This is a genomic window from Curtobacterium sp. SORGH_AS_0776, assembly GCF_031453355.1.
Classification (GTDB): domain Bacteria; phylum Actinomycetota; class Actinomycetes; order Actinomycetales; family Microbacteriaceae; genus Curtobacterium.
The window spans coordinates 2,719,272-2,834,614 of sequence record NZ_JAVIYU010000001.1 but is presented as its reverse complement, the minus strand read 5'-3'; the positions used below and the strand labels follow the sequence as shown (position 1 = coordinate 2,834,614).

At 71.6% G+C, this 115,343-nt stretch carries 105 protein-coding genes, 1 tRNA gene and 3 pseudogenes (2 of these 109 cut by a window edge); 65 read left to right on the top strand and 44 right to left on the bottom strand.

Annotated elements, in window-relative coordinates:
• The 8 genes from uvrC to QE359_RS13925 all read left to right on the top strand — a co-directional run.
• A protein-coding gene (gene uvrC / locus QE359_RS13960; RefSeq protein ID WP_396127741.1) for an excinuclease ABC subunit UvrC crosses the window boundary here: on the top strand, positions 1-1,729 show its 3' portion. Its footprint begins 470 nt before the window's first position; the window shows 1,729 of its 2,199 coding nt (coding positions 471-2,199); its start codon lies off the left edge, out of view; the stop codon is at positions 1,727-1,729.
• Positions 1,730-1,951: 222 nt separating this feature from the next.
• Complete coding sequence (gene rapZ, locus QE359_RS13955; protein WP_070416211.1) at positions 1,952-2,854, top strand: RNase adapter RapZ; 903 nt, start codon at positions 1,952-1,954, stop codon at positions 2,852-2,854.
• Between the two features lie 75 nt (positions 2,855-2,929).
• Positions 2,930-3,910 carry a DNA-binding protein WhiA gene (gene whiA / locus QE359_RS13950; protein ID WP_070416210.1) on the top strand — a complete coding sequence of 327 codons (981 nt, stop codon included), beginning with the start codon at positions 2,930-2,932 and terminating at the stop codon, positions 3,908-3,910.
• 258 nt (positions 3,911-4,168) lie between these two features.
• Positions 4,169-5,173, top strand: coding sequence for a type I glyceraldehyde-3-phosphate dehydrogenase (gene gap, locus QE359_RS13945; RefSeq protein WP_070416209.1), 1,005 nt, complete (start codon positions 4,169-4,171; stop codon positions 5,171-5,173).
• 3 nt (positions 5,174-5,176) lie between these two features.
• Positions 5,177-6,394 carry a phosphoglycerate kinase gene (locus tag QE359_RS13940; RefSeq protein ID WP_309779633.1) on the top strand — a complete coding sequence of 406 codons (1,218 nt, stop codon included), beginning with the start codon at positions 5,177-5,179 and terminating at the stop codon, positions 6,392-6,394.
• A complete protein-coding gene (tpiA, locus tag QE359_RS13935) occupies positions 6,391-7,170 on the top strand; it encodes a triose-phosphate isomerase (RefSeq protein WP_071296368.1) in 780 nt (259 codons plus the stop codon). The genes QE359_RS13940 and tpiA overlap by 4 nt, the downstream gene beginning before the upstream one ends.
• A 119-nt stretch (positions 7,171-7,289) precedes the next feature.
• Positions 7,290-7,541 carry a preprotein translocase subunit SecG gene (gene secG / locus QE359_RS13930; RefSeq protein WP_056124375.1) on the top strand — a complete coding sequence of 84 codons (252 nt, stop codon included), beginning with the start codon at positions 7,290-7,292 and terminating at the stop codon, positions 7,539-7,541.
• Between the two features lie 3 nt (positions 7,542-7,544).
• Entirely contained in the window at positions 7,545-7,904 is a 360-nt protein-coding gene (locus QE359_RS13925) for an RNA polymerase-binding protein RbpA (protein ID WP_309779632.1), read from the top strand.
• A 279-nt stretch (positions 7,905-8,183) separates the two neighbouring features.
• Here the strand turns inward: QE359_RS13925 and pgl are convergent, their stop codons facing one another.
• The 6 genes from pgl to tkt all read right to left on the bottom strand — a co-directional run bounded on the left by pgl (position 8,184) and on the right by tkt (position 16,512).
• Positions 8,184-8,954 carry a 6-phosphogluconolactonase gene (gene pgl, locus QE359_RS13920; protein WP_071296304.1) on the bottom strand — a complete coding sequence of 257 codons (771 nt, stop codon included), beginning with the start codon at positions 8,952-8,954 and terminating at the stop codon, positions 8,184-8,186.
• A gap of 121 nt (positions 8,955-9,075) precedes the next feature.
• Positions 9,076-10,020, bottom strand: a complete 945-nt coding sequence (locus QE359_RS13915) for a glucose-6-phosphate dehydrogenase assembly protein OpcA (RefSeq protein ID WP_070416205.1) — start codon at positions 10,018-10,020, stop codon at positions 9,076-9,078.
• Complete coding sequence (gene zwf, locus QE359_RS13910) at positions 10,017-11,555, bottom strand: glucose-6-phosphate dehydrogenase (protein WP_071296305.1); 1,539 nt, start codon at positions 11,553-11,555, stop codon at positions 10,017-10,019. The genes QE359_RS13915 and zwf overlap by 4 nt, the downstream gene beginning before the upstream one ends.
• 23 nt (positions 11,556-11,578) lie before the next feature.
• Positions 11,579-13,177 carry a glucose-6-phosphate isomerase gene (locus tag QE359_RS13905; RefSeq protein WP_309779631.1) on the bottom strand — a complete coding sequence of 533 codons (1,599 nt, stop codon included), beginning with the start codon at positions 13,175-13,177 and terminating at the stop codon, positions 11,579-11,581.
• Positions 13,177-14,289 (bottom strand): transaldolase, encoded by a 1,113-nt coding sequence (tal, locus tag QE359_RS13900; protein WP_070416202.1) that lies wholly within the window; start codon positions 14,287-14,289, stop codon positions 13,177-13,179. The genes QE359_RS13905 and tal overlap by 1 nt, the downstream gene beginning before the upstream one ends.
• 129 nt (positions 14,290-14,418) lie before the next feature.
• On the bottom strand, positions 14,419-16,512 hold the full coding sequence (gene tkt / locus QE359_RS13895) for a transketolase (protein WP_309779630.1): 2,094 nt from the start codon (positions 16,510-16,512) through the stop codon (positions 14,419-14,421).
• A 424-nt stretch (positions 16,513-16,936) separates the two neighbouring features.
• On the opposite strand from tkt, the gene QE359_RS13890 reads away from it, so the two are divergent.
• Positions 16,937-17,863: a heme o synthase gene (locus QE359_RS13890; RefSeq protein WP_070416200.1), complete on the top strand. Its 927-nt coding sequence runs from the start codon at positions 16,937-16,939 to the stop codon at positions 17,861-17,863.
• 324 nt (positions 17,864-18,187) lie between these two features.
• Here the strand turns inward: QE359_RS13890 and QE359_RS13885 are convergent, their stop codons facing one another.
• Positions 18,188-19,162 carry a COX15/CtaA family protein gene (locus QE359_RS13885; protein ID WP_309779629.1) on the bottom strand — a complete coding sequence of 325 codons (975 nt, stop codon included), beginning with the start codon at positions 19,160-19,162 and terminating at the stop codon, positions 18,188-18,190.
• Positions 19,163-19,443: 281 nt separating this feature from the next.
• Between QE359_RS13885 and sufB the strand changes: the two genes are divergently transcribed.
• The 5 genes from sufB (at position 19,444) to QE359_RS13860 (ending at position 23,630) form a co-directional block, all read left to right on the top strand.
• A complete protein-coding gene (gene sufB, locus QE359_RS13880; protein WP_070419047.1) occupies positions 19,444-20,862 on the top strand; it encodes a Fe-S cluster assembly protein SufB in 1,419 nt (472 codons plus the stop codon).
• On the top strand, positions 20,863-22,119 hold the full coding sequence (sufD, locus tag QE359_RS13875) for a Fe-S cluster assembly protein SufD (protein WP_309779628.1): 1,257 nt from the start codon (positions 20,863-20,865) through the stop codon (positions 22,117-22,119). It abuts the gene before it with no gap.
• On the top strand, positions 22,116-22,445 hold the full coding sequence (locus QE359_RS13870) for a non-heme iron oxygenase ferredoxin subunit (protein WP_070419609.1): 330 nt from the start codon (positions 22,116-22,118) through the stop codon (positions 22,443-22,445). Before sufD ends, QE359_RS13870 begins: the two co-directional genes overlap by 4 nt.
• Before the next feature lie 82 nt (positions 22,446-22,527).
• The gene (sufC, locus tag QE359_RS13865; RefSeq protein WP_070419045.1) at positions 22,528-23,301 is read left to right on the top strand and encodes a Fe-S cluster assembly ATPase SufC; all 774 of its coding nucleotides are present in this window, start codon (positions 22,528-22,530) and stop codon (positions 23,299-23,301) included.
• The gene (locus tag QE359_RS13860) at positions 23,301-23,630 is read left to right on the top strand and encodes a metal-sulfur cluster assembly factor (protein WP_022906025.1); all 330 of its coding nucleotides are present in this window, start codon (positions 23,301-23,303) and stop codon (positions 23,628-23,630) included. Before sufC ends, QE359_RS13860 begins: the two co-directional genes overlap by 1 nt.
• Positions 23,631-23,883: 253 nt before the next feature.
• Here QE359_RS13860 and QE359_RS13855 read toward each other — a convergent pair whose 3' ends face one another.
• A complete protein-coding gene (locus QE359_RS13855) occupies positions 23,884-24,483 on the bottom strand; it encodes a biotin transporter BioY (RefSeq protein ID WP_070419044.1) in 600 nt (199 codons plus the stop codon).
• A gap of 115 nt (positions 24,484-24,598) precedes the next feature.
• On the opposite strand from QE359_RS13855, the gene QE359_RS13850 reads away from it, so the two are divergent.
• Positions 24,599-26,197 carry an ABC-F family ATP-binding cassette domain-containing protein gene (locus QE359_RS13850; protein ID WP_031261586.1) on the top strand — a complete coding sequence of 533 codons (1,599 nt, stop codon included), beginning with the start codon at positions 24,599-24,601 and terminating at the stop codon, positions 26,195-26,197.
• A 103-nt stretch (positions 26,198-26,300) separates the two neighbouring features.
• Here the strand turns inward: QE359_RS13850 and QE359_RS13845 are convergent, their stop codons facing one another.
• Genes QE359_RS13845 through QE359_RS13835 form a run of 3 tightly spaced genes read right to left on the bottom strand, consistent with a single transcriptional unit; the run spans position 26,301 to position 28,002 of the window.
• A complete protein-coding gene (locus QE359_RS13845; protein WP_309779627.1) occupies positions 26,301-27,278 on the bottom strand; it encodes an SURF1 family protein in 978 nt (325 codons plus the stop codon).
• Complete coding sequence (locus QE359_RS13840) at positions 27,275-27,583, bottom strand: hypothetical protein (protein WP_070419043.1); 309 nt, start codon at positions 27,581-27,583, stop codon at positions 27,275-27,277. The genes QE359_RS13845 and QE359_RS13840 overlap by 4 nt, the downstream gene beginning before the upstream one ends.
• Positions 27,583-28,002 carry a DUF3099 domain-containing protein gene (locus QE359_RS13835; RefSeq protein ID WP_070419042.1) on the bottom strand — a complete coding sequence of 140 codons (420 nt, stop codon included), beginning with the start codon at positions 28,000-28,002 and terminating at the stop codon, positions 27,583-27,585. Before QE359_RS13835 ends, QE359_RS13840 begins: the two co-directional genes overlap by 1 nt.
• Positions 28,003-28,168: 166 nt before the next feature.
• Here QE359_RS13835 and fabG point away from each other — a divergent pair, with 166 nt between their 5' ends.
• Positions 28,169-28,882 (top strand): 3-oxoacyl-ACP reductase FabG, encoded by a 714-nt coding sequence (gene fabG / locus QE359_RS13830; RefSeq protein ID WP_070419041.1) that lies wholly within the window; start codon positions 28,169-28,171, stop codon positions 28,880-28,882.
• A 114-nt stretch (positions 28,883-28,996) separates the two neighbouring features.
• On the opposite strand, the gene serB is transcribed toward fabG, so the two are convergent.
• Together serB and QE359_RS13820 are read right to left on the bottom strand one after the other, a co-directional pair.
• Complete coding sequence (gene serB / locus QE359_RS13825; protein WP_309779626.1) at positions 28,997-29,635, bottom strand: phosphoserine phosphatase SerB; 639 nt, start codon at positions 29,633-29,635, stop codon at positions 28,997-28,999.
• A gap of 87 nt (positions 29,636-29,722) precedes the next feature.
• Positions 29,723-30,964: a glucose-1-phosphate adenylyltransferase gene (locus QE359_RS13820; RefSeq protein WP_070419039.1), complete on the bottom strand. Its 1,242-nt coding sequence runs from the start codon at positions 30,962-30,964 to the stop codon at positions 29,723-29,725.
• Between the two features lie 47 nt (positions 30,965-31,011).
• Between QE359_RS13820 and glgA the strand changes: the two are divergent.
• The 3 genes and pseudogenes from glgA to QE359_RS13805 all read left to right on the top strand — a co-directional run.
• Positions 31,012-32,172, top strand: a pseudogene (glgA, locus tag QE359_RS13815) (glycogen synthase); the annotation flags it as partial.
• Positions 32,173-32,221: 49 nt separating this feature from the next.
• Positions 32,222-33,004, top strand: coding sequence for an ABC transporter ATP-binding protein (locus QE359_RS13810; protein ID WP_070419037.1), 783 nt, complete (start codon positions 32,222-32,224; stop codon positions 33,002-33,004).
• A gap of 121 nt (positions 33,005-33,125) precedes the next feature.
• A complete protein-coding gene (locus QE359_RS13805; RefSeq protein ID WP_070419036.1) occupies positions 33,126-33,374 on the top strand; it encodes a type B 50S ribosomal protein L31 in 249 nt (82 codons plus the stop codon).
• 629 nt (positions 33,375-34,003) lie between these two features.
• Here the strand turns inward: QE359_RS13805 and QE359_RS13800 are convergent.
• Positions 34,004-34,750, bottom strand: coding sequence for a 3'-5' exonuclease (locus QE359_RS13800; protein WP_175473596.1), 747 nt, complete (start codon positions 34,748-34,750; stop codon positions 34,004-34,006).
• A gap of 159 nt (positions 34,751-34,909) precedes the next feature.
• Entirely contained in the window at positions 34,910-36,625 is a 1,716-nt protein-coding gene (gene treS, locus QE359_RS13795) for a maltose alpha-D-glucosyltransferase (RefSeq protein WP_070419606.1), read from the bottom strand.
• 155 nt (positions 36,626-36,780) lie between these two features.
• Between treS and QE359_RS13790 the strand changes: the two genes are divergently transcribed.
• The gene (locus QE359_RS13790) at positions 36,781-37,812 is read left to right on the top strand and encodes an alpha/beta hydrolase (RefSeq protein WP_309779625.1); all 1,032 of its coding nucleotides are present in this window, start codon (positions 36,781-36,783) and stop codon (positions 37,810-37,812) included.
• 5 nt (positions 37,813-37,817) lie between these two features.
• Positions 37,818-38,900: a glycosyltransferase family 1 protein gene (locus QE359_RS13785; protein WP_309780435.1), complete on the top strand. Its 1,083-nt coding sequence runs from the start codon at positions 37,818-37,820 to the stop codon at positions 38,898-38,900.
• A 51-nt stretch (positions 38,901-38,951) separates the two neighbouring features.
• Here QE359_RS13785 and QE359_RS13780 read toward each other — a convergent pair whose 3' ends face one another.
• From QE359_RS13780 to QE359_RS13770, 3 genes are all read right to left on the bottom strand, one after another.
• Positions 38,952-39,701 carry a hypothetical protein gene (locus QE359_RS13780; protein ID WP_309779624.1) on the bottom strand — a complete coding sequence of 250 codons (750 nt, stop codon included), beginning with the start codon at positions 39,699-39,701 and terminating at the stop codon, positions 38,952-38,954.
• 99 nt (positions 39,702-39,800) lie between these two features.
• Positions 39,801-40,439 (bottom strand): histidine phosphatase family protein, encoded by a 639-nt coding sequence (locus tag QE359_RS13775; RefSeq protein ID WP_309779623.1) that lies wholly within the window; start codon positions 40,437-40,439, stop codon positions 39,801-39,803.
• A 55-nt stretch (positions 40,440-40,494) separates the two neighbouring features.
• Positions 40,495-41,349 carry an NAD-dependent protein deacetylase gene (locus tag QE359_RS13770; RefSeq protein ID WP_071296376.1) on the bottom strand — a complete coding sequence of 285 codons (855 nt, stop codon included), beginning with the start codon at positions 41,347-41,349 and terminating at the stop codon, positions 40,495-40,497.
• Positions 41,350-41,457: 108 nt separating this feature from the next.
• On the opposite strand from QE359_RS13770, the pseudogene QE359_RS13765 reads away from it, so the two are divergent.
• Positions 41,458-42,286: pseudogene (locus QE359_RS13765) on the top strand (TrmH family RNA methyltransferase).
• Positions 42,287-42,327: 41 nt separating this feature from the next.
• Here QE359_RS13765 and QE359_RS13760 read toward each other — a convergent pair.
• From QE359_RS13760 to QE359_RS13750, 3 genes are read right to left on the bottom strand one after another with little or no spacing between them, the layout of a single operon-like run.
• Entirely contained in the window at positions 42,328-43,884 is a 1,557-nt protein-coding gene (locus QE359_RS13760) for an AtzH-like domain-containing protein (RefSeq protein ID WP_309779622.1), read from the bottom strand.
• Complete coding sequence (locus QE359_RS13755; protein WP_309779621.1) at positions 43,881-44,975, bottom strand: acetamidase/formamidase family protein; 1,095 nt, start codon at positions 44,973-44,975, stop codon at positions 43,881-43,883. Before QE359_RS13755 ends, QE359_RS13760 begins: the two co-directional genes overlap by 4 nt.
• Positions 44,972-45,664, bottom strand: coding sequence for a FadR/GntR family transcriptional regulator (locus QE359_RS13750; protein WP_071301543.1), 693 nt, complete (start codon positions 45,662-45,664; stop codon positions 44,972-44,974). The genes QE359_RS13755 and QE359_RS13750 overlap by 4 nt, the downstream gene beginning before the upstream one ends.
• A 148-nt stretch (positions 45,665-45,812) precedes the next feature.
• Here QE359_RS13750 and QE359_RS13745 point away from each other — a divergent pair, with 148 nt between their 5' ends.
• Genes QE359_RS13745 through QE359_RS13730 form a run of 4 tightly spaced genes read left to right on the top strand, consistent with a single transcriptional unit; the run spans position 45,813 to position 49,652 of the window.
• A complete protein-coding gene (locus QE359_RS13745) occupies positions 45,813-47,102 on the top strand; it encodes an amidohydrolase family protein (RefSeq protein WP_309779620.1) in 1,290 nt (429 codons plus the stop codon).
• Positions 47,095-47,700 carry a DUF1097 domain-containing protein gene (locus tag QE359_RS13740; protein ID WP_071301545.1) on the top strand — a complete coding sequence of 202 codons (606 nt, stop codon included), beginning with the start codon at positions 47,095-47,097 and terminating at the stop codon, positions 47,698-47,700. The genes QE359_RS13745 and QE359_RS13740 overlap by 8 nt, the downstream gene beginning before the upstream one ends.
• 48 nt (positions 47,701-47,748) lie before the next feature.
• Positions 47,749-48,981 carry a D-alanyl-D-alanine carboxypeptidase gene (locus QE359_RS13735; RefSeq protein WP_309779619.1) on the top strand — a complete coding sequence of 411 codons (1,233 nt, stop codon included), beginning with the start codon at positions 47,749-47,751 and terminating at the stop codon, positions 48,979-48,981.
• 2 nt (positions 48,982-48,983) lie between these two features.
• Entirely contained in the window at positions 48,984-49,652 is a 669-nt protein-coding gene (locus QE359_RS13730; RefSeq protein ID WP_309779618.1) for a GNAT family protein, read from the top strand.
• A 4-nt stretch (positions 49,653-49,656) separates the two neighbouring features.
• Here the strand turns inward: QE359_RS13730 and QE359_RS13725 are convergent, their stop codons facing one another.
• Positions 49,657-50,979: a hypothetical protein gene (locus QE359_RS13725; protein WP_309779617.1), complete on the bottom strand. Its 1,323-nt coding sequence runs from the start codon at positions 50,977-50,979 to the stop codon at positions 49,657-49,659.
• Between the two features lie 167 nt (positions 50,980-51,146).
• Between QE359_RS13725 and QE359_RS13720 the strand changes: the two genes are divergently transcribed.
• On the top strand, positions 51,147-52,514 hold the full coding sequence (locus QE359_RS13720) for a serine hydrolase (protein ID WP_309779616.1): 1,368 nt from the start codon (positions 51,147-51,149) through the stop codon (positions 52,512-52,514).
• Between the two features lie 7 nt (positions 52,515-52,521).
• Here QE359_RS13720 and QE359_RS13715 read toward each other — a convergent pair whose 3' ends face one another.
• Complete coding sequence (locus tag QE359_RS13715) at positions 52,522-53,316, bottom strand: SGNH/GDSL hydrolase family protein (RefSeq protein WP_261647319.1); 795 nt, start codon at positions 53,314-53,316, stop codon at positions 52,522-52,524.
• Positions 53,317-53,339: 23 nt separating this feature from the next.
• On the opposite strand from QE359_RS13715, the gene QE359_RS13710 reads away from it, so the two are divergent.
• From QE359_RS13710 to QE359_RS13685, 6 genes are all read left to right on the top strand, one after another.
• Positions 53,340-54,494, top strand: coding sequence for an acyl-CoA dehydrogenase family protein (locus tag QE359_RS13710; RefSeq protein WP_309779615.1), 1,155 nt, complete (start codon positions 53,340-53,342; stop codon positions 54,492-54,494).
• 52 nt (positions 54,495-54,546) lie between these two features.
• A complete protein-coding gene (gene dinB, locus QE359_RS13705; protein WP_309779614.1) occupies positions 54,547-55,797 on the top strand; it encodes a DNA polymerase IV in 1,251 nt (416 codons plus the stop codon).
• A 17-nt stretch (positions 55,798-55,814) separates the two neighbouring features.
• Positions 55,815-57,731 (top strand): DEAD/DEAH box helicase, encoded by a 1,917-nt coding sequence (locus QE359_RS13700; protein ID WP_396127740.1) that lies wholly within the window; start codon positions 55,815-55,817, stop codon positions 57,729-57,731.
• A gap of 7 nt (positions 57,732-57,738) precedes the next feature.
• Positions 57,739-57,948 carry a hypothetical protein gene (locus tag QE359_RS13695; protein WP_070419019.1) on the top strand — a complete coding sequence of 70 codons (210 nt, stop codon included), beginning with the start codon at positions 57,739-57,741 and terminating at the stop codon, positions 57,946-57,948.
• Positions 57,949-57,980: 32 nt separating this feature from the next.
• Complete coding sequence (locus QE359_RS13690; RefSeq protein ID WP_309779613.1) at positions 57,981-59,309, top strand: FAD-dependent oxidoreductase; 1,329 nt, start codon at positions 57,981-57,983, stop codon at positions 59,307-59,309.
• 140 nt (positions 59,310-59,449) lie between these two features.
• Positions 59,450-60,919, top strand: a complete 1,470-nt coding sequence (locus QE359_RS13685) for an HD domain-containing protein (protein WP_309779612.1) — start codon at positions 59,450-59,452, stop codon at positions 60,917-60,919.
• Here the strand turns inward: QE359_RS13685 and QE359_RS13680 are convergent.
• The 4 genes from QE359_RS13680 to QE359_RS13665 form a co-directional block, all read right to left on the bottom strand.
• Positions 60,903-62,960, bottom strand: coding sequence for a sigma-70 family RNA polymerase sigma factor (locus QE359_RS13680; RefSeq protein WP_309779611.1), 2,058 nt, complete (start codon positions 62,958-62,960; stop codon positions 60,903-60,905). The genes QE359_RS13685 and QE359_RS13680 overlap by 17 nt on opposite strands.
• Positions 62,961-63,166: 206 nt before the next feature.
• A complete protein-coding gene (locus tag QE359_RS13675) occupies positions 63,167-63,811 on the bottom strand; it encodes a class F sortase (protein WP_309779610.1) in 645 nt (214 codons plus the stop codon).
• A gap of 196 nt (positions 63,812-64,007) precedes the next feature.
• Entirely contained in the window at positions 64,008-65,288 is a 1,281-nt protein-coding gene (locus tag QE359_RS13670; RefSeq protein WP_309779609.1) for a collagen binding domain-containing protein, read from the bottom strand.
• 435 nt (positions 65,289-65,723) lie between these two features.
• Positions 65,724-65,809, bottom strand: a tRNA-Leu gene (locus QE359_RS13665).
• Between the two features lie 172 nt (positions 65,810-65,981).
• On the opposite strand from QE359_RS13665, the gene QE359_RS13660 reads away from it, so the two are divergent.
• The 3 genes from QE359_RS13660 to mshC all read left to right on the top strand — a co-directional run bounded on the left by QE359_RS13660 (position 65,982) and on the right by mshC (position 69,432).
• Positions 65,982-67,298 carry a M20/M25/M40 family metallo-hydrolase gene (locus tag QE359_RS13660; RefSeq protein WP_309779608.1) on the top strand — a complete coding sequence of 439 codons (1,317 nt, stop codon included), beginning with the start codon at positions 65,982-65,984 and terminating at the stop codon, positions 67,296-67,298.
• 62 nt (positions 67,299-67,360) lie between these two features.
• Entirely contained in the window at positions 67,361-68,191 is an 831-nt protein-coding gene (locus tag QE359_RS13655; RefSeq protein ID WP_070419014.1) for an undecaprenyl-diphosphate phosphatase, read from the top strand.
• Positions 68,188-69,432 carry a cysteine--1-D-myo-inosityl 2-amino-2-deoxy-alpha-D-glucopyranoside ligase gene (gene mshC, locus QE359_RS13650; protein WP_309779607.1) on the top strand — a complete coding sequence of 415 codons (1,245 nt, stop codon included), beginning with the start codon at positions 68,188-68,190 and terminating at the stop codon, positions 69,430-69,432. Before QE359_RS13655 ends, mshC begins: the two co-directional genes overlap by 4 nt.
• Positions 69,433-69,627: 195 nt before the next feature.
• Here mshC and QE359_RS13645 read toward each other — a convergent pair whose 3' ends face one another.
• The gene (locus QE359_RS13645) at positions 69,628-70,557 is read right to left on the bottom strand and encodes a proteasome assembly chaperone family protein (protein ID WP_070419012.1); all 930 of its coding nucleotides are present in this window, start codon (positions 70,555-70,557) and stop codon (positions 69,628-69,630) included.
• A gap of 158 nt (positions 70,558-70,715) precedes the next feature.
• On the opposite strand from QE359_RS13645, the gene QE359_RS13640 reads away from it, so the two are divergent.
• From QE359_RS13640 to QE359_RS13600, 9 genes and pseudogenes are all read left to right on the top strand, one after another.
• On the top strand, positions 70,716-71,426 hold the full coding sequence (locus QE359_RS13640) for an HAD family phosphatase (protein WP_229085973.1): 711 nt from the start codon (positions 70,716-70,718) through the stop codon (positions 71,424-71,426).
• Positions 71,423-72,507 (top strand): annotated as a pseudogene (locus tag QE359_RS13635) (tRNA (adenine-N1)-methyltransferase). The gene QE359_RS13640 and the pseudogene QE359_RS13635 overlap by 4 nt, the downstream one beginning before the upstream one ends.
• 43 nt (positions 72,508-72,550) lie before the next feature.
• Complete coding sequence (locus tag QE359_RS13630) at positions 72,551-73,480, top strand: hypothetical protein (protein ID WP_070419011.1); 930 nt, start codon at positions 72,551-72,553, stop codon at positions 73,478-73,480.
• Positions 73,481-73,551: 71 nt separating this feature from the next.
• Positions 73,552-74,583 carry a WYL domain-containing protein gene (locus QE359_RS13625; RefSeq protein WP_309779605.1) on the top strand — a complete coding sequence of 344 codons (1,032 nt, stop codon included), beginning with the start codon at positions 73,552-73,554 and terminating at the stop codon, positions 74,581-74,583.
• On the top strand, positions 74,576-75,547 hold the full coding sequence (locus tag QE359_RS13620; RefSeq protein ID WP_309779604.1) for a WYL domain-containing protein: 972 nt from the start codon (positions 74,576-74,578) through the stop codon (positions 75,545-75,547). Before QE359_RS13625 ends, QE359_RS13620 begins: the two co-directional genes overlap by 8 nt.
• Positions 75,548-75,779: 232 nt before the next feature.
• On the top strand, positions 75,780-76,532 hold the full coding sequence (gene tatC, locus QE359_RS13615; RefSeq protein ID WP_070419009.1) for a twin-arginine translocase subunit TatC: 753 nt from the start codon (positions 75,780-75,782) through the stop codon (positions 76,530-76,532).
• A complete protein-coding gene (locus tag QE359_RS13610; RefSeq protein WP_309779603.1) occupies positions 76,529-78,973 on the top strand; it encodes a DEAD/DEAH box helicase in 2,445 nt (814 codons plus the stop codon). Before tatC ends, QE359_RS13610 begins: the two co-directional genes overlap by 4 nt.
• A 149-nt stretch (positions 78,974-79,122) precedes the next feature.
• Complete coding sequence (lnt, locus tag QE359_RS13605; protein WP_309779602.1) at positions 79,123-80,682, top strand: apolipoprotein N-acyltransferase; 1,560 nt, start codon at positions 79,123-79,125, stop codon at positions 80,680-80,682.
• 110 nt (positions 80,683-80,792) lie between these two features.
• Positions 80,793-81,143: an RNA polymerase-binding protein RbpA gene (locus QE359_RS13600; RefSeq protein WP_070419007.1), complete on the top strand. Its 351-nt coding sequence runs from the start codon at positions 80,793-80,795 to the stop codon at positions 81,141-81,143.
• A 63-nt stretch (positions 81,144-81,206) separates the two neighbouring features.
• Here the strand turns inward: QE359_RS13600 and QE359_RS13595 are convergent, their stop codons facing one another.
• Positions 81,207-82,436 (bottom strand): SPFH domain-containing protein, encoded by a 1,230-nt coding sequence (locus tag QE359_RS13595; RefSeq protein WP_070419006.1) that lies wholly within the window; start codon positions 82,434-82,436, stop codon positions 81,207-81,209.
• Complete coding sequence (locus QE359_RS13590; RefSeq protein ID WP_254789583.1) at positions 82,433-82,906, bottom strand: NfeD family protein; 474 nt, start codon at positions 82,904-82,906, stop codon at positions 82,433-82,435. The genes QE359_RS13595 and QE359_RS13590 overlap by 4 nt, the downstream gene beginning before the upstream one ends.
• Positions 82,907-83,059: 153 nt before the next feature.
• On the opposite strand from QE359_RS13590, the gene QE359_RS13585 reads away from it, so the two are divergent.
• From QE359_RS13585 to QE359_RS13565, 5 genes are all read left to right on the top strand, one after another.
• A complete protein-coding gene (locus QE359_RS13585; RefSeq protein WP_071294704.1) occupies positions 83,060-83,821 on the top strand; it encodes an SDR family oxidoreductase in 762 nt (253 codons plus the stop codon).
• Between the two features lie 10 nt (positions 83,822-83,831).
• A complete protein-coding gene (locus QE359_RS13580; RefSeq protein ID WP_309779599.1) occupies positions 83,832-84,287 on the top strand; it encodes an NUDIX domain-containing protein in 456 nt (151 codons plus the stop codon).
• A 66-nt stretch (positions 84,288-84,353) separates the two neighbouring features.
• Positions 84,354-86,720, top strand: a complete 2,367-nt coding sequence (locus QE359_RS13575; protein WP_309779598.1) for an excinuclease ABC subunit UvrA — start codon at positions 84,354-84,356, stop codon at positions 86,718-86,720.
• 138 nt (positions 86,721-86,858) lie between these two features.
• Positions 86,859-87,164, top strand: coding sequence for a hypothetical protein (locus QE359_RS13570; RefSeq protein ID WP_070419002.1), 306 nt, complete (start codon positions 86,859-86,861; stop codon positions 87,162-87,164).
• A gap of 261 nt (positions 87,165-87,425) precedes the next feature.
• Complete coding sequence (locus tag QE359_RS13565; protein ID WP_309779597.1) at positions 87,426-87,587, top strand: hypothetical protein; 162 nt, start codon at positions 87,426-87,428, stop codon at positions 87,585-87,587.
• Positions 87,588-87,611: 24 nt separating this feature from the next.
• Here the strand turns inward: QE359_RS13565 and QE359_RS13560 are convergent, their stop codons facing one another.
• Entirely contained in the window at positions 87,612-88,598 is a 987-nt protein-coding gene (locus QE359_RS13560) for an ATP-grasp domain-containing protein (RefSeq protein WP_309779596.1), read from the bottom strand.
• Positions 88,591-89,721: an alanine racemase gene (gene alr, locus QE359_RS13555; RefSeq protein WP_309779595.1), complete on the bottom strand. Its 1,131-nt coding sequence runs from the start codon at positions 89,719-89,721 to the stop codon at positions 88,591-88,593. Before alr ends, QE359_RS13560 begins: the two co-directional genes overlap by 8 nt.
• A gap of 355 nt (positions 89,722-90,076) precedes the next feature.
• Here alr and QE359_RS13550 point away from each other — a divergent pair, with 355 nt between their 5' ends.
• A complete protein-coding gene (locus tag QE359_RS13550; protein WP_309779594.1) occupies positions 90,077-90,670 on the top strand; it encodes a dihydrofolate reductase family protein in 594 nt (197 codons plus the stop codon).
• A gap of 16 nt (positions 90,671-90,686) precedes the next feature.
• Here the strand turns inward: QE359_RS13550 and QE359_RS13545 are convergent, their stop codons facing one another.
• Positions 90,687-91,718, bottom strand: a complete 1,032-nt coding sequence (locus QE359_RS13545; RefSeq protein ID WP_309779593.1) for an alcohol dehydrogenase catalytic domain-containing protein — start codon at positions 91,716-91,718, stop codon at positions 90,687-90,689.
• Between the two features lie 96 nt (positions 91,719-91,814).
• Between QE359_RS13545 and QE359_RS13540 the strand changes: the two genes are divergently transcribed.
• Positions 91,815-92,255 (top strand): GNAT family N-acetyltransferase, encoded by a 441-nt coding sequence (locus tag QE359_RS13540; RefSeq protein WP_309779592.1) that lies wholly within the window; start codon positions 91,815-91,817, stop codon positions 92,253-92,255.
• Between the two features lie 211 nt (positions 92,256-92,466).
• Here QE359_RS13540 and QE359_RS13535 read toward each other — a convergent pair whose 3' ends face one another.
• The gene (locus QE359_RS13535) at positions 92,467-93,147 is read right to left on the bottom strand and encodes an SDR family NAD(P)-dependent oxidoreductase (protein WP_309779591.1); all 681 of its coding nucleotides are present in this window, start codon (positions 93,145-93,147) and stop codon (positions 92,467-92,469) included.
• A gap of 102 nt (positions 93,148-93,249) precedes the next feature.
• On the opposite strand from QE359_RS13535, the gene QE359_RS13530 reads away from it, so the two are divergent.
• Complete coding sequence (locus QE359_RS13530) at positions 93,250-94,083, top strand: helix-turn-helix transcriptional regulator (RefSeq protein ID WP_309779589.1); 834 nt, start codon at positions 93,250-93,252, stop codon at positions 94,081-94,083.
• Here QE359_RS13530 and QE359_RS13525 read toward each other — a convergent pair whose 3' ends face one another.
• The gene (locus QE359_RS13525; protein WP_309779588.1) at positions 94,084-94,602 is read right to left on the bottom strand and encodes a hypothetical protein; all 519 of its coding nucleotides are present in this window, start codon (positions 94,600-94,602) and stop codon (positions 94,084-94,086) included.
• Between the two features lie 194 nt (positions 94,603-94,796).
• On the opposite strand from QE359_RS13525, the gene QE359_RS13520 reads away from it, so the two are divergent.
• Positions 94,797-95,300: a GNAT family N-acetyltransferase gene (locus tag QE359_RS13520; protein ID WP_309779586.1), complete on the top strand. Its 504-nt coding sequence runs from the start codon at positions 94,797-94,799 to the stop codon at positions 95,298-95,300.
• Here the strand turns inward: QE359_RS13520 and QE359_RS13515 are convergent.
• A complete protein-coding gene (locus tag QE359_RS13515) occupies positions 95,287-96,507 on the bottom strand; it encodes a beta-ketoacyl-[acyl-carrier-protein] synthase family protein (RefSeq protein WP_309779585.1) in 1,221 nt (406 codons plus the stop codon). The two genes, QE359_RS13520 and QE359_RS13515, sit on opposite strands and share 14 nt — an antisense overlap.
• Positions 96,508-96,563: 56 nt before the next feature.
• On the opposite strand from QE359_RS13515, the gene QE359_RS13510 reads away from it, so the two are divergent.
• Entirely contained in the window at positions 96,564-97,157 is a 594-nt protein-coding gene (locus QE359_RS13510; RefSeq protein WP_309779583.1) for a TetR/AcrR family transcriptional regulator C-terminal domain-containing protein, read from the top strand.
• Positions 97,158-97,177: 20 nt separating this feature from the next.
• On the opposite strand, the gene dhaM is transcribed toward QE359_RS13510, so the two are convergent.
• From dhaM to dhaK, 3 genes are read right to left on the bottom strand one after another with little or no spacing between them, the layout of a single operon-like run.
• On the bottom strand, positions 97,178-97,900 hold the full coding sequence (dhaM, locus tag QE359_RS13505) for a dihydroxyacetone kinase phosphoryl donor subunit DhaM (protein WP_309779582.1): 723 nt from the start codon (positions 97,898-97,900) through the stop codon (positions 97,178-97,180).
• Complete coding sequence (dhaL, locus tag QE359_RS13500) at positions 97,897-98,523, bottom strand: dihydroxyacetone kinase subunit DhaL (RefSeq protein WP_309779580.1); 627 nt, start codon at positions 98,521-98,523, stop codon at positions 97,897-97,899. The genes dhaM and dhaL overlap by 4 nt, the downstream gene beginning before the upstream one ends.
• A 57-nt stretch (positions 98,524-98,580) precedes the next feature.
• Complete coding sequence (dhaK, locus tag QE359_RS13495) at positions 98,581-99,582, bottom strand: dihydroxyacetone kinase subunit DhaK (RefSeq protein ID WP_309779579.1); 1,002 nt, start codon at positions 99,580-99,582, stop codon at positions 98,581-98,583.
• 312 nt (positions 99,583-99,894) lie between these two features.
• Between dhaK and QE359_RS13490 the strand changes: the two genes are divergently transcribed.
• Both QE359_RS13490 and glpK read left to right on the top strand, forming a co-directional pair.
• On the top strand, positions 99,895-100,620 hold the full coding sequence (locus tag QE359_RS13490) for an MIP/aquaporin family protein (protein ID WP_309779578.1): 726 nt from the start codon (positions 99,895-99,897) through the stop codon (positions 100,618-100,620).
• A gap of 44 nt (positions 100,621-100,664) precedes the next feature.
• Positions 100,665-102,176, top strand: coding sequence for a glycerol kinase GlpK (gene glpK / locus QE359_RS13485; RefSeq protein ID WP_070418990.1), 1,512 nt, complete (start codon positions 100,665-100,667; stop codon positions 102,174-102,176).
• Positions 102,177-102,257: 81 nt separating this feature from the next.
• Here glpK and trpD read toward each other — a convergent pair whose 3' ends face one another.
• Entirely contained in the window at positions 102,258-103,313 is a 1,056-nt protein-coding gene (gene trpD / locus QE359_RS13480) for an anthranilate phosphoribosyltransferase (RefSeq protein ID WP_070418989.1), read from the bottom strand.
• A 70-nt stretch (positions 103,314-103,383) separates the two neighbouring features.
• On the opposite strand from trpD, the gene QE359_RS13475 reads away from it, so the two are divergent.
• From QE359_RS13475 to QE359_RS13455, 5 genes are all read left to right on the top strand, one after another.
• Entirely contained in the window at positions 103,384-104,022 is a 639-nt protein-coding gene (locus QE359_RS13475) for a heme-copper oxidase subunit III (protein WP_031260857.1), read from the top strand.
• Between the two features lie 21 nt (positions 104,023-104,043).
• On the top strand, positions 104,044-104,853 hold the full coding sequence (locus QE359_RS13470; protein ID WP_071294687.1) for a cytochrome c: 810 nt from the start codon (positions 104,044-104,046) through the stop codon (positions 104,851-104,853).
• Between the two features lie 33 nt (positions 104,854-104,886).
• On the top strand, positions 104,887-105,954 hold the full coding sequence (locus QE359_RS13465) for a ubiquinol-cytochrome c reductase iron-sulfur subunit (RefSeq protein ID WP_070418987.1): 1,068 nt from the start codon (positions 104,887-104,889) through the stop codon (positions 105,952-105,954).
• Positions 105,954-107,639: a cytochrome bc complex cytochrome b subunit gene (locus QE359_RS13460; RefSeq protein ID WP_070418986.1), complete on the top strand. Its 1,686-nt coding sequence runs from the start codon at positions 105,954-105,956 to the stop codon at positions 107,637-107,639. Before QE359_RS13465 ends, QE359_RS13460 begins: the two co-directional genes overlap by 1 nt.
• Before the next feature lie 168 nt (positions 107,640-107,807).
• Complete coding sequence (locus QE359_RS13455) at positions 107,808-108,767, top strand: phosphodiesterase (protein WP_071294686.1); 960 nt, start codon at positions 107,808-107,810, stop codon at positions 108,765-108,767.
• 329 nt (positions 108,768-109,096) lie between these two features.
• On the opposite strand, the gene QE359_RS13450 is transcribed toward QE359_RS13455, so the two are convergent.
• From QE359_RS13450 to QE359_RS13435, 4 genes are all read right to left on the bottom strand, one after another.
• Entirely contained in the window at positions 109,097-110,650 is a 1,554-nt protein-coding gene (locus tag QE359_RS13450) for a stealth conserved region 3 domain-containing protein (protein ID WP_071294685.1), read from the bottom strand.
• Between the two features lie 93 nt (positions 110,651-110,743).
• Positions 110,744-111,199 carry a DUF6804 family protein gene (locus QE359_RS13445; RefSeq protein ID WP_309779576.1) on the bottom strand — a complete coding sequence of 152 codons (456 nt, stop codon included), beginning with the start codon at positions 111,197-111,199 and terminating at the stop codon, positions 110,744-110,746.
• Positions 111,199-111,783, bottom strand: coding sequence for a GDSL-type esterase/lipase family protein (locus QE359_RS13440; protein WP_071294684.1), 585 nt, complete (start codon positions 111,781-111,783; stop codon positions 111,199-111,201). Before QE359_RS13440 ends, QE359_RS13445 begins: the two co-directional genes overlap by 1 nt.
• Positions 111,780-113,312: an SDR family oxidoreductase gene (locus tag QE359_RS13435; RefSeq protein ID WP_309779575.1), complete on the bottom strand. Its 1,533-nt coding sequence runs from the start codon at positions 113,310-113,312 to the stop codon at positions 111,780-111,782. The genes QE359_RS13440 and QE359_RS13435 overlap by 4 nt, the downstream gene beginning before the upstream one ends.
• A gap of 42 nt (positions 113,313-113,354) precedes the next feature.
• On the opposite strand from QE359_RS13435, the gene deoC reads away from it, so the two are divergent.
• From deoC to QE359_RS13420, 3 genes are all read left to right on the top strand, one after another.
• The gene (gene deoC / locus QE359_RS13430) at positions 113,355-114,086 is read left to right on the top strand and encodes a deoxyribose-phosphate aldolase (RefSeq protein WP_309779574.1); all 732 of its coding nucleotides are present in this window, start codon (positions 113,355-113,357) and stop codon (positions 114,084-114,086) included.
• Positions 114,087-114,214: 128 nt separating this feature from the next.
• The gene (locus QE359_RS13425) at positions 114,215-115,162 is read left to right on the top strand and encodes an ROK family protein (RefSeq protein WP_070419594.1); all 948 of its coding nucleotides are present in this window, start codon (positions 114,215-114,217) and stop codon (positions 115,160-115,162) included.
• Between the two features lie 156 nt (positions 115,163-115,318).
• Positions 115,319-115,343: the beginning of a type IV toxin-antitoxin system AbiEi family antitoxin gene (locus QE359_RS13420; protein ID WP_309779572.1), read on the top strand. It continues 554 nt past the right edge of the window; only the first 25 of its 579 coding nucleotides appear in the window; it begins with the start codon at positions 115,319-115,321; its stop codon lies beyond the right edge, outside the window.

The following is a 115,343-nucleotide window of genomic DNA, read 5'->3' as shown; positions in this document are numbered from 1 at the left end:
GGACTCGTCGTACAAGAAGGCGATGCAGACCGGCAAGCCGTGCTTCCCGGGGCAGATCGGCAAGTGCGGCGGTCCGTGCTCCCAGAAGGTCACGATCGCCGAGCACCGCGCGCTGGTCGAGGAGTTCGTGCGCTTCATGGCGAGCTACGACCGCCGGGTGATCACGCAGCTGCGGCAGCGCATGGCCGCTTCGGCCGACGCGATGCAGTACGAGCAGGCCGCGAAGTTCCGCGACCAGGTCGGCGCGCTCGAGGCCGTGCTCGAGAAGTCCGCGGTCGTGCTCCGCGACTCGGTCGACCTCGACCTGTTCGGCATCTCCGAGGACGAACTCGCCGCGGCCGTGCAGCTGTTCTCGGTGCGCGGCGGGCGCATCCGCGGTGTGCGCGGGTGGGTCGTCGACAAGGAACTCGACATCTCTACGGGCGACCTCATCGAGCAGATCGTGCAGGGACAGTACGCGACGGGCGAGGAGCCCCCGCGCGAGGTCGTCGTGCCGGAACTGCCGGAGGACGCCGAGGCGCTGCAGCAGTGGCTCAGCGAACGCCGTGGCGGTCGGGGCACCAAGCTCAGCACCGCGCAGCGGGGTGACCGGGCGGGGCTCGCCCGGACCGCGGCGCAGAACGCTGCCCAGGCGCTCATGCTCTACAAGACGAAGCGCTCGGCCGACTACACGACGCGGTCCGCGGCGTTGGCGGACATCCAGGACGCCCTCGGCATGACCGAGGCACCGCTCCGCATGGAGTGCTACGACATCTCCCACCTGCAGGGGACGAACGTCGTCGCGTCGATGGTCGTGTTCGAGGACGGGCTGCCCCGCAAGGACCAGTACCGGCGGTACTCGATCGCCGAGACCACCGACGACACCGACAGCATGTACCAGGTGTTGTCCCGCCGGCTCGCGCGCCTCGACGAGGACGCCGAGCTGCCGGACGTCCCCGACGTCACCAGCGACGAGGTCGTCGAGGGCTCGAAGCCGACCAAGCGGTTCGCCTACCGGCCGCAACTGCTCATCGTCGACGGCGGGCAGCCGCAGGTGCAGGCGGCGAAGCGCGCGATGGACGAGGCCGGGGTGCACGACATCGCGCTCGTGGGCATCGCGAAGCGGCTCGAGGAACTCTGGTTGCCGGACGACGACTTCCCGGTGATCCTGCCGCGCAACTCCGAGGCACTGTTCCTCATCCAGCGCATCCGTGACGAGGCGCACCGGTTCGCGATCACGCACCAGCGGACCCGGCGCAAGCGGGACGTCCGGTCGCGGCTGTCCGAGATCCCGGGTCTCGGGCCCACCCGGGTGAACGCGCTGCTGAAGCACTTCGGGTCGGTGGCGCGGCTGCGCGAGGCGACGGCGGAGGAGATCGCCGAGGTGAACGGTGTCGGACCGGCGACGGCGGCGGCCGTGGTCACGAAGCTCGCGCAGACGCCGACGAGCGCGCCGGAGGCCGCGGGTGCCCCGACGCCGACGAGCGCGCCGGAGGCCGCGGGTGCCCCGACGCCGACGAGCGCGCCGGAGGCCGCGGGCGCCCCGACGCCGACGAGCGCTCCCGACGGGGCCGGTGCGCCGGACACGGCGATCGAACCCGGCACCGCCAGCGCGGCCGACGCAGCCAGCGAACCGGGCAGCGCCAGCGCGCCCGACCTGGCAGCCGCCACGCAGTCGGCCGCCACCCGCTCCGGAGGACCGGCCCGGCTCCCCGAGGTGACCGACGACGGCCCGCACCTGCCCGCATGACGCACACCGCGCCTCCCGTGCGGCCGACCGACGGACCGCACCCGACCGGCGGACGGCACCCGACCGGCGGACGGCACCAGACCGACGGGCCACGGCCGACGGACGGACCGCACCCGACCGGATGACGCACCCCGAGCCCGGCGTCCGGGCGATACCCTTGTCCCGCAGCCGAGACCTCCCCGGGCGACGCGCCCGGGCCGCCACGACGGAGCCCACTCCCAGATGACCGACAGCGTCCCAGCGCCGACACGATCGCCGCAGCAGCACGACATCCTCATCGTCACCGGCATGTCCGGGGCGGGCCGTTCGACGGTGGGGAAGGCGCTCGAGGATCTCGGCTGGTACGTCGTCGACAACCTCCCGACGCAGATGCTCGCGCCGCTCACCGAGCTCGCGGACCGCGCCGGTGAGAAGATCCCCAAGATCGCCACGGTGGTCGACGTCCGCGGCGGCCGGTTCTTCACCGATCCCGAGCAGGCGGTCGAGCAGGTGCGCAAGAGCGCCTCGGCCCGGGTCCGGGTGCTGTTCCTCGAGGCGACGGACGCGGTCCTCGTGCGGCGCTTCGAGCAGGTGCGGCGACCGCACCCGCTCCAGGGCGAGGACACGCTGCTCGACGGCATCGGCCGCGAACGCAGTCGGCTCGCGGCCCTGCGCGAGGCGTCGGACCTCGTCATCGACACCTCCGACCTGAACATCCACCAACTCGCGAACGCCGTGACCGAGCAGTTCGCCGACGACCACTTCACGGGTGTCCAGGTGACCCTGATGAGCTTCGGGTTCAAGTACGGACTGCCCGCCGACGCCGACATGGTGGCCGATGTCCGGTTCCTGCCGAACCCCTACTGGGTCCCGGAACTCCGCCCGCACACGGGCCTCGACCGACCCGTCTCGGACTACGTCCTGGCCCAGCCCGGAGCCCGCACGTTCGTCGAGCGCTACGCCGACGTCCTCGAGCCGGTGTTCGAGGGGTACCAGCGCGAGAACAAAAGACACGCTACGATCGCCATCGGCTGTACCGGCGGCAAGCACCGTTCGGTCGCCATCGTCGCCGAGCTGGCGAACCTCCTCCGCGGGATGCCCGACGTCGCCGTGCGTGTGAAGAACCGAGACCTCGGCCGAGAGTGACCGTCCCTCCGGCCGCTCCACACGACGTGCGCCGGGCACGCGGACCCCACCAGAAGAAACGTTAGGAATGATGCTGTGCCGTTGACTGCCGAGGTCAAGGACGAACTGGCCCGGGTCGTCGTGAACCGCAACACGGTCCGCGCTGCCGAGCTCGCGACCATCCTGCGGTTCGCGGGTGGCCTGCACGTCATCTCGGGCCGGATCGCCGTCGAGGTCGAACTCGACACCCGGATCATCGTGCACCGTGTGCGCAAGGACCTCGCCGAGCTGTACGGCGTGCGGAGCGAGGCGTCGGTGGGGTCGTCCGCGTCCGCCCGTCGTGGCACCCGGTACCTCGTGCGCGTGCTCGAGGCGGGGGAGACCCTCGCCCGGCAGACGGGCCTCATGGACGCCCGCCGCCGCCCGGTGCGCGGTCTGCCGAACCGGCTCACCACCGGCAACCGCGAGGACCTCGCCGCGATCTGGCGTGGTGCGTTCCTCGCCGCCGGCACCCTGACCGACCCCGGCCGTGCCGCCGCACTCGAGGTCACCTGCCCCGGCAACGAGGCCGCGATGGCCCTGGTCGGCGCCGCCTCGCGGCTCGGCATCGCGGCGAAGGGCCGTGAGGTCCGTGGCGTGCACCGCGTGGTCATCCGCGACGGCGAGGCCATCGGCCAGATGCTGACTGTGATGGGCGCCGCCCGCACCACCGCCGACTGGGAGGAGATGCGCCAGCGCCGCGAGGTCCGTGCCACCGCCAACCGTCTCGTCAACTTCGACGACGCGAACCTCCGTCGCTCCGCGCAGGCCGCCGTCGCCGCGTGCGCGCGGGTCGAGCGTGCGCTCGAGATCCTCGGCGACGAGGTCCCCGACCACCTCCAGTACGCCGGCTCGCTGCGGCTGCAGCACCGCGACGCGTCGCTCGACGAGCTCGGCCAGCACGCGGACCCGCCGATGACGAAGGACGCCATCGCCGGGCGCATCCGCCGCCTCCTCGCGATGGCCGACAAGCGCGCGTCCGACCTCGGGATCCCGGGGACCGAGGCGAGCGTTCCCGAGGAGCTCGAAGGGGCCTGATCGACGGGCGTGACGACGTTCCGGACGGGAGGCGCGGTGCCAGCTGGCACCGCGCCTCCCGTCCGTCGTCGGGGTGGTCCAGGGCGGCGCTCGCGACCGTCCGGACGGACCGTCATCCCGCGCGGTCTGGCAGTGTCCGACTGCTAGGGTCGTTACGGCGACGTTACGGGGCGTATCGTCCACCACACGTGGGCCCGAAGGGCCACACGACTCCGAAAGCAGCGCCCCCTGGGCGCTCCACACCCACCAGGAGATCCATTGACCGTCAAGATCGGTATCAACGGCTTCGGCCGCATCGGCCGGAACTTCTTCCGGGCCGCACTGGCCAAGGGCAGCGACCTCGAGATCGTGGCGGTGAACGACCTCACCGACAACGCGTCCCTCGCGAACCTGCTGAAGTTCGACTCCATCACCGGCAAGCTCCCGGCGACGGTCGAGCTCGACGGCGACAACATCGTGGTCGACGGCAAGGCGATCAAGGTCCTCGCGGAGCGCGACCCCGCCAACCTGCCCTGGGGCGAGCTGGGTGTCGACATCGTCATCGAGTCGACCGGTTTCTTCACCAAGGCCGCCGATGCGCAGAAGCACATCGACGCCGGTGCCAAGAAGGTCATCATCTCCGCCCCGGCCACGGGTGACGACGTCACCATCGTGCTCGGCGTGAACGAGGACCAGTACGACCCCGCGAACCACAACATCATCTCGAACGCGTCCTGCACCACGAACAGCCTCGCGCCGCTCGCCAAGGTGTTCCACGACAAGTTCGGCATCGAGCGCGGTCTCATGACCACGGTCCACGCCTACACCGCCGACCAGAACCTCCAGGACGGCCCGCACAAGGACCCGCGTCGTGCGCGTGCTGCAGCGCTGAACATCGTCCCGACCTCCACGGGTGCGGCGAAGGCCATCGGCCTCGTCCTGCCGGAGCTCGCCGGCAAGCTCGACGGCTTCGCGCTCCGCGTCCCGGTGCCCACCGGCTCGATCACGGACCTCACCCTCGAGACCAAGTCCGAGGTCACCGTCGACGAGATCAACGCCGCCTACAAGGAGGCGGCCGAGGGCCCGCTCAAGGGCATCCTGCTCTACAGCGAGGACCCGCTGGTGTCGACCGACATCACCACGGACCCGCACTCCTCGATCTACGACTCCGGCCTGACCAAGGTCATCGGCGGCCTCGTGAAGATCACCTCGTGGTACGACAACGAGTGGGGCTACTCGAACCGTCTGGTCGACCTCACCGAGTACGTGGGCGAGCGCCTCTAACCCATGGCACTCCGCACCCTCGAGGACCTCGGCGACCTCGCCGGCAAGCGTGTCGTCGTCCGTTGTGACCTCAACGTCCCGCTCAAGGACGGCGTGATCACGGACGACGGCCGCGTGCGCGCGTCGCTGACCACCCTGAACACCCTCATCAACGCCGGCGCGCGCGTCATCGTGATCTCCCACCTGGGCCGCCCCGACGGCGAGCCCAAGCCGGAGTTCTCGCTCGCGCCGGTGGCCCAGCGGCTCTCCGAGCTGCTCGGCAAAGAGGTCACGTTCGTCGGCGAGACCGTCGGCGACGAAGCGACCGCGGCCGCCGGGGAACTCGGGGACGGCGACGTCCTGTTGCTCGAGAACCTCCGGTTCAACCCGGAGGAGACCTCGAAGGACGCTGCCGTGCGCAGTGACTTCGCGGACCGCATCGCCGCCCTGGGGGACGCCTTCGTGTCCGACGGCTTCGGTGTCGTGCACCGCAAGCAGGCCTCAGTGTACGAGCTCGCATCCGCGCTGCCCAGCGCAGCGGGGTCGCTCATCGAGACCGAGCTCGGCGTGCTCGAACGCCTCACGACGACGCCGGAGCGGCCGTACACGGTCGTGCTCGGCGGGTCGAAGGTCAGCGACAAGCTCGGCGTCATCGACCACCTCCTGCCGCAGGTGGACACGCTCTGCATCGGCGGCGGCATGCTCTTCACGTTCCTCGCGGCCCAGGGCCACGGGGTCGCGAAGTCGCTGCTCGAGGCCGACCAGCTCGACGTCGTCCGCGAGTACCTCTCGCGGGCGAAGGAGCTCGGCGTGACGATCGACCTGCCGACGGACGTCGTCGTGGCGTCCGGGTTCGCGGCCGACGCGTCGCACGAGACCGTCGCCGCGGACGCGATCGAGTCGTCGTCCTTCGGGGCGGACGGCATCGGCCTCGACATCGGTCCGGAGACGGCGGCGCGGTTCGCTTCCGCGGTGTCCTCGTCGAAGACCGTGTTCTGGAACGGCCCGATGGGCGTGTTCGAGTTCCCGGCCTTCGCCGCCGGCACGAAGACGGTCGCGCAGGCCCTGACCGAGGTCGACGGCCTCGGTGTGGTCGGCGGTGGCGACTCCGCCGCGGCCGTCCGGTCGCTCGGCTTCTCGGACGACCAGTTCGGGCACATCTCGACCGGTGGCGGTGCGAGCCTCGAGTTCCTCGAGGGCAAGTCGCTCCCCGGTCTCGAAGCACTGGGGTGGTCGCGATGACCCGGACGCCGCTCATCGCGGGTAATTGGAAGATGAATCTGGACCACCTCCAGGCCATCGCCACCGTGCAGAAGCTCGCGTGGACGCTGAAGGACGCACGCCACGACTTCGACGACGTCGAGGTCGCGGTCTTCCCGCCCTTCACCGACCTCCGGAGCGTGCAGACGCTCATCTCGGCCGACAAGCTCCCGATCCGCTTCGGCGCGCAGGACCTGTCCCAGTACGACTCGGGCGCCTACACGGGCGACGTGTCCGGGGCGTTCCTCGCCGCACTCGACGCGCAGTACGTCATCGTCGGACACTCCGAGCGGCGGACGCTGCACGCGGAGACCGACGAGGTCGTCGCCGCGAAGACCGCCGCGGCCGTCAAGCACGGTCTCGTGCCGGTGGTCTGCGTCGGCGAGACCGGGGAGCAGCGCGAGGAGCGCGGCGCCGGTGTCGTGCCGGTGGAGCAGCTGCAGGTCGTCCTCGACGCCGTGCAGCCCTCGGAGATCGTCGTGGCGTACGAGCCGGTCTGGGCGATCGGCTCCGGCCAGGCCGCGACCGCCGAGCAGGCGCAGGACGAATGCGCTGCGATCCGTCGCGGGATCGCTGCAGCCTGGGGCGACGAGGCAGCCGCGGCGACGCGGGTGCTCTACGGCGGCTCGGTGAAGTCGGGCAACATCGCCGGCTTCCTGCGCGAGCCCGACATCGACGGCGCGCTCGTCGGTGGCGCCTCCCTCGACGTGCAGGAGTTCGCGGCGATCGCGCGCTTCCGGCAGCACGTCGGACTCTGATCCACCGGACACAGGCCGGTCGCCATCGTGCGGCCGGCCTGTGCCACGCCCAGCCCGGGGACCTCGGCCGACCACCTGGCCGGTATACTCGGATGGCTGACTGACACGAAAGGTACGTCGTGGCGATTCTCTCCGTCGTGCTGCAGGTCCTGCTCGCGATAACGAGCCTCCTGCTCACGCTCCTCATCCTGCTGCACAAGGGCCGCGGTGGCGGCCTCTCCGACATGTTCGGCGGCGGCGTGACGAGCAACCTCGGGGCGTCCGGCGTCGCCGAGCGCAACCTCAACCGCATCACGGTGATCCTCGGTCTCCTCTGGATCGTGTCGATCATCGTGCTCGGTCTCATCAACAAGTTCACGGCGGGGAGCTGATCCATGGCATCCGGAGGCAGTGCAATCCGGGGTTCGCGCGTCGGCGCGGGCCCGATGGGGGAGCAGGACCGCGGGGTCCAGGCCGAGCGTGTGGCGATCTCGTACTGGGACGCCCTCGGCAACGAGGTCGTGCGGTACTTCGCCGCCGGCCTCCCCGATGACGAGATCCCCGAGACGGTGGACTCGCCGTCGACCGGGCTCCCGGCTGGTCGCGACAAGGACAACCCTCCCGTGGTCTCCAAGACCGAGCCGTACAAGACGCACCTCGCGTACGTGAAGGAGCGCCGCACCGAAGAAGAGGCGGCGCAGCTCCTCGAGGACGCGTTGCAGCAGCTCCGTCAGCGTCGCGGCACCGCGAAGTAGTCGCACGAGACGTCCGAAGGCCCCCGTACCGATCCGGTACGGGGGCCTTCGTGCGTGTGGTGGGTGCGCGGGGGGCCGGCGAGGTCGCGCGACATGCCGTGCGGGCGCCGCCGAGGTCGCACGAAGCGCTGCTTCCGCGCGCTGCGGGCGACACTTTGTGCGACCTCGGCGGGCGGGCCGGACCGGCGGGCGGGCGCGCGCGGGGCGGCCCCACCCACGGACGGACGGGAGGCGCGGTGCCAGCCGGCACCGCGCCTCCCGTCCGTCAGGGACCCGCGTCTAGTACGTCGACGCGATGAGGTTCTCGGGGACGTCGCGAGCGGCGTCCTGGTCCACGAAGAACACGGTGCGCTTGCGCCCCTGCACGCCACCGACGGGGACCTCGTCGACCGAGGCGCCCGCGAGCGCGAGCCCGAGGACCGAGGCCTTCTCAGCACCCGACAGGATGACCCACACGCGCTGCGACGCGTTGATCGCCGGGTAGGTGAGCGTCAAGCGCTGCGGCGGCGGCTTGGGGGAGTCGTCCACCGGCAGCACGATGCGGTCGGTCACCGTGAGCTGCGGGAACTCCGGGAAGAGCGACGCGGTGTGACCGTCGGGTCCGACCCCGAGGAGCGTGATGTCGAACCGGGGCGCGATGGCGTCGTCCGGCGCGGCGGCGTGCAGCTCCTGCTCGTAGCGGGTCGCAGCGTCCTCGATCGAGATGCCAGCGTCCGACGCCGCGATCGGGTGGATGTTCGACTCCGGGATGTCGACGTGGTCGAAGAAGTCCGTCTGCGTGCCGGTGATGTTGCGATCGGCATCGCCCGCGGGCACCCAGCGCTCGTCGACCCACCACACGTGCACCTTCGACCAGTCGACGCTCTCACGCGCCGGCGACTGGCCGATCGCGGCGAGGACGAGGGAGGACACGGAGCCACCGCTGATGGCGATGTCCGCGCGCTCCTGCTCGTCGAGCACGTCGATGATCTTCGTGATGAAGCGTGCGGCGACCGAAGCGCCGAGGGCCTGCTTGTCCGGGTGCACCAGCACCCGCCGTTCGTTGGTCACGTGACTCCCGTGTTCGTGGTGGTCGACCGGTCGTACGACCACCGTCGGTCCGACCGTCCGGGCCGGCCGCCGCTCGCGCTGGACGAACGACGGCCGGCCCGACCGGTCGTGTGGGGCTTGCTCAGCCGGCGATGGACTCGCGCAGCTGGGGGACCCCGTGCTTGACGACGTCTCCGAAGAGGACGTCCGGGTCGAGTCTACGGAGTTCCTCGGCCAGGCAGTCGCGCAGGTTGCGGCGCGGCAGCGACAGGTCGTGCGTCGGCTGCCCGGGCATCGAGAGCGTCGCGACGTCCACCAGGGACCGCTCGAGCTCGATGGTGCCGGACTCGCGCACGAGCTTCACGCCGTGGATGCCGCTCGACCCGGTCGCACGCGGCGACGTGACGACGGCCACCGGCACCTCGAGCTGCAGCTGCAGCCACGCGGCGAGCAGGATCGTCGACGGGCTGTCGTACGCACCCGAGACCTCGACGGCGGTGATCGGCTCGTACGGCGGCTGGTCGAGCGCCGCGGCGAGCTGGTTCCGCCACAGGGTGAGACGGGTCCACGCGAAGTCGGTGTCGCCCGGCACGTACGAGGCGCCGAGGGCCTCGATCGCACCGTTCGGGTCCTTCTGCGCGGCCGCGTCGGTGATCCGTCGCTGGGCGATGCGACCCAGGGCCGAGGCCGAGGGCTGCTCCGGGGCGGTCTGCGGCCACCAGGCCACGACGGGCGCGTCCGGCAGGAGGAGGCCGGTGACCAGGCTCTCCTCGTCGGTCGCGGTCTCGCCGTAGGCGCGGAGGACGATGACCTCGCTCGCACCCGCGTCGCTGCCGACGCGGATCTGCGCGTCGAGGCGACCGGGCGACTTCGTGTCGCCGTCGTTCTTCGACACGATGATGACGCGCATCGGGTGCTCGCGGGACGCCTCGTTCGCGGCCTCGATCGCCTCTTCCTCGTGCCCGAGGGCCGTCGAGATGATGAGGGTCAGGACACGACCGAGGGCGACGGCGCCGCCCTCTTCGCGGATGTGGACGAGCTTCTTCTGGATCTTCGAGACCGTGGTGTTCGGCAGGTCGATCTTCATGGACGCCTCCAGGTCCGGCCGTCGCGGGCGAGCAGGGCGTCGGCGGATGCCGGGCCCCACGTGCCGGGACGGTACTGCTCGGGCTGGCCCTGCGTGGCCCAGAACTCCTCGATCGGGTCGAGGATCTTCCACGACAGTTCCACCTCTTGGTGACGGGGGAACAGGGGCGGGTCACCGAGGAGCACGTCGAGGATGAGTCGCTCGTACGCCTCGGGCGAGGCCTCGGTGAACGCGTGGCCGTAGCCGAAGTCCATCGTCACGTCGCGCACCTGCGTGCCGACGCCGGGGACCTTCGAGCCGAAGCGGAGCGTGACGCCCTCGTCCGGCTGCACACGGATGACGAGCGCGTTCTGGCCGAGGGGCGACTGCGAGTTGCCGTAGACGTCCTCGGGGACACGCTTGAACACGATCGCGATCTCGGTCACGCGGCGACCGAGACGCTTGCCGGCGCGGAGGTAGAACGGGACGCCCTGCCAGCGACGGGTCGCGATGTCGAGCTTGATCGCCGCGTAGGTCTCGGTGCCGGACTCGGGGTCCATGCCCGCTTCCTCGAGGAAGCCGAGCACCTTCTCGCCGCCCTGCCAGCCGCCGGCGTACTGCCCGCGGGCCGTGGCGGTCGACAGGTCCTCGGGCAGGCGCACCGCGGAGAGGACCTTCTCCTTCTCGGCGCGGAGGTCCGCCGCCTTGAACGAGACCGGCTCCTCCATCGCGGTGAGCGCGAGGAGCTGCAGGAGGTGGTTCTGGATGACGTCGCGCGCCGCACCGATGCCGTCGTAGTACGCGGCACGTCCGGCGACGCCGATGTCCTCGGCCATCGTGATCTGCACGTGGTCGACGTAGTTCGAGTTCCAGATGGGTTCGTACATCTGGTTCGCGAACCGCAGCGTCAGGAGGTTCTGGACGGTCTCCTTGCCGAGGTAGTGGTCGATGCGGAACACGTCGTCCGGAGCGAAGACGCTCTCGACGATCGCGTTCAGCTCGCGCGCCGTGCGGAGGTCGGAGCCGAAGGGCTTCTCGACGACCACGCGGCTCCACGAGTCCTCGCGCTTCTCGGTCAGCCCGGACAGCTTGAGCTGCTCGGTGACCACGGGGAACATCTTCGGCGGGATGGACAGGTAGAACGCGTGGTTGCCGAGCGTCCCGCGCTCCGCGTCCAGCGTGTCGACGGTCCGCTTGAGCTCGCGGAACGCCTCGGGGTCGTCGAACGATCCCTGGACGAACCGGATGCCCTGTTCGAGCTGACGCCAGACGTCCTCGTCGAACGGGGTGCGCGAGTGCTCCTGGACCGCGTCGTGGACGAGCTGGGAGAAGTCTTGGTCCTCCCAGTCACGTCGAGCGAACCCGACGAGGGCGAACCCCGGGGGCAGGAGCCCTCGGTTCGCCAGGTCGTAGACCGCGGGCATCAGCTTCTTGCGGGACAGGTCGCCCGTCACGCCGAAGATGATGAGGGTGCTGGGTCCCGCGATCCGGTTCAGTCGACGATCCGTCGGCAGCCGGAGCGGGTTGTGCTCCGGGGTGATTGCCACCGGTGACATGAGTCGGTGAACTCCTTCGAGAGTCAGAGGGTGACGGCGGCCGTCAGTGCTGCGGTGGCAGCCGCGACGTCCGTCGTCGTGAGGGTCAGGACCGGGCGGCCGTGCTGCGCGAGGACACTCGCGTCGCCGGAGGCCTGGGCCTGGATGAGCTGGCCGAACGTGAACGGACGACCGGGGATGGCCAGGTCGTCGGGCTCGTCGGCCACGATCTGCAGGAACACCCCGTTCGCCGGGCCGCCCTTGTGGTACTGGCCGGTCGAGTGCAGGAAGCGCGGTCCGTAGCCGAACGTGACGGGTCGGCCGGTGCGCGCCGCGAAGGCGTCGCGCAGCGATTCGAGGTCCGGGTTCGCGGTGCGGTCCACGTACGCCTGCACGGCCAGGTAGCCGGTGGGGCCGACGTGGTCCAGGAGGCGCGACACGGCATCCGCGATCGTCGTCCCGACCGCCAGGCCCTCGGTCGCGTGGACGGCGGTGCCGTCCTCGGTGAAGGCCGGTTCGGTCGGTGCCGGGCGGTCGTCCAGGAGGGCGCGGGCCGCGGACTTGGCGGCCTCGACGTCGGGCTGGTCGAACGGGTCGATGCCGAGCAGGCGACCGGCGACGGCCACGGCGTACTCCCACACGAGGAGCTGGCCGCCGAGCGTGCCGGTGATCTCGACCTCGCCCTCGGCGACGTGGCGCTCGTCCTCGCGGGAGCCGACGAGTCGGATCACCTGCAGGTCGGGCAGTTCAGCGGTCACCTCGGGGGAGTCGACGTCGAGCACGACCGGCAGCAAGCCGCGGCCGTCCTTGCCGGTGGACTCCGCGATCAGCTGTTCCACCCAGTCGCCGAACCCGACGATGTGGGTGCCGTCCGCGACGATACCGATCGTGGAGCGGAGGGGCGCAGTGCCCCCGAGGACGGCGCCGAGCACGAGGCCGGGGTTCTCGTCGATGTCGACCGAGAGCAGCGCCGAGATGGCGTCGGCCTCGTCGAGGAGCTCCGCGATGTCGGCACCGGCGAGGCCGGACGGCACCAGGCCGAACGCGGTCAGTGCGGAGTAGCGGCCGCCGACGTTCGGGTCGGCGGTGAAGACGCGGTACCCGGCGTCCGTCGCGACGGCCTCTAGCGGGGAGCCCGGGTCGGTGACGACGACGATGCGCTTCGCCGGGTCGATGCCGGCGTCGCGGAAGGCCTGCTCGTAGACACGGCGCTGCGAGTCGGTCTCGAGCGTCGAACCCGACTTCGAGGACACGACCAGCACGGTGCGGTCCAGCTGGTGCTCCACGGCGGCGCGGACCTGCGCCGGGTCGGTGGAGTCGAGGACCGTGAGCGGCACGCCTGCGGTCCGGGTGATGACCTCGGGCGCGAGCGACGAGCCGCCCATGCCGGCGAGGACGACGTGGTCGACCCCTTCGGCGAGGAGCGACTCGCGCAGCGCGACGATCTCGGCGACGAGCGGGCGGGAGACCGAGACGGCCTCCACCCAGCCGAGACGCTTCGACGCCTCGGCCTCGGCGTCGGGACCCCAGAGCTCGGGGTCCTGGGCAGTGATGCCCGACGCCACCAGATCGGTGACGAGGCGCGGGACCACCAGTTCGATGGCCCGCGCCGCGTCACCGCTGGCGGCGATGGACACCGTCACTACTTGGCGCCCTCGAGTGCGTTCTTGACGGTGTCGACGAGCTCGCCCCACGAGACGTTGAACTTGTCGACGCCCTCCTTCTCGAGCAGCGCCACGACGTCGTCGTAGTCGATGCCCTGGGCAGCGAGCTGGTCGAGGACCTGCTGCGCGGCGTCGAACGAGCCGGCGATGGCGTCGCCGTGGATCTCGCCGTGGTCGAACGTGGCGTCGAGGGTCTTGCCCGGCATGGTGTTGACGGTGCTCGGCGCGGCCAGCTCGGTCACGTAGAGCGTGTCGGGGAGCGACGGGTCCTTGACACCGGTCGAGGCCCAGAGCGGACGCTGCGTGTTCGCACCGGCCTCGAGCAGGCCGAGGGCGCGCTCGGAGGCGAACGCCTCGGTCCAGACCTGGTAGGCGAGCTGCGCGTTGGCGATGCCGGCCTTCGACTTGAGGGCCTTCGCCTCGTCCGTGCCGACGGCGTCGAGACGCTTGTCGATCTCCGAGTCGACGCGCGACACGAAGAAGGACGCGACCGAGTGGATCTTCGAGAGGTCGTGGCCGGCGGCCTTGGCCTTCTCGAGGCCACCGAGGTAGGCGTCGATGACGGCGCGGTAGCGCTCGAGCGAGAAGATCAGGGTGACGTTGACCGAGATGCCGGCGGCGATGACCTCGGTGATGGCCTCGAGACCCTCGACCGTTGCCGGGATCTTGATGAGGACGTTCTCCTTGCCGACCTTGTCGAACAGGAACTTGGCCTGCTCGATGGTCTTCTGGGTCTCGTGCGCGAGGCCCGGCTCGACCTCGATCGACACGCGGCCGTCGAAGCCCTTGGTCGAGTCGTAGATCGGCTTGAAGACGTCGGACGCGTTGGCGACGTCCTGCGTGGTGATCTCGAAGATCGCGTCGGTGACCTCGGTGCCGGCGGCGGCCAGCTCCTTGACCTGTGCGTCGTAGCGCTCGCCCTTGGCGAGGGCCGAGGCGAAGATCGTCGGGTTCGTCGTGACGCCGACGACGTTCTTCTCGGCGATGAGGGACTCGAGCTTGCCGGTCTCGAGGAGCTCGCGGGACAGGTCGTCGAGCCAGATGCTCACGCCGACCGCGGAGAGCGCGGCGGTGGGGGTGTTCTCAGCCATGTGTTTCTCTTCTTTCCTTCATCGGCCTGGTGGCCGGGGTCTGGGGGACCGGGAGGCGCGTGGCGGGGCCGAGCCGCGCCTCCCGGAAGAAGGGCCGGATCCGGCGAACCGGACCCGGCCCTCGGGGGGTCAGGAAGCCGCGAGGGATTCCTTCGCGGCGGCCACGACGTGCTCCGTCGTGAAGCCGAACTCCTTGAACAGCGTCTGGTAGTCGGCCGAGGCACCGAAGTGCTCGATCGAGACGCTGCGGCCCTTGTCGCCGATGATGTCGCGCCAGCTCATGGCGATCCCGGCCTCGACCGAGACGCGCGCGGTGACGTTCTTCGGCAGCACCTGGTCCTGGTAGTTCTCGGACTGGGCGCGGAACCACTCGAGCGACGGGGCGCTCACGACGCGGGCGTTGATGCCCTCGCCCTTGAGCTGCTCGCGGGCCTCGACGGCGATCTGGACCTCGGAACCGGTCGCGATGAGGATCACGTCGGGGGTGCCGTTCGGCGCCTCGGCCAGGACGTACGCGCCCTTGGCGACGTTCTTCGCCGAGGCGAAGACCTCACCGGAGGCGTCGCCCTCGCCACGCTCGAAGACGGGGAGGTTCTGACGGCTCAGCGCGATGCCGGCCGGGCGGTCCTTGTGCTTGAGCATCTCGAGCCAGGCGTAGGCGACCTCGTTGGCGTCGGCAGGTCGGACGACGTCCAGACCCGGGATCGCGCGGAGGGCGCTGAGCTGCTCGATCGGCTGGTGCGTCGGGCCGTCCTCACCGAGGGCGACGGAGTCGTGCGTCCAGACGTAGATCGCCGGCGCCTGCATGAGCGCGGCGAGACGGACCGCCGGACGCATGTAGTCGCTGAAGATGAGGAACGTGCCGCCGAAGGGGCGGGTGTTCCCGTGCAGGACGATGCCCGACAGGATCGAGCCCATCGCGTGCTCGCGGATGCCGAAGTGCAGCACGCGGCCGTACGGGTCGGTGCTCCACGCCTTGGTCGAGGCCTCGACCGGACCGAAGGACTTGGCGCCCTCGATCGTGGTCAGGTTCGACTCGGCGAGGTCGGCCGAGCCGCCCCAGAACTCGGGCATGAGCGGCGCGATGGCGTTGATGACCTTGCCGGAGGCGGCACGGGTCGAGACGGCCTTCTCGGTCGGGAAGACCGGGAGGGCTTCTTCGAGGCCCTCGGGGAGCTCGCCGGCGTTGATGCGGTCGAGGAGCGTCTTCTTCTCGGGGTTGGCCGCGGCCCACGCGTCGAAGGTCTTCTGCCACTCGGCGTGCTGCGCCTGCCCCTTGGCGACGGCACCGCGGGTGTACTCGAGCACCTCGGGGTCGACGTGGAAGGTCTGCTCGGGGTCGAAGCCGAGGACCTCCTTGAGGCCCTTGAGCTCCTCGCCACCGAGGGCGGAGCCGTGGATCTTGCCGGAGTTCTGCTTGGTCGGCGACGGCCAGCCGATGATCGTCTTGAGGACGATGAGCGACGGCTTGTCGGTGACGGCCTTGGCGGCCTCGACCGCGGCGAAGAGGGACTCGACGTCTTCCGAGTACTCGCCCGTCTTCTTCCAGTCGACCGTCTGGACGTGCCAGCCGAGCGCCTCGTAGCGGTCCGGGACGCTCTCCGAGAAGGAGATGTCGGTGTCGTCCTCGATCGAGATCTGGTTCGAGTCGTAGAAGACGACCAGACGACCGAGCTGCTGGCGGCCGGCGAGGCTCGCGGCCTCGTTCGTGACGCCTTCCTGCATGTCGCCGTCGCCGGCGATCACGTAGGTGAAGTGGTCGAACGGCGACTCGCCGTCGGCGGTCTCCGGGTCGAAGAGGCCGCGCTCGAAGCGCTGCGCGTAGCCGAAGCCCACGGCCGAGGCGAGGCCCTGGCCGAGCGGGCCGGTGGTGATCTCGACGCCGTCGGTGTGGCCGTACTCCGGGTGACCCGGGGTCTTCGAGCCCCACTTGCGGAGGTGCTGGAGGTCCTCGAGCTCGAGGCCGTAGCCGTGCAGGTAGAACTGCACGTACTGGAGGATCGAGGCGTGACCGGCGGAGAGGATGAAGCGGTCGCGGCCGATCCAGGTGGAGTCGCTGGGGTCGCGACGCATCACCTTCTGGAAGAGCAGGTGGGCGACCGGCGCGAGGCTCATCGCGGTGCCGGGGTGACCGTTGCCGGCGGCCTCGACCGAGTCGGCGGCGAGTACGCGGGCCGTGTCGACGGCCTTCCTGTCGATGGCGTCCCAGGTGAATTCAGCCACTTGGATGTTGACCCTTCTTGATGCGACATGTGCGAGGGCTCGTGCCATCGCACGGACATGATCGCCGTCCCGGGGCCTTCGTCGGGTCGCCGTCTCGCGGCGGCCGACCGGCTCTTCGCGGCCGACGTCATCGGGGCACGCACTGCGGGAGGGCGACTCCAGCATAGTGACCATGCACTCAGAAGGGGTTCAGGTGACGCCGGTTGTTCACTCGTCGTCGCGGGGACCCGCCGTCGGCCGGGCGTGTCGGTGGGTGACTTCGGTCCGGATGGCGGGGCGGGGCATCATCGCGGCGCCTCCATCACGTAAACTGTCGGGGACCCGTGCGCATTCCGGGTCGACGCACGCCCCGACGACGACGGAGCCGTCCACCGAGCGTGTGAGCTGACGCGAACAGACTGAGGTTCCCTTGCCGACTGCCACCGTGACCCGGCCCGACACCGATCGACCCCGCTCGACGCTGTCGCGCAAGGTGCGTGCCTACGTCTCACTGACGAAGCCGCGGGTCATGGAGCTGCTGCTCGTCACGACGGCGCCGACGATGTTCCTCGCCGAGCGCGGCGTGCCGGACCTGTGGCTCGTCTTCTGGACGATGCTCGGTGGCGCGATGTCGGCCGGGTCCGCCTCGGCCTTCAACTGCTACATCGATCGTGACATCGACCGCCTCATGAAGCGCACGAGCACCCGGCCGCTCGTGACCGGTGAGCTCTCCGACCGTGAGGCACTCGTCTTCTCGTGGGTGCTCGGCGTCGCGTCGACCGCGGTCCTCGGGTTCCTGGTGAACTGGCTCGCGGCCGCCCTGAGCGTCATCGCGATCCTCATCTACGTCTTCGTCTACACGCTGTGGCTCAAGCGCCGCACCCCGCAGAACATCGTCTGGGGCGGTTCGGCCGGCTGCATGCCCGTGCTGATCGGCTGGGCGGGCGTCACCGGGTCGCTCACCTGGGCGCCGGTCATCCTCTTCATGGTGATCTTCCTCTGGACGCCGCCGCACTACTGGCCGCTGTCGATGAAGTACCGCGACGACTACGACGCCGCCGACGTGCCGATGCTCGCGGTCGTCCGCGGTCGCACGGTGGTCGGTCTCCAGGTCGTCCTCTACGCGTGGGCGACGCTCGTCTGCTCGCTGCTGCTCATCCCGGTCGCGCACATGGGGCCGCTCTACACGGTGGTCGCGCTGGCCGGTGGCATCTGGTTCGTCGTCGAGTCGCACCGGCTGTACTCGCGGGCGATCCAGCACGTGGAGCACGTGCAGCCGATGCGCGTCTTCCACAGCTCGATCACGTACCTGACGCTGCTGTTCATCGCCGTGGGCATCGACCCGCTGCTGCCGCAGGTCTTCACCTTCTAGCGCTGGCCGGGTGGCCGCGCGACTGTCTCGGCTGCGGACCCCGTGCGACATCGTCGCTGTCGTTCGACAGCGACGATGTCGTTCGTTGCGGGCGCGGGTTGTTGGCCGCGCTGGCGTGCGACGAGGCCGTCGTCGTACGACGTCGGTGGGGTCGTTCCGGGTCCGCAGGAGGCGCCGGGCGCGACCACCCACCGGCCTGGAGGCGCGTGACGGGCCCGAACCGCGCCTCCAGTCCGTCAGCTGGTCGCGTTCCGCACGACGAACGACACCCCACGAGTCGATCGACTCGTGGGGTGTCGGCGACCGCGAGCGGTGCGCCGCGCGTCAGCCCGCGATCGGCTCGCGGACGGCCTGGCGACCGGCGGTGCCGCGCGTGGAGAGCGTCACGACCGTGGTGGCGCCGACGAGCAGGCCCGCGAGGACCATGTGCGTCCCCACCAGACCGACCGGCAGCCCCGTACGCGCCTGGGTGAGCCCGACGGCGATCTGGACGAACTCGACCACCAGGAGCAGCAGCGCCCACTTGCTCGACAGGCGCAGGCGGACCGCGCCGACCACGAGGACGAGGGTCAGGGCGAACAGCACGTAGGCGGGGATCGCGTGCAGGTGCTCCATCACGGCGGGGTCGAAGCCCGTGCGGTGCAGTCGTCCGCCGTCGACCGCCTCGTCGGCGCCGGCGTGCGGGCCGCTGCCCGTGGTGAGGATGCCGACGAGCACGGTGACGACGACCGCGGCGACGGTGCCGCGCACGACGCCCGTGTACCAGCCGGGGACGAGCCGCTCGGCGGTGCGCGGACCGCGCATGGCGCGGTAGACGAGTGCGGCGGTGACCGCCGTGAGCGCGGCGGAGACGACGAAGTGCAGCCCGACGACGAACGGGTTGAGGTTGGTCCAGACGCTCATGCCGCCGATCACGGCCTGCACCGGGATCGCTGCGCCCTGGGCGAACGCGAGCCAGAACAGTTCGGGGCGCGTGCGGCGCATCCGGACGACGAGCAGGAACATGGCGATCGCGACGACGACGAGCACGAAGGTGAGCAGTCGGTTGCCGAACTCGATGACGCCGTGGATGCCCATCTCGGGCGTCGAGACGAGGGAGTCCGCCGTGCACTTCGGCCAGGTCGGGCACCCGAGACCCGATGCGGTGAGGCGGACGAGGCCGCCCGTGCCGATCAGGATCACCTCGACGACGAAGGACGCCCAGGCGAGGACGACGACACGCTGGTCGACGACACGGGGGAGCGACCACCACCGCGCAGGGCGGACGTCCTGGTCGACGGGGGATGCGACGCGAGTCACGAGCGTGGTGCCTTCCTGTTGTTCCGTGCAGCGAACCTGTAGGATTCGAGGGTTCAGCAGCAGTCAAGTCTAGGCAGGCGCCGGCTCCGAATGGTCCGAGATCGCCGTTCACACCCAGGACGTCGACACTCAGGGCTGTGTGGAACCATCGACGTTGCGAGGGAGCAACACCGTGTCCACCGTGCACGCGACGAGCGTGTCGGGGGTCTGCGGTGGAATGGCGTCCAGACGCCACGGGTTGACACCCGAAGACGCTGCCGCGAGAAGGAAACGAGGAGACCATGTCCGACGTGCTCATCGACCGTCCCGAGCTCGAAGGGCTCGGCCAATACGAGTTCGGCTGGTCCGACTCCGACTCGGCCGGCGCCTCTGCTCGCCGCGGCATCTCGGAAGAGGTCGTGACCGACATCTCGAACCTCAAGTCCGAGCCCGAGTGGATGCTCAAGAACCGGCTCAAGGGCCTGCAGCTCTTCGGCCGCAAGCCGATGCCGACGTGGGGTGCCGACCTGACGGGCATCGACTTCGACAACATCAAGTACTTCGTGCGCTCCACCGAGAAGCAGGCGCAGTCGTGGGAAGACCTCCCCGAGGACATCCGCGCGACCTACGAGAAGCTCGGCATCCCCGAGGCCGAGCGCCAGCGCCTCGTCGCCGGTGTCGCCGCGCAGTACGAGTCCGAGGTCGTGTACCACCAGATCCGCGAGGACCTGGAGCAGCAGGGTGTCATCTTCATGGACACCGACACGGCGCTCCGCGAGCACCCCGAGATCTTCGAGGAGTACTTCGGCACCGTGATCCCGGCCGGCGACAACAAGTTCGCCGCGCTGAACACGGCCGTGTGGTCCGGCGGCTCGTTCGTCTACGTCCCGAAGGGCGTCCACGTCGAGATCCCGCTGCAGGCCTACTTCCGGATCAACACCGAGAACATGGGCCAGTTCGAGCGGACGCTGATCATCGCGGACGAGGACTCCTACGTCCACTACATCGAGGGCTGCACCGCCCCGATCTACAAGTCGGACTCGCTGCACTCGGCCGTCGTCGAGATCATCGTGAAGAAGAACGCCCGCGTTCGGTACACGACGATCCAGAACTGGTCGAACAACGTCTACAACCTCGTGACCAAGCGTGCGATCGCGCACGAGGGCGCCACGATGGAGTGGATCGACGGCAACATCGGTTCCAAGGTGACGATGAAGTACCCCTCGATCTACCTCGCGGGTGAGCACGCCAAGGGCGAGACGCTCTCCGTCGCCTTCGCCGGCCCCGGCCAGCACCAGGACGCCGGCGCGAAGATGATCCACATGGCGCCGTACACGACGTCGTCGATCGTGTCGAAGTCGATCGCCCGTGGTGGCGGTCGCGCGGGGTACCGCGGTGAGGTCCGGGTCGACCCGGCAGCCCACCACGCGGCGAACACCGTGCGGTGCGACGCGCTGCTGGTGGACACCATCAGCCGGTCGGACACCTACCCGGCGATCGACATCCGCGTCGACGACGTCCAGCTCGGGCACGAGGCCACGGTCTCCCGCGTGAGCGAGGAGCAGCTGTTCTACCTCATGTCGCGCGGCATGCCCGAGGACGAGGCGATGGCGATGATCGTCCGCGGCTTCATCGAGCCGATCGCCCGCGAGCTCCCGATGGAGTACGCACTCGAACTCAACAAGCTCATCGAGATGAGCATGGAAGGATCCGTCGGCTAGATGTCCAGCACCACCCCTCCCCACATCGACCAGCCGATCGAGCCCGCGGCGACCACGCAGCACGGCGCCGGAGCACACTCCGACGGCGGCTGGGACGCGCCCGACAAGACGATCCCGGTGCAGACCCGCTCCGAGCGGTTCCAGTCCGGTGACGTCGACGCGTTCCCGACCGTCACCGGGCGAGAGGTGAACTGGAAGTTCGCGCCCCTCGCGAAGCTCCAGCCCCTGCTCGACGGTGGTCTCGACGGTTCCGCCTACCCGTTCCTCGCCCGCCAGTCCGACGGCGCCGACGTCGAGTGGGGTCGCAGCGACGACCCCCGCGTCGGCACCGCCGGCCTGCCCGAGGACCGCGCCGCCGCGGCCGCCTGGACCGCTCGCGACGCGGTCCTGGCCATCACGGTCAAGTCCACCGAGGCGCACGAGTTCATCACGATCACGCGCTCCGACTTCGGCACGCAGCCCCGCGCCGCGCACACGGTCATCACGGCCGAGGCGCACGCGCAGGGCATCGTCGTGCTCGACAACCGCGGCTCGGCGCTCCTCAGCGAGAACGTCGAGATCGTCGTCCGCGACGGCGCCCGCCTGACCGTCGTCAGCCTGCAGGACTGGGACGACGACGCGGTGCACGTGTCGACCCACTTCGCCGAGGTCGGCCGCGACGCCTTCCTCAAGCACGTCGTGGTCTCGCTCGGCGGCGACGTCATCCGGGTCAACCCCTCGACGCACCTCGGTGCGCAGGGTGCCGACACGGAGATGTACGGCGTGTACTTCGCCGACGCCGGTCAGTACATCGAGCAGCAGGTCTACGTGAACCACGACGCGCCCAACACGCGCGGTCGGGTCAACTACAAGGGCGCGCTGCAGGGCCAGGGTGCGCACACGGTCTGGATCGGCGACGTGCTCATCGGGCGCGCCGGCGACGGCACGGACTCGTACGAGCAGAACCGCAACCTCGTCCTCACCGACGGCACGCGCGCGGACAGCATCCCGAACCTCGAGATCGAGACGGGCAACATCGAGGGCGCCGGACACGCGAGTGCGACCGGCCGCTTCGACGACGAGCAGCTGTTCTACCTGCAGTCCCGCGGCATCCCCGAGGAAGAGGCACGTCGTCTCGTCGTGCTCGGCTTCCTCGTCGAGGTCATCCAGAAGATCGGTGCGCCCGAGCTCGAGGGACGCCTCATCGCCGCGGTCGAGCAGGAGCTCGCCGAGGGGCGCTCGGTCATCGCCGAGGCCGCACCGGAGGCCTCCGCCTGATGTCGACGAAGGTCTGTGCCGAGGCGGACATCCAGGTGGACAGCCCGATGCGCGCCGTGGTCGACGGCACCGCGGTCGCCATCGTCAAGGACTCCGCCGGCACCGTGCACGCGATCGGCGACACATGCACCCACGGGGACATCTCCCTGGCGGAGGGGTTCGTCGAGGGCGACACGCTCGAGTGCTGGGCCCACGGGTCCCGCTTCTCGCTGGCCACCGGCAAGCCGCAGAACTTCCCGGCGTACGAACCCGTCCCGGTCTTCCGTGTCGAGGTCCGCGACGGCGAGGTCTACGTCGACGTGCACGACCCCGTCCCGGTCGACTGAGACCGCTCCGACCCGGCCGTCACCGGCCTCCACTCACTTCCCGCGGCTGACGCCGCACACCAGCTGCAACCGAAGGAACGCAATGTCCACTCTCGAAATCCGCGACCTGCAGGTCTCGATCGACACCGACCAGGGTGTCAAGGAGATCCTCAAGGGCGTCGACCTCACCATCAACGAGGGCGAGATCCACGCGATCATGGGGCCGAACGGCTCGGGCAAGTCCACCCTCGCCTACACGATCGCCGGCCACCCCCGGTACAACGTCGTCGGTGGCTCGATCACGCTCGACGGCGAGGACGTCCTCGCGATGAGCGTCGACGAGCGTGCCCGTGCCGGCATGTTCCTCGCCATGCAGTACCCGGTGGAGATCCCCGGCGTGACGGTGTCGAACTTCCTCCGCACGGCCAAGACCGCGATCGACGGCGAGGCCCCGGCGCTCCGCAGCTGGGTCAAGGACCTCCGCCAGTCGATGGCCGACCTCAAGATGGACTCGGCCTTCGCCGAGCGCAACGTCAACGAGGGCTTCTCCGGCGGCGAGAAGAAGCGCCACGAGATCATGCAGCTGGAGCTCCTCAAGCCGAAGTTCGCCGTGCTCGACGAGACCGACTCCGGCCTCGACGTCGACGCGCTGAAGATCGTGTCCGAGGGCGTCAACCGTGCCAAGGCCGCGACCGGTCTCGGCGTGCTGCTCATCACCCACTACACGCGCATCCTCCGCTACATCAAGCCGGACTTCGTGCACGTGTTCGTCGCGGGCAAGGTCGCCGAGCAGGGTGGCCCCGAGCTCGCCGAGCGCCTCGAGAACGAGGGCTACGACCGCTACGTGCAGGCCGCAGCCGCCGCGGCGGGGAACTGATGATCACCGCACTCGCACCGGAGAAGTTCGACGAGGTCGTCGAGGGCCTCAAGGAGGTCCAGGACCCGGAACTCGGCGTGAACATCGTCGACCTCGGGCTCATCTACGACCTCGCCTGGGACGACGAGGCGACCGCGCTCGTGATCAGCATGACCCTGACGAGCGCGGGCTGCCCCCTGACCGACGTCATCGAGGGCGACACGGCGAACGCGCTGGACGGCATCGTCGACGCGTTCCGGATCAACTGGGTCTGGATGCCGCCGTGGGGCCCGGAGCGGATCACCGACGACGGGCGCGAGATGATGCGCGCGCTCGGGTTCTCGATCTAGTCGCGACCCCCTGACGGACGGGAGGCGCGGTGCCGGCTGGCACCGCGCCTCCCGTCCGTCTGTGCCGGCGACCCGCGCGGGGCGCGACGCCGAGGTCGCGCAACCTGTCGCCCGCGACGCGCGCCAGCGGCGTGTCGTGCGACCTCGGCGCACCGCGCACGGCGTGTCGTGCGACCTCGGCGACGCCCCGCGCGCGCCCGCGCACGCAGAAGGGCCCCGCACCGGACGGTGCGGGGCCCTTCTACGACGGGACTCAGCGGCGGCCGAGGACCTTCCACGCCAGCGGCACGATGCCCGCGGCGATGAGGGCCTTCGCGATGCCACCCACGATGAACGGGTAGAGGCCGGCCGCGAGGACCGACTGCAGATCGTTCGGCGCGCCGAGCTGTCCGAGCACGACGGCCAGGTAGGGGAGACCGGTGACGAACGGGATCGCGCTGGCGACGAGCATCGCCACCGCGGCGCGGCCCACGTGGCGGTCCCAGTCGCGACGGGCGAGCCAGCCGATGACGCCGGCGGCGGGGATGAAGCCGATGACGTAGCCGAAGCTCGGCACGGCGAGGGCGCCGAGGCCACCCGTGAAGTCGGCGAAGAACGGCGCACCGGCGAGTCCCGCGACCGCGTAGACGAGGAGCGACAGCATGCCGCGGCGGGCACCGAGGGTGGCACCGACGAGCACGACCGCCAGGGTCTGGCCCGTGATCGGCACCGGCCACATCGGCACCTCGACCTGCGCCATGGCGGCGGTGAAGAGTGCTCCGCCGGCGACCAGGGCGGCGTTCGTGGCCAGGCCGTGGGTGCGCAGACGGTCGGCGAGGACTGCGCGGCGAGCGAACCCGGTGGCGTTCGTCATGGATTCTCCTAGAATGGACTGCTGGTCCCGTTCGGGACCATCGGTCCCGTCAGCGTAGCGGTGCACCTCCCGCACACACCGTTGTGCACATCCACCAACTGATTGGACGTCTGCTGTGCTTGCCGTGCACGACCTCGAGATCCGCGTCGGGGCTCGCCTCCTGATGGAGAACGTGTCCTTCCGCGTCGAGAAGGGCGACAAGATCGGCCTCGTCGGCCGGAACGGCGCGGGGAAGACCACGATGACCAAGGCCCTGGCGGGTGAGACCCAGCCGACCGGGGGCAAGATCGACCGCTCCGGCGAGATCGGGTACCTGCCGCAGGACCCCCGCTCCGGCAACCCGGAGGACACCGCCCGCAAGCGCATCCTCGACGCCCGTGGGCTCGGCGAGCTCGTCGAGGGCATCCGCCAGGCCACGCTGGACATGGCCAGCACGGACACCGCCGTCGCCGAGAAGGCCATGCGTCGGTACAGCCGGCTCGACGACCAGTTCAACGCGCTCGGCGGCTACGCGGCCGAGGCCGAGGCGGCGTCGATCGCGTCGAACCTCAAGCTGCCGGACCGCATCCTCGACCAGCAGCTCAAGACGCTGTCGGGTGGTCAGCGCCGTCGCATCGAGCTCGCCCGGATCCTGTTCTCGGACGCCGAGACGATGATCCTCGACGAGCCGACGAACCACCTCGACGCCGACTCGATCATCTGGCTGCGCGAGCACCTCAAGACGTACCCGGGCGGTGTGATCGTCATCTCGCACGACGTCGAGCTCGTGGACGAGGTCGTCAACCGGGTCTTCTACCTCGACGCCAACCGCCAGTCGATCGACGTCTACAACATGGGGTGGAAGCTCTACCAGCGGCAGCGTGCCGCCGACGAGGAGCGCCGCCGCAAGGAGCGCGCGAACGCCGAGAAGAAGGCCGCCACGCTCAAGGACCAGGCCGCCCGCTTCGGTGCGAAGGCCACGAAGGCCGCAGCGGCGCACCAGATGGTCGCGCGTGCCGAGAAGCTCCTCGCCGGGCTCGAGGACGAGCGCGCAGTCGACCGCGTCGCGAAGCTCCGCTTCCCGACCCCGACGCCCTGCGGCCGCACCCCGCTGATGGCCGAGGGGCTGTCGAAGTCCTACGGGTCGCTCGAGATCTTCGCCGGCGTGGACCTCGCCATCGACCGGGGCTCGCGCGTCGTGATCCTCGGGTTCAACGGTGCCGGCAAGACGACGTTGCTGCGCATCCTCGCGGGCGCCGACCAGCCGGACACGGGGGAGATCCTGCCCGGGCACGGCCTGCGGATCGGGTACTACGCGCAGGAGCACGAGAACATCGACGTGAACCGCACCGTGATCGAGAACATGGTGTCCGCGTCGAACGACCTCAACGAGACCGAGGCGCGACGGGTCCTCGGCTCGTTCCTGTTCACCGGCGACGACGGCTACAAGAAGGCCGGTGTCCTCTCCGGCGGTGAGAAGACGCGGCTCTCGCTCGCGATGATCGTTGTGTCGGGCGCGAACGTGCTGCTGCTCGACGAGCCGACGAACAACCTCGACCCGGCCTCGCGCGAGGAGATCCTCGGCGCGCTGGCCGGCTACGAGGGTGCCGTGGTGCTGGTGTCGCACGACGCCGGTGCGGTCGAGGCGCTCAACCCCGAGCGGGTGCTGCTCCTGCCGGACGGCACCGAGGACCACTGGAACAAGGACTACGCGGAGCTCATCGAGCTCGCGTGACCCGCACCGCCGACGGGCGCGACCCGCCGACGGACAGGAGGCGCGGTGCCAGCTGGCACCGCGCCTCCTGTCGGTCCTGGGTGGCGTCAGCCCTGTGCTGGCGTCAGCGACCCGCGTTCAGCAGCTCGTCCTCGATCTGTGCGTCCGTCTTCGGCTTCGCGTCCTTGCGGCGCTGGCGCTCGAGGGCGCGCTCGCGCTCCTCGGGGTCGTCCTGGTTCAGGTTCCGGAACTCCTGCACCATCAGGTAGGCGAGGAACCCGAACCCGCCGACCGCGAACATGAACCACTGGATGAAGTAGCTGAGGTGCAGCCCCGTGTCGGCCGTCGGGCGCTCCCAGCCGAGCGGGCGAGCCTCGGTCGGGGCGGGGGACTCGGACGCGAGCTGCCCGTACGCCCCGGTGTAGATGGGCGTGTCGACCTTCTTGCCGACGTCGGACAGCGTCACGGACTGCACCTGGTCGGTGTGGGCCGGGTCGGTGCGGCCGGGGATGCGCGGTTCGCTCGGCTGCAGGCGGACGATCGCCGTGACCTCGCCGGACGGGGGAGCGGGCACGTGGTCGGGCGCGTCTTGCGCGTTGCCGGTGGGGACCCAGCCGCGGTCGACGACGAACGCACGACCGTCGGCCGTGACGAGCGGCGTGAGGACCTCGAAGCCGGGCTGGCCGTTGTGCACGCGGTTCCGGACGAGCAGCTGGTCGTCGGTGTCGTAGCGACCGGTGACGCTCACGCGGAGCCAGGTCTTGCCGTCGTTCCAGCTCGACGCCGTCGGGAGCGCCTCGTCGAGGGGGACCGGGGTGTGCTCGTAGTTCTGCGCGACCTGCTCGTTCTGGCGGACGGCCTCGTTCCGGCGGTCCCACTGCCACATGCCGAACAGCGCGCACACGATCGCGAACGCCACCGCGATGGCGAAGTAGCCGAGCCACCGCCGGCTGCGGACGAAGCGCCAGCCGACGAAGGGCTCGTCCGGATCACGCTCGGCGGTCCGGGTGGTGCCGTCGGCGGCGGAGGCGGCTGCAGCACGCTCGAGCTTCTGCGCGTGTCGTCGGCCGTAGCGGGAGCTCGGGTCGAACTGCTGGCTCACCGACGGTCACCGGCTGCGCGTGCACCGACGTCGTTCTTCGGGGCGTCGGCCGGGTCGCGTTCGTCGTCGAGGCGGTCCACGTCCTCGTGCATGCCCGTGACCCGGACGGGGAACGACCGGGACCGGAGGTAGTCGGCGAGGAAGTCACGGTGCTCGTCGCACGCGGCCCAGATCTTCACCCGGTCGGTCGCGTGGATCCGCGGGTTGCGCCAGTTGACGCGCCACGAGGCGGTCGACACGCAGCCGGCACGCGAGCACACGGGGGTCGAGCCGGGTTCGGTGAAGAGGTCGAACGTGGCCCCCATCAGCGACGTCCCCAGACACGCGAGCGGTCGCCGTTGCGCTGCCACTCGGCCTGCGCGTCCTGCGCCTGCTCGCGCAGCCGGTCCTGCTCGGCGCGGTACGCCTCGGCCCGGGCGTCCTCCTGCTGTTCGCGGAGTCGCGGGTCCACGGCGTCGTAGAGCTGGATCGCACCGGCAGGCGTCACGATGTCGCTCTCGGCACGGCTGCCCGCGTTGGCGATGATGACGGCGACCCAGGGGATCACGCCGGCGAGGACGATCGGGATGACGGCGATCCACGTGTGCCAGATCGACCACACGACGACCGCCCCGATGAAGAACACGACGCGGAGGGCCATCTGCCAGACGTACCGGGACAGGCGGTGCGCACGATCCTGCTCCGGAGAGTCCGGGAGGGTGGTGATGCTGTGCGTCGTCTTCATCCGATGTTCTTTCCTCTGCCCGAGGGAAAGCCTAACTCCGCGCGGGCCCGGATGGTTCCGCCGCGCGCGGACACGGTGCGCGTATCGGCTCCGGTACGCTCTTCCGGGCGTGTCCGAGCCGGTCCGGGCCCGGCGCGCCGTGCAACCCACCCCGAACGGAGCGACCATGAGCACCCCCCGTACCGTCCTCGTCACCGGCGGCAACCGCGGCATCGGCCACGCCCTCGCGGAGCGCTTCGTCGCCGCCGGCCACCGCGTCGCGGTCACGTCCCGCAGCGGCCAGGGCGGCCCCGAGGGCGCGCTCACGGTGCAGGCCGACATCACCGACACGGCCTCGGTCGACGCTGCCTTCTCGCAGGTCGAGGCCGAGCTCGGCCCGATCGAGGTCCTCGTCGCGAACGCCGGGATCACGAACGACCAGCTGCTGCTCCGCATGTCGGAGGAGGACTTCACGAGCGTGATCGACACGAACCTCACGGGGACGTTCCGGGTCGTCAAGCGCGCCACGAAGGGCATGATGAAGGCGAAGTTCGGCCGCATCGTGCTCATGTCGAGCGTCGTCGGCGCCTACGGCCAGGTCGGCCAGGTCAACTACGCGTCGTCGAAGGCCGCGCTCGTCGGCATGGCCCGGTCGATCACGCGCGAGCTCGGCTCCCGCGGCATCACCGCCAACGTCGTCGCGCCCGGGTTCATCCAGACGGACATGACGGCGGCGCTGCCCGAAGAACTGCAGGCCGAGTTCAAGAAGCAGATCCCGGCGGCGCGGTACGGCACCGTCGACGACGTCGCGGACGCCACGCTGTTCCTCGCCGGCGACGGGGCCGGGTACATCTCCGGCGCGGTCATCCCGGTCGACGGCGGCCTCGGGATGGGGCACTAGGCCGGGACGCGCCCGCCGAGTCTCGCCTCGGCGGACACCTTCGTGGCGAAGCGGCCGCGAAACTGTCCGCGGGGCCGAGTCTCGGCCGGCCGGCGCGGCGCGGCAGGCGGCGCGTCAGCCGCGCAGGCCGAGCGTCGCGAGCACGCTCGACAGGTCACGGTCGACGACCGCGACGTCCGCCTGCTCGCGGACGAGCGGCTTCGCGTCGAACGCGACCGACAGTCCGGCCACACGCATCATCTCGAGGTCGTTGGCGCCGTCGCCGATCGCGACGGTGCGGACGATCGGCACGTCGTCGGATGCGGCCCACTCGCGCAGTGCGACGGCCTTGGCGTGCGCGTCCACGACGTCGCCGAGGACCCGCCCGGTGAGGACGCCGTCCACCACCTCGAGCCGGTTCGCCCGGCAGTGGTCGAGTCCGAGCTGCTCGGCGAACGGGTCGAGGACCTCGTGGAAACCGCCCGACACGACGCCGACGGTCCCGCCGGCGGCGTGTACCCCGCGGACGAGCTGGTCGGCGCCCCGCGTCACGCGGACCGCCTGCTGTGCACCCCGGAAGACGTCGTCCTGGAGGCCCGCCAGGGTCGCGACACGCTCCCGGAGGCTCTCGGCGAAGTCGATCTCGCCGCGCATGGCGCGCTCCGTGATCGCCTGGACCTGTGGCCGGGTCCCCGCCGCGTCGGCCAGGAGTTCGATGACCTCGTCCTCGAGGAGCGTGGAATCGGCATCGAGGACGACGAGGAAGCGTGGCACGCACCAACGGTACCGACTCAGGAGGCGCGGCCGGCGTTCATGACGCCAGCCGCGCCTCCTGGGCCGTCCGTTCCTGCCCGCGCGACGCTACGCGTCGACGCGCACGCCCTTGCCGACGACCGTGATGCCGGACTCGGTGACGGTGAAGCCGCGCGCTTCGTCCGCTTCGCGGTCGATGCCGACCTGGGCGCCGGGGGCGATCACCACGTCCTTGTCGAGGATGGCGCGGTTCACGACGGAGCCGGCGCCGATCGAAGCGCGTTCGAAGACGATCGAGTCGAGGACCTTCGCGCCGGAGTCGATGCCGCACCAGGGGCCGATCATGCTGCGCTCGACCTGGGCGCCGGACACGAGACAGCCGAGCGACACGAGGGAGTCGACCGTCGAGCCGGTGTTGCCGTTCGCGTCGCGGACGAACTTCGCCGGGGGCAGGTTCGTCTGCTGGTTGAAGATCGGCCAGTCCTGGTTGTACAGGTTGAAGACCGGGACGGGCGCGATGAGGTCCATGTGCGCGTCGTAGAACGAGTCGATCGTCCCGACGTCGCGCCAGTAGTACCGGTCGCGCTCGTTCGACCCGGGGACGTCGTTGCGCTTGAGGTCGTAGACGCCCGCGTCGCCACGCGCGACGAAGTCCGGGACGATGTCGCCGCCCATGTCGTGGTCCGACGCCTCGATCTGGCCGTCGCGGAGGACGGCGTCGACCAGCGCGTCGGCGTCGAAGACGTAGTTGCCCATCGACGCGAGGATCTCGCCGGGGGAGTCCGCGAGCCCGACGGCGTCCTTCGGCTTCTCGAGGAACGCCTCGATCTTCGTCGGGTCGTCGTCGGCGACCTGGATCACGCCGAACTGGTCGGCGAGGCCGATCGGCTGGCGGATCGCGGCGACCGTGGCGCTGCGGCCCGACGCGATGTGCGCCTCGACCATCTGGTGGAAGTCCATCCGGTACACGTGGTCGGCGCCGACCACGACGACGATGTCGGGGCGTTCGTCGCGGAGCAGGTTGAGCGACTGCAGGATCGCGTCGGCCGACCCGGCGAACCACCGCTTGCCGAGCCGCTGCTGCGCCGGCACCGACGCGACGTAGGACCCGAGCAGGCCCTCCATGCGCCAGGTCTCGGCGACGTGGCGGTCGAGACTGTGCGACTTGTACTGCGTCAGGACGACGATCTTCTGCAGTCCGGAGTTGACGAGGTTGGAGAGCGCGAAGTCGATGAGACGGAAGTTCCCGCCGAACGGGACAGCGGGTTTCGCACGGTCGGCCGTGAGCGGCATGAGCCGTTTCCCCTCGCCGCCGGCGAGCACGATGCCGAAGACCTTCTTTGGTGCCATGCCGCTCACAGTAGGCGTCAGCACTGGGAACCGGTTACGTTGAACGCGTGCGAGTCGATCTGCTGACCAGGGAGTATCCGCCGGAGGTCTACGGCGGTGCGGGTGTCCACGTGGCCGAACTGACCGCGGCGCTGCGGTCCGACACCGACACCGAGGTGCGCGTCCGCGCCTTCGGGGCGTTCCGCGACGAGGCCGACGTGTGGGCCTACCGCACGCCGGGCGGCCTCGAGCAGGCGAACGGCGCGCTGCAGGCACTCGGCACCGACGTCGCGATCGCCGCGGACGTCGAAGGTGCCGATCTCGTGCACTCGCACACCTGGTACGCGAACTCGGCGGGACGCATCGCGCAGCTGACCTACGGCATCCCGCACGTCGTCACGGCGCACAGCCTCGAGCCGCTCCGCCCGTGGAAGGCCGAACAGCTCGGCGGCGGGTACCGGCTGTCGAGCTGGATGGAGCGCGAGGCGTTCGTGCACGCCGACGGTGTCATCGCCGTGTCGAAGGCGATGCGGGCGGACATCCTCCGCTCGTACCCGTCGATCGACCCCGCGAAGGTGCACGTCGTCTACAACGGCATCGACATCGACGAGTGGAAGCCCACCGTCGACGAGGACGCCGTCCGCGCGCTCGGGATCGACCCGTCGCGTCGCTCGGTCGTGTTCGTCGGACGCATCACCCGGCAGAAGGGCCTGCCGTACCTGCTGCGGGCGGTGGCCTCGCTGCCGGCGGACGTGCAGATCGTGCTCTGCGCCGGTGCGCCGGACACGCCGGAGATCATGGCCGAGGTCACGGGTCTGGTCGACTCGCTGCGTTCCGCTCGTGACGGGGTGGTCTGGATCGACCGGATGCTCGCGCACGAGGAGATCGTCAACGTGCTCTCGTCGGGCACCGTGTTCGTGTGCCCGTCGATCTACGAGCCGCTCGGGATCGTCAACCTCGAGGCGATGGCGTGCGGGATCCCCGTCGTCGGCACCGGCACCGGGGGCATCCCCGAGGTCGTGGCGGACGGACTGACCGGTCGCATCGTGCCGATCGACCAGGCACAGGACGGCACCGGGACCCCGACGGACCCGGACCGCTACGTGGCCGACCTCGCCGCGACCCTCACCGAGGTGCTCGCCGACGAGGGGCTCGCGAAGCTCATGGGCCGCGCCGGACGCCTCCGCGTCGAGACCGAGTTCACCTGGGACGCGATCGCCCGGCGGACCACGCCAGGTCTACGACGAGGTGCTCGGGCAGAACCCCTAGGCTGGTCGCATGCCCTCGGTCGTGCGCTTGTCAGACGTCTCCGTGGTCCGCAACGGGGCCACCATCCTCGACGGGATCTCGTGGGAGGTGCAGGACGACGAACGCTGGGTCGTCCTCGGTGCCAACGGTGCCGGCAAGACGACGCTGCTGCAGGTCGCCGGCGCCCAGACCTTCCCGACCTCGGGTGAGGTCGAGGTCCTCGGCACCGAGCTCGGCGGTGCCGACCTGTTCGAGCTGCGTCCGCGCATCGGCTTCGCGTCGACGGCCCTCGCGCGCCGCATCCCGGTCACCGAGAAGGTCATCGACGTCGTGCTCACCGCGGCGTACTCGGTGACGGGCCGCTGGAATGAGGAGTACGAGGAGCTCGACGTCCGCCGCGCCCAGCGTGTGCTCGACGAGTGGGGCCTCGGTGCCTTCACCGACCGGACCTTCGGTGAGCTCAGCGACGGCGAGCAGAAGCGCGTCCAGATCGCCCGTGCCGTGATGACCGACCCCGAGATCCTGTTCCTCGACGAGCCGGCCGCGTCCCTCGACCTCGGCGCGCGTGAGAGCCTCGTGCGGACCCTCGGCGGCTACGCGCAGAGCGAGGACTCGCCGGCCATCGTCATCGTGACCCACCACGTCGAGGAGATCCCCGCCGGGTTCACCCACGCCCTGGTGCTCGCGGACGGGCACGTGCAGGCTGCTGGGCCGATCGACGAGGTCCTGACCGCTCCGACCCTGACCGAGGCGTTCGGCATCGAGCTCACCGTGTCGAAGGACGCCGGCCGGTACACGGCGCGCGCATCGTGACACTGCTCCCGATCCGGCCGGTCGTCTGGTAACGTAGACGGCTGGCGCAAGCCGCAGACTTCCCGCGTCGTGCTCGTACGAGTGCCGCGCACGTCCCCATCATCGCAACCGAGGAATCTCCATGAAGACCGACATCCACCCCGAGTACCGCGCCATCGTCTTCCGTGACCTGGCTTCCGGTGAGACGTTCCTGACGCGTTCGACCGCGAACAGCGACAAGACCATCGAGCTCGACGGTGCGACCTACCCGGTCATCGACGTCGAGATCTCGTCCGCGTCGCACCCGTTCTACACGGGCAAGCAGCGCATCCTCGACTCGGCCGGTCGCGTCGAGAAGTTCAACCAGCGCTTCAAGAGCTTCGGCAAGTAAGCAGTCCTCCGGACGCTCGAACGGGCGGCTCTCCTGCGGGAGGGCCGCCCGTTCCGTCGTTGGCGGGGTGTGGCGGCCGGGTCGGGCGGGCGGTGCGCGTCGCGGCCGGGCGGTGCTGCACGTTGGGCGGCCGGTGCGGCCGGGGCGTGGCACGTTGGGTGGGCGGTGCGCGTTGCCGCCGGGCGGTGCGGGCGTGGCCGCGGCGACGGTTCGAACCACGGAACCGACGTCGAACCAGGCGAGCGGCGTGGTTCGACGTCGGAAGCGTGGTTCGACGTCGCGCTCGGCCGAGGTGGGCGCGGGCGGTGGGGCTGTGCGGTGTGCTCCGGGCGGTGCGGCCGACGTAGCGCTGGTGCGGCCGGAGGGTCGGGCGGTGCGGATTGCCGGCGCACAACGCAAGTGCGTTCGCGCCGTGCGATGGCGCGGCTCGGACGGACTTTGGTTGTGCGGGAGCGGAGTGGGACGCCCTGCGAGCGGCACGGGCGTCGGTGCGGGGCGCGGGCGGGCCGACCGGTGCGCGCGTCGAACCAGGGATCCGACGTGGAACCAGGCGAGCGGCGTGGTTCGGTGTCGGATTCGTGGTTCGAAGGCAGGCGACGGGCGTAGTTCGACGCCAGGCCGGCGTCACCTCAGCCGGCGTTGCGGTGGGGCCAGCGGCCGTCGGCGGTGAAGGCCGGGTCGCGCTTCTTCCGCATGTAGTCCTGGAACGAGGACGCCTGCTCGGCGCACCAGCCGACCTGCTTGCGGTGGAGCTCCTCGGCGGAGACGCCGAGCTCCTCGGGGTACTTCGCCGCGATGGCCTGCGCGACACGCCCGGCCGCGATGGCGTCGGCTCCGGCGTCGTGCGCATCGGAGAGGGTGACGCCGTAGAGCTCCGACGCGGCCTCGAGCGTGCGCTTGCCCTTGCGGTAGGTGTCGAGCGCCTTGTCGATCACGAGCGGGTCGACGACGTTCCCGATGACCGGGGAGGCGATGCCGTGGCGCTTGGCCTCGCGGTCGAGGACGGTGAGGTCGTACGGGGCGTTGTAGATGACGAGCGGGATGCCCCGGGCGAAGACGGCCTCGACCGCGGCGATGATCTCGGCGACGACCTCGGCGGCGGGGCGGCCGTCGGCGCGAGCGCGCTCGGTTGTGATGCCGTGGACGGCGGCGGCGCCCTCGGGGATCTCCACACCGGGGTCGGCGAGCCAGGCGCCCTCGACGATGGAGCGACCGGTCATGTCGATCAGGCCGACGTGGGCGGTGACGATCCGGGCGGTCTCGACGTCGACGCCGGTGGTCTCGAGGTCGAACACGCCGAGTGCGTGCCACCAGGGCCGACCCGAGAGGTCCTGGGCCGGAGCGGGTGAGTCGAGCTGCGCTGTGGGGAACGTCACGCGGTCAGGCTAACCGGACGCACCGACACGCCGAGACGCGACCCGCCCACCGGGCGCGACGGGACCGGACGGGGGACGCGACCCGCCCACCGGGCGCGACGCGACCGGACGGGGGACGCGACCCGCCCACCGGTGTCGAGCCGCGCCTCCAGGACGCCGCTACCCGACCGGCGCACCCACGTGCAGCCAGTAGAACGACTGCGTCCCCATCGTCAGCGTGACCTGGCCCTCCGCGTCGAACGACGGGAACGAGCCGCCGCCGAAGAGGTCGTACAACGGCCTCCCGGCGTACTCCGGCGCCGAGATGGTGACCGACGTCGGGTTGGTGGCGAAGGAGAAGACGCAGAGGACGTCCTCGGCGGAGGGGCCGAACTGGTGGCCGGAGCCGGAGCCCTCCCACGACCGGACGAACGCGAGCACGGAGTCGTTCGAGGTGTCCTGCACGTCCAACGTCCCGAGCCCGAACACGGGGTGCGCCTTCCGCACGTGGATCACGTTGCGGACCCAGTGCAGCAGCGACCGGGACTGGGCGAGCTGCGCCTCGACGTTGACCTGCGCGTAGTTGTACACGAGGGACTGGACGACGGGCAGGTACAGCTTGCCCGGGTCCGCGGTGGAGAAGCCGGCGTTGCGGTCCGGCGTCCACTGCATCGGCGTGCGCGAGGAGTCGCGGTCCGGCAGCCAGATGTTGTCGCCCATCCCGATCTCGTCGCCGTAGTAGAGGAACGGCGACCCCGGGAGCGAGAACAGCAGGGCGTGGATGAGCTCGAGCTCGGCGCGCGAGTTGTCGAGCAGGGGAGCGAGGCGTCGGCGGATGCCGATGTTCGAGCGCATCCGCGGGTCGTAGCCGTACCAGCCGTACATGGCCTGCCGGTACTCCTCGCTGACCATCTCCAGCGTGAGCTCGTCGTGGTTGCGGAGGAAGACACCCCACGCAGCGGAGGCCGGCACGTCGAGCGTCTCGGACAGGATCGCCTTGAGCTCGGCAGCGTGCTGCGCGCGGAGCGAGTAGAAGATGCGCGGCATCACCGGGAAGTCGAACGCCATGTGGCACTCGGGCTCCTCGTCGGTGCCGAAGAACGCGGCGGTCTCGCGCGGCCACTGGTTCGCCTCGGCGAGCAGGACACGCCCGGGGTACTCGTCGTCCACCATCGCGCGGAGCTTCTTGATGAACTCGTGCGTCTCGGGTTCGCCCTCGCCGTTGCCGTCCTCCGACTCGAACAGGTAGGGGATCGCGTCGAGCCGGAGCCCGTCCACGCCGAGGTCGAGCCAGTGCCGCACGACGTCGTACACGGCCTCGACGACGGCCGGGTTCTCGAAGTTGAGGTCCGGCTGGTGCGAGAAGAACCGGTGGAAGAAGAACTGGCGGCGGACCGGGTCGAAGGTCCAGTTCGACTCCTCGGTGTCCACGAAGATGATGCGGATGTTCTCGTAGTCGGTGTCCGTGTCGCGCCAGACGTAGAAGTCGCCGTAGGGGCCGTCCGGGTCCTCGCGGGACTGCTGGAACCACTCGTGCTGGTCGCTGGTGTGGTTGATCACCATGTCGATGACGATGCGCATGTTGCGTTCGTGCGACTTGGTGACGAGTTCGCGGAAGTCGTCGAGGGTGCCGAACTCGGGGAGGATCGCCTTGTAGTCGGCGATGTCGTACCCCCCGTCGCGCATCGGCGACTGGAAGAACGGCGGCAGCCAGAGCGCGTCGACCCCGAGCCACTGCAGGTAGTCGAGCTTGCCGATCACGCCCTGGATGTCCCCGATGCCGTCGCCGTTCGAGTCGACGAACGAGCGGATCATGCACTCGTAGAAGACCGAGCGCTTGTACCACTGCGGGTCCAGTGTCAGGCCGGGGAGCTGGATCGGGGCGGTGAACGTCACCATGGACACGCTAGGCCGCGGTGCATGGAGTTGTCCGGAGAATGCACGGCCTGGAGGCGCGGGTCGTCCTCCACAGGCACGTCGCGGCTGCGAGTCGTCCACCCTCCAGCGTGGGTGACGTCGGCGCACCGGCGCGCGTTCGTAGACTGACGGGGATGCAACCGCCCGTGCTCTCCCCGTACCAGTCGCTGATGGCCGCCACCCCGGTCGTCCACCGCTCCGTGCAGGTCGACGGCCGCACCACCCACTTCTGGGAGTACGGCCCGTCCGACGCCACCCGGACGGTCCTCGCCGTGCACGGGTTCCGTGGCGACCACCACGGCCTCGAGACGATCGCCGCGCACCTCGACGGGGTCCGGGTGATCGTGCCGGACCTGCCCGGCTTCGGCATCTCCGATCCGCTGCCGGTGTCCGACATCGACTCCTACGTCGCGTGGCTGCGCGGCTTCCACGCGGCGCTCGGTCTCGGTGCGGACACCGTGGTGCTCGGGCACTCGTTCGGGTCGATCGTCGTGGCCGCCACGGTCGCGGCCGGCCTCGCGACGCGGTTGCTCGTGCTCGTGAACCCGATCGCCGCCCCGGCGCTGCAGGGTCCGCGTGCGGTCGGCACGGCGATCGCGATCGCGTACTACCGTGCCGGCGCCGTGCTGCCGAAGCCGCTCGGGCTCGGACTGCTCCGCAACCCGGCGATCGTGCGCGTGATGAGCCTGGCGATGCTCAAGTCGCACGACCGTGACCTCCGGCGCTGGGTGCACGACCAGCACGACCGGTACTTCTCGGCGTTCGCGAACCGTACGAGCGTGCTCGAGGCGTTCCGCACCTCGGTCACGCACGACGTCGCCGAGTACGCCGATCGCATCACCGTGCCGGTGCTGATGATCGCGGCCGAGCGCGACGACATCACGGCGGTGCCCGAGCAGCGTGCCCTGGCCGCACGCCTCGCGGACGCCGAGCTCGTCGTCGTGCCGCACGTCGGGCACCTCGTGCACTACGAGACGCCCGGCGCCGCTGCGTCCGCGGTGCTCCGACGGATGGCGGACGCCCCGAAGCGGGGCCGCAAGGGAGCGCAGCAGGGGTCCAGGCGTGCCCCGAAGGAGACACCGAAGCCGAAGACGACGCCGAACCCGCAGGCGACGCCGAAGCCGAAGGCGCCGCCGACCCCGCCGGCCGACGGTGCCGCGTCGTGACCCGCCTGCGCATCGGGATCGACTGCCGCTACGTCCGCATCGGCCGCCACGACGGCATCAGCCGGTTCACGGCCGGCGTCGTCGCCCACCTGCCCGAGCGACACGACTACACCCTGCTCGTGCACGACGAGCGGCAGCTCGAGTCGCTGCCGTCCGACCTGCCGTGGGAACTCCTGCCCGCGCCGACCGAGCCGGGGGAGCCCCTCGTCGCGCGGAAGGTCAACCGCCTCGGGCTCGACGCCGTCTTCTCGCCCATGCAGACCATGGGGTCCCGCGGTCGGCAGTACGCCCTCGTGCTGACCCTCCACGACCTGATCTACTACCGGAACCGGACGCCCCCGCGGGAGTTCTCGTGGCCCCTCCGCCTCGGCTGGCGTGCCTTCCACCTCAGCTGGGTGCCGCAGCGCCTGCTCCTGAACGGCGCCGACGGGGTCGTGACGGTGTCCGAGACGACCGCCGGCCTCATCGCCGAGCACCGGCTGACGAAGCGCCCCGTCACCGTCGCGTACAACGCCGCCGACCCCGCGACCCCTCGGCCCGAGGGCGGTCCGCGCGAGAAGTCCCTCGTGTACATGGGCTCGTTCATGCCGTACAAGAACGTCGAGACCCTGGCCGCCGCGATGCCGCTGCTCGGCGCGGACTGGGTGCTGCACTGCATGTCCCGGGTGTCCGCCGCCGATCGTGCGCGGCTCGAACGGCTCGCGCCGGCAGGGTCGATCGTGTTCCACGACGGCGCCTCCGACGACGAGTACCTGTCGGTGCTGCGGTCGGCGACGGCCCTCGCGACGGCGTCGTACGACGAGGGCTTCGGCATCCCGCTCGTCGAGGCGATGGGCGTCGGCACGCCGGTGGTCGTCAGTGACATCCCGATCTTCCGCGAGATCGGCGGGGACGTCGCGGAGTACTTCGACCCGTCGTCGCCGTCGGCCCTCGCGGCTGCGGTGCGCCGGCTCGAGGCACGGTGGGACGAGGCCTCGCGGGCATCGGTCGTGCAGGCCGGGCGGTTCCGGTGGGAGACATCGGCGGAGCAGGTCGTCCGCGCGGTGGAGCAGGCGGTCGCGGCCCGCGGGGCCACCCCCGGGCAGTAGGGAGGCCCGAGCCAGCAGGCGTCGGCTACCGGTCGCGCGCACCGACCCGCCTCAGGACGACGGCCGCTCCGCCGACACCGTGGCCCCCGGGAACACCGCCTGCGCCTCCTGCGTCGCCTTCGCCACCACGGCGTCGAGCGCAGCCCCGCGCCCGATCGTCTCGACCGTGATCGCCTGGTCGGCCGGTTCGTCCGACGGGCCGCCGTCGCTCCAGGAGCACCGCACGCCCGAGACACCGCCGATCGCGTCGAGCTGCCGGGCGAGCGTCAGACGCTGTTCCGTGGTCCGCTCGTCCGGAGAGACCCCGATCTCGAGCGCACCGAGGTCCGCCACGGCGAACACCCGGACGCCGTTGCCGCTCGCCGCCTTGGCTGCGGCGCGCAGGTCGTCGACGACCGCGGTCCGCTCCTCGTCGGAGAGCGTCGGCGACACCGTGACGGTCGACTCGACGTCGTAGCTCGCGAACGAGGTCTTCTTCGGTTCCGCGTCGCGCACGCCCTCGACGCCGTCGAGGTCCCGCGCGGCGCTGCCGAACCGGTCGAGCGCGGCATCGGGGCGGGGGAACACCCCGCCGACGCCGTTCTGCACGCTGCCGATGATGGTGACGAGCACGACGGCGAGCACACCGGCCGCGATGATCACGCCCACACCGACCAGGGCGCTGCGTCGGACACGCTGCCGCGGGGTCCGCACCGGGACGGATGCCGTGCCCGGGCCGAAGGCACGATCGAGGTCGTCCGGATCGGGCGAATGCGGCCAGCCGGGCCGAGCGCCCCCACCACCGGGTCCGTCGACGGTCATGTCAGCCCCCTCACACGCTCGGGTCTGCGAGTGCATCGGAGCCTAGTACGACACCACCGACAGCGCGCGGCGGCTCGCCCCGGCGGCTCCCTGCGGCGGCTACCCGCGGCGCTCGAGCGGGTTCTGGTACTCGAAGGCGTACCGGCCGGGCCCGTCCGAGACCCCGTCGATAGGGTCGTCGAACCGCACGAGCTCGGCGTGGAAGCGCTCGGGGTCCCACCGGAACGAGTGCACGGACCCGTTCCGGATCGGGGTGCTGTGCCGGTCGGCGGTGCCGGGGGCGGCGGCGTTGACGATGCTGCGGATCACGGCGCCGTGGGTCGCGACGACGACGCTGCCGGCGTCGTACCGGACGGCGATCTCGGCGAGTGTCTCGGTGACGCGGTCGAGCAGCGCGCTGCGGGACTCGCGGCCGGGGATGTCGTCGTGCGGGTAGCGCTCGCGGACCTCGTCGTCGGTCAGGCCCTCGGCTTCGCCGTAGGAGCGTTCGGCCAGCCCTGCGTACGTGGTGGGCGCTGGGAGACCGAGGTGGTCCGCGATGATCGAGCCGGTCTCGAACGCCCGGGACAGCGGCGACGCGACGACGGCGTCGAACCGCCGGCGGTCGAGCAGGGTCGCGGTGGAGCGGGCCTGTCGGCGTCCGGTGTCGTTCAGGGGGATGTCCGTCGAGCCCTGGATGCGCCGTTCGGCGTTCCAGTCGGTCTCGCCGTGCCGGACCAGGTACAGGAGCGTCGTCACGGCACGATCATCCCAGACGCGGCGCGGCGCCTCGTCCCGGACGCGGCGCGGCACCTCATCGCAGCCGTGCCGCCAGGGCTTCGAGCGTCTCGGTCGTGCCGGCGTCGATCTTGACCGCTGCCCGGGGGTCGCTGCGGGTCGTGCCGCGGTTCACGATGACCACGGGGTGCTTGCGTCGTGCGGCGTGGTCGACGAGCCGGACGCCGGAGTTCACGGTGAGGGACGAGCCGACGACCAGGAGCGCGTCGGCCTCGGCGACGATGGAGACGGCCTCGCGGAACTTCTCGGCGGGGACGAACTCGCCGAAGAACACCACGTCGGGCTTCAGCACCCCGCCGCACACCGAGCAGTCCGGCACCCGGAAGCGCTCGACGTCGGTGATCTCGACGTCGCCGTCGGGTTGGAGCTGGACCGACCCGGGCTCGTCGATCCACGGGTTGTCCCGGTCGAGCACGGTCGCGAGGTCGGCGCGAGAGAACACCTGCCCGCAGGTGAGGCAGACGGCACGGTCCATCGACCCGTGGATCTCGACGACCCGACGGGATCCGGAGCGGAGGTGCAGTCCGTCGACGTTCTGCGTGACGACCCCCGTGACGATGCCGTCGCGTTCGAGTGCCGCGAGGGCCTGGTGCCCGGCGTTCGGACGGGCCGAGGCGAAGGTGCGCCAGCCGAGGTGCGAACCGGCCCAGTAGCGCTGCCGCTTGGCGGGGTCGGCGCGGAACTCCTGGAAGGTCATCGGCTTCCGGACGACGCGGCCGGCGCCCCGGTAGTCGGGGATGCCGGAGTCCGTGCTCAGCCCGGCGCCGGAGAGCACGGCGATGCGCTTGCCGGCGAGGAGCTCGACGGCGCGGTCGAGGGCGTGCCCGGACGCGGTCGCGCTCGCGGGGCTGGTCGGTTCGCTCGTCGCCATCGTGTTCACGGTACCCTCAACAGCCGACCGCCCCGGTCACTTCCCGTGGACGACGCCAGGCCGTGCCCCGCCGCCACCGGCCCCCACACCGACCCCGAAACGAGCCCCGTGCACGCCGTCCGCATCGACTCCCTCGACGACCCCCGCCTCGACGACTTCGCCCGGCTCACCGACGTCGCCCTGCGGCGCGTGTCCGAGCCGGAGGGCGGCCTGTACATCGCCGAGTCGAACACGGTCATCGAGCGGGCGGTCCGCGCCGGGCACGTCCCGCGGAGCGTGCTGGTCCAGGAGAAGTGGCTCGACAGCGTGCTCCCGGTCGTCGCGGACCACGACGGCCCCGTGTTCGTCGGCCCCGACGACCTGCTCGAGGACCTCACCGGCTTCCGGATGCACCGCGGCGCCATCGCCGCGATGCACCGCCCGGAGCTGCCGAGCGTCGCGGACGTGGTGCGCGACGCCAAGGTCGTGGTGGTGCTCGAGGACATCGTCGACCACACCAACGTCGGCGCCGTGTTCCGGAGCGTCGCCGGCCTCGGGGCCGACGCCGTCCTGGTCAGCCCCCGCTGCGCCGACCCGCTCTACCGGCGCAGCGTCCGCGTCAGCATGGGCACGGTGCTGCAGGTGCCGTGGACCCGCATCGGCGACTGGCCGGCCGCCGGCGAGGAACTCCGGGCGCAGGGCTTCCACCTCGCCGCGATGGCCCTGACGGACCGCTCCGTGGACCTCGACGCGTTCGTCGCGGACGTCCCGGACCGCGTGGCGCTCGTGATGGGCACCGAGGGACAGGGCCTCACGCCGGCGGCGATCGCGTCCGCCGACACCCACCGTGCGCATCCCGATGGCGCACGGCGTCGACTCGTTGAACGTCGCCGCGGCGAGCGCCGTCGGGCTCTGGGCGGTCACACACGCGCAGCGGCTCGCTTCCGCGCGGGCCTGAGGGGCCGGGAGGCGCGGGTCGCCTCCGTCGTCCGGCGCGCCTCAGCGGGTCGTCAGGTCCCGTGCGCGGCGCACCAAGTCGCGGTCGGTGCCGACCGCGCCGACCAGGCACACGCCGACCGGGGCGTCGTCGACGGTGAGGGCGGGGGCGCTCACCGCGGGGAGGCCGCCCACGCTCGCGAGGCTCGTCATCCCCGTGGTCGCGGTCCTGGTGCGCTCGAGTGCGGCGGCGTCGGCGGACACGAGCGGTGCGGGGCCCGGCACGGTCGGGAACACGAGGGTCCGGCCGATCAGCGCCCGGCGGATGGCGTGCCGGACGACGTCGAGGCGCTGGACCGCGTCGGCGGTGGCGGCGGGGTCGTTCGCCGCGGCTGCTGCGAACCGGTCCCCGACGACGGCGCTCAGCGCGCCGGGGTGTCCGGCGATCCAGGCTCCGTGGGCGGCGACGGCCTCGGCGGCCTGCACCAGGCGGAGCAGTTCGCGGAGCTCGTCGGGTGCGGGGACGCCGAGGTCTGCGAGCCGGACCCGGTCGGGTTCGTCGTCGAGGGACCGGGTGAACGCGGAGAACGCCGCGGCGGTGTCGGGGTCGACCAGGGCGAGGAGTTCCTCCGGGACGACGAGGGGTGTCGGTGCCGGGGCCGTCCCGGGGTCGGGCACGGTGGCGTCGAGCGCGGCGAGGAGCGTCTCGGCGTCGCGGGTGAGCCACCCCACGGTGTCGAAGGACGGTGCGAGGGGGAGCAGACCGTCGCGGGGGACCGTGCCGTGGGTCGTCCGGAGGCCCCAGAGCCCCTGGTACGAGGCGGGGACCCGGACGGACCCGGCGGTGTCCGTGCCGATCCCGATGTCGGCCGTGCCGAGACCGACGGCCGACGCGGAGCCGCTGGACGAGCCTCCTGGCAGCCGCGTCGGGTCCGCGGCGTTCGGCGGTGTGCCGTGGTGCTCGTTCCGTCCGGTGAGGTTGTACGCGAACTCGTCGGTGCGTGCGATCCCGCGGATCGCGGCACCGGCGGCGAGGAGCGCCGCGACCGCCGGTGCCGCGGCCGTCTCGACGGGCGCCTCGCGCAGGAAGGTGGGGTTGCCGGCACCGACGGGTTGGCCGGGCACGGCGTAGAGGTCCTTGACCGCGACGGTGCGCCCGTCGAGCGGCCCGGAGGCGCTGGGTGCGACGAGCGGGTCGCCGACGGCCCGCCAGACGGTCGGGTCGAAGGCGCGGGGGCGGCCGGTCACGTGTGCCGCCTCGATGCGCCAGCACGCGACGGGGCCGGTGTCGTCGTGTGCGGTCGTGCGGCGCCACAGCTGGGTCTGGAGGCCGTGGCCGCCGGCGGCGAACCGGGACACCGACACGACGAGGGCGAGGTCCTCGGCGAGGGGCCGGACCTCGACCCGCGTCAACGTCCTGGTCGCGACCCCGCCGCGTGCTCCGCGGAAGGCGCTGATCGCGTCGTGGCCGACGAGCAGCCCGCGGTCGTCGCCGCGCATCGTGCCGGGTGCGTCGACGAACGCGTCGTCGAGGGCGTCGAGGTCGTTCGTCAGCAGGGCGGCCTCGTACGCGTCGAGTGCCTCGAGGAGACCCTCGGGGGCGTCGGGGTGCGTGGTCATCGGGCGGGCTCCTCGAAGTCGGCCTTGCGGATGCGGGCGTGGACACCGGTGACGAGGTCGACCACCTGCGAGATGTCGAAGTCCGTCGCGGCGGAGAGGTAGGCGTACGCCAGGTGCGGCTCCATGCCCCAGCGCGCACCGAGGATCGCGACGGCGTGCCGGACGCACTCCCGGACGGCCTCGTCGAGGTCGGGGTCCATCCCGGTGGGGACGAGGTACTCCTGGGTCTCGGCGACCGGCCACACGAGGTCGCCGAACCGGCTCGCGGCCTCGTCGGCCGGTGTCAGGTCGAACCGGACCGTCGCGCGGAGGGAGGCCTCCATCGCGGTGAGCGCCACCTCGCCGTCGCCCTGCGCGAAGTGCGGGTCGCCGACGTACGCGAGCGCACCGGGTACGAGGACGGGCAGGTGCAGCTGCGTGCCCGCCTGCAGGAGGTTCACGTCGATGTTCCCGCCGTGGCGGCCCGGGGGGACCGAGTGCCGGCGCTCCCCGGGGGTGGCGACGCCCATGATCCCGAGGAACGGGGCGAGCGGGAACCGGGCGAACCGTTCGCGGGCGGCCGTCAGGGGGATGCGGCCGCGGAGTCCGGCGGGGGAGTCGACGACGTCGGCGAAGACGCTCACGGTGGTGCCGTCGACGGGGTACTCGCCGTGCAGCGCGCCCCGGCCGTGGCGGTTCGACACGACGCCGTAGTGCACGCGGGGGAGCGTCTCGACGACGGTCATGGTGAGGACGTCCCCCGGTCGCGCGCCCGCGATGCCGACGGGCCCGGACACGACGTGCGGTCCGTCCGCGTCGGGGTCGCGGCGTCCGGTCCGGGCGATCGCGACGGCGTCGTCGAGCACGTGCTCCGGCGCGACGCCGTGCGTGGCGAAGAAGGCACGTGGGTCACTGCCCTGGTCGGGGAGGATCCCCTCGTGGCTGACGGTGTCGATCGTCACCGACTCGCCCGGCACGACGGTGATCGCCGGGCGGTCGTCGGCGTTCGGCAGCCGCCCCCAGAGGACGGTGTCCGGATCGACCGGCAGGTAGCGGTCGGCGCGGACCGGTCCCGTTCCGGGCTGGAGGGTCGGGATCGCGGGGGTCGTCATCGGTCGGCCTTCCGTTCGACGAGGTGGGCGACGTCGGCGAGGTGGTCGGTCATCGCCGTGCGGGCGGCCGCCTCGTCGTGTCGGCGGATGCAGTCGAGGATCTGCTCGTGCCACACGAACGACGACCGGCGGCCCTCGCTCGTGCTGTGGGACCGGGCGCGGACGTCCTGCACCCAGCCGCTGCTGAGCTCGCACAGGGAGACCAGGAGCGGGTTGCCGGAGGCCCGGGCGACCTGCACGTGGAACGCGACGTCCTGCGCGAGGGACTCCTCGGGGCTGAGGCCGGCGTGCGTGGCCTGCAGGATCCGTTCGAGCGCGAGCAGGTCGGCCTCGCCGGCACGGGCTGCGGCGAGCGCGGCGACCTGGGGCTCGACGACGGCCCGGAACTCGGCGACGTTCTCGGCCCGGTGCGCGAGGTCCTCGGCGTGCCCGACACCGGTCTGGCGTTCGAGGAGCGCGGTGGCCTCCTCGGACCGGGGGAGCACGACCGTCCCGCGACCGGGCGTCCGGGACACGAGGCGTCGGCGTTCGAGTTCCTGCATGGCCTCGCGGACGGTCGTGCGCGACACGGCGAGGTCCTCGGCCAGGGTCCGTTCCGGTGGCAGCTTGTCGCCCGGCGCGAGGTCCTCCAGCACCAGGCGCGCGAGGTGCGCGGCGGTGGCGGCGCTCAGGGTGCGTCCTCGTTGCATGGGCAGGAGCCTAGGGTCCATTGGTCTGCTTGGCTCATTGGTACGACCAACTTTTACACGCCCGTCACACGCTGCGACGGAGCCGGAAACACGACGGGCGAATGGTGGGTGGCGTCAACCGACCACCGATGAAGAAGAGGGGTCCGTCGTGGACCTGGTCCTCCGCAACGCCCGCCTGGTCGACGAGCCCGGCCTCGTCGACGTCGTCGTCGAACACGGCACGATCACCGCGGTCACCGCAGCCGTCGGCACCGTCCCCGGCGACCCGGCCACCCGGGTCGTCGACTGCGCCGGCCGCGTGGTCGTGCCCGGGTTCGTCGAGTCGCACCTGCACGTCGACAAGGCCCTGCTCGACCGGGAACGTCCGAACCCGGACGGGACGCTCGCCGGGGCGATCGCCGTCACCGGGGAGCTCAAGCGCGGGTTCACGCACGGCTCGGTCCGGGACCGCGCGCGCACCCTGCTCGACCAGGCGATCACGAACGGCACGACGCTGGTCCGCGCACACCCCGACGTCGACCCGATCGTCGGGTTGACCGGCGTCGAGGTCCTGCTGGGGCTCCGCGACGAGTACCGCGACGCCCTCGACCTGCAGATCGTCGCGTTCCCGCAGGAGGGCATCGCGAAGGCGCCGGGGACCCTCGCACTCCTGCGCGAGGCGCTCGGTGCCGGCGCGGACGTGATCGGCGGCTGCACGTACAACGAGCGGTCCCTCGCCGAGTGCCACGAGCACGTCGAGACCGTCCTCGACCTCGCCGAGGAGTTCGACGTGCCGGCGGACCTGCACGCCGACTTCGCCGACGACACGAGCGACCCGCGGTTCGCCCTCGCGCGGGTCATCGCCGACGCCGTCGTCCGCCGCGGGATGCAGGGCCGGGTCGCGCTCGGGCACGTGACCTCGTCCGCGAGCCTGCCCTCGACCGAGCGGGCCGACCTGTTCGCGCGGCTCGCCGAGGCGGGGGTCGCGGTCGTCCCGCTGCCGGCGACCGACCTGCACCTCGGCGGTCGCGCCGACGACCACGACGTCCGCCGCGGTGTCGTCCCGGTCCGCGACCTCTGGGCCGCGGGCGTCACGAGCGCGTACTCGTCGAACAACGTGCGGAACGCCTTCACCCCGTTCGGCAACGCCGACTTGCTCGACATCGGGCTGCTGCTCGCGCAGGTCGGGCACCTGTCCGGGCCGGAGGACCTCGCTCGCGTCCTCGACATGGCGACGACCTCGGCTGCACGGGTCGTCGGGATCGCCGAGACCTACGGCATCCGTCCCGGAGCCGACGCTGACCTCGTGCTCCTCTCGACCACCGACCCGGCGGGTGTGCTGCTCGACCGCCCGGACCGCGCCCTCGTCGTGAAGCGCGGCCGCGTCGTCGCCGAGACCACCCGCACCACCGTCCTCACCACCGGCACCACCCGATCGAAGGAGCTCAGCAATGCGTGAACGGATCCCGCACGAGATCGTCGCCTCCGTCCTGGCCGGCGCCACCGCGTTCATCGGGGGCACGGCGCTGAACCTGCCCACCTGGGCGATCTTCATCAGCTGGGCGGGGATGTTCCTGCTCGGGCCGAAGCCCACGCTCCGGAACGCCACCCGGCTCTGGGCGACGATGCCGGTGGGGTCGACGTTCGCCCTCGTCATCGTGCTCGTCGACCAGCGGATCGGCACGCTCCTCGGCGACGGGCAGTTCGCCCGGAACGTCGTGCTCGGCGTCGTGATCCTCGTGTGCAACACCGCGCTGATGTGCACCGGCCGGGTCCGTGCGTTCGCGCTGGTCCCCGGGATGTTCCTCGGGTTCGCGTCCTTCTTCGCGACGTACTTCGGCGGCTTCGGCTTCGCACCGGGCAACGTGTGGGCAGCGTGGGTGTCCGTCGTGGTGATGAACGCCGCCGGCCCCGTCTTCGCGTACCTGTCGCGGAGGTGGACCTTCGCGCGCCCGACGGGACCCGACGGCGGTGGGGCCGGCGTCCCGTCGGACGCGACGGCTGCCGTCGGGGGCGAGCCGCGCCTCCAGTCCGACCCTGCACCGACGCGCGCCTAGCGCGTCCTCGCAGCCACGGGGTACCCGCCCCCGGTACGCTCGGTTCCCGTGTCACGAGTCGTCCGCCGCCCCCGTTCCGCCGTCCGGAGGCCGGTGACCATCTCGGCCGTCGCCGTGCTCCTGCTGGCGGTCGGCTACCTCGTGGCCGCAGCGGTCGTGCCGTTCGCCCCGGCGAGCGCCTCGACCACCACGTACTCCGCGCCCACGTCGTCGGTGCCGGACCTGACGTTCCCCGGCTACGGCGCCACCGCGGTCGAGGCCACCGACTTCCCCGAGAGCCTGCGCACGAGCGGCGACACGAAGCCCCGGTCGATCGCGAGCATCTCGAAGGTCGTCACGGCGCTCGTCGTGCTCGACGAGAAGCCGCTGCAGCCGGGGGAGTCCGGCCCGACGATCACCTTCAGCCCCGGGATGCAGGCGCTCTACGCGAAGTACCTCGCGGTGAACGGCGAGGTCGCGCCGATGCCCGCCGGCCTCCAGCTCTCGGAGTACCAGACGCTCCAGGTCATGCTCATGAAGTCGGCCAACAACTACGCCGGGTCGCTGGCGCTCTGGGCCTTCGGGTCGATGGACGCCTACCGCCAGGCAGCGGACGAGTGGCTCGACGAGCACGGACTCGACCACACCACGATCGAGGAGCCGACCGGCCTCGACGCGCACAACACCTCGACGGCCACCGACCTCGTCGAACTCGGGCAGCTCGCCCTCGCGAACCCGGTGGTGAAGGAGGTCGTCGGCACGAAACAGGTCACGGTGCCCGGCGCCGGCGCGATCGAGAACTCGAACAAGCTCCTCGGACTCGACGGTGTCGAGGGCATCAAGACCGGCACGCTCGACGAGGCCGGCGCCTGCCTGCTCTTCGCGGCGACGTACGAGCGCGGTGGCAAGGACGTCACGGTCGTCGGCGCGATGCTCGGCGGCGTCGACCACGACTCGCTCGACGTCGACGTCCAGCGGCTGCTCCGGTCGGTCGCCGACAACTTCCAGGTCGTCACGCTCGCCCACGCCGGGCAGACCTTCGGCACGTTCTCGACGCCGTGGCAGGACGAGGCGGACGCGGTGTCGCGGTCCGCGGCCGAGGTGCTCGTGTGGGGCCGGACGAAGGTGTCCGCGAGGACGAAGCTCGAGCAGATCACCCTCGGCACGAAGGGGGAGCGCGTCGGCACGGTGCGGTTCACCATCACGGACCACGACCCGGTGACGGTGCCGCTCGTGCTCGAGCGGCCGATCGACGACCCGGGCGTCTGGTGGCGGTGGACGAACCCGTTCCAGGGCGCGTGACGGTGCCGGCCTCCGTGCGGCCGTGGCGGCCGTCCGACGCGCCGGTGCTGCTGGCGGCGTCGGCGGACCCGGAGCTCGCGCGCCAGTTCGGCGGTGTGCGCTTCGACGACGTCGCGGCGGCGGAGGCCTTCATCGGGGCGACGTACCGGTTCGACGGGCACGCCCGGTACTGGGCGATCGTCGCGGACGTCGCTGAGGGGCGCGCCGGGTCGGACGGCGCCGGGTCGGACGGCGCCGGGTCGGACGGCGCCGGGTCAGGCGGCGCCAGGTCGGGCGACGCCGGGGCCCGGGTGGTCGGCTGCGTCGGGGTGACGGCCATCGAGCACACCCACGGCACCGCCTGGGTCTCGTACTGGCTCACACCGGAGGCCCGCGGACGGGGCCTGGCGACCCGCGCACTCGCCGCCGCCGAGGACGCCTTCGCCCTCGGCCTGCACCGCCTCGAACTCGGGCACCGCACGAACAACCCGGCGTCGTGCGCGGTCGCGACCAGGGCGGGGTTCCGCGCCGAGGGAGTGGAACGCGAGAAGCTCCGCTACGGCGACGACCGCTTCGACGTCGAGACCCACGCCCGCCTGGCGACCGACCCGACCCCCGATACCGTGCCACTGCCCCGCGACCCGGCCAGCCCGCCGCCCCGCGACCCGGCCGACGCGCGCCGGGGCTCCTGAGCCCTCACCGGCCGACGGCGCGCTCGACCATCGCACACGGCACAGTGGCGTCCCACCCCGCGATCCTGGGCATCGCGCCGACCCGGACGCTGTCGCCCGGGTGCGCCGCGCAGTACGACGCTCGGTGCTCGATCTCGGCGGACCACTGCGGCCCGTGCTCCCGGAGCGGCACCGCCCCGGCACCGGCCACGAACGCGACGACCGACGCGACGACGAGCACCCCGCCCGCTGCCCGCCACGACCACCGTGCGCGGGCGAGGAACACGTCGGCGGCGAGGACGACCGCCGCGGTCAGGAACATCGACGACGCGGCCGCGTACCGCAGGGGCGCCGTGCCCGCCCACGCCGCCGGGGTGAACGAGGACCACGTCGTGCCGGGCGTCCGGTTCACGATGAGCGCCGCGTACCAGACGACGCCGGCGCCGACGCTCACGGCGAGGAGCATCCACCGGGTCCGCCAGTCCGCCAGGACGAGGGCGGCCACGACCGCGACCACGAGGAGCACGGCCGGCACGGTGACGACCCACCAGCCGTGGGCGGAGACGGACGCCCCGACCGCACGCACGTCGGCGTTCCCGCTGCCGCCGACGACCTGGGCGACGAACCCGGCGGTCATGTCCCGGAACGAGGTGATGCCACCCCGGTGCGTGGCGGAACGCGGGTGCGTCAGCGCTGCCGTGACCTGTGCCGCGACACCGAGCACCGCGACTGCTGCGACGGGGATGACCCGACGCTGCCGACGACCAAGCAGCAGGAGCGGCAGGAACACGGCGGCCTGGATCTCGCTCGTCGTCACCACCGCCACGGCGACGGCGGTCCACGCGGACGACCACCAGCTCCGCGGACGGTGCGCGAGCAGCCACGGCGCCGCGAACAGCAGGTACCAGTGCAGGTTCGCCGCGGTCCCGGCGATCTCGACGGGCGCCAGCGGGACGAGGGCGGGGACGGCCGCGAGGAGCACCCGGAGTGGCCAGGCTCGCACCACGCCGCGCGCCAGGACGAAGACGGTGCCGCACACCGCGCCGAGGACCGCGCACGACATCGCCGAGACGGACAGCGCGTACAGGTCGATCCGCCCGAGCGCGACGGCGGCGTCGACCACCAGCCGGGGCAGGACGTGCAGGTAGCCGTCGTACGGGTGCCACACCGAGCGGACCGGGCCGAGGGCGAGCCGGTCGGTGAGGAAGCGCCCGGAGTCCTCCGCCCAGGCGACGCCGCGGGCCGGGCTCCCGATGCGGACCCACGCGAGCAGGCCGGTGGCGACGGCGACGAGGAGCGCCCAGACCGCCGTGGTCCGTCGTCTCCGCGGGTGGTCCGCCGTCGTCATCGGACCCCCTCGTGCCGTCGTGCCGTCCGTGCTGTGCTGCCGATCGATCCTGGCGTGCGCCGGTGGACGGCACCCGTGACGCAGATGCCGTGACTCTCAGACAGACCGACGAGGACACGGACCGACCGGCTGCGCGCGACGACCCCCGGCGACGTAGTGTCGGACGGGTGACGACGACGTTCCCCCGGTCCACCCCGTCCGCCCTCGGCATCGACGCCCGTGGCCTCGCCCGGTTCCTCGACGCCCTCGAGTCGACGCCCGACGTCGAACCGCACAGCATCGTGCTGCTCCGGCACGGTCAGGTGGCGGCCCAGGGCTGGTGGCAGCCCTACGCCGAGGACCGCGTCCACCTGCTCTACTCCCTCAGCAAGAGCTTCACCGCCGCCGCCGTCGGGATCGCCGTCCGCGAGGGGCTCATCGACCTCGACGCCACCGCCCTCTCGTACTTCCCGGAGCTCGAGGCCGAGATCACCGACGAACGCAGCCGCCGCATCCGCGTCCGGCACCTGCTCGCGATGGCGAGCGGCCACCGCGAGGAAGCCCTCGACCGCGCCCGCTCCGCCGACCCGGAGAACCTCGTCCGCGGGTTCCTGCTCACGCCGCCCGACGAGGAGCCCGGCACCGTCTTCGCGTACAACCAGCCGTGCACCTACACGCTCGCCGCCGTCGTCCGGCGGGTCAGCGGCGGCACCCTGGTCGACTACCTGCGCCCGCGGCTGCTCGACCCGCTCGGCATCGACGACCTGGCGTGGCGCCGGGACGAAACCGGCGCCGAGCTCGGGTTCAGCGGGTGCTACGCCCCCACCTCGGCGATCGCCGCGCTCGGCCAGCTGTACCTGCAGCGCGGCGTGTGGGCGGGCGAGCGGATCCTCGACGAGGACTGGGTCGCCGCCGCCACGAGCACGCAGGTGGCGAACCCCGACGAGGGCAACCCGGACTGGTCGCAGGGCTACGGCTTCCAGTTCTGGATGGCCCGCCACGGCTTCCGCGGCGACGGCGCCTACGGCCAGTTCTGCGTCGTCCTGCCGGAGCAGGACGTCGTCCTCGCGCTCACCGGCCAGAGCCTCGACATGCAGGCCGCCCTCGACGCAGCCTGGCAGCACCTCCTGCCCGCCGTCGACGCTGCGGAACTCGACGCGTCCGCGGATGCGGACCTGGAGGCGCGGCTCGCCTCCCTGGGACTGCCCCCGGTGCAGGGCGGTCGCCTCCCCGACCTCGGTGCCGGTCCGTTCCGCGGTGACGACATCGACCGGATCGGCTTCACGCGCGACGGCGACCGGTGGCGCGCGGACCTCGAGGTCGACGGCGGGACGCTCTCGGTGCCGGTCGGCGAGGGGGAGTGGGCGGTCGACGGCCCCCTCGCCGCGAGCGGTGCGGTCGCACCGGACGGCACCGTGCTCGTCGACGTCCGGTTCGTGGAGACGCCGCACCTCGCGCACGTTCGCATCGACCTCGCGGCCGGGACCGCCACCGCGTCGTGGGTGACCGAGCCGCTGCACGACGGTCCGCTGACGCTGCGCCGCCCCGCCGACTGATCGAGCGCTACGGGGTGTCGGACTTGTGCTCGACGACGTCCTGCAGCTCGGGTCGCTTCGGGGTCACGCCGTCGCCCGAGGACGTGTGCTTGATCCGCCGGACCACCCACGGCACGAGGTACTCGCGCGCCCAGCCGAGGTCCTCGGCGCGGGCCTCCCGCCACGGACGGGCCTCGAGCGGCTCGGGGTTGAACGGTTCGAGCCCGTGCTCGACGCCGAGCGCGTCCAGCACCGCGGCGGCGACGGTCGCGTGGCCCATCGGGGAGTGGTGCAGCCGGTCCGGAGCCCACATCCTCGGGTCGCGGAGGACCCGGAGTGCCCACATGTTCGCGACGAGGGCGCCGTGCTTCAGCGCGATGGCGTGCAGGTTCTCGTTGTAGATCGCCGTCTTGCCGCGGACCATCCCGAGCACCGGGGTCATGCCGACGTCCGGACCGGTGAAGAGCACCACGGTCGCGCCGTCGCTCCGCAGCCGGGACACCATCGCGTCCACTCGCTCGGCGAGCTCGTCGGGGTCGGAGCCCGGCCGGATGATGTCGTTGCCACCGGCCGACACCGTGACGAGGTCGGGACGGAGGGCGAGTGCCGGTTCGACCTGCTCGTCGATGATCTGCTGCAGGAGCCGCCCGCGGATCGCCAGGTTGGCGTAGGCGAAGTCCTCGGACTGGTTCGCCAGGACCTCGGCCACCCGGTCCGCCCAGCCACGGTTCCCGCCGGGGACGGTGGGGTCGGGGTCGCCGATCCCCTCGGTGAACGAGTCACCGATCGCGACGTACCTGGACCACGGATGACGATCTGACACGCCTCGGACCATAGTCTCGTGGCATGACGAAGGCCAACCCCGCGGCGGTGCTGGGCGACGAGCTGCTGGAGCGGATCGCCGCCCGCGCCCCCGGCTACGACGCCGCGAACGCGTTCTGCACCGAGGACCTCGACGAACTCCGGGCGGCCGGCTACCTGCGGCTCGGGGTGCCCGTCGAACGCGGCGGTGCCGGACTCGGGCTCGCCGCGACGACCGCGGTGCAGCGGCGGCTCGCGGAGGCCGCACCGGCGACGGCGCTGGGACTCGGGATGCACCAGGTCTGGGTGCAGGCGGCGCGCGCCGTCACTGCGCGGGGTGGGTCGTTCCTCCAGGCCGTCACCGACCACGCGGCGGACGACCACCTGCTCGCGTTCGGTGTGAGCGAGCCTGGCAACGACGCCGTCCTCTTCGACTCGCTGACGACGGCGGAGCCGGACGGCGACGGCGGCTACCGCTTCACGGGGACGAAGGTCTTCACCTCGCTGGCCCCAGCGTGGGACGTGCTGAGCGTGTTCGGCAAGGACGGGTCCGGACCGGAGCCGCAGCTCGTGCACGGTTTCGTGCTGCGGTCCGACGGCGACGTCGAGCACCTCGACGACTGGGACACCCTCGGGATGCGGGCGACGCAGAGTCGCACGACGAAGCTGCACGGCGTGCACGTGCCGGCCGACCGGATCGTGCGGACCCTGCCGGTCGGGCCGAACCAGGACCCGCTCGTGTTCGGCGTCTTCGCGGCGTTCGAGCTGCTGGTGGCGTCGGTGTACGTCGGGATCGCCGCGCGTGCGGTGGCACTCGCGGTGTCGGCGGTGCGGTCGCGCACGGCACTCGACGGGACACCGCGGTCCGCGGACCCGGACGTGCGCCGGGCGATCGCGGACCTGCGCGGGACGGTCGACGCGATCGAGCTGCAGGTGACCTCGCTCGCCCGGTCGGTCGACGAGCTCGACGACCTCGGACCGCGGTGGTTCCCGCTGCTCGTCGGGACGAAGGCCCGGGCGGTCGACGCGGCGCAGCACGTCGTGGACGAGGCGATGCGGGTCGTGGGCGGTGGTGCCTACCGGGCCGGTGGCGAGCTCGCGCGCCTGGCCCGGGACGTCCGGGCGGGCCAGTACCACCCGTCGTCGCGGGACTCGGCGGCGCGGACGATCGCGGCGTCGGTGCTGGGGCCGCTCGGCTGACGCGCGACACCCTGGTCGGGGCGATGTCGGTGGGTCCTGGCATCATCGCCGTGTGAGCAAGCAGGACGGACGCAACCGACTGGTGTCCGACGCGCCCGTCGACGACGTGACGGCGAGCGTGCTGCACGTCGACATGGACGCCTTCTTCGCCTCGGTGGAGCTGCTCGACCGGCCGGACCTCCGCGGCCTGCCGGTGATCGTCGGGCACGATTCCGACCGCTCGGTCGTCACGGCCGCCACGTACGAGGCCCGCAAGTACGGCGTGAACTCCGCGATGCCGATGGCCGTCGCCAAGCGTCGCTGCCCGAACGCGATCATCGTCGAGCCGCACTTCGAGAAGTACCGCGCGAAGTCCGACGCCGTGATGGCCGTCTTCGACCGCTTCACGCCCCGCGTCGAGAAGCTCGGCATCGACGAGGCCTTCCTCGACGTCGCCGGGGCGATCCGGCTGTACGGCACCCCGTGGGAGATCGGTCGGGCGATCCGTGCGGCGGTGTACGCCGAGACGGGCCTGCACTGCTCCGTCGGCGCCGCGTCGACGAAGTTCGTGGCGAAGCTCGCGTCGAGTCGGTCGAAGCCGGACGGCCTGCTCGTCGTGCCGGCTGCCGACACCGTGGCGTTCCTGCACCCGCAGCCCGTGTCGGCGCTGTGGGGGGTCGGCGGCAAGACGCAGGAGACCCTCGAACGACGCGGCATCCGCACCGTGGGGGACCTCGCGACCACGCCACTGGGCTCGCTCGTCTCCGCGCTCGGTCCGGCCGGCGGTCAGCGCCTGCACGACCTCGCGTGGGGCCGCGATCCGCGCGTGGTCGAGAGCGGCGTCGGCGAGAAGTCGATCGGGCACGAGGTCACCTTCGGCCACGACCTCACCGAGCGCGACGACGTCGCCCGTGAACTCCTGCGCCTCGCCGACAAGGTGGCCGTGCGACTCCGGCGCGCCGACGTCCAGGCACGGACGGTGGCGCTCAAGGTCCGCTACACCGACTTCACCACGCTGACCCGGTCCCGCACCCTCGCGGAACCGACCGACGTCGCCAAGCGCCTGCACCGCGAAGCCGTCGAGCTGTACGACGTGCTGCACCGGCCGGGCAACCGGATCCGGCTCATCGGGGTCCGTGGCGAGAACCTCGTGCCGGCGGCGGCGAGCAACGCGCTCTGGGACGACGACGCGCCGTGGCGCGAGACCGAGACGACGATCGACGCGGTCGCCGCACGCTTCGGCGCGGGCGTGCTCCGACCGGCATCCCTGGTGCGCGGCACGCCCGAGGGGCACGTCCCGCACGCTCGGCAGGACGAAGGGTGACGGTAGAATCTCGTGCAGTGAGCGCAGCCGAGTACACCGATCAGCCAGGGGCGGGGGACCAGCCCGCGGCCCTGTGGGACGACGGCACCGCAGCGCCTGAGCACGCGGTCGTCGCCCACGACGAGGCCGTCGCCGCTGCCGAGGCGGCGGGCAACTCGGCCGTGCAGAACCTGTCGCCGGCCTTCCCGGACCGCGCCGCGTGGGGCACCGCGTCGAAGCTCCGCGCCTGGCAGGTCGAAGCGCTCACCAAGTACTTCGAGACCGAGCCGCGGGACTTCCTCACGGCCGCGACGCCCGGCGCCGGCAAGACCACGTTCGCGCTCCGGCTCGCGACCGAGCTCCTCGCCCGCGGCACCGTCGACCGCATCGTCGTCGTGGCCCCGACGGAGCACCTCAAACGGCAGTGGGCGGACTCGGCGGACCGCGTCGGCATCCGGATCGACCCGATGTTCAAGAACGGCGACGGCATGTTCGGCCGGCACTACCAGGGCGTGGCGATCACGTACGCCCAGGTCGGCATGAACCCCGAGGTCCACCAGAAGATCACCGCCGGCGGCAAGACGCTCGTGATCCTCGACGAGGTCCACCACGGCGGCGACGCCCTGACCTGGGGCGACGGCATCAGAGAGGCGTTCTCGAAGGCCACCCGTCGCCTGTCGCTCTCCGGCACCCCGTTCCGCTCGGACACCGCGCCGATCCCGTTCGTGCAGTACGCCCCCGACGAGCAGGGCATCCGCACCTCGGTCTCCGACTACAACTACGGCTACGGGCGCGCCCTCAAGGACGGCGTCGTCCGCCCGGTGCTCTTCATGGCGTACGCGGGCCAGATGCGCTGGAAGACCCGCATGGGCGACGAGATGTCGGCGTCGCTCGGCGAGCAGGTCACGAAGGACATCACCGCCCAGGCCTGGCGCACGGCGCTCTCACCCGAGGGCGAGTGGATGCCGGCCGTCCTCTCCGCCGCCGACAAGCGCCTGACCGAGGTCCGCCGTGGTGTGCCGGACGCCGGTGGCCTCGTCATCGCCACGGACACCACCACGGCCCGCGCGTACGCCCGCATCCTGCAGCAGATCACGGGGGAGCGGCCGACGGTCGTCCTCTCCGACGAAGCAGCGGGGTCGAGCCGGATCAGTGCCTTCGCCGAGGACACCTCCCGATGGATGGTCGCCGTCCGCATGGTGTCCGAGGGCGTGGACGTGCCGCGCCTGTGCGTCGGCGTGTACGCCACGAGCGCGAGCACCCCGCTCTTCTTCGCGCAGGTCATCGGCCGCTTCGTCCGTGCCCGTCGCCGCGGTGAGACGGCGAGCGTGTTCCTGCCGAGCGTGCCCGGGCTGATGGCGCTGGCGGCCTCCCTCGAACTCGAGCGCGACCACGCCCTCGACCGCCCGAAGGACGCCGACGACGGGATGTACAACCCCGAGGACGCGATGGTCGCCGAGGCCAACAAGGAGGACCGGGCGTCGGAGAGCCTGCTCGACGTCCAGCCGTTCGAGGCGCTCGACTCGCAGGCGTCCTTCGACCGTGTCCTCTACGACGGCGGCGAGTTCGGCAGCGGCGGCGAGGTGGGCTCGCTCGAGGAACTCGACTTCATCGGCATCCCGGGGTTGCTCGAACCCGACCAGGTGCGCGACCTGCTCCGTGCACGCCAGGCGACGCAGGCGAAGCGCGCGAAGGGCCGCACCCCGAAGGACGGCATGCCCAAGGCAGCCGCCCCCGCGCCCGAGGACCGCCCGATGTACCAGACGATCAAGGAGCAGCGGTCCGAGCTGCACCGGCTCGTCTCGATCTGGTCCCGGCACGCGAACGAGCCGCACGGGGCCATCCACGCCGAACTCCGCCGCATCAGCGGTGGCCCGGCCGTGGCGCAGGCGAGCATCGAGCAGATCCAGAAGCGCATCGACGTGCTGCGCTCCCGCATCGGCGGCCGCCGGTGAGTACCGCGTGATCGAGGCCGTCGACGACCGCACCTGGTACGTCAAGCGCGACGCGGAGTCCTCGCCCGAGGCGATCATCGACCGCTTCGGCGGTGGGTACCGGCTCCGTCGGTTCTCGCTCACCGAGTCCCGTCGGACGCCCCACGGGGTGTACACGGGCGTCGAACTCGCCGAGACCGCGTGGTGGCGGCTCCGCGACAGGCCGCGGACCTCATGACATCGCAAGCCGAAGTCGGGTAGACCGGGGGAATGGCAGACTCCATCCCTCACGTCCTCGTCCTCGGCGGCGGCTCCGCTGGCTACACCACCGTCAAGCAGCTCCAGAAGCACGCAGCGACCGTGCCGATGCGCATCACGCTGGTGGACCAGAACACGTACTACACGTACCTGCCGTTCCTGCCCGAGGTCGCCGGTGGCCACATCGCCCCGAAGGACGTGACCTTCGAGCTGCGCCGTGCGCTCCGCAAGACCCGGGTCATCCAGGGCAAGGTCACCGGGATCTCCTCGGCCGACAAGACCGTCTCGATCGCCACGGCCGGCGGCGACGACCGCACGCTCGGCTACGACCAGCTCGTCGTCGCGCTCGGCTCCGTCACGCGCACGTTCCCGACGCCCGGGCTCGAGGAGCACGGCGTCGGCTTCAAGAGCGTCGAAGAGGCCGCCTACGTCCGCGCGAAGCTCCTCGACAACATCGCCAAGGCCGCTGCCACCCGTGACGAGGACGAGCGCCGCAAGCTGCTCACGAGCATCTTCGTCGGCGGCGGGTACACCGGCGTCGAGGCGATCGGCGAACTGTTCGACGTCTCGCAGGCCGCCATCAAGACCTACCCGTCGCTCGCCGGCGAGCACCCCCGCTGGGTCCTCATCGACGCGCTCGACCGCGTCGCACCCGAGGTCGGTCCGGAGCTGTCCAAGTGGACCCTCGAGTCGCTGCGTGCCCGCGGCATCGACGTCCGCCTGAAGACGACCATGCCGAGCTGCGAGGGTGGCGTCGTCAAGCTCTCCGACGGCGACGAGTTCGCCACCGGCCTGCTCGTCTGGACGGCCGGCGTGAAGCCGAACCCGCTCCTCGACGCGTCCGACCTGCCGCGCGGCCCGAAGGGTCACCTCGCCGCGAACGCGAAGCTGCAGGTCGAGAGCGAGGACACCCACGAGGTCGTCCCCGGCGTCTGGGGCCTCGGCGACGTCGCGCAGGTGCCCGACCTGACGGCCGAGAAGCAGCCGGCGTACTACCCGCCGAACGCGCAGAACGCCGTCCGCCAGGCCGTCGTGGCCGCGGACAACGTGGTCGCGACGATCACGGGCAAGCCGCTCGAGGAGTACCGCCACCCGTCCATCGGCACCGTTGCGTCGTACGGTGTCGCGAAGGGTGCGGCGAACATCAAGGGCATCAAGATGACGAACCTCCTCGCGTGGCTCGCGCACCGCGCCTACCACGTGTACGCGATGCCGACGCTGAACCGCAAGGTGCGCATCGTGATCGGGTGGGTCACCGGGGCCGTGTCGGGTCGCGACGCGACGTCCCTCATCAAGGAGACCGACCCGCGCCGCACGTTCGTCGAGGCGTCGAAGTCCTAGACGCGCGTTCCTGACGGACGGGAGGCGCGGTGCCGGCTGGCACCGCGCCTCCCGTCCGTCGTCCGGTCGCGCCGACGCGCGTGGTGCGGCAGACTGACTCCCTCGGTGCCGCCGCACGGAGGTCCTGGAAGACACCGCACGTGACCACCACCATCTCCTGCCCCCGCTGCCGAGCCGTTCGTCGCCCCACCGGGGTGCACCGCTGCCCCGGACCCGACGACCCCGCCCGAGCGCTGGGCGTGGGCAGCAGCGTCGCCGTGGTCCTGGACGTGCTCGCCGGTGTCGGCCGACCGTTCCTCGTCGGCGGGGTGGTCCGCGACGCGCTGTTCCGTGCGTCCGGGCGGGCGGTCCCCATCGTCGACGACCACGACGTCGACGTCGAGGTGCACGGCACGGACACCGCCTCGGTCGTCGACGCCCTGCGCGCGGCGGGAGCCGTCGTCGTCACCACGGGCGCGCGATTCGAGGTCCTCAAGGTCGTGGTCGAGGGCGTGCACGTCGACGTCGCGGTGGTGCCGGGGAACGCCGACGACGACGGGCTCGCCGCGGCCGCGGTCCGTCGCGACTTCACGGTCAACGCGGTCGCGTGGGACCCGGCGACGAACGAGTACGTCGACGCGGTCGGTGGGATCGACGACGCTGCCCGGGGTGTGCTCCGACACACCTCGGACCGGTTCGGGGACGATCCGCTGCGGGTGCTGCGCGCCGTGCAGCTGGTGGCGCGCTTCGACCTCGTGCTCGACCCCTCGACGGTCGACGTCGCCCGGTCGCTGGTGGACGCGTTCCCGTCCGTGGCCGCCGAGCGGGTCTGGCCGGAGATCCGGAAGGCGGCGCGGGGCGACCACCAGTCGCGGGCGCTCCAGGTGCTGCACGACACCGGGTGGGAGCGGCACCTCCCGGAACTCGCCGCGGTGCGTGACGTGCCGCAGGACCCGCGGTGGCACCCCGAGGGGCCCGTGCACGTGCACCTGGGGCTCGCGGCGGACGCTGCTGCCGCTGCCTGCACGGCCGACGGCGTCACCGGTGAGGACCGCACCGTCGTGGTGCTCGGCGCGCTCCTGCACGACCTCGGCAAGGCGGGCGACGGGACGCAGCGGGAGCGTGACGACGACGGCACGGTCCGGGTCCGCAGCCTCGGGCACGAGGTCTCGGGCGCGCATGCGGCGCGCGACCTGCTGCGGCGGATCGGCGCGCCGCGCACCCTCACCGAGCGCATCGCCACGATAGTGCGAGAGCACATGGTGGTGCACTCGACCGACGGTGCAGCGCCGTCGGTGCCGGCGGCGCGCCGACTGCTCCGTCGTCTCGGCGGGTCGATTGCGACTGCCGAGTGCTGGGCCCGGGTGTGCGAGGCGGACTCGCAGGGACGGGGTGCGGCGTCCGGGCCGTCACCGGCGTGGGCGTGGCTCGCGGTCATGCGTGCCGACGAGGCCGCGGGACCCCGGGTGCGCCTCGTGACCGGGCGGGACCTCGTCGCGGCGGGGCTCGCGCCGGGCCCGCGGTTCCGGGAGGTGCTGGACGCGGCGGCCGAGGCGCAGGACGAGGGCCGCTTCGAGGACGCGGCGGGCGCTCAGCGCTGGTTGCATGAGCGGCTTAGTCCGCCACGGTGATCGTCACCGTGGTGGACTCGGTGGACGCGCCCGCATCGTCGCGGTAGCGCACCGTGATGGTGTGCCGACCCGGCGTCAGCCCGGTGTCCCCGCGCCGGATGTGCCCGCTGAAGCGGCCCCCGGCTCCGGTCGACACCGTGCCGACGAGCGCGCCGTCGACGGCGACCTCGACGTCGGTGTCCGCCCAGCCGGTGATCGTGACCGGCAGCGGGCCGCCCGTCGCGGTGCTCCCGTCGGCGGGGTCGGCGATGGTCGGGACGAACGCGAAGGGGGCGCTGCTCGTCGCCGCGGAGGTGTTCCCGGCGGCGTCCCGTGCGGTGGCGCGGATCCCGGTGGCGGTCGGGGTCAGGCCGTCCACCGCGACGCGCCAGTGACCGTCGGCACCGGTGGTGGTCGACGCGGTGGCCGTGCCGCCCGTGCTGTTCGTGGTGCTCGTGCCGCTCGTGCCGGCCGTGCCGCTCGTGCCGCGGAGGACGGTGACGTCGATCGTGCTGCCGGCCTCGGCGGTGCCGGAGAACACCGGCGGGGTGGTGTCGGTGGGTGTCCAGGTCGTCGCGATCGTCGGCGCCGCCGGAGCCGTTGTGTCCACGGTGACCGTGACGACCACGGGGACCGAGGTGGCGTGGTCCGGCGTCGTCGCGGTGATGCTGACCCGTTCGACCCCGTCCCCGGAGAACCGCAGCGTGGTCCTCCACGTGCCGTCGGACCCGGCCGTGGTCGCGGCGGTGAGGGTGCCGGAGCGGACCTCGACGCGGCTGCCGGGCGTCGCCTCCCCGGTGAGCTCGACGGTCCGGCTGGCGACGAGCATCGTCTCCTCGGCCGGGATCGGGGGAGCGGAGCGCGGCAGCTGCGGGTCGACGCCGCCGGTGGTCGAGGATCCGCCGGCCCCCGGTGACGTGGGGTTCGCGCTCGGTTCGGCGGTGCGGACGTCGGGTGTCGAGGACGCCCCGGCGGAGGAGTCCCCGAGGACCGTGTCGACGACGGGGGTCGGAGCGGTCGGGACCGTCGTCGGTGCGCCGGTGTCGTCGCGACCGGGCGACGGCAGGGGACTCGGTTCGGCGACGTGGGACGGGGCGGTGCGGTCGGCTGGTGCGGGGTGCTCACCGGACGGCGCCGAGCCGTTCGCGGCACCTGGTGAGCGCGCGCCGGCGGTGGACGTGCCGGTCGGGTGGTCGTCGGACCACGTCCCCGCGACGGCGATGACGGTCGTGACGACGACGAGCGCTGCGACCACGCCGACCAGTCCGGTGACCGGCAGGGGCACCCGGCGAGCAGCACCCGTCGCCGAGGCCGAGCGGGCGGTGGACACGGCCGCCGCAGCGGGGGCGTCCGCGTGGAGCACCGCGTGGCCGATGCCCAGACCGACCACCGGCGGGAGGAGTGCCGCCGCGATCCGTCCGGCGAGTCGGCGGGTGTCCTCGAGCACCGGCGGGCAGTGCACGCAGTCGCGGATGTGCGCCTCGAGCTGACGACGGTCGCGCGCGGTGAGCGTGCCCGCTTCGTAGGCGCCGAACGCGGCCAGTCGCCGACGGCACTCGTCGGGCAGGCCGTCCGTCGCGAGGTGTTCCTGGACCCAGGCCGCACGGAGCGCCCGCCGTGCTCGGAACGCCAGGGACGAGACGGCTCCGGGCTGGAGGTCGACCAACGGGGCGACGTGTCGAGGTCGCAGTCCCTCGACCTCGGTGTACCAGAGCACGCTCTGCCAGCGTTCGGGCAGGGTGCTGAACGCTCGCCCGAGGGCCGTGCGGTCGGCGGCGCGGGCCATCTCCGTCGCCGCGTCGGTGCCGGAGTCCTCGAAGGCGTCGAAGTCGACGTCGGCGTCCGTGTGGCGGGCGCGTCGGCGGAACTCGGTGTTGGCGACGTTGCGGATGACGGTGTACAGGTACGGGCGGAAGAGTTCGTCCGGACCGGCCCCGCGTTCGATCGCACCGATGACGTTCGTGAAGGCCTCGGACACGACGTCCTCGGCGTCCGAAGAGCCCACGAGTCCGGTCGCGTGCCGGACGGCGGCACGGTGGTGCCGGCTCCACAGCGCTGCCACCGCCGACCGGTCGCCGTCACGCGTCGACCGGATCAGTGCAGCGTCACTGCCTGGCTCAGGGGCACCGCGCACGTCGTTCGTCTCCTCGTCCTGGGTTCACCGGCTGGGCGGTGCCGTCCATCTGAACACACCGCTCTCGGATGCGAGGAGTCCGGGTCGGACGTTTCATCACGCGACCCCGGTGGATCCGACCGGTGAGGACGGTGTCACGCCCGTGTGGCGGTGATCACGAGGTTCTGCGTCGACGGTGAGCCGTCCGGGTGTTCGAGGCAGGTGATGAGGAGCAACCGGTCGGGGACGTCGCCCCACACGTCGGCGTCGTCGGCGATGCGGTCCTTGTCCACCAGGGTCGAGCCGGTCACCGTGTACGCCACGCCCGCGACCGTCACCGCGGCGCCGGTCGCGACCCGACTCCGACCCCGATCGACGTCCGTCAGGAAGTTCCCCGGCGCGGTGCCGCCGCCCCGCAGGGAGTGCATCACCACGACGACGGTGCCGGAGGCGGCGTGCTCGGGGGTGACCCCGACGTCGCGGACCAGGTACGCCGACCGGAACCCCGGCGGCGTGATCCTGCCGCGGACGGCGTCGAGTGCACCGAGCGGGACGTCGAGGTGCACCGACGGGACGCTGAGGCGTCCGGACCCGCTGGACGTCGCTCGGGCTCCGGGCGCGCTCGCGACGGGTGCCTCGAGCCGGACGGGGTCGCCGTGCATGTCGCGCGCGGTGCCGGGCGCCGTCGAGTTCGTCGCGGTGACCACCCCGCCGACCCCGAGGCCGAGCATCGTGACCGCGCTCACGGCGGCGAGGACGAGCGGGAGTGAGGACGGTCGTCGACCGGATCGGACGTGCACGGTGTCTCCTCGAGGGGTCGGTGGTGGTCAGGGCAGGTCGCGCGCTGGATGTGCGGACCGGTGGGCGCTTCGGGTGCTGCCCACCGGCCCGCGCGCCGGGTCGTCGTTCGGGCGACGGACCCGGCTGGACTCCGCCCGACGCAGGGTCGTCGAGCGGAGCGGTCGGGGGCCGCGGCACGGGTGCCGCGGCGACGGGTCACGGTCGCGTTCGTGCCCGCGTCCGGGCGGCCCACACGCCGAGGACGAGCAGCAGGGTCAGGCCGCCGCTGCCGAGGAGCGCGACGGACCACCAGGGGGCCGTGCTGTCGGACGTCGTCCCTCCGGTGTCGACCGCCGCGCCGATCGCCGGCGGCACCGGCGACTCGGTCTCCTCGTCTGCGGTCGACGCACCCGGCGTCACGGTCGGCCGGACGGTCGGCTCGGCGGTCGGGGCCGGCTCGACCGTCGCCGGAGCCGTCGGCGTCGGCGTCGGGGTTGGTTCGACCGTCGCCGGAGCCGTCGGCGTCGGGGTCGGCGTGCTCGTCGGTGCCGTCCCGGACCCCGAGGCACCACCACCCTGGTGCACGACCGTGCCGCTGACCGAGGAGTCGTCGTCGCCGTCGATGCTGATCGTGGCGGTGTTCGTGTAGGTGCCCGCCAGGCCGCCGTCGGTGACCCGGGTGGCGAAGTGGACGTCGTAGAAGTACCCCTGGCGCGCGGTGAACCTGACGCTCCCGGCCGTGCTGGCGTAGTCCTCCCGGGGCGCCGGTGCCCATCCGGTGAGCCCCTCTCGCCCGTCGTCCCAGGTGGTCGTCCGGTTCGTCTGCCAGAGCGTGGCGAAGGGGTACCCGCGGAAGCTGGTGAGGAGCTCCTGGTCGGGACCGGGGGTGTCGGTGACCGTGATGCGCTGGCCGTCCCGCATGCCGTCGGCGCCGGAGCCGATCGCCACTGTCCACTCGACCACACCCGCGGCGGCGTCGTAGCTGCCCCACTTGCCGCTCGTCCGGCCGGTGAAGGTGCAGTCGGCGGTGCACGTCCCGGGTCCGGTGCCGGGCTGTGCGGGTTCGACCGTGGTCGTCACGGCGGTCCCACCGACCTGGTAGGTCGTCGGGGTGGCGGACTCGGTGGTGGTCTCGACGGTGACCCAGAACGAGAACGATCCGTGCAGGTCGTTCGGGTGGGCGGCGACGTAGGCGCTGTCGACGGCGCAGTCGAGCTGGGTCGAGGACACGGTGCACCGTCCCATCGCGGAGCCGTCCGGTGCGAGCAGGGGGAACCCGTCGGAGCGGCCCTGGAGCTCGGGCGGCAGGTCCACCACGAAGCCGGCCGGGGTGGTGGGGGAGTCCGGCAGGGACCACGTGCCGGAGAGTTCGGCGGCGCTGCCGGACGTGACGGTCTGGGACGTGAAGCGGAGACCGTCGATCGTCGCGTTCGTGGTGTACTCGGCGGCGGCGGACGCGGGGACCGCAGCGCTGATGCCGGCGGCGATGGCGGCCACGGCGGCGATCCCGGCCGCGAGGAGGACGGATCCGCGTCGGTCGCGGGATCGGACAGGGTGGTGGTGCATTCGGCTCTCGGGTTCCTGCGGCAGCCAGGCCCGCGGCACCGAGCGGGGACGTGGCCGTCGACTCGGGTCATCGGGTTGCGGTGCCGAAGGTGAGAGTCCGCCCGCCCCGTTTCGTCACGCGCCGCCGCGAACCGGCACCTACCTGCCGGACGCACCCCGCACCCCGCACCCCGCACCCCGCCCGCGCCGTGAGCGCAGCGAACTGGCGCCCCACCTGCCGGACGCACCCCGCACCCCGCCGTGAGCGCAGCGAACTGGCGCGGTCGAGGCGGTGACGCCCCGAGCGAAGCGACGGCGGCACTCGCCGGGAAGGACACAACAGGAAATGCCCCCGGGCCGAAAGGCCAGGGGGCATCCCATTTCCTGTGTCCGAGGGGGGACTTGAACCCCCACGCCCTAATACGGGCACTAGCACCTCAAGCTAGCGCGTCTACCATTTCCGCCACCCGGACAGGTGTTTCTTCAGTTGTCGGCCGTCGTTCCGGGCTGTTTCCCCGGCGTTCCTGCCGAGAGAAGACACTAGCACGGGTCTGAACGCCCGATGAACACGGCGGCGCATCCCGGGCGCGTCCTGCTGTGACGTCCGACGCCGGGGCCGTCGGCGCTGACCGGTAGCGTTGGGCCATGACGAACTCGGAGGCCACGCTGACCGACCTCGAGGCCACCGCGGCGATCGCCCGTGACCTCATCCGCATCGACACGACGAACTGGGGCGAGGGGAAGTCCCGCGGCGAGACCGAGGCGGCGCACTACGTCGAGGCGAAGCTCCGTGCGCTCGGGCTCGAGCCGCAGCTGTTCGAGTCCGAACCCGATCGGGTGAGCGTCGTGGCGCGGGTGCCCGGACGCAACCGCGACAAGTCCGCCCTGGTCGTGCACGGTCACCTCGACGTGGTGCCGGCGGACCCGGCGAACTGGTCGGTCGACCCGTTCGGCGGCGAGGTCCGGGACGGCATGCTCTGGGGTCGCGGCGCGGTCGACATGAAGAACATGGACGCGATGATGCTCACGTCACTGTCGGACGTCATCGAGCAGCAGGGAGCGCCGGAGCGCGACCTCGTGATCGCGTACTTCGCCGACGAGGAGGCCGGGGGAGTGCTCGGCTCGCACCACGTCGTCGAGAACCACCCCGAGGTCTTCCAGGGGGCGAGTGCGGCGATCAGCGAGGTCGGCGGCTACTCGATCACCCTCGGTGACCGTCGTGCGTACCTGCTGCAGACGGGCGAGAAGGCGCTGATGTGGATCAAGCTCGTCGCGACGGGCACCGCGGCGCACGGGTCGCACGTCATCCACGACAACGCGGTGACGAAGCTCGCGGCGGCGGTGGCCCGGATCGGCAGCGAGGAGTGGCCGGTGCGGCTGTCGGCGACGACCGACGCGATGGTGGCCGAGGTCGCACGGTTCCTCGGGGTGGACCCGACGGTGACCGGCCCGGACGAGGTGGCGCTGGCCACGGGGTCGGCGTCGCGGTTCATCCACGCGGCCCTGCACACGACGACGAACCCGACGGTGCTCACCGCCGGGTACAAGCACAACGTCATCCCCGACCACGCCGAGGCACTGGTGGACATCCGGTGCCTCCCCGGCGACGAGGAGACGGTGCTGGAGCGTGTCCGGGAGCTCGCGGGCGACGACGTCGAGGTCGTGATGTCCTTCCGCGACATCGGGCTCGAGCAGGACTTCGGCGGCCCCCTGGTCGACGCCGTGCGCGACGTCCTCGGCCGGCACGACCCGGGTGCTCCGGTGCTGCCGTACCTGCTCTCGGGCGGGACGGACAACAAGGCCCTGTCGACGCTGGGGATCGCGGGCTACGGGTTCGTGCCGCTGCAGCTGCCGGCGGGCGTGGACTTCCCGGCGATGTTCCACGGCGTGGACGAACGCGTGCCGCTCGACTCGCTGGCCTTCGGGCGGCGGGTCCTCGGAGACCTCCTCGCCACGTACTGATATCGTGCACGGTCGCCGGTCCGGCGGTGTCCTGAACCGACTCTCCCCGAAAGGCCCGAGCCGTGCACATCCTCGAGGCGATCTTCCTCGGCTTCGTCCAGGGGCTCACCGAGTTCCTCCCGGTGTCGTCCAGCGCCCACCTCCGCATCGTCGGGCTGTTCCTGCCGGACGCGCAGGACCCGGGCGCGGCGTTCACCGCGGTGACGCAGCTCGGCACCGAGACCGCCGTGCTGATCTACTTCTGGCGCGACATCACCCGGATCGTCGGTCGGTGGTTCCGGTCGCTGTCCGGGAAGACCGTGCCCCGCAACGACCCGGACGCCCGACTCGGGTGGCTCGTGATCCTCGGCACCATCCCGATCGGCATCGCCGGCCTGCTGCTCAAGGACTCGATCGAGACGACGTTCCGGTCGCTGTGGATCGTCGCGATCGTCCTCATCGTGTTCGGCATCGTGCTCGGCGTGCTCGACGTCGTCGGCAAGAAGGTCCGGCGCATCGAGCACATGACGTTCGGCGGCGGGATCCTGATCGGCCTCGCCCAGATGCTCGCCCTCGTGCCCGGCGTCTCGCGTTCCGGCGCGACGGTGTCGATGGGGCTCGCGCTCGGCTACACCCGCCCGGCGGCCGCTCGGTTCGCGTTCCTGCTCGCCGTGCCCGCCGTGTTCCTCTCCGGCCTGTACGAGGCCGCCACGAGCCTCGGTGACACCGGCGCACCGTTCGGCGTGGTCGACACGCTCATCGCCACGGTGGTCGCCTTCGTCGTCGGCTTCGTCGTGATCGCGGCGTTCATGAACTACATCAGCAAGCGCAGCTTCATGCCGTTCGTCGTCTACCGCATCGCACTCGGTATCGTTCTCATCGTGTTGTTGTCGCTCGGAGTGATCCAGCCGTGAGGGCCTGGCAGGTCCCGTCCGTCCCCGATGTCCCGGGCACCGCGCCCCGCCCGGTCGTGCACGACACGGCGACCGGCAAGCCCGTCGACCCGACCGGTGGCGAGGAACGTGCGGCGCTCTACGTGTGCGGCATCACCCCGTACGACGCCACCCACCTCGGCCACGCCGCGACCTACCTCTCGTTCGACACGCTCGGTCGTGTCTGGCGGGACGCCGGGTTCGAGGTCGGGTACGCGCAGAACACCACGGACGTCGACGACCCGCTCCTCGAACGGGCAGCGCGGGACGGCGTCGACTGGCGCGAGCTCGCGGCCTCGCAGATCGACCTGTTCCGGCGCGACATGGAGGCGCTGCGGGTCCTGCCGCCGGACGACTTCGTCGCGGTGACGGACGAGGTCGAACGCATCGCCGAGGCCGTGGCGTTCCTGCAGGAGACCGGCTACGCCTACGCCGTGCCGACGCCGGAGTCGGCCGGCGACGACCTCTACTTCGACGTGAACCGCCCGACCGAGGCCTGGTCGCTCGGGGACGAGAGCGGCCTCGACCGCGAGACCATGCTCGCGCTGTCGGCCGAGCGCGGCGGCGACCCCGACCGTGCGGGCAAGCGCGACCCGCTCGACCCGCTGCTCTGGCGCGCCGCACGAGCGGGCGAACCGAGCTGGGACTCCGCCGTCGGCCCCGGGCGCCCCGGGTGGCACATCGAGTGCAGCGTCATCGCCGGCGACCGCCTCGGCCTGCCGATCAGCGTCCAGGGCGGCGGCAGCGACCTCGTCTTCCCGCACCACGAGATGAGTGCCGGGCACGCCGCAGCGCTCGCGCACCAGCCGCTCGCGCAGGCGTTCGTGCACACCGGGATGATCGCCTACCAGGGCGAGAAGATCTCGAAGTCGCTCGGCAACCTCGTCACGGTCCGTGGGCTGCTCGACGACGGCGCCGACCCGCGTGCTATCCGCCTCGCGCTGCTGTCGCACAAGTACTCCGACGACTGGGAGTGGTTCGACACCGAGCTCACCAGCGCCACCACGCGCTTGGCCACGTGGGACGCCTGGGCCTCCGGGAGCGACGCGGGACACGCCGACGACGCGGCCGAGGTCATCGCCCGGGTCCGCGCCCGTGTCGCGGACGACCTCGACACGCCGGGCGCCGTCGCCGCGGTCGACACGGCGATCGCGGGCGGGACGGCGGTCACGCCGGACCTCGTCGACCTGGTCGACGCCCTGCTCGGCATCCGCCTGGGCTGACGCTTCCAGTCCCGGTCACGCGGTCGCACGACGCGCCGCGCGCGTGTCGCCGAGGTCGCACGGACTGCCGCGCGCCGGACGCGCCGACGGCGGTTCCTGCGACCTCGCGTGCGCACCGCGCCAGCGGGGTGACGAACGGACGGGAGGCGCGGTGCCAACTGGCACCGCGCCTCCCGTCCGTCCGTGTGGTCGCGTCTACTGCGACGGTGGCGGCGGGCGGAAGCCCTCGCCCCCGGCGGTCCCGCCGTCCTTGCCGTCCTTGCGCTCGCGGCGGCGGAGGTACTGCTCGAACTCCTGCGCGATGGCGTCGCCCGACGCCTCGGGGGAGTCGACCGTGTCCCGCGCCTGCTCGAGCTGGCCGATGTAGGACGCCATGTCCTCGTCGTCGGCGGCGAGGGCGTCGATGCCCTCCTCCCACTCGGTGGCGTCGTCGAGCAGCGATCCCCGCGGGACCGTGACGTCGGTGAGCTCCTCGATCTTGTCGAGCAGCGAGAGCGTCGCCTTGGGGGACGGCGAGTTGTGCACGTAGTGCGGCACCGAGGCCCAGAGCGACAGCGTGGTGAGGCCGGCGCTGTCCATCGCGTCGGCGAGCACCCCGAGGATCCCGGTCGGGCCCTCGTACGAGGAGCGGTCGACGTCGAACGCGGCACGCACGCCCGCGTTCTCGCTCGACACGAACACCGAGATGGGTCGGGTGTGCGGGACGTCGGCGAGCATCGCGCCGACGAAGACGACGGCGTCGATCGAGTAGACGTCCGCGAGGTCGATGATCTCCGCGCAGAAGCCGCGCCAGGTCCGCGAGGGCTCCGGGCCGACGAGCACGTAGACGTCGCGCTCGGACGGGGAGCCGGTGGCACCGATCACGGGTCGGCCCTCGGCACCGGGACCGTGCAGGACGATCCGCGGCCACTGGATGCCCCGGCCGCCGTTCTCGTCCGTGCCGACGTTCGGGCGGTTGAACTGGTAGTCGACGTACCGCTCACCGTCGAGTTCGCGCAGCTCGTCGAGCTCGAGCGACTCGACGATGCGCCTGGCGAGACCGCTCGCCGCTTCTCCGGCGTCGTTCCAGCCCTCGAAGGCGACGACGAGCAGCCGACCGTCGCTGAAGGGGGAGTGCTGTGGCACGGACGGGACCTCCTGGTGGTGGAGCGGGGCGCGGGCGGCTCGCAGGCCGCGCGCGACCGGACATTCGAGCAACAAGGATAGGGCCGCTCGACCGGAGTGCGCCCACGCGTCCGCGGTGAGCGGAACGCGGGCGGACCGCCCCGGTAGACTCGTCGCCCGTGACCGCGCAACCCTCCGCCCTCGTCCCGCCCGCAGCCGTGCTGTGGGACATGGACGGCACGATCATCGACACCGAGCCGATCTGGCAGCAGTCCCAGGTCGAACTCACCGACCGCTACGGCGTCGTCTGGACCCACGAGGACGGTCTCGCCCTGGTGGGCAGCGGCCTCGAGCGCTCGGGGGAGATCCTCCGCGACAAGGGCGTCGACATGGAGGTCGAGGAGATCATCCAGTGGATGACCGAGTACGTGATGGTGCGCCTGCGCGACGGTGAACTGCCGTGGCGTCCCGGTGCCCGCGAGCTCATCGAGGGCCTGCACGACCGCGGCATCCCGACCGCCCTCGTCACGATGTCCCGTCGGAAGATGGCGCTCGTCGCCGCCGATGCGCTCGGTGCCCGGGGGTTCCGGGTCGTCGTCGCAGGTGACGACGTCGAGCGGCCGAAGCCCTTCCCCGACGCCTACCTGTCGGCCGCCGCGCAGCTCGGCGTCGACCCGACCGCGTGCGTCGCGATCGAGGACTCGGCGACCGGCGTGGCCTCGGCCGTGGCCTCCGGCGCGGTCACGGTGGCTGTCGAGCACATCGTCCCGCTGTCGGACATCACGGGCGGCGACGTCCACCTCACCACCCTCGCGGACGTCGACGTCGACCGGCTCGTCGAGCTGACCGGCCCGGCCCTCGCCGCCCGCACCCAGGAGGTCGCACGATGACCGACGCGCTCCCGAACCCCACCGAGTCGCTGCCGCACACCGCGGGCGGCGCACCGCACACCCCGCCGCGCGGCCCCTTCCGCGCCGGTGACCGCGTGCAGCTGACCGGGCCGAAGGGCAAGCTGACGACCCTGTCGCTCGAGGTCGCGGGGGAGTACCACACCCACCGCGGCGTCCTCCGGCACGACGACGTCATCGGGCAGCCGGACGGGTCCGTGATCCGGGCGAGCACCGGTGACGAGTACCTCGCGCTGCGTCCGCTCCTCAACGACTACGTGATGTCGATGCCCCGCGGTGCCGCCATCGTGTACCCGAAGGACGCCGCCCAGATCGTGGCCTTCGCCGACGTCTTCCCGGGCGCCCGCGTGGTCGAGGCCGGTGTCGGTTCCGGCGCGCTCTCGCTGTTCCTCCTGCGGGCGATCGGACCGACCGGACAGCTGCAGTCGTTCGAGCGCCGCGAGGAGTTCGCCGCGATCGCCCGGGGCAACGTCGGCACCTTCCTCGGCGCCGTCCCGGACAACTGGTCGGTCACGGTCGGCGACCTCGTCGAGGAGCTGCCCGGCGCCGCCGAACCGCAGAGCGTCGACCGGGTCGTCCTCGACATGCTCGCGCCGTGGGAGTGCGTCGACGCCGCAGCGGACGCCCTCGTCCCCGGTGGTCTCATCGTCTGCTACGTCGCGACCGTCACGCAGCTGTCCCGCACGGCCGAGGCGCTCCGCGACACCGGGCGCTTCACGGACCCGCGCAGTCCAGCGAGACCCTGGTCCGCACCTGGCACGTCGAGGGCCTCGCCGTCCGCCCGGACCACCGCATGGTCGGGCACACCGGGTTCCTCGTCACGGCACGCCGGCTGGCCGACGGTGTCGTGCTGCCGAACCTGAAGCGTCGCGCAGGCAAGGCGGAGTTCTCCGACGAGGACGTCGAGGCCTGGACGCCCGGCGCCGTCGGCGAGCGGTCGGCCAGCGACAAGAAGCTCCGCAAGGTCGCGCGACAGGCGGCAGCGCAGGCCCGCAAGGTCGCCGCAGCCGAGGCCGGACCCGCCGCGTCCGACGCGGACGGCGCTGCTGAGGACGACCGGTAGGCTACGCGACGTGCCCGTCCTGCATCGAACGGAAAGAGGGTCCGTGCGCACCATCCCCGCACTCCTGGTCACCATCGGCCTCGCCGCAGCACTCACCGGGTGCGCGGCGAGCGGGGCCGGTTCCACGCCGTCGAGCTGCGCCGCTCCCGGTGCCGCGTCCGAGGCGGTCACCGCCACGGGTGCGTTCGGCAAGGAGCCGAAGGTCAACATCCCGAGCGGCCTCACCACGAAGGGCACCCAGGTCTCGGTCCTCCGCCAGGGCGAGGGTCGCGAGATCGAGGACGGCACGCCCGTCGTGATCGAGTACACCCTCGTCGACGGTGCGACCGGCGAGGTCGCACAGACGAGCGGGTACTCCGGCCAGACCGCCCCGATCACCGCGGGCGCCGACAACTACGGGGCGCTCGGCGCCTCCCTCGAGTGCGCGCACGTCGGTGACCGCCTCGCCGTCGCACTGCCGAAGAGCGCACTGAGCTCCTCGACCACCGGCGACACGGGGACCTCGTCGACCAAGACCGAGGACGCCGTCATCGCCGTCATCGACGTCAAGAAGGCCTTCGACGCGCGTGCGACCGGCACGCCGCAGCTCGCCGGGGACGGGATGCCCGCCGTCGTCCTCGCGCCGTCGGGTGCGCCCGGCATCACGATCCCCTCGTGGTCCGCGCCGAAGTCGGACGAGACGCACCTGCTCCGCAAGGGGCACGGCGCCGAGCTCACCGACAAGGACACCGCCGTCATCAAGTACACCGCCGTGTCGTGGCCCGCTGACGGCACCGACGCCTCGGTGGCCGGCTCCAGCTGGACCGACGGCTCGGGCGCGCAGACCGTGCCGCTCACCAAGGGTCAGGTGCAGGAGGGCGTCCGGAACGCCATCGTCGGGCACCGTGTCGGCGACCAGGTGCTCACGATCGTGCACCAGCAGGGCGCGGCGTACGCGTACGTGATCGACGTCCTCGGGAAGATCTCCGCCTGACCCCCTCGGACCGTCCACGGACCGCGGCGCGGGTGCACTCCGGTGCACCCGCGCTGCCGTAGGATCGGCTCGTGCCAGCGACCCGTGTGCCCCGTGTGCCTGCCGAGGAACGGCTGTTCAGCCTGGTGCTCGCGCTGCTCTCGACGGAGTCCGGGCTGACGAAGTCCGAGATCCTGGCCAACGTGCAGGGCTACCGGCAGCGCTTCACGACGGGCGGCGACAACGCCTCGCTGGAGCGCCAGTTCGAGCGCGACAAGGACGACGTCCGCGAGCTGGGCATCCCGCTCGAGACCATCGAGACCCCTGGTGCCGCCGGCAACAACCAGACGCTCCGCTACCGGATCCCGAAGGGCGAGTACGACCTGCCCGTCGACGTCCGCTTCACGCCGGACGAGTCCGCGCTCCTGTCCCTCGCCGCGATGGCCTGGCGCGAGGGCGCGCTCTCCGCCGACTCCCGTCGCGGCCTGCTCAAGGTGCGGTCCGCCGGATCCGAGGACGACGGCGCCGGGGCCCTCGGAGTCGATGCGTACGCCCCGCGGCTCCGCGCCCGTGACGTCGCCTTCGAGCCGCTGCGCTCGGCGCTCGACCGGTCCGCTGCGGTCCGCTTCGACTACATCACGCCGGGGCAGCACGAGCCGCGTCGGCGTCAGGTGGCCCCGGTCGCACTCGTCCAGCACGGCGGCCGCTGGATGCTCGCCGCGCACGAGTTCGCGACGGACAGCGAGAAGAACTACCTGCTCTCCCGGATCGTCGGGCCCGTCGCCCAGTACGAGGTCGGGCAGCACCCGGCCCCGGCCGGCGCGGGCGAACGCGCACTGGCGGAGCTCGAGCGCATCTGGGCGGCACGCACCGCCCGGATCCGGGTCGCACCGGGGTCGGACGCCGAACGGCGGCTCGCCCGCCGGCGGGACACCGAGACCGACGACGACGGCGTCCTCGTCCTGCACCACGTCGACCCCCAGATCCTCGCCGAGGAGCTCGCCGCCTTCGGGCCCGAGGTGCGCGTGCTCGAGCCGGACGACCTGCGCGACCGGGTGACCGAGCGCCTGCGGGCCCTCGTCGCCGACCACGCCGACGACCAGGACGGGAGCCCCCGTGGCTGAGCAGCAACCGCTCCAGGCGCAGGACAAGCTCGCGTTCCTGCTCGCCCTCGTGCCGTACCTGATCGATCGCGAGCGCGTCTCGGTCGCCGAGGCCGCTCGGCACTTCGGCGTCCCCGAGACCCGGATCCGCCGTGCCGTCGAGCTCATCGCGGTGTCCGGCGTCCCCGGCGAGACGATGCAGTACCAGCACGGCGACCTGTTCGACATCGCCTGGGACGACTTCGACCAGAACGACATGATCGTGCTGACGAACCTCGTCGCGATCGACGACTCCCCGCGGCTCTCGGCGCGCGAGGCATCCGCCCTCATCGCCGGGTTGCAGTACCTGTCCGCCCTGCCCGAGGCCGCCGACCGCGACGCGATCCGCGCGCTCATGGCGAAGCTGTCCCGCGGTGCCGGTGGCGCGGCCGCGAACGTCGCCGTCGGGCAGGACCTGCACGACGTCGCCCTCGCGGTCATCCGCAAGGCGATGGCCGACGGTCGCGGGCTCGCGTTCGAGTACGCCGGTCCGCGCACGCAGGGGAGCACCCGCCGCGTCGACGCGCTGCGCGTGGAGTCGATCGACACCGACTGGTACCTGCGGGCCTGGGACCTCGACCGACAGGCCCTCCGGACGTTCCGGCTCGACCGGATGTCCTGCGTGCGGGTCGACGACCGCCCGGCGGAGAAGTCGATCGACGACGTGGTGATCCCGGACACGCTGTTCCAGCAGGCGGCCGAGGACGTGATCGTCACCGTCGAGCTCGACTCCTCGTCGCTGCCGCTCGTGGCCGACTTCCTCGCCGACACGGCCGACGCGCCCGACACCGACGGCCGGGTGCGCATCCGGCTGGCGGCGTCGAACGGCTTCGACGGTGTGGTGCGGCTCGTCGCGGGGCTGCCCGGTCGCGCGGTCGTGCTCGACCCGGCGGCCGCACGGGCCGCGGTGCGCGACTTCGCCGCGGCGGCCCTCGCCGCCGACTGAGCCGCGCGACCGCCGGACCGGACGCGCGTCGGCCCCGCCGCCGACGTGCCGACCGACGGACGGGAGGCGCGGTGCGGCCCGCCCCGCGCCTCCAGGCCCGTGACCCTCCTGTGCGAACGCACGTCGCGGCCGACTGTCGGTCCCGACCCCGTAGGATCGACCCATGGCTTCGACGACCGCGCGCGGGCGAGCGAGGCGGACCGGGCGTCCGACGAAGGACGCCGAAGGCCGCATGTCGCTCGGGCAGCACCTCATCGAGCTGCGCAACCGCCTGTTCCGCGCAGTGATCGCGATCGTCGTCGCCGCGGTCGGTGGGTGGTTCCTGACCCCGTTCGTGCTCGACGCGCTCCGGTCCCCGGTCTCCCAGCTCGCCAAGGTCGGCGGGCACACGGCCGAACTCAACTTCCCGATGATCACGGGCGCGTTCGACCTGAAGCTGCAGATCGCCATCACGATCGGCATCGTCATCGCGAGTCCGGTGTGGCTCTACCAGATCTGGGCGTTCATCGTCCCGGCGCTGGTGCGACGTGAGAAGCAGTACGTGTGGGGCTTCCTCGGCACCGCGATCCCGCTGTTCTTCGCGGGCTGCTGGTTCGGGTGGTACATCCTGCCGCACGTGGTCGGCATCCTCGGCAGCTTCGTGTCGAGCCAGGACACCTCGATCGTCGACGCCAAGGCCTACTACGACTTCGTCATCAAGCTCATCGTCGCCGTCGGCATCGCGTTCGTCCTGCCGGTGTTCCTCGTGCTGCTGAACTTCGTCGGCGTGCTGTCCGCGTCCTCGATCATCAAGTCCTGGCGCGTGGCGATCCTCTGCATCCTGGTCTTCTGCGCCATCGTGACGCCCAGCGCCGACGTCATCTCGATGTTCCTGCTCGCCGTGCCGATGATCGTGCTGTACGTCGCCGCGTGCGCGGTGGCCTGGCTCCACGACCGCCGGGTGGCGAAGCGCCAGGCGAAGCTCGACGAAGAGTACGGCCTGTGAGCACGACGGAGCCGAGCGCTGCCGAACGGTTCCGGGCGGCGAAGGTCCGGAACCGGTCCCGCAACCTCGAACTCTTCCGCGCCGACCTGCGGTTCGACCTCGACCCGTTCCAGTTCGCCGCGTGCGACGCGCTCGACCAGGGGCGCAGCGTCCTCGTGGCCGCGCCGACCGGGGCCGGCAAGACGATCGTGGCCGAGTTCGCGATCTGGTCGGCGATGCGGCAGCCGACGGCGAAGGTGTTCTACACGACGCCGATGAAGGCCCTGAGCAACCAGAAGTACGCCGAGCTCGTCGACGTCTACGGCGAGTCCGAGGTCGGACTGCTGACCGGCGACACGAACGTGAACCCGCGGGCACGCGTCGTCGTGATGACGACCGAGGTCCTGCGGAACATGATCTACGCGGACTCCGACCTGCTCGACGACCTCGCGTGGGTCGTCCTCGACGAGGTCCACTACCTCGCCGACCGGTTCCGCGGTGCCGTCTGGGAAGAGGTGATCCTGCACCTCCCGACCGAGGTCCGGCTCGTCTCCCTCAGCGCCACGGTCTCCAACGCGGAAGAGTTCGGCGACTGGCTGCAGACCGTCCGCGGCGACACCGACGTCATCGTCTCCGAGGACCGCCCCGTGCCGCTCGAACAGCACGTCCTCGTCGGCTCGAAGATGGTCGACCTGTTCGACTCCAGCGGTGCCGCGGCGACGAACCGCGTCAACCCGGAGCTGCTCCGGCTCGTCGGCGGCGCCTCGCGCAGCGAACGGCACGGCGGCGGACACCGCGGCGGCCGGGGGCGCGGGGGCTACCACGACCGTCGTGGTCCGCGCACCGAGAAGCTCCACCGCGAGCGCATCGCCCACATGCTCGACGAGCGGATGCTCCTGCCCGCGATCTTCTTCGTGTTCAGCCGGAACGGGTGCGACCAGGGGGTCCGCAACGTCCTCCGGTCGGGGCTGTCGCTGACGACGGCGCAGGAACGCAACGAGATCCGCGAGACGGCGGAGTACCACTGCCGCACCCTCCTCGACGAGGACCTCGCCGTGCTCGGCTACTGGGAGTGGCTCGAGGGCCTCGAACGCGGCGTCGCGGCGCACCACGCGGGGCTCCTGCCGGCCTTCAAGGAGGTGGTGGAGGACCTCTTCCAGCGCAAGCTCCTCAAGGTCGTGTTCGCGACGGAGACCCTGGCGCTCGGCGTGAACATGCCGGCCCGCACGGTCGTCCTCGAGAAGCTGGAGAAGTTCAACGGCGAAGCCCGCGTCCCGATCACGCCGGGGGAGTACACGCAGCTCACCGGTCGCGCGGGGCGTCGTGGCATCGACGTCGAGGGGCACTCGGTCATCCAGTGGTCGGACGGCCTCGACCCCCAGGGTGTCGCGTCGCTCGCGAGCCGCCGCACCTACCCGCTGAACTCGTCGTTCAAGCCGACCTACAACATGGCCGTGAACCTCATCGACCAATTCGGTCGGCAGCGCACGCGCGAGGTCCTCGAGACGTCGTTCGCGCAGTTCCAGGCCGACCGTTCGGTCGTCGACCTCGCGCGGAAGGTCCGGTCGCAGCAGGAGTCCCTCGACGGCTACCAGCAGGCGATGCAGTGCCACCTCGGCGACTTCACCGAGTACGCGGCCCTGCGCCGTGAGCTCTCCGACCTCGAGCGGACGAACGTCCCCGGCGGGCGCGAGGCCTCGCACGGCGCCCGGGCCGAGCGGCAGGCCGCCATCACGGACGTCCGACGGCGCATGCAGCGGCACCCCTGCCACGCCTGCCCCGACAGAGAGGCCCATGCCCGCTGGTCCGAGCGCTGGTACAAGCTCAAGCGCGCCAACGACAAGCTCCTGCAGCAGATCCGTTCCCGCACGGGTGCGGTCGCGACCACGTTCGACCGGGTCACGAACGTGCTCCTGCAGCTCGGCTACCTGGTCGACACCGGCAACGGCGAGGCCACGGTCGCCGCCGGCGGGCGTCGGCTGCAGCGGATCTACGGTGAGCGGGACCTGCTCGTCGCCGAGTGCCTCGAGGCGGGCGTCTGGAAGGACCTCACCCCGGCGCAGCTCGCCGCGATGGCCGCCACGATCGTCTACCAGCCCCGCCGAGAAGACGCGCCCGGCACCGAGCACGCCCTGCCCCGCGGGGCGTTCCGTCCGGCACTCGACGAGACCCTCACGATCTGGTCCCGACTCGACGACATCGAGCGCGACGCCCGCCTCGCCGGGTCGCAGCCGCCGACCCCGGCCGCCGCGGTCGGCATGTTCCGCTGGGCGTCCGGCTCCGCGCTCGACGACGTGCTGCGCACGCTCGACCTGCCGGCCGGTGACTTCGTGCGCTGGTCGAAGCAGGTCATCGACCTGCTCGACCAGATCCGGAACGCCGGCGACGACGACCTCGCCCAGACCGCACGGCGGGCGACGGACGCGGTGCGCCGCGGCATCGTCGCCTACGCGGCGGTCTGACAGGAGGCACGGTGCCGGTTCCCGAGTCCGACGTGCGCCCGCAGGGCGCTGCCCCCACTGCCTCCGTCGCCCCTGGTCAGGACGCGGCCGCTGGGCGCGCGTCCGCGGCCGCTGGGCGTGGGTCCGCGGCGGCCGGTCGCGGTGCTGCCGTGCGCCCTCCGGCGGGCCGCCGGTCCGACTTCGCCGCCCTGCCGCTCGCGCAGGCGTTCCCGCTCGCCGTCATCGGGGGCGTGCTGTTCGCACTCGCCTTCCCGTCGCCGGGCTGGTGGTTCCTCGCCTACCCGGCACTCGCGTGCATGCTGCTCGCCGCGATGGGCCAGCGTGCCCGGCGCGCCGCCTGGCTCGGGTACGTCTCCGGCGCGGCCTTCTGGATCCCCGCGATCTCGTGGGCCGGCCGCTACCTCGGCCCGGTCCCGTGGTTCGCGCTCGCGCTGTTCGAAGCCGCGTTCTTCGCCCTCGGCAGCGTCGCGATCGCCCTCGCGTACCGCTGGGTGGCGCGTGTCGTGCCGTCCACTGCCGGACGCGTGTGGGGCCTCCCGGCCGTCGTCGCCGCGCTCTGGACCGGACGCGAGTGGTTCTCGGGGAGCTGGCCCTACGGCGGCTTCGCGTGGGGGCGGGTCGGTCTCTCGCAGTCGCAGGGCCCGTTCACGCACCTGGCCGCCTACGTGGGCGTGCTCGGGGTTACGTTCGTCGTCGTGTACTGCGTCGCGGTCGTCGTGTCGCTCGCCCTGGTCGTGCCCCGCGGTCCCGGCCGGGCCGTCCGGGTGCCCGTCCGCGTCGCGACGGCGGGACTGCTCGTCGCCGCCGTGCTCGCCGTGCCCGCGTGGCCGACCGCCACCGACGGCACGATCCGGATCGAGTCGGTGCAGGGCGACGGCCCCGCCGGGTACTTCGACCGGGCGGCGCCGGGTGCGGTGCTGAGCGCGCAGGTCGCGGCGACCGACGTCGAGGCGAAGGGGGTCGACCTCGTGGTGTGGCCCGAGGGCTCCGCCGAGTTCGATCCGCGCCAGCAGCCGGTGATCGCGTCGGCCCTCGACCAGGTCGTCGACTCCGTCGGGGCGCCGATCGTCGCCGGCGCCATCACGCAGACGTCCTCGGGGGTCCTGCACAACACCTCGTTCGTGTGGACGAAGGACGGCTGGCAGTCGTCCTACGACAAGAAGCGCCCGGTGCCCTTCGGCGAGTACGTCCCGGACCGCTGGTTCTTCTCCAAGCTCGCGCCGTCGCTCATCGGGCTGCTGCAGCGCGACTACACCCCGGGGACGAAGCCGAACGTGCTGTCGGTCGCCGGCGTCCGGGCGGGCATCGCGATCTGCTTCGACATCGTCGACGACGGACTCGCCACCGACATGGCGCGCGGGGGAGCGCAGGTCATCCTGGCGCAGACGAACAACGCGGACTTCGACGGCACCGACGAGAACCTGCAGCAGCTCGAGATCGCCCGGATGCGGGCGATCGAGACCGGTCGCTCGCTCGTGAACATCTCGACCGTCGGTGCGTCGCAGGTCATCGACCCGACCGGGCGGACGATCGACCGGGTGCCGGCGTACACCGCGACCTCGATGATCACGGACGTGCCGCTCGGGACGACCACCACCCCGGCGACCCTCGCATCCGGATCGATCGCGCTCCTGCTCTCGCTCGGCGGGCTCCTCACGCTGCTCGCCTGCGCGCCTTGGGGCCGCCGCGGGACTGCTCGCCGCGCCTGAGCAAGCAGGCCTCGGTCCCGCACTGGGAGAGGACTGTGAATGCGCCGGTCCGGGAGTGCAGGCGCGTGGGACAGTGTTGTGGAGGGCAGACGAGCGAGAGGAGCACACACATGGCTGATCGGAGTCTCCGCGGCATGCGGCTCGGGAGTCAGAGTCTCCAGAGCGAAGAGGGCGTCGAGCTCTCGGACCGCAAGCGTGCGGTCTACCAGACGGAATCGGGGGAGACGTTCGACATCGTCTTCTCGGCGGATGCAGACGTCCCCCAGACGTGGTCGGAGCCCCGCTCCGGTCGCGAAGGACGACTCCTCGGCGACGACGGCATCCCCGTCGAGGTCGCCGAAGAGGACGTCAAGGCCCCCAGGACCCACTGGGACATGCTGCTCGAGCGGCGCTCGCGTGAAGAGCTCGAGGAGCTCCTGCAGGAGCGACTGCAGTTCCTGCGCGCACGACGCGGCGCCTGACCCGCACACGACGACGACGCCCGCCCCGGTCTCCCGGGGCGGGCGTCGTCGTCGTGGTGGCGGTCAGCGGCGGCCGGAGCCGTCGCTCGTGCGGTGCCCGGAGGCGTCGGGGCCGGCGTCGGTCGCGCTCCCGTGGTGCTCGTCCTTCGCTGCGTCGCGGAGCTCGTCGGCCGCGGCCTCGTCCGACGCGGCGAGGTGCGCGTCGACGCTCTTGTTCGACTCTGCGAGACGCTGGTCGAGCTCGGACTCGGGGACGATGTCCGCCGCCGTGGCGTCCGGGCGGGGGACCGAACCGGCTGCGGCATCGGCGGCCGCGCTGTTCGCCAGGCTCTCGTTCGCGAGCTTGGAGATCCGCGACAGGAAGTCGCCCCCGGCACCGCCGCCGGCGATCGGTCCGCTGCCGGTGCGCCCGGCGGTGAAGCCCTTCGCGATGCCGGACAGTGCCTCGGTGAACTCGCTCGGGATCATCCAGAGCTTGTTCGCGGTGCCCTCGGCGATCTTCGGCAGGGTCTGCAGGTACTGGTACGACAGGAGCTTGTCGTCCGGGTCGCCGGTGTGGATGGCGTCGAACACCGTGGCGATCGCCTGCGCTTCACCCTCGGCACGGAGGACCTGGGCCTTCGCGTCACCCTCGGCCGCGAGGATGGCGGCCTGCCGCTGCCCCTCGGCCTCGAGGATCTGGGACTGCTTCGTCCCCTCGGCCTGCAGGATGGCGGCACGACGGCTGCGCTCGGCACGCAGCTGCTGCTCCATGGCGTCCTGGATCGACACGGGCGGCTCGATCGCCTTGAGCTCGACGCGGCCGACGCGGATGCCCCACTTGCCGGTCGCCTCGTCGAGCACGACGCGGAGTTGGCCGTTGATGTTGTCGCGGCTGGTCAGGGCCTCTTCGAGGTTGAGGCCACCGACGACGTTGCGGAGCGTGGTGGTCGTGAGCTGCTCGACCGCGCCGAGGTAGTTGGCGATCTCGTAGGTGGCGGCGCGGGCATCCGTGACCTGGAAGTAGACGACCGTGTCGATCGAGACCACCAGGTTGTCCTCGGTGATGACGGGCTGCGGCGGGAAGGACACGACCTGCTCGCGCATGTCGAGCAGCGGCCGGAGTCGGTCGATGAACGGCACCAGAAGGTTCAACCCGGGGTTGAGGGTCTTGTGGTACTTCCCGAGGCGTTCGACGATCCCCGCGGTCGCCTGCGGCACGATGCGGATCGCGCGGGACAGGACGACGATCACGAAGATGACGACGACGAGGATGAGGACGAGCAGTGCGATCGTCCCGGCTGAGATGGTCACGAGGTGGCCCTTTCTCCGAGGCGGACGACAGCCGTCGACCCCTCGATGGACTCGACGACCACAGGGGTCCCGAGCGGCGGTGTTCGGTCTGTGGCGTCGGCGGAGATGCGGGCGCTCCAGGTCTCGCCGTTGGCCAGGCGGACCTGGCCGGGGGCGGACGCGGTGAAGGCGACGGCGACCGTGCCCGGCAGCCCGATGAGTCCCTCGACGTTGGTGCGGTGCGGGTCGGCGTTCCGGCCGAGCGCCGTCAGGAGGCGCGGGCGGACGACCGACAGCAACAGCAGGGCGACGCCCGCGGCGATGATGGCCGACAGCCACCACGGTGCGCCGAGCAGTGCGGCGACCAGCCCGCCGGCAGCACCGGCCGCGAGCATGATGAAGATGAAGTCGAGCGTGAATATCTCGACCACGCCCAGCAGGAGCACCAGTCCGATCCAGATGACGGTCTGGATCCAATCGATCCCGTTCACGCGATCTCCCTCCCTCGGTCGCGCGCGGCTGCTCGCTGCGTCGCGACGGCCGGTCCAACTCCGTTCAACATATCAAGTCCGTGCTGTGCCCGCGCGGTGGTTGGTAGGCTCGTCGGCGGCCGACCCGCCGAACCAGACCTGGAGAACACGACTGTGAGCAACCCCCTCGCCCCCGGATCCCTCGCCGACAAGCGCGCCCTCGTCACGGGGTCCTCCCGCGGCATCGGCGCCGACACCGTCGGGTACCTGGCCGAGGCCGGCGCCAAGGTCGTCGTGAACTACCGCAACAAGGCCAAGCGTGCCGAGCAGATCGCCGAGAAGATCGTCGCCGCGGGCGGCTCGGCACTCGCCGTCGGTGCGGACCTCACCGACCACGACTCCGTCCAGGCGATGGTCGACACCGTCGTGCAGGAGTGGGGCGGCATCGACCTGCTCGTGCTCAACGCCTCCGGTGGCATGGAGTCCGGCCTGGGCGAGGACTACGCGCTGCGCCTGAACCGCGACGCGCAGGTGGACATGCTGCAGACCGCCGTGCCGCACATGCCCGCCGGATCGCGCGTCGTGTTCGTCACGAGCCACCAGGCCCACTTCGTCGAGACCGCCGAGACGATGGACGAGTACGTGCCGGTCGCCAAGAGCAAGCGGGCCGGCGAGCTCGCCCTCCGCGAGCTCGTGCCGCAGCTCGACGCGGCGGGCATCGAGTTCGTGGTCGTCTCCGGCGACATGATCGAGGGCACGATCACCGCCACGCTCCTCAACCGCCTCAACCCGGGCGCGATCGAGGGCCGTCGTGCCGAGGTCGGCAAGCTCTACAGCGTCTCCGAGTTCGCCGCCGAGATCGCCGCGGCCGCGATCGAGCCGATCCCCGCCGACCACACCAAGCTCGTCGGCGACGTCAGCGGCTTCGTCGGCTAACGTCGGACGGGTGACTGCGAAGCCCGGCCTGCGCCGCACCTCCCGGATCATCCTGCTCGACCCCGACGGTCGGGTGTTCCTGATGGACACCAACTCCCCGTCGTCGGATGGCGCACACCGCTGGATCACGCCCGGCGGCGGTGTCGACCCTGGCGAGGACCACCGCGACGCCGCGATCCGCGAGCTGCGCGAGGAGACCGGCATCGTCATCGACGACCCGGGGGAGCCGGTGTGGTCGTGGGACTTCACCGTCGAGTGGGACCTGGCCGACCACGACCGCGGCCACGCGGAGTTCTACGTCGTCCGGACGCCCGGCTTCACGCTGTCGGACGCCGAGTGGACCGACGACGAGCGCGTGGACATCCTGCAGTCGCGCTGGTGGACGGCCGACGAGCTCGACGCCACCGACGAGCCGTTCGAGCCCGCCGAGCTCCCGGGCCTCGTCCGCTCCCACGCACCGTCCTGACGCGCTGGCTCGTTCCGCTGCGGAACCGTCCTGTGGAACGTCACACGTCACCGCTACCCTGTGGGCATGGAACCGAGTGCCGAGCACGCCGCTGACACCCACGACCGCATCCGGGTGCGCGGTGCACGTGAGAACAACCTGCGCGACGTCGACGTCGAGCTCCCGAAGCGTCGCCTGACCGTCTTCACCGGCGTGTCCGGGTCGGGCAAGAGCTCACTGGTCTTCGCGACCATCGCGGCGGAGTCGCAGCGCATGATCAACGAGACGTACAGCGCGTTCCTGCAGGGCTTCATGCCGTCGCTCGCACGCCCCGACGTCGACGTGCTCGACGGCCTCACCACCGCGATCGTCGTCGACCAGGAACGCATCGGCGCCGATCCCCGCTCGACGGTGGGCACCGTGACGGACGCCAACGCCATGCTCCGCGTGCTGTTCAGCCGCCTCGGGACGCCCCACATCGGTGGCCCGAACGCGTTCTCCTTCAACCTCGCGACGGTCACGGCCGATGGTGCCATCACCGTGCAGAAGGGCAAGGACGCCAAGGCGGAGAAGGTCTCGTTCTCACGGCTCGGCGGTATGTGCGCCGACTGCGAAGGCCGCGGCACGGTCACCGACATCGACCTCACGCAGCTGTTCGACGACACGAAGTCCCTGTCGGACGGGGCGATCACGATCCCCGGGTACGGCACGGACGGCTGGAACGTCCGGATGTTCGCCGAGTCCGGGTACTTCGACAAGGACACGCCGATCCGTGACTTCACGGACGCCGAACGCCAGGACTTCCTGTACCGCGAACCGACGAAGCAGAAGATCGCCGGCATCAACATGACGTACGAGGGGCTCGTCCCGCGCGTGCGGCGCTCGTTCCTGCAGAAGGACCGCGAAGCGATGCAGCCCCACATCCGGGCCTTCGTCGACCGCGCGGTCACCTTCACCACCTGTCCGGCCTGCGGTGGCACCCGGCTGAACGACGTCGCACGGTCGTCGACGATCGCCGGCAAGAGCATCGCGGACGTCTGCGCGATGCAGATCACCGACCTCGCCGCCTGGCTGCGGGGGATCGACGAACCGACCGTCGGGCCCTTGCTCGACGGCCTGCGGGACGCGGTCGACTCCTTCGTCGAGATCGGCCTCGGGTACCTCTCGCTCGACCGTCCCACGGGGACCCTGTCCGGGGGAGAGGGGCAGCGCGTCAAGATGGTGAAGCACCTCGGGTCGTCCTTGAGCGACGTCACCTACGTCTTCGACGAACCGAGCACCGGGTTGCACCCCCATGACATCGAGCGGATGAACGGACTCCTGCTCCGCCTCCGCGACAAGGGCAACACGGTGCTCGTCGTCGAGCACAAGCCCGAGGTCATCGCGATCGCGGACCACGTCGTCGACCTCGGGCCGGGGGCGGGGACGAACGGCGGGGCGCTCTGCTACGAGGGGCCGGTCGACGGGCTCCGCACGAGCGACACGGTCACCGGTCGCCACCTCGACGACCGGGTGTCGGTGAAGGACGTCGTGCGCGAACGCACCGGCGTCCTCGAGATCCGCGGCGCCGACGCGCACAACCTGCAGGGTGTGGACGTCGACGTGCCGACCGGGGTGCTCTCGGTCGTGACGGGTGTCGCCGGCTCCGGCAAGAGCACGCTCATCCACGGGTCGCTGTCACCCCGTGACGGTGTCGTCGCGATCGACCAGGGCGCGATCCGCGGCTCCCGGCGCAGCAACCCGGCGACGTACACGGGGCTGCTGGAGCCGATCCGCAAGGCCTTCGCGAAGGCCAACGGTGTGAAGCCCGCCCTGTTCAGCGCCAACTCCGAGGGTGCGTGCCCGGCGTGCAACGGCGCGGGGGTCATCTACACGGACCTCGGCATGATGGCCGGCATCGCGACCCCGTGCGCCGAGTGCGGCGGGAAGCGATTCGACCAGTCGGTGCTCGAGTTCCGGCTCGGGGGCAAGGACATCAGCGAGGTCCTCGCGATGCCCGTGGCTGACGCTGCGGCGTTCTTCGCGGCGGGGGAGTCGAGGATCCCCGCGGCGCACGCGATCCTCGCCCGGCTCGTCGACGTCGGACTCGGGTACCTGACGATCGGCCAGCCGCTGACGACCCTGTCCGGCGGCGAGCGGCAGCGGCTCAAGCTCGCGACGCACCTCGGCGACCCCGGCGGGGTGATCGTGCTCGACGAGCCGACGACCGGGCTGCACCTGGCGGACGTCCAACAGCTGCTCGGGCTGCTGGACGGCATGGTCGAGGCCGGGCGCACGGTCGTCGTGATCGAGCACCACCAGGCCGTGATGGCACACGCCGACTGGCTCATCGACCTCGGGCCCGGCGCCGGTCACGACGGCGGCCGCGTCGTGTTCGAGGGCACGCCGGCCGAGCTCGTCGCGGCTCGGTCGACGATCACGGGGGAGCACCTGGCGGCCTACGTCGGAGCCTGAGGCGGGGGACAGCTCCGGACGGAGTACCTGAACACCAGCTGGCCGAACGGTCTACCGTCCTGACTGACGCTCATGCTTGGGCCACCCCGCCCGCGGCTACCCGGTCGCATGACGAGCGTCCACGACGAAGGAGACCTCATGGCCGACCAGACCGGTGGACCGAACTACCCCGCAGCGAACACGCCCGGTGCAGCACCGGCCGGCACGGGTGGCGGACTCGCCATCGCGAGCCTCGTCCTCGGCATCATCGGTGTCGTCGGTGGCATCTTCCTCGCGATCATCGGTGTGATCGCCGGCATCATCGGGCTCGTCCTCGGCATCCTCGCTCGCCGACGCGCGTCCGGTCGGGGGATCGTCCTCGGCGGCATCATCCTGTCGGCCATCGCGATCGTCATCGGCATCGTCGGCTACATCCTCACCGCGGTCGTGCTGTCCCAAGCCTGAGTCAACATCGCCGCTGGCGTCTGACCGGGGATCACCATCCCGAGTCGGCGCGCAGCGGTCCGCCAGTGAGGCGGGTCGGCAGCGATGCCGATCCGCCTCGCTGGCGTTCGGCGTCCGCGCGTCCCACCCCACGTCCCCACGTCCCGACGCCACGGCGGACGGGAGGCGCGGGTCGGGCCCGCACCGTTCCTCCTGGACCACGCCACGCGTGTCCCGGACCGCCGGACGCGCGCCCAGGTCGGCCCGCGTAGCTTCCGGCCCATGAGCTACAGCCAGCCTGACCCTGCCGAGGAGACCACCCACAGCGAGGAGCCGGAGCAGCCGGACACAGATCAGGAGAACCTCGAGGAGCAGGGCAGCGAACACGCCTCGCTCGAGCTCGACGCGGACGACGTCCCGACGAGCGGCGATCCGCAGTCCTGATCGCACGGCGGCGCGGTTCGCCGGTCAAACGGCCCGTTCAGCCGCCTGCACCAGGGCACGCACGAGCCCGACGTAGTCCAAGCCGACCGCCGCGAACATCCGGGGCACCTGCGACTGCTCGGTGAACCCCGGCGCGGTGTTCACCTCGTTCAGCACGGCGCCGTGGTCGGTGAGGAAGAAGTCGAACCGCGCGACGCCCGCGCACCCAAGCGTGTCGTAGAGGGTCCGGGCTGCGTGCTCGATCGCTGCCTCGTCGGTGGCCGACAGTGCCGCCGGCACCGTGAACCGTGCGGTCCCGTCGTACTTCTCGGTGCGCCCGAACACGTCGCCGTCGGCGACGCCGATCTCCAGCGTCGCGCCGGTGCGGAGCGCCCCGGTGTCGTCGCGGAACACGGCGATGTCGATCTCGCGCCCGGTGATGAACGCCTCGGCGAGCACGTCGGTGCCTGCAGCCCGGGCGAGTGCCACGGCAGCCGCGTACGCGTCGGGCGTCCGGACCACCGTCACGCCGTTGCTCGAGCCACCGGTCGTCGGCTTCACGACGAAGGGCGGCCGCAGGGGCACCTGGCCGATCTCGTCTCCAGCGCGGATCAGCACACCCGGCGCCGTGCGGACGCCGACGGCCTCGGCCACGGTCTTCGTGACCCACTTGTCCATGCCGAGTGCGCCGGCGCGGACGGGGGAGCCGACCACCGGCACGCCGATCATCGTGAGGAAGCCGGCGACCGCGCCGTCCTCACCGTGGACACCGTGGAGCACCGGGAACGCCGCGCGGCACGACGTCAGCACCGCAACGGCGTCCGCGGGGGACAGCGCGGCACCGTCCGTGTGCCGCCAGCTACCTGTCCGGTCGATCGTCAGGGGGACCGCGTCGAAGCCGAGGGCCCGGACGGCTCGCGTGACCGCGGCCGCGGATGCGAGCGAGACCTCGTGCTCGTCGTTCGCGCCGCCACCGACGACCGCGATCCGCGTCGGGGCCGTGGGGGTGTGGGATTCGTGGCGATCAGGCAACGGTGGCCTCCGGGGTGGTGACGGTGCGGTGGACCCGGGCGGCGCGCGTGCCGATCCGGGTGACGATCTCGTGCTCGATGGTGTCGGCCCAGCCCGCCCAGTCGTGGACGGTCGGCTCGCCGTCGAGGCCGCGCCCGAAGAACGTGACGGTCTCGCCGAGCTCCAGCCGGTCGTCGCCGGTGTCCACGACGACCATGTCCATCGAGAACCGGCCGACGAGCGGTCGACGGCGTCCGCGCACCTGGACCTCGGCCCGCTCGGACGCCGCTCGGGGGAGTCCGTCGCCGTAGCCCAGGGGGACCAGTGCCAGGGTGGTCCGACGGTCGACGACGTGGTCGAGGCCGTAGCCGACGCCGGCCCCGGGGCCGATCACCCGGGAACCGACGACCGGAGCCGTCAGGGAGAGCGTCGGCTGCAGGTCCGTCGAGGTCCGGGAGGGGTCGATCCCGAAGAGCCCCGCGCCGATGCGGTGCAGACCGTGGCGGCCGCCGACCCCGGTGACGGTCGCTGCGGTGGCGGCGAGGTGCGTGACGAAGCCGGACAGTCCGCGACGCCGGGCAGTGCGCACCGCGTTGTCGAACAGCAGCCGTTCGCGCGTGTTCTGCGGGTCGTCGGGCTGGTCGGCGCAGGACATGTGGCCCATCACCCCGACGACCCGGACCGTGCCGAGCCGCTCGAGCTCGCGTGCGGCGGTGCACAGCGACGGCCACGACCCGGGATCGGCACCGTCGCGGGCCATCCCGACGTCGACGTGCAGGTGGACCCGAGCACGGCGTCCGGTCCGGACTGCTGCACGGCTGACGGCACTGAGCAGCTCGGCGCTCGGGACGGCGATGTCGACGTCGGCGAGCAGCGCACCGTCGAAGTCCGCGTCGACCGGGTTGAGCCAGCTGAGCACCGGCGCGTCCGTCACGGTTGCCCGGACGGCGATCGCTTCGTCGATGGTGGTCACGCCGATCGACGTCGCCCCGGCGGCGAGGACCGACCGGGCGATCGCCCCGTGGCCGAACCCGTCGGCCTTGAGGACGGCCATGACGCCGCCGTCCGTCCGGTCGGCGAACACGGCGGTGTTCGCGCGGACGGCGTCGTCGTGGACGACGAGCTGTGGGCGCGACGGTGTCATGCCAGCCTCCTGGAGATCGCTACCGAACCGATATGCATGATATCGATGGTCACCGACACCACGGAGGAAGTCATCGGTCCTGGGGATGACGTCGCGCGCCGCGCGACCGAAGCGGTCGATGCCGCGCGGATGACGGCCGTCGCTGCTGCAGGAGGGACGGGAGGCGCGGCTGGCGTGAGCGGACCAGCTGTGGTGATCCGCGCCTCCTGGCCCCACTCGCTACGCGCCGATAATGCATATTATGTCAACTCAGATCCATCGGGCCGCGCTGCGGCCGCACTCTGGTGGTCGACGCCACTCCCCTCTAGCATCGCCGTCATGAGCACCGAGCGGTGCTCGGAAGCGGCGGTGTCCGGTGCGGAAGCTCGTCCTCAAGATGTCGATGTCCCTCGACGGTTTCGTCGCAGGTGCACGTGCGGAGTCCGACTGGATGTTCCGCGCCGCGAGTCCGGACTCGGCCGCATGGGTGCTCGACACCGTGTCCGGCGCCGGTGTGCACGCGTTCGGTCGTCGGACGTTCGAGTCCATCGCCGGCTTCTGGGCGAACGCGACGACGCCCGTCGCCGGAGCGATGAACACCGTCCCGAAGGTCGTCTTCACCCGCCAGCGTGCGTTCGATCCTGCCACGGTCGACACGGGTGGGGCCGACTCCCCCGCGGCGGCGACCTGGACCGGTGCCCGGGTGGCGAACGGCGACCTCGTGGCGGAGGTCGACCGGCTGCGGGCCGAGGACGGCGCCGACGTCCTCGCACAGGGCGGGACGGACTTCTGCCGGAGCCTCGTGGCCGCGGGCCTCGTCGACGAGTACCGCCTGGTGGTCCTGCCGGTGGTCCTCGGGGCGGGCGAGGGGATCTTCTCGGGGCTGCAGGACGAACTCGACCTGACGCTGATCAGTTCGACGGTGTTCGACGGCGGCGCGAAGGCGGACGTGTACCGACCGAAGCGCTGAAGGCAGTCGCCGGCGCTCAGAACACCGCGACCGTCATGCCCGCGGAAGTCGCCGGCCGGTCCATCGCGAGGATCGCCTCGGGAAGCTCGTCGAACCCGATCGTCCGACCGATCGACTCCGACGGGCGGAGGCGTCCGGCGACGACGTCATCGAGCATCGCCGCGTACTCCCCCACCGAGATCCCGTGACTGCCGAGCAGCTCGAGCTCGTCGCCGATGACGCGGCCCATCGGGATCGCCGGCACGGCCTCGTCGTCGAGCAGCAGCCCGACCTGGACGTGCCGACCCCGAGGCCGGAGTGCGGCGACCGCGGCGACCGACGTGGCCCGGCTGCCGAAGGCGTCCACGGACACGTGGGCTCCGCCGCCCGTGACGGTCCGGACGGCCTCCCCGACCGCGTCGTCCATCGGTACCGGAACCGCACCGAGGGCTTCGGCACGCGCGAGTGCCGCGGGCGAGACGTCCACCGCGACGACCTTCGCTCCCGCGGCGACCGCGACGATGACGGTCGACAGTCCGACTCCCCCGCAGCCGAAGACGGCCACCCACTCGCCGGCGGCCACTCGTCCCCGGGCGTGCAGTGCGTGGTACGCGGTCCCGAAGCGGCACCCGAGCCCGGCGGCCTCGGCGAACCCGACGGCGTCCGGGAGCGCGACGAGGTTGACGTCCGCGTGCGGGACCACCACGGCCTCGGCGTACGAACCGGGCAGTGTGAAGCCGGGCTGCTGCTGCTGCGTGCACACCTGCGTCGCACCGTCCAGGCACTGCTCGCACTCGCCGCACGCGAAGACGAACGGCGCGGTCACCCGGTCCCCCACGGCGAACCCGCGGACGTCGGGGCCGGCGGACGACACCACGCCGGCGAACTCGTGCCCGGGGACGTGCGGCAGGTGCACCGAGTCGTCGTGCCCCTTCCACGCGTGCCAGTCGCTCCGGCAGACCCCGGACGCGGCGACCCGGACGACCACCCCGTCGATCGGGGCGATCGGGTCCGGGACCTGGACGACCGCGGGGACGGAACCGAACTCGTCGTACTGGACTGCGCGCATCCGGCCATCCTGACAGACGGCGCCCCGCGTGAGCGCCGTCCACAGATCGCGGATCGGCCGTTGCGGCCCGGACGCCGACGCCGCTTCACTGGCTGCATGAACGGACTGCGCTTCTCCGCCGACCCCGCCGACATCGACGTCCCCCGTGTCCACCGCTGGCTGAGCGAGGAGTCCTACTGGGCCCGGGGCCGTGACCGTGCCACGCAGGACGCGATCATCGCCGGCTCCCGGAACTTCGGCGTCTACGACGACACCAGCGGTCAGCAGCTCGGGTACGCCCGTGTGATCACCGACGGCGTGACGTTCGGCTGGCTCGCCGACGTCTTCGTCGACCCGGCGGCGCGAGGCCGCGGTGTCGGCGTCGCGCTCGTGCAGGGAGTCATTGAGGCCATCGAGCCGCTCGGCCTGAAGCGGTTCGCACTCTTCACCGCGGACGCCCACGGGCTGTACGAGCGGTTCGGCTTCCGCCCGCTCCCCGATGCCGCGGGTTGGATGATGCGTCCAGGGCCGGGGTTCGGCGCCGACGTGCACGGCTGAACCGGGCGCGCTGCGACCCGGCCACGGGACCGAGCGAGCTCGCCCGTCGGACGCGAGCCGTGCCTCCAGGCCGTCGCGCCCGCGGTGGCGGACGCACTCGGGGAGCAGAAGGTGTCGGGTCCATCCGGCCGACCCGACATCTTCTGCTCACGAAGCGGCCGCGGGCCGCCCCGCGGGCCCCGCCCCGCGCGCCCAGCCCCGCCGGCCGCCCTCAGTACGCGATGCGCCCGTCGCGGTCGTGGAACTCCCCCGTGGGGCCGTCCGCGCCGAGCGTCGCCAGCGCCACCGTGGCGTCCGTCCCCTCGGTCACGGTCTGGTGCCCGCCGAACCCGTTGAACTCCGTCGCCGTGTACCCGGGGTCGCTCGCGTTCACCCGGAACCCGGGCAGGTTCTTCGCGTACTGCACGGTGAGGGCGATGAGTGCCGCCTTCGACGCGGCGTACGGCACCGCGGGCACCGGGTACTCGTCCCGCCCGGGGGTCGTCAGCCACCGCGGGAAGCCCACACCCGAGGCCACGTTCACGATGACCGGGTTCGCCGACTCCCGCAGCAGCGGCAGCGCCGCCTGCGTCACGCGCACGACGCCGGTCACGTTCGTGTCGAGCACGGCTCCGATCGCAGCGGCGTCGAGGTCGTCGACCCCGAACGACGTCCCGAGGATGCCCGCGTTGTTCACGAGCACGTCGAGTCCGGGCAGTCCGGCGACCGCGCGCTCGACCGAGGACTGGTCGGTGACGTCCAGCTGGACGACGTGCGCGCCGAGGGCACGCGCCTCGTCCCCCGTGGCCGGATCGCGCATGCCGGCGTACACGGTGTGCCCGGCCTCGACGAGGCGACGGACGGTCTCGAGCCCGAGACTGCGGTTGGCTCCGGTGATGAGTGTCGTTGTCATGCCCCCAGCCTCCGCCCCCGTGGCCGGGTCCCCCAGGCACCGCTCGACAGTGGGACCACCAGTACCAGGCAGGCCGGGAGGCGCGGGTCGAGGATGGTGGGCATGAGCGAGTTCGCGAGTGTGCTGCGTTCCTGGCGCGACCGGGTCCGTCCCGAAGCGGTCGGCCTGCCGGCCGGGCCCGGTCGACGGACGCCTGGTCTCCGTCGGGAGGAGCTCGCTGCGCTCGCCGGGGTGAGCGTCGACTACGTCGTCCGCCTCGAGCAGGGACGCGCGACGAACCCGTCGCCGCAGTTGCTCGGCGCACTCGCCACCGCGCTCCGTCTCACCGAGGAGGAACGCGACCACCTCTGCCGCGTCGCAGGGTCCGCGCCGCCGTCGCGCCGGGTCGTCCCCCGGCACGTCACCCCGGGCGTGCAGCGCATCGTCGACCGCCTCGGCGACGTCCCCCTCGCCGTGTTCACCGCCGCGCACGACATCGTCCTGTGGAACGACCTCTGGGCAGCGCTCACCGGTGACCCCTCCCGGTACACGGGCATCGACCGGAACCTCGTGTGGCGACACTTCATGCACGGCCACGACGAGGTCGAGTGGGACGACGAGCACCAGGAGGAGTTCTCCAGCGACCTCGCCGCCGACCTCCGCGCCGCCGTCGGACGGTACCCCGCCGACCGGGACCTCGCCGAGCTCGTGGCACGCCTCCGTCGCGAGTCCCCCGAGTTCGAGCGCCGCTGGGACACCGGACGCGTCGCCGAGCACCGGGCGAGCCGCAAGCGCGTGCACTCCCCCGTCGGCCCGATCGAGATCGACTGCGACGTCCTGAGCGTGCCGGGCGGGGACCTCCGCATCGTCGTCTACACGGCGGTCCCCGGCACCGAGGACGCCGCGAAGCTCGACCTCCTGCGCGTCACCGGCCTGCAGCAACTCACCCCGAGCTGATCACCGGCTCGGCGAACGGCCGTCCGCGGTCGCCCACGCATCGCGGAGCGCCGCGACCTGCTCGACCTCGGTCATGTCGGTGACGTCGAGGACGAGGTCCACCGCCTGCGGGACCGCGGTCATCCGGTGGAGCAGTTCGAACTCGTCGTCGGTGATGTACACCGGTCTGGTGGCGGCTCGCGCCCGGGCCTCCTCGAGGCTGATCGCCAAGTGCACGACGAAGCACTCCGGGAGTTCGGCGCGGTACACGGCGAGCGTCTCCGCGGTGAGGACGTCCGACGTGGTGACGGCGAAGCCCGCAGCGAGCAGGTTCCGGGCCAGAGCACTCACGTTGCGGGCGGCGAGTGCGTGCTGGGCACGGCCCTCCGGTCCCGACCAGAGCGTCGCATCCCCGGCGATGACGAGCTGGCGGACGTCGTCACCGTCGATGTACGCGCCGCGCGGTTCCGCGGCAGCGAGGGCACGACCGCAGGTCGTCTTCCCGACCGCCGGGCCACCCGAGAGGATCAGTGGTCGCATCGTGCCGTCCTTCCGTCCCGGTCGACGCTACCCAGGCCCGTGCGGCGCTGCGGCGGGAACGGTGGGTAGCGTGGCCGCCATGGACTGCTTCGCGAGCTGGCGCACCCGCCACTGAAGGAGACGGCCTCGCCGTCACGTACCGCCACACCGAGCACGGTGTGGCGCCTTCAGACTGCTCAGAGAAGAGGCACACCATGCACATCCGCGCCTGCACGCCCGACGATCTGCCCGCGCTCACCGAGCTGACGATCGAGACGTTCCGCCCGCTCCTCGCCGGCGACCTGGTCCGACTGCGCCCGGAGGTCACGGCACACGACCACGCGCACTGGGAGGACGACTACCGGCACGAGGTGCCCGCGCTGCTCGACCCTGCCGAAGACCGGTTCATCACGCTGGCGGAGGACGACGACGGGCCTCTCGGGTACGTCGGGTGGCACGTCGCGAACGGCGCGTCCGGCCGGCTGGAGATGGTCGCCGTCCACCCGCGTGCCCGACGACGAGGAGTCGCACGGGCACTGTGCACGACCGTCCTCGGTGAACTCGGCGAACGCGGGGTCGAGGTGGTGCACATCGGCACGGGCGGGGACGCCTTCCACGCCCCGGCGCGAGCGCTCTACGAGTCGCTCGGCTTCACGCCGTACCCCACTGTCGACTACGCCCGCGCCCTGCCGTCCGGGCGCCCGGTCACGCCGCGGTGAACACCAGCGACGCGTTCTGCCCACCGAAGCCGAACGAGTTGTTCAGCGCCGTCCGGATCGGCACCTCCCGCGCGGCCCCGGCGACCACGTCCAGCTCGACCGCCGGGTCGAGGCGCTCCAGGTTCAACGTCGCCGGCACGAGCCCGGTCTCGATCGCCCGCACGGCCAGGATCGACTCGACGGCCCCGGCTGCCCCGAACATGTGCCCGATGGCTCCCTTCGGCGCGGTCACCACGGCCCCGGTGCCGACCGCGCGAGCGATCGCAGCGGCCTCGCCGACGTCGCCGACGGGCGTGCTGGTCGCGTGCGCGTTGACGTGGTCGATGTCGTCGCCCGTCAACCCGGCCATCCGGATCGCCGCGGTCATCGCCCGCTCCTGCTCGGACCCGTCCGCCAGGGGTGCGGTGATGTGGAACGCGTCCGAGGTGATGCCCCAGCCGGCGAGGGTGCCGTGCGAGCGCTGGGTGCGGGCAGCGGCGTGGTCGGCCCGCTCGAGCACGACGAACCCGGCACCCTCGCCGAGCACGAACCCGCGGCGGGATGCGTCGAAGGGGCGGGAGAGCGTCGTCGGGTCGTCGTCGCCGGGCTTCGCGAGGGCCTGCGACTGCGCGAAGGACGCCATGGTCACCGGCGTCACGGCGGCTTCGGTCCCACCGGCGATGACGACGTCGGCCTCCCCCGTGACGATCAACCGCGCGGCAGTCGCGATCGCCTCGGCCCCGGAGGCGCAGGCGGACACGGTGGTGTACGCCCCGGCCCGTGCACCGAACGCGATGCTGATCTGCGCCGCCGCGGCGTTCGCCATGAGCATCGGGACGGTGCGGGGCGACACGCGACGGGCGCCAGCGGTGCCGAGCACGTCGTGGGCGTCGAGGAGTGTCTCCACTCCCCCGATCCCGGTGCCGACGACGACGGCGAGCCGGTCCCCCTCGACCGTCGGGGCGCCGGCGTCCGCCCAGGCCTCCTCCGCCGCGACGAGCGCGAGCTGCTGGCTGCGGTCGAGCCGGTTCGCCCGGACCCGCCCGAGTGCTCCGTCCGCGTCGAGTGCGGCGGCGGCGCCGACCCGGATCGGGACCTGGTCCCAGTGCGTGCCGGTCCGGTCGAGGTCGTGCACGCCGGAGCGGCCGGCGACCAGGGCGTCCCAGAGCGTGTCGACGCCGTGGCCGAACGGCGACACCGCTCCGTAGCCGGTGATGGAGATGTGCACAGGAGACTCCTTCTTGTACGTTGAACAAGTTGAGTTGTACCACGTACAATTCCGGCATGGCAACCACGAGCGACGCCCCGGGCACCCCGCGCGGGGCAGCGACCCGGGCGCGGATCCTCGCCGCGACCGCCGGACTGCTGAGCGGCACCGGCGGACCGACCGAGCACCGGACGGTGACCGTGAGCGAGATCGCGCGGGCCGCGGGCGTGTACCCGAACCAGATCACGCACCACTACGGATCGAAGGACCGACTGGTGCTCGACGCCGCGTTCGCGCTGTTCCTGCGCGACACGACCCGGTTGCAGGCAGCCGGGCGTCGCGCCACGAGCACCGAGGCGTTCCGGCAGGTCCTCGCCCGCACCGCCCTCGCGATGCCGTCGACGCCGCTCGTCGTGCGGGCCCTCGCGAGCGCGGGCGACGACGCCGCGCAACGCGAGCGAGTGCGGCTGCTCCTGCAGGTGCTGTTCCGGCAGTCGGAGCGCTACCTCGAGCGGGTCGTCACCGAACACGGGTGGACGAGCCGGAGCGGCGTCGGACGCGACGCGCGGACGTTCTGGAGCGCGGTGTTCGGCGCCACGCTGCTCGCCGACGCCGGGGTCACCGGCGGACCGTCCGACCTCGACCTCGCCGGCACCGTCTCGATCACCTGACCCGCAGGAGGCGCGGTGCCCTACTCGCCGAAGCCGGACCGCACGAGCGCCACGAGCGCGTCGACCGCGTCCTGCGCGTCGGCTCCGGTCCCCTCGATGGTCACCGACGCCCCTCTGGGCAGTGCGAGCGCCATGATCGCGAGCAGGCTCTTCGCGTCCACCCCGTTGACCCGGACCTCGGCGTCGAACCTGGCGGCCGTCTTCACGAACTCCGCGGCCGGCCGGGCGTGCAGGCCGCTCTCGTTCACGAGTTCCACCGTCTCGGACGCGGCCACGTCGTCGACGGGGCCGGTCCCGGAGACCGGCGCCGCGCCTCCTGGGCTGTCGCCGGACGGACTGGAGGCACGACTCGCGTCCGCCTCGGAGCCTGCGGCAGACGCGGCAGCGGCCAGGACCGCGTCGACGTCGCCACCGGTCTGTGCGGCGACTGCGGCGGCGACCGCGCCCTCGACCAGCGGGGCCTGCGAGACGTGCACGCGCGCCCGGACGTCGTCGTCGAGGAAGTCGAGCGCCGTGTCGGTGGTCAGGTAGGCGGAGCCGAGGTCGCACAGGACGACCACCGCCTCGGTGTCGGCGAGTTCCTCGATGCCGGCCGTGATGGCCTCGAACGAGGTGCCGATGCCGCCGTCGTCGGTGCCGCCGGCGGCCACGAGCGGGACGTCCGCCGCCATCTGCCGGGCGAGCTCGACGGTGCCGGTCGCGATCGCCGCACTGTGCGAGACGATCAGGATCCCGACGGTCACGCGGCGTCCACGGCCGCGCGGAGGATGTACACGGTGGACTGCGCGCCCGGGTCGCGGTGCCCGACGGCACGTTCGCCGAGGTAGCTCGCGCGGCCCTTGTGGGCGACCAGCGGGTCGGTCGACTCCGCGCCGGTGACGGCCGCGTCGGCTGCGGCGGCCAGCACCTGCTCCGGGCTGTCCCCGGCGGCGGCCGCGGCATCGGCGGCGTCGACCGCGGGCGACCAGGCGTCGACCATGGTCTTGTCGCCGACGGCCGCCTTGCCCCGGGACACGATGCCGTCACGGGCAGCGGTCAGCACCTGCACGAGCGTGTCGGCGTCGAGCTCCGCGGCGTCCCCGGCGGCCTGCGCGGCCTTGAGGTACGCGGTCCCGAACAGCGGACCCGCGGCACCGCCGACCGTCGAGATGAGCTTCGTCGCGACCACCTTGAGCACGGCTCCGGGGGTGTCGAACGAACCGGCGTCCACGGCCTCGAGCACGGCACGGAAGCCGCGGTCGAGGTTCTCACCGTGGTCGCCGTCGCCGATCTCCCGGTCGAGCGTGACGAGCTCGGCCCGGTGCTCGTCGATCGTCGCGGCGGTGCGTCGGACCCAGTCGATGGCCCATGCGGTGTCGAGCGCCAATTCGTGTTCCTTCCTGCGTCCGGCTCCGTTCACGGGCCGGGTCGTGGTGCGGTGGGTTCAGCGTCCCCAGCGCAGTGCCGGGGTCTCCACCGGTGCGTCCCAGAGGGCGGTGAGTTCGTCGTCGAGCACCGTGACGGTGAGCGAGAACCCCTGCATCTCGAGGGATGTCACGTAGTCGCCGACCAGGCTACGCGTGACGTCGAACCCGCGGTCGGTGAGGACCTCGGCGGCGCGTCGGTAGGCGATGTAGAGCTCGGCGAGGGGCGTGCCGCCCATGCCGTTCACGAGGAGCAGCAGCTTCGACCCGGCGGGAGCGGCGAGGTCGCTGACGATCGGTTCGAGCACGCGGTCCACGAGCTCGTCGGCCGGGGCCATCGGGATGCGTTCGCGGCCGGGCTCGCCGTGGATGCCGATGCCGAGCTCGACCTCGTCGTCGGCGAGGGTGAACGACGGCTCGCCGGCGTGCGGGACGGTGCCGGAGGCGAGCGCGAGCCCCATCGAGCGCGTGACGTCGTTCACGTGCCGGGCGACCGCGGCGACAGCGTCGAGGTCGTCCCCCCGCTCGGCTGCGGCGCCCGCGCACTTCTCGACGACGACGGTGCCGGCGACGCCGCGTCGGCCGGCCGTGTAGAGCGAGTCCTGCACGGCGACGTCGTCGTCCACCACGACGGACTCGACCCGGACGTCGTCCATGCCGGCGAGCTCGGCGGCGGTCTCGAAGTTGAGGACGTCGCCGGTGTAGTTCTTGACGATGTGGAGCACCCCCGCTCCCCCGTCGACGGCCTTCGTCGCGGCGACGATCGGGTCCGGCGTGGGACTCGTGAAGACCGGCCCCGGCACCGCGGCGTCGAGCATGCCGTAGCCGACGAACCCGGCGTGCAGCGGCTCGTGTCCACTGCCCCCGCCGCTGACGATCCCGACCTTGCCGGACACCGGGGCGTCCGCGCGGTGGATGTGGATCGGGTCCTCGACCAGCACGACGTGGCCGGCGTGGGCACGGGCGAACCCGCGCACGGTCTCGTCGACCACGGCCTGCGGATCGTTGATGAGCTTCTTCATGCTGACCTCCACGGAGTGCGGGCGATCGCGAGGCAGCACCGCCGTCGTCGACCGGAGTGCCCTCAATCTACATCGCCGGTCCGGGCGAGCGTTCCCCCCGCGTGCACGTTCGTGCACCGACCCGGGGGCGGCCCACCGGCCTCGGATGCGCGGGCGCACACCGCGCATGCACGTTCGTGCACAATGGCGCACTTCCCTCACGAATGCATCGCCATCCGTCGATGCCCGTCAGTATGCTCGGCCCCAATCACTCAACGGGGAGTGCCGGCGCTGTACCACCGGACCCCCACCCTCACGCACTGGAGGTCACCGATGGACGGCATCGGCGTCAATTTCCTCTCCGAGCTCGTCGGTACGGCGATGCTCATCATCCTGGGTGGCGGCGTCGTCGCCGCCGTCTCGCTGACGAAGTCCAAGGGCTTCGGAGCCGGCTTCCTCATGGTGACGATCGGCTGGGGCTTCGCGGTCTTCGCCGGTGTCACCGTGTCGTACAGCTCCGGCGGCCAGCTCAACCCGGCGGTGAGCCTCGCGCTCGCCATCCTCGGCAAGATCACCGTTGGGGAGATGTTCCTCTACTGGCTCGCGCAGATGATCGGCGCGATCATCGGTGCGGTCATCGTCTGGCTGGCCTACAAGCAGCACTTCGACGAGGAGCCCGACGCGGCCGCGAAGCTCGGCGTCTTCTCCACCGGCCCGGCGATCCGCTCGTACGGCTGGAACGTCGTCACCGAGATCATCGGCACCTTCGTGCTCGTCTTCGTCGTCCTCGCCTTCACCAACGGCAAGACCCCGGCCGAGCTCGGCGCCGTCCCCGTCGCGTTCCTCGTGATCGCGATCGGCGTCAGCCTCGGTGGCCCGACCGGCTACGCCATCAACCCGGCACGTGACCTCGGTCCGCGCATCGCGCACGCCTTCCTGCCGATCAAGGGCAAGGGCTCGAGCGACTGGGCCTACGCCTGGGTGCCGGTCGTCGGCCCCCTCGTCGGTGGCGCCCTCGCGGCCGGCCTCTCCACCTTCCTGCTGCCGATCGCTTCCTGATCGTCTGCACCACACCCACCCGAGCACCAGCGTAAGGAGCACCAATGGCCGACTACATCGTCGCCATCGACCAGGGCACGACCTCCACCCGAGCGATCGTCTTCGACCACTCCGGCTCGATCGTGTCCGTCGGACAGAAGGAGCACGAGCAGATCTTCCCGCGTGCCGGGTGGGTCGAGCACGACCCGTCGGAGATCTGGGACAACACCCGTGAGGTCATCGGCCAGGCCCTGTCCCGCGCCGACATCACCCGCCACGACGTCGCGGCGGTCGGCATCACCAACCAGCGCGAGACCGCGGTTGTCTGGGACAAGAACACCGGCAAGCCGGTCTACAACGCGATCGTCTGGCAGGACACCCGCACGCAGTCGATCGTCGACAAGCTCGCCGACGGCGACACCGACCGCTACAAGTCGGTCGTCGGTCTGCCCCTGGCGACGTACTTCGCCGGCACCAAGATCGTCTGGATCCTCGAGAACGTCGAGGGTGCGCGCGAGAAGGCCGAGGCGGGCGACCTGCTCTTCGGCACCACCGACACCTGGGTCCTCTGGAACCTGACCGGCGGCGTCGACGGCGGCGTCCACAAGACCGACGTCACGAACGCCTCCCGCACGCTGTTCATGGACCTCGAGACGCTCGAGTGGCGCGACGACATCCTCGCCGACTTCGGTGTTCCGAAGTCGATGCTCCCCGAGATCGTCAGCTCCTCCGAGGTCTACGGCCACGTCGAGTCCTCGAACCTCCTCCGCGAGGTCCCGATCGCCGGCATCCTGGGCGACCAGCAGGCCGCGACGTTCGGCCAGGCGGCGTTCGACCAGGGCGAGTCGAAGAACACCTACGGCACGGGCAACTTCCTCATCTTCAACACGGGCACGGAGATCGTCCGCTCGGAGAACGGGCTGCTCACGACCGTCGGCTACAAGCTCGGCGACCAGGAGACGCACTACGCGCTCGAGGGGTCGATCGCCGTCACGGGCTCGCTCATCCAGTGGCTCCGCGACAACCTCGGCCTGATCGGCAGCGCCCCGGAGGTCGAGGCCCTCGCCAAGACCGTCGAGGACAACGGCGGCGTGTACTTCGTCCCGGCGTTCTCGGGGCTCTTCGCTCCGTACTGGCGTCCGGATGCCCGCGGTGCGATCGTCGGCCTCACCCGCTACGTCAACAAGGGCCACATCGCCCGCGCCGCCCTCGAGGCGACGGCGCTGCAGACCCGCGAGGTCCTCGACGCCGTCAACGCGGACTCCGGTGTGGACCTCACCGAGCTCAAGGTCGACGGCGGCATGACCGCCAACGACGCGCTCATGCAGTTCCAGGCGGACATCCTGAACGTGCCGGTCGTCCGCCCGGTCGTCGCGGAGACGACGGCGCTCGGCGCGGCCTACGCGGCCGGGCTCGCGGTCGGGTTCTGGGCGAACCTCGACGAGCTCCGTGCCAACTGGCAGGAGGACAAGCGCTGGGAGCCGCAGCTCGACGAAGCCGAGCGCGAGCGCACCCTGCGCCTCTGGAAGAAGGCCGTCACGAAGACGTTCGACTGGGTCGACGAGGACGTCCAGTAGTCCTGTCCTGAGGTGACCGCCTGGAGGCGCGGTGCCGGTCCCACGGGCCGGCACCGCGCCTCCGGTGCGTTGCGTCTGCGCTCACGCGACGGGGGTCGCGCCCACCCAGTCGGCCAGCTTGCGCGCGGCGGCGCCCGAGTCGATCGCGTCGGCCGCGACGACCAGCTGCTCGCGGAAGCGCTGCAGGATCGGGCGGTCGACCTCGGCCGGGTCCTCCGCCAGGCGGAAGGACACCAGGCCGGCGGCGGCGTTGAGCAGGACGATGTCGCGCACCGGACCGGTCTCCCCCGCGAGGACGCGGTGCACCACGGCGGCGTTGTGCTCCGGGTCGCCGCCGAGCAGGTCCTCGATGCGGGCCCGGGCGATCCCGAGGTCGCGCGGGTCGAGGTCGTGCTCGGTCACGCGGCCGCCGGTGACTTCCCAGATGTGGCTGTGCCCGGTCGTCGTCAGCTCGTCGAGGCCGTCGTCGCCGCGGAACACGAGCGCGGTCGCCCCGCGGGTCTGGAACACGCCCGTGATGATCGGGACGAGCTCGAGCTGCGCCACGCCCACGGCGTTCGCCTCGCACCGTGCGGGGTTGACGAGAGGACCGAGGAAGTTGAACACCGTCGGGACGCCGATCTCGCGGCGGACGGGTCCGGCGTGCGCGAACCCGGGGTGGAAGGCGCTCGCGAACGCGAAGGTCAGCCCGACACGCCGGAACGTGTCCGCGACACGCGCGGCGTCCATCGTCAGGTCGAGTCCGAGTGCGGCGAGGACGTCGCTCGACCCGGACTTCGAGGAGCTCGCCTTGTTGCCGTGCTTCACGACGGGGACACCCGCGGCGGCGATCACGATCGCGCTCATCGTCGAGACGTTCACCGTGCCGACGACGTCGCCGCCGGTGCCCACGATGTCGAGCGCCATCGGGTCGACGTCGAGCGGGACGGCCGCGTCGAGGATGGCGTCCCGGAAGCCGACGACCTCGTCGACGGTCTCGCCCTTGGCGCGGAGGGCCACGACGAAGGCGGCGATCTGCGCCGGGGTGGCCCGACCTGCCACGATCTCCTGCATGGCCCATGTGGACTGGCTGATCGTCAGGTCTTCGCGCGCCATGAGCGCGCTGATCACGGCAGGCCAGGTGAGAGCGTCGAGCATGCTCCGATCGTAGTGAATTCGAGAGACCCGCCAGTTGGCTGCGAAAACACTGTCCGTGGTTTCGGCCATAATGGAGTCTGTGACTAGCACCCCTCTCTCCAGATCCGCCAGCGGTCCGGTCCTGAACAGGCCGAACGCCGTTGCCGTGGGGACGATCGTGTGGCTGGGCAGCGAGGTCATGTTCTTCGCCGGCCTGTTCGCGATCTACTTCACGTTGCGCAGCACCTCGCCCGAACTCTGGGCGACCGAGACCGCCAAGCTCGAGGTGCCCTTCGCCTCGGTGAACACGATCATCCTGGTGCTGTCCAGCTTCGCCTGCCAGTTCGCGGTCTTCGCGGCCGAGCGCTTCCAGGTGCACCGGACGAGCTGGAACCCCAAGGACTGGGGCATGACGGAGTGGTTCTTCGTCACGTACTGCATGGGCGCGATCTTCGTCTGCGGCCAGATCTTCGAGTACGCGAACCTCTGGCACGAGGGCGTGACGCTCTCCTCCAGCGCCTACGGTTCGGCCTTCTACATGACCACCGGGTTCCACGGTCTGCACGTCACGGGTGGCCTCATCGCCTTCCTGCTGACGCTCGGCCGCGGGTTCGCCGCCAAGAACTTCGGTCACAAGGAAGCGACCACCGCGATCGTCGTGTCGTACTACTGGCACTTCGTCGACGTCGTCTGGATCGGCCTCTTCGCCGTCATCTACCTTCTCAAGTAGGAACTGGATAGCCCCCACCGCATGTTCAACAGAACCAAGTCCAAGAAGGGCCGCCGTTCACCGATGGCGACCGTGTCGCTCATCGTCGTCGGTCTCATGACCACCGGCGGTGCGTACGCGCTGTTCAGCTCCACGGCGAACGCCGACGACAGCACGAGCACCGTGGCGGCCTCGAGCCAGTCGAAGGTGAACGAGGGCCAGAAGCTCTTCGCCTCGAACTGCGCCACCTGCCACGGCCTCTCCGCGCAGGGCACCAGCGAGGGTCCGTCCCTCATCGGTGTCGGTGCCGCGTCCGTCGACTTCCAGGTCGGCACCGGCCGCATGCCGATGGCCGCCCAGGGTCCCCAGGCCGAAGAGAAGCCCGCGCAGTTCACGGACGAGCAGATCGACGCCCTCGCCGAGTACGTCGCGTCGCTCGGCCCCGGCCCGGCGGTCCCCTCCGAGAGCCTGACCAACGGCGAGGACGGCGACGCCGCCGAAGGTGCGGAGCTCTTCCGCATCAACTGCGCCATGTGCCACAACGTGGCCGGCGCCGGTGGTGCCCTGACCGAGGGCAAGTACGCGCCGAACCTGCAGTCGGTGTCCGGCAAGCACATCTACGAGGCCATGGTCACTGGCCCGCAGAACATGCCGGTGTTCAACGACCTGAACCTCACCCCCGAGCAGAAGGCCGACATCATCACGTACCTCAAGTACGTGCAGGACAACAAGTCGCCCGGCGGGTTCGCACTCGGCTCCCTCGGCCCGGTGGCAGAGGGTCTGTTCATCTGGATCTTCGGACTCGGCGCGGTCGTCGCGATGACCGTCTGGCTGACCGCGAAGTCCAACTGATCGTCCGTGTCGAACGACACTGAAGGGAACACCATGGCAGAGCACGACGACGAGGCACTGAACTCGTCCTCGGCTGTCGAGAAGCACGGCACGACCACCACCTCGGCCGGGATCGCGGTCCTGCCGACGGACCCGTTCGAGAACCCGGGCGAGCCGCCGCACCGCGCACGCCGCACCGACGTCGACCCGAAGAAGCAGCGCCTGGCCGAGCGTCAGGTCGCCACGTTCTTCTACCTGTCGATCGTGGGCAGTGTCCTCGCGATCGCGGCCTACGTCGCCTTCCCGATCGACTCCGACGACTTCGGGACCGTCCGGACCGCCAACCTCTGGCTCGGCCTGTCGATCGCCCTCGCCCTGCTCGCGCTGGGCCTCGGCGCCGTGTACTGGTCGAAGTCGCTCGTGGTGGACCGCGAGATCACCGAGCTCCGCCACGGCACCCGTGGCACCGACGCGACCCGCGCCAAGGCGGTCGAGGCGTTCCAGCTCGCCGACAAGGAGTCCGGCTTCAGCCGTCGCAAGCTGATCCGCAACTCGATGATCGGCGCACTGGCGGCCTTCCCCCTCCCGGGCATCGTCCTCGTGCGCGACCTCGCGCCCGCGGCCGACCCGAACGAACTCCTCCGCCACACCATGTGGGCGAAGGGCACGCGCCTGACGAAGGACCCGACGGGTCTGCCGATCAAGGCGTCCGACGTGACCATCGGTTCGGTGTTCCACGTCATCCCGGACGGCATGCTCGACAAGGAGGACATGCTCGAGGAGAAGGCCAAGGCCTCCGTCCTCCTCATGCGCCTCGACCCCAAGGACCTCAACCCCTCCAAGGGCCACGAGAACTGGGGCTACGACGGCATCGTCGCGTACTCGAAGATCTGCACCCACGTCGGATGCCCGGTCGCCCTGTACGAACAGCAGACGCACCACCTGCTCTGCCCGTGCCACCAGTCGACCTTCGATGTCTCGAACAACTGCGAGGTCATCTTCGGGCCGGCGGCACGCCCCCTCCCCCAACTTCCGATCGCGATCGACGACGACGGCTACCTGGTTGCGCAGAGCGACTTCCACGAGCCCGTCGGCCCGTCCTTCTGGGAGCGTGAACGCTGATGAGCAGCACGACCACCAACGCACCCGCGTCGTCGACCACCAAGCCGGCACCGGAGCGCGGATCCCGCATCATCGGCGGGGTCGCCAACTACATCGACGAGCGCACGAGCATCTCGGGCCTCGTGAAGGAGGTCGGGCGCAAGATCTTCCCCGACCACTGGAGCTTCATGCTCGGCGAGGTGGCGCTGTACAGCTTCGTCGTCGTCCTGCTGTCCGGTACCTTCCTCACGTTCTTCTTCCAGGCGTCCATGGCCGAGGTGGTCTACCACGGCTCGTACGTCCCGCTGAAGGGCATCGAGATGTCGACCGCACTGCAGTCGACGCTCAACATCTCGTTCGACATCCGCGGCGGGCTCTTCGTCCGGCAGATCCACCACTGGGCGGCCCTGCTGTTCGTGGCCTCGATCATGCTGCACATGGCCCGCGTGTTCTTCACCGGTGCCTTCCGCAAGCCGCGTGAGCTCAACTGGGTGTTCGGCTTCATCCTGTGGGTCCTGGCCATGGCCGAGGGCTTCACGGGCTACTCGCTCCCCGACGACCTGCTCTCCGGCAACGGTCTGCGCATCATCGTCGGCATGATCGAGGGTGTGCCGGTCATCGGCGTCTGGATCGCCTACCTGCTCTTCGGTGGCGAGTTCCCGGGCACCGACATCGTCGGCCGCCTCTACACGCTGCACATCCTGCTGCTCCCGGCGATCCTCGTCGCGGTGCTCGGCGTCCACCTCGTGCTGGTCGTCATCAACAAGCACACGCAGTTCGCCGGCCCCGGCAAGACGAACGAGAACGTCGTCGGCGTGCCGATCCTCCCGGCGTTCGCGGCGAAGGCCGGTGGGTTCTTCTTCATCGTCGCGGGCATCCTCGCCCTCATCGCGTCGCTGTTCACGATCAACCCGATCTGGAACTACGGCCCGTACGACCCCTCCCCGGTGTCCGCCGGTACCCAGCCCGACTGGTACATCGGCTTCGCCGACGGTGCGCTCCGTCTGGTGCCGCCGCACTGGGAGGTCGTGTGGTTCGGCTACACGGTGTCGTTCAACATCCTCGTGCCGATCGCGGTGCTGGTGTTCCTCATCCTCGCCATCTTCATCTACCCCTTCATCGAGGGTTGGGTGACCGGCGACAAGCGTGAGCACCACATCCTCGACCGTCCGCGCAACGCCCCGACCCGCACGGCGTTCGGTGCCGCCGGCATCACGCTCTACGCGAGCCTCTGGGCCGCCGCGTCGTCGGACATCATCGCGACCCACTTCTACGTGTCGATCGACCACGTCATCCACGTGATCCAGGCCACGACGGTCCTCGGCCCGTTCGTCGCCTTCTGGATCACGAAGCGCGTGTGCCTCGCCCTGCAGAAGAAGGACCGCGAGATCGTCCTGCACGGGTACGAGTCCGGCCGCATCGTGCGACTCCCCCACGGCGAGTACATCGAGGTGCACGAGCAGCTCGACGAGTACGAGCGTTGGAAGCTCCTGCAGTTCAACGAGTACAAGCCGCTCATGATCCGTCCGAACGCCCGAGGCAAGATCTCGAGCCTGCAGAAGGCCCGCGCCAGCATGTCGCGCTTCTTCTTCGAGGACCGGATCACCCCGGTGTCCAAGGCCGAGCTCGAGGCTGCGCACGCCGCGCACCACGGCCCGGACCTCGAAGCCGGACACGAAGCGCCCGCGGTCGAGTCGAAGCACTAGGCACGCCGCGCACCGGAACCCCCGTCACCTCGGTGGCGGGGGTTTCGTCGTGCGTGCGGGAACACGCCGTGCCGCGTTCACGTTCGATTCACCGACACGTGCTGGACTCGTCCAGGACGGTGTGGCACTGTGTTGCACCACGCACCCGACCAACGGAATGAGACCCCGATGGACAGCCGGACGGCCGAACACCCCAGGCCGAACCACTTCCTGCTCCACCTCAGCGACACCCATCTCGTGGCGGGTGACGGCGACCTCTACGGTGACGTCGACTCAGCTGCGCGGCTCGGCCAGATCATCGCCGACATCGAGTCGTCGGGGACGCGTCCCGAGGCCATCGTCGTCACGGGCGACGTCGCCGACAAGGGCGAACCCGGCGCGTACGCCCGCATCCGCGACATCGTCGAGCCGGCCGCGCGGCGGATCGGCGCACAGGTCATCTGGGCGATGGGCAACCACGACGAGCGCGGCGCCTTCCGGCAGGAGCTGTTCGGGCTCCAGCCGACCGATCGTCCGGTCGACTTCGTCTACGACGTGAACGGCCTCCGGGTGATCACCCTCGACACGAGCGTGCCCGGCGCCCACCACGGCGAGGTCTCCCCCGAGCAGCTCGACTGGCTGGCCGAGGTCCTGTCGGAGCAGGCGCCGCACGGCACCATCCTGGCGATGCACCACCCGCCGGTGCCGAGCGTGCAGGACCTCGCCGTCCTCGTCGAGCTCCGCGACCAGGACGCCCTGGCCGAGGTCGTCGAGGGCAGCGACGTCATCGCCATCATCGCCGGCCACCTGCACTACTCGACGAGCGCCGTCTTCGCGGGCATCCCCGTGTCGGTCGCGAGCGCCACGTGCTACACCCAGGACCTCACCGAGTACCAGGGCGGTACCCGGGGGCAGGACGGCGCGCAGTCGTTCAACCTCGTGCACGTCTACGGCCACAACGTGGTGCACTCGGTCGTGCCGATCGGGCACTACGCCACGGTCGGCGAGCCGGTGTCGTCGGCCCAGACCGAGGCTCGGCTCGCAGCGGCGGGCGTGACGATCCCGGCGGCGGCCGAGCCGGCGCCGGTGACGTCGAGCATCCCGGTGTTCACGCTCGACTCCGTGCCGGTCTCCCCCGTCCACCGGTAGGCCCAAGCGCGCGGCACGCACCGGGTGGGGCCAGGAGGCGCGGGTCGGCTCGGTGGTGCGCCCGCGGTCCCCGATGGTTGCGTGTGCATGGTGCGACATCGTGGTCGTCGTTCGACAGAGGTCGTGTCGTTGGTTGCACGCGCATCAGTTGCGTGTGCATGGTGCGACATCGTGGTCGTCGTTCGACAGCCGTCTTGTCGCTACTTGCACGCGCACCTGCCCGCGCGCACAAGGAACGACATCGCCGACGTCGTACGACAACGGCCTCGTCGCTCATTGCACGCGCAACAAGCTGCGCAAACGACGAAAAGACCCGCCCGCGCCCGGCCTCAGCCCGCGGGGCGCTCCCACGGCGCCGGGAACGGGAAGTACTTCTCGAGGAAGTCCGTCACCCGCTGCGTCCGCTCCTCGTCGCTGACCTCGGGGAAGCTCCCGTCGTTCAGGCAGAAGAAGTCCGCGTTCCGTTTCTTGAGCAGGTCGCCGAGCGCCCGCAGACCGGACTGCATCGTCGTGTCGATGTACCGCACCTCGGCGTTCTCCTGCACGATCGCCCGGCCGGTGAGCAGCGAGTAGTAGTGGTACAGCGAGTTCGTCACCGAGATGTTCTCGGCAGCACGGAACCGTGAGGCCGCGGTGGCCGCGAACTCGTCGGCGAACTCGTGCTCCATCTCGGTCATAATCGAGGCGCGCAGCGGGGTCGGCGCGTGCTCGAGGTGCCGGGTCGTCACCGCGCCGAACCGCTGCTGCAGGAGTCGGCGGTTGACCCGGGCGGAGTTCTCGAACCCGCTGCGTGCCGGGTTGTTCGACCCGAGGCCGATCCGCGTCGTCGCGAGGATGAACTTCGTCACCGAGCCCGGGCTGAAGAACACCGAGGGGTCGACCAGGCGGCCGAAGAACATGTCGTCGTTCGAGTAGATGAAGTGCTCGCTGATGCCCGGGATGTGGTGCAGCTGCGACTCGACGGCCTGCGAGTTGTGCGTCGGCAGGACGGAGGGGTCGGCGAAGAACTCCTCGGAGCGGACGATGCGCACCTTGGGGTGGTCGGCGAGCCAGGCGGGCGCCGGGGAGTCCGTGGCGATGTAGATCTGCCGGATCCACGGCGCGAACGTGTGCACCGACCGGAGCGCGTACTTCAGCTCGTCGATCTGGCGGAAGCGGGCGGGGGCGTCGTCGCCCTCGCCCAGGACCGCACCGGACTGCGCTGCCTGTCGTGCCCGCTGGTACTCGATGGCGTTGCCGTCGACCCACGAGAACACGATGTCGATCGGGAACCGGATGTCCGACACGTGGTCGTCGAACATGTGCTCGACCGTGCGCCAGGTGCGGCCGTACCGCTCGATGTCGACGAGCACGAACTCGTCGACGGGCAGGCTGCGGCGCATCAGGGCGTTCTCGACGGGCGCGAGGACCTCGGTGTCGGTGACTCGCCAGAACTCGAGCTGCACGCTCGTCTCGGCGCCGTAGCGCAGGCGTCCGAGCGGCTCGAGGCGCGGCCGGAACACGCGCAGGACGGGCTCGTCGACGGAGCCGAGGCCGTCGTCGATGACGAGCACCGCGGGCTTCCCCGGGGGCTTCGCGTAGAAGGGCTCGTTCGCGGCGGCAGCCATCACGGCGCTCTCCGCCCGCTGCCGGTCGCGCTCGTCGAGGGCGATCACCGGCCGTTGGTCGTTGCCGCGGATGAGCAGGTGGTCGACGTCACCGGCGGTGAGGGCGTCGTCGAGGAACAGGAGGTCCTCGATCATCGACTGCTGCGGCGTCAGGTGCCCGTTGACGAGCGTCAGTCGTCCCTTCCGTACGACGACGTCGGGACGTTCGAGACCGCCGGAGGACGGTCGAGGGTTCAGCAGAGGACTCTCGGTCACCGGCTCGGTCTCGTTGCTCATCCACACCCTTCGGATCAGTGCGCCGGACCCGTTTGCCCGGCGACTCATCCTACCGTCCGCGCGGACGCTCGGTCCGCTCGTCGGTCGCCCGGGCTAGGGCCTGGAGGCGCGGTTCGCCTCCGCCTCGCGCGGCACCTTCACGACGATGCCGACGACGATGAACAGCGCGGCCGCGACGAGCTGCAGTGCCGCCCACACCTCGCCGGGGATCGGCACGACCGCGAGCGGGTTCCAGCAGACGGCGATCGCGGCCATCAGGAGCGCCGCCCACCACGTCCGCCCCCGCACGGCGAAGACCAGGACGATGAGGCTGAGCACGGTGACACCCCAGCGGGCGAACACGAAGCCGGACGAGTCGACGATCGCGACGCAGGCGAGGAGCACGATCGCCGCGATCAGCGACGGGGCGAGGGCGGGCCGGGTGAACGGCGGCAGCTCCCCTCCTGCTCTCCCGCCGGACGCCGAGCCCGACCGCGTCGGCTCTGCCCCGCCCACCGGCACGCCGTGCAGCGACGATCCCGCCGGTGGTCGGCCCTTCCGTCCTGCCATCAGGCGGTGGCCCCGTCGAGGTCGATCGCCTGGATGGACCGGGACATCGGCGGGAGCTCGCGCACCCGTTCGAGCGCGGGCACGAGCTCGGCGACGTAGGCCCGGTAGCCGTCCTCGGTGAGGTGCAGGCCGTCGTCGGTGAACCGGTCGTCGAGGTGGTCGCCGTCGGCGAGGGCCGGCCACGCGTCGAGGTACTGGGCGTGGCAGGTGGCGACGAACTGGCGGAGGTGCCGGTTCGCCTCCTCGATCTTGGCCGTGTACTCCGCCTGCCGCGGCAGGATGGAGACGAGGAGCAGGCGGACGCCCGGGAGCTCGCGGCGGAGGGTCACGAGCACGGACTCGACCCCGCGGACGACGTGCTCGACGCTCTTGCGGTGGTTGCCGAAGTCGTTCGTGCCGATGAGCAGGACGATGACCTCGGGCTGCTCGGCCACGACGGCGTCCAGTCGTGCGAGGACCCCGTCGGTCGTGTCACCGCCGATGCCCTGGTTGACGGTCCGCTCGTCGGGCAGCCAGGCGTCCCACGACCCCTGCTCGGTGATGCTGTCGCCCAGGAACAGGACGCTCGTGCGTTCCTCGGTCATGCTGCCTCCTCGTGTGCGGGTTCCGGGTTCCCATTCTGCTGGGTCCAGTTCCGCCCCGTCGACTCGGTGTGCTCGGACTCCCGCTCGGCGGCCGCGGTGATGCGCTCGACCATCCCGGGGAAGATCACGCCGTGGAACGGCAGGATCGAGTACCAGTACAGGCGGCCGGCGAGCCCCTGGGGGAAGTAGATCGCCCGCTGCCGGTAGTCGCTGCCGCCGTCGTCCGCGGGGGTCACGGTCATCTCGAGCCAGGCACGGCCCGGGGACTTGAACTCGGCGCGCAGTCGCAGGTAGCGCCCGCGTTCGAGCCGCTCCACGCGCCACCAGTCGAGGGCGTCGCCCTGTTCGAGGCGCTTCTGGTCGCGGCGACCGCGGTTCAGGCCGACTCCCCCGGCGAGCTTGTCCATCCACCCGCGGGCCACCCATGCGAGCGGGAAGGAGTACCAGCCGTTCTCGCCGCCGATCGACTCGACGACCCGCCAGACGTCGTCCGCCGAGGCCGCCGAGTGGCGCTTGCGGTCGTCGACGTAGACGGTGTGGCCGGCCCAGTCCGGGTCGCTCGGCAGCGGGTCCGCGGGGGTGGCCGCGAGCGTCGCGTTCCGCCAGCTGGTCTCGACCTCGCCGGTGCGCATGCGGCTCAGGGCGAGACGGACCGCACGGCGGTACCCGGTCAGCCCGCCCTCCGGCCGCGGCACCACGTCGTCGATGTCGTGCTCGCGCTGGACGCACTCGAACTGGAGCGACTCGATGATCGGCTTGGCGAGCTTCCGCGGGATCGGCGTCACGATGTTGAACCAGTGCGCCGCGAGCCCCGGGGTGAGGACGGGCAGGGGCGAGATCGGGCGCTGCGGGAGCTTCGCCTCCACGGCGTACCCGTTGAGCATCTGCCCGTAGCGGAGGACGTCCGGGCCGCCGATGTCGAACGTGCGGCTCACGTCGGCGGGGATGTCGAGCGCCTTGACGAGGTAGTAGAGGACGTCACGGACGGCGATCGGCTGGATGCGGTTCCGGACCCACCGCGGCGCCGGCATCCACGGCAGGACGTCGGTGACGTGGCGGATCATCTCGAACGAGGTGCTCCCGGACCCGATCACCACGCCGGCCTGGTACGCGATCGTCGGGACGCCGGAGTGGAGCAGGACGTCCCCGACCTCCTTGCGGCTGCGGAGGTGCTTCGAGAGCTCGCCGTCGGGGTGCAGGCCGCCGAGGTACACGAACCGGCGCACGCCGGCGGCCGAGGCCTCGCGCGCCATGGTCTCGGCGGCGTCCCGCTCGGCCCGCTCGAAGTCGCCGTCCGCGCCCATCGCGTGGGCGAGGTAGTAGACGGCCTCGATGTCGGCGACGGCCCGGCGCACGGCGTCGGCGTCCTGCAGGTCGCCGGCGGTGATCTCGACGTCGTCGTGCCAGGGGACGTCCTGCAGCTTCCGGGGCGTGCGGACGAAGACGCGGACGGTGTGACCGGCTTCGAGGAGACGTGGGACGAGACGACCGCCGATGTAGCCGGTGGCCCCGGTGACGAGGACGCGCATGCGGGGCACGGTACGCGGCTCGGCTCCGGGTAGGCTTGCCGGGTGGACAAAGCAGCGTTCTCCGTCACCGCCGATGCCGTCCGTGGTCTCATCGACCACGCGATCCTCAAGCCCGAACTCACGCGTTCGGACGTCGACGCCCAGCTCGACGAGGCCGCCGCGTACCGCGTGTTCAGCGTGTGCGTCCGCCCGAGCGACGTCGCGCGCGCCGTCGAGCGCCTGACCGGCACCGGGGTCGGCGTCGGCACGGTCATCGGCTTCCCGCACGGCACCACGTCCACCGCGGCCAAGGTCGCCGAGTCGCTGCAGGCCCTCGCCGACGGTGCGTTCGAGCTCGACATGGTGCAGAACATCGGCGCCGCGAAGTCCGGCGACTGGGAGCGCGTCGAGGCCGACGTCCGCGCCGTGGTCGACGCCGCGGGCAGCACCGTCGTCAAGGTCATCCTCGAGACCGCCTTCCTCACCGACGACGAGATCGTCGCCGCGTCGCGCGCCGCACGGTCCGCCGGTGCCGCCTTCGTGAAGACCTCCACCGGGTTCGCCGGCGGTGGCGCCACCGCGGAGCACATCGCCCTCATGCGCGCCACGGTCGGCCCCGACACCGGTGTGAAGGCCTCCGGCGGCGTCCGCGGGCTCGACACGCTGCTCGAGATGGTCGAGGCCGGTGCGGACCGCATCGGCACGAGCGCCTCGGCACGCATCCTCGACGAGGTCGCGCACCGCGCCGAGACCGGCACCGCGTCGGCCGTCGGCGACGACACCACGTCCTACTGACGGTCCGGGGCGCGAGCCCCCGCGACCTCCAGCACCACCCGACCCACCACCAGGGGCCGGCGCCCACCGGACGCGACGACGCGTGCGGGACCGGCACCGCGCCTCCAGACCGCCGCATCGGAGCGCGCATGTCCACCACCCAGTCCACCCCGCTCGCCCTCGCCGTCGACCTCGGCGGGACGAAGGTCGAGGCGGCCCTCGTCACCGACGCCGGCGTCGTCCTCCCCGCCACGCGGTTCCGCAGCCCGACCGGCCCCGGCCGGACGTCCGACGAGCTGCAGGCCGCGGTCGACGAGGTCGTGACGGCCGCCCTCGCCGCGCTGCCGACGGACGCCACGCTCGTCGGTGTCGGCATCGGCTCGGCCGGTCCGGTCGACGAGGAGCACGGACTCGTGTCCCCGCTCAACATGCCGGTCTGGCGCGGGTACCCGCTCCGGGACCGCGTCGCCGCGCACGTCCCCGCCGGCGTCCCGGTGACGCTCCGCATGGACGGCCTGGCGATCACGCTCGCCGAGCACTGGGTCGGTGCGGCGCAGGGCTCCGACCACGTGATGGGCATGATCGTGTCCACCGGCGTCGGCGGCGGCCTGATCCTGCACGGCCGGACCGTCAGCGGCCCGACGGGCAACGCCGGGCACATCGGCCACGTCGAGTGCGGCGGCTTCGACGACCACTGCGCGTGCGGCGGCACCGGATGCCTCGAGGCGATCGCCAGCGGCCCGAAGACCGTCGCGTGGGCGCAGCGCCAGGGGTTCACCGGCAGCACCGGCGAGGAGCTCTCCGCGGCCTACGCGGCGGGCGACGAGATCGCGGTCGCGGCCGTCAAGCGCAGCGGTCGCGCCCTCGGGCAGGCCATCGCGGCGGCCACGAGCCTCGTCGACCTCGAGGTCGTGGCCATCGGCGGCGGGTTCTCGCACGTCACGCCCGACCTCTTCGAGTACGCGCGCGAGGCGGTGGCGGAGCGTGTCGAGTTCGGCTTCGTGACAAAGGTGCGGATCGTCCCGACGGGGCTGTCGCAGGACGGTCCCCTCATCGGCGCCGCGGCGCTCGTGCACCGGGCCGACGTGCTGCGCTGAGGACGTCGGCTCTCGACGGCACGTCCTGACGGACGGGAGGCGCGGTGCGGGGCCGACCCGCGCCTCCTGGCCCACAAGTGGTCACGTCGCGGGCGCACGTCTGTCGCTCTCCACAGGGCGCGTCGATGCGCCGTGCGCGTCGGGCAGGATGTCCGGGTGTCCCGAACCCGGCTGCTGACGA

What these genes read in the sequence shown, in the direction of transcription:
- QE359_RS13520 (WP_309779586.1), top strand. Translation starts at nt 94,797, where the DNA reads ATGCACATCCGCGCCTGCACGCCCGACGATCTGCCCGCGCTCACCGAG.
- QE359_RS13465 (WP_070418987.1), top strand. Translation starts at nt 104,887, where the DNA reads ATGGCAGAGCACGACGACGAGGCACTGAACTCGTCCTCGGCTGTCGAG.
- QE359_RS13570 (WP_070419002.1), top strand. Translation starts at nt 86,859, where the DNA reads ATGGCCGACCAGACCGGTGGACCGAACTACCCCGCAGCGAACACGCCC.
- QE359_RS13790 (WP_309779625.1), top strand. Translation starts at nt 36,781, where the DNA reads ATGCAACCGCCCGTGCTCTCCCCGTACCAGTCGCTGATGGCCGCCACC.
- QE359_RS13755 (WP_309779621.1), bottom strand. Translation starts at nt 44,975, where the DNA reads ATGACGACCCCCGCGATCCCGACCCTCCAGCCCGGAACGGGACCGGTC.
- QE359_RS13820 (WP_070419039.1), bottom strand. Translation starts at nt 30,964, where the DNA reads ATGGCACCAAAGAAGGTCTTCGGCATCGTGCTCGCCGGCGGCGAGGGG.
- QE359_RS13780 (WP_309779624.1), bottom strand. Translation starts at nt 39,701, where the DNA reads ATGACCGTCGACGGACCCGGTGGTGGGGGCGCTCGGCCCGGCTGGCCG.
- QE359_RS13445 (WP_309779576.1), bottom strand. Translation starts at nt 111,199, where the DNA reads ATGGCAGGACGGAAGGGCCGACCACCGGCGGGATCGTCGCTGCACGGC.
- glpK (WP_070418990.1), top strand. Translation starts at nt 100,665, where the DNA reads ATGGCCGACTACATCGTCGCCATCGACCAGGGCACGACCTCCACCCGA.
- tpiA (WP_071296368.1), top strand. Translation starts at nt 6,391, where the DNA reads ATGACCCGGACGCCGCTCATCGCGGGTAATTGGAAGATGAATCTGGAC.
- QE359_RS13535 (WP_309779591.1), bottom strand. Translation starts at nt 93,147, where the DNA reads ATGACAACGACACTCATCACCGGAGCCAACCGCAGTCTCGGGCTCGAG.
- QE359_RS13835 (WP_070419042.1), bottom strand. Translation starts at nt 28,002, where the DNA reads ATGAAGACGACGCACAGCATCACCACCCTCCCGGACTCTCCGGAGCAG.
- QE359_RS13660 (WP_309779608.1), top strand. Translation starts at nt 65,982, where the DNA reads ATGACGAACTCGGAGGCCACGCTGACCGACCTCGAGGCCACCGCGGCG.
- QE359_RS13860 (WP_022906025.1), top strand. Translation starts at nt 23,301, where the DNA reads ATGATCACCGCACTCGCACCGGAGAAGTTCGACGAGGTCGTCGAGGGC.
- QE359_RS13525 (WP_309779588.1), bottom strand. Translation starts at nt 94,602, where the DNA reads ATGCGACCACTGATCCTCTCGGGTGGCCCGGCGGTCGGGAAGACGACC.
- QE359_RS13855 (WP_070419044.1), bottom strand. Translation starts at nt 24,483, where the DNA reads ATGACGAACGCCACCGGGTTCGCTCGCCGCGCAGTCCTCGCCGACCGT.
- tal (WP_070416202.1), bottom strand. Translation starts at nt 14,289, where the DNA reads ATGGCTGAGAACACCCCCACCGCCGCGCTCTCCGCGGTCGGCGTGAGC.
- QE359_RS13425 (WP_070419594.1), top strand. Translation starts at nt 114,215, where the DNA reads ATGTCCACCACCCAGTCCACCCCGCTCGCCCTCGCCGTCGACCTCGGC.
- QE359_RS13575 (WP_309779598.1), top strand. Translation starts at nt 84,354, where the DNA reads ATGGAACCGAGTGCCGAGCACGCCGCTGACACCCACGACCGCATCCGG.
- sufB (WP_070419047.1), top strand. Translation starts at nt 19,444, where the DNA reads ATGTCCGACGTGCTCATCGACCGTCCCGAGCTCGAAGGGCTCGGCCAA.
- QE359_RS13455 (WP_071294686.1), top strand. Translation starts at nt 107,808, where the DNA reads ATGGACAGCCGGACGGCCGAACACCCCAGGCCGAACCACTTCCTGCTC.
- QE359_RS13440 (WP_071294684.1), bottom strand. Translation starts at nt 111,783, where the DNA reads ATGACCGAGGAACGCACGAGCGTCCTGTTCCTGGGCGACAGCATCACC.
- QE359_RS13770 (WP_071296376.1), bottom strand. Translation starts at nt 41,349, where the DNA reads ATGGCGACGAGCGAACCGACCAGCCCCGCGAGCGCGACCGCGTCCGGG.
- sufD (WP_309779628.1), top strand. Translation starts at nt 20,863, where the DNA reads ATGTCCAGCACCACCCCTCCCCACATCGACCAGCCGATCGAGCCCGCG.
- rapZ (WP_070416211.1), top strand. Translation starts at nt 1,952, where the DNA reads ATGACCGACAGCGTCCCAGCGCCGACACGATCGCCGCAGCAGCACGAC.
- QE359_RS13925 (WP_309779632.1), top strand. Translation starts at nt 7,545, where the DNA reads ATGGCATCCGGAGGCAGTGCAATCCGGGGTTCGCGCGTCGGCGCGGGC.
- QE359_RS13510 (WP_309779583.1), top strand. Translation starts at nt 96,564, where the DNA reads ATGGCAACCACGAGCGACGCCCCGGGCACCCCGCGCGGGGCAGCGACC.
- QE359_RS13690 (WP_309779613.1), top strand. Translation starts at nt 57,981, where the DNA reads ATGGCAGACTCCATCCCTCACGTCCTCGTCCTCGGCGGCGGCTCCGCT.
- QE359_RS13435 (WP_309779575.1), bottom strand. Translation starts at nt 113,312, where the DNA reads ATGCGCGTCCTCGTCACCGGGGCCACCGGCTACATCGGCGGTCGTCTC.
- dhaK (WP_309779579.1), bottom strand. Translation starts at nt 99,582, where the DNA reads ATGAAGAAGCTCATCAACGATCCGCAGGCCGTGGTCGACGAGACCGTG.
- QE359_RS13460 (WP_070418986.1), top strand. Translation starts at nt 105,954, where the DNA reads ATGAGCAGCACGACCACCAACGCACCCGCGTCGTCGACCACCAAGCCG.
- QE359_RS13470 (WP_071294687.1), top strand. Translation starts at nt 104,044, where the DNA reads ATGTTCAACAGAACCAAGTCCAAGAAGGGCCGCCGTTCACCGATGGCG.
- QE359_RS13710 (WP_309779615.1), top strand. Translation starts at nt 53,340, where the DNA reads ATGACGAAGGCCAACCCCGCGGCGGTGCTGGGCGACGAGCTGCTGGAG.
- fabG (WP_070419041.1), top strand. Translation starts at nt 28,169, where the DNA reads ATGAGCACCCCCCGTACCGTCCTCGTCACCGGCGGCAACCGCGGCATC.
- QE359_RS13740 (WP_071301545.1), top strand. Translation starts at nt 47,095, where the DNA reads ATGCGTGAACGGATCCCGCACGAGATCGTCGCCTCCGTCCTGGCCGGC.
- sufC (WP_070419045.1), top strand. Translation starts at nt 22,528, where the DNA reads ATGTCCACTCTCGAAATCCGCGACCTGCAGGTCTCGATCGACACCGAC.
- QE359_RS13540 (WP_309779592.1), top strand. Translation starts at nt 91,815, where the DNA reads ATGAACGGACTGCGCTTCTCCGCCGACCCCGCCGACATCGACGTCCCC.
- QE359_RS13530 (WP_309779589.1), top strand. Translation starts at nt 93,250, where the DNA reads ATGAGCGAGTTCGCGAGTGTGCTGCGTTCCTGGCGCGACCGGGTCCGT.
- QE359_RS13810 (WP_070419037.1), top strand. Translation starts at nt 32,222, where the DNA reads ATGCCCTCGGTCGTGCGCTTGTCAGACGTCTCCGTGGTCCGCAACGGG.
- QE359_RS13940 (WP_309779633.1), top strand. Translation starts at nt 5,177, where the DNA reads ATGGCACTCCGCACCCTCGAGGACCTCGGCGACCTCGCCGGCAAGCGT.
- alr (WP_309779595.1), bottom strand. Translation starts at nt 89,721, where the DNA reads ATGACACCGTCGCGCCCACAGCTCGTCGTCCACGACGACGCCGTCCGC.
- QE359_RS13725 (WP_309779617.1), bottom strand. Translation starts at nt 50,979, where the DNA reads ATGACGACGGCGGACCACCCGCGGAGACGACGGACCACGGCGGTCTGG.
- QE359_RS13600 (WP_070419007.1), top strand. Translation starts at nt 80,793, where the DNA reads ATGGCTGATCGGAGTCTCCGCGGCATGCGGCTCGGGAGTCAGAGTCTC.
- QE359_RS13805 (WP_070419036.1), top strand. Translation starts at nt 33,126, where the DNA reads ATGAAGACCGACATCCACCCCGAGTACCGCGCCATCGTCTTCCGTGAC.
- QE359_RS13915 (WP_070416205.1), bottom strand. Translation starts at nt 10,020, where the DNA reads ATGAAGATCGACCTGCCGAACACCACGGTCTCGAAGATCCAGAAGAAG.
- trpD (WP_070418989.1), bottom strand. Translation starts at nt 103,313, where the DNA reads ATGCTCGACGCTCTCACCTGGCCTGCCGTGATCAGCGCGCTCATGGCG.
- QE359_RS13840 (WP_070419043.1), bottom strand. Translation starts at nt 27,583, where the DNA reads ATGGGGGCCACGTTCGACCTCTTCACCGAACCCGGCTCGACCCCCGTG.
- tatC (WP_070419009.1), top strand. Translation starts at nt 75,780, where the DNA reads ATGTCGCTCGGGCAGCACCTCATCGAGCTGCGCAACCGCCTGTTCCGC.
- QE359_RS13760 (WP_309779622.1), bottom strand. Translation starts at nt 43,884, where the DNA reads ATGACCACGCACCCCGACGCCCCCGAGGGTCTCCTCGAGGCACTCGAC.
- QE359_RS13565 (WP_309779597.1), top strand. Translation starts at nt 87,426, where the DNA reads ATGAGCTACAGCCAGCCTGACCCTGCCGAGGAGACCACCCACAGCGAG.
- QE359_RS13545 (WP_309779593.1), bottom strand. Translation starts at nt 91,718, where the DNA reads ATGCGCGCAGTCCAGTACGACGAGTTCGGTTCCGTCCCCGCGGTCGTC.
- QE359_RS13450 (WP_071294685.1), bottom strand. Translation starts at nt 110,650, where the DNA reads ATGAGCAACGAGACCGAGCCGGTGACCGAGAGTCCTCTGCTGAACCCT.
- QE359_RS13475 (WP_031260857.1), top strand. Translation starts at nt 103,384, where the DNA reads ATGGAGTCTGTGACTAGCACCCCTCTCTCCAGATCCGCCAGCGGTCCG.
- zwf (WP_071296305.1), bottom strand. Translation starts at nt 11,555, where the DNA reads ATGTCACCGGTGGCAATCACCCCGGAGCACAACCCGCTCCGGCTGCCG.
- QE359_RS13490 (WP_309779578.1), top strand. Translation starts at nt 99,895, where the DNA reads ATGGACGGCATCGGCGTCAATTTCCTCTCCGAGCTCGTCGGTACGGCG.
- QE359_RS13750 (WP_071301543.1), bottom strand. Translation starts at nt 45,664, where the DNA reads ATGCAACGAGGACGCACCCTGAGCGCCGCCACCGCCGCGCACCTCGCG.